The sequence below is a fragment of the Methanobacteriaceae archaeon genome (assembly GCA_013403005.1).
Lineage (GTDB): Archaea > Methanobacteriota > Methanobacteria > Methanobacteriales > Methanobacteriaceae > Methanobacterium.
In genome coordinates this window covers 1-115,343 of sequence record JACBOA010000008.1, presented here as the reverse complement: position 1 = coordinate 115,343, position 115,343 = coordinate 1, and the positions used below count along the sequence as shown (strand labels likewise).

Annotated in this window: 89 protein-coding genes and 1 pseudogene (1 of these 90 running past the window's edge); 45 read left to right on the top strand and 45 right to left on the bottom strand. The window is 36.0% G+C overall.

Going from position 1 to position 115,343, the window contains the following annotated elements; all coding sequences use genetic code 11:
* The 8 genes from HVN35_07655 to HVN35_07620 form a co-directional block, all read right to left on the bottom strand.
* On the bottom strand, nt 1–291 hold the start of the coding sequence (locus tag HVN35_07655) for a hypothetical protein (protein NYB52414.1). It extends 3,282 nt beyond the left edge of the window; 291 of the gene's 3,573 nt are visible here — the first part of the coding sequence; it begins with the start codon at nt 289–291; the stop codon falls past the left edge of the window.
* Nucleotides 291–965 (bottom strand): hypothetical protein, encoded by a 675-nt coding sequence (locus HVN35_07650; GenBank protein ID NYB52413.1) that lies wholly within the window; start codon nt 963–965, stop codon nt 291–293. The genes HVN35_07655 and HVN35_07650 overlap by 1 nt, the downstream gene beginning before the upstream one ends.
* A 28-nt stretch (nt 966–993) precedes the next feature.
* Complete coding sequence (locus HVN35_07645) at nt 994–2,196, bottom strand: tRNA-guanine transglycosylase (GenBank protein NYB52412.1); 1,203 nt, start codon at nt 2,194–2,196, stop codon at nt 994–996.
* Nucleotides 2,177–4,276 (bottom strand): HEAT repeat domain-containing protein, encoded by a 2,100-nt coding sequence (locus HVN35_07640; protein NYB52411.1) that lies wholly within the window; start codon nt 4,274–4,276, stop codon nt 2,177–2,179. The genes HVN35_07645 and HVN35_07640 overlap by 20 nt, the downstream gene beginning before the upstream one ends.
* A gap of 135 nt (nt 4,277–4,411) precedes the next feature.
* Nucleotides 4,412–7,060 carry a hypothetical protein gene (locus HVN35_07635; protein ID NYB52410.1) on the bottom strand — a complete coding sequence of 883 codons (2,649 nt, stop codon included), beginning with the start codon at nt 7,058–7,060 and terminating at the stop codon, nt 4,412–4,414.
* A 17-nt stretch (nt 7,061–7,077) separates the two neighbouring features.
* A complete protein-coding gene (locus HVN35_07630; GenBank protein ID NYB52409.1) occupies nt 7,078–10,341 on the bottom strand; it encodes a DEAD/DEAH box helicase family protein in 3,264 nt (1,087 codons plus the stop codon).
* A 693-nt stretch (nt 10,342–11,034) separates the two neighbouring features.
* The gene (locus HVN35_07625) at nt 11,035–14,382 is read right to left on the bottom strand and encodes a DUF3883 domain-containing protein (GenBank protein NYB52408.1); all 3,348 of its coding nucleotides are present in this window, start codon (nt 14,380–14,382) and stop codon (nt 11,035–11,037) included.
* Nucleotides 14,383–14,692: 310 nt separating this feature from the next.
* On the bottom strand, nt 14,693–15,115 hold the full coding sequence (locus HVN35_07620; GenBank protein ID NYB52407.1) for a DUF1232 domain-containing protein: 423 nt from the start codon (nt 15,113–15,115) through the stop codon (nt 14,693–14,695).
* A 260-nt stretch (nt 15,116–15,375) separates the two neighbouring features.
* On the opposite strand from HVN35_07620, the gene HVN35_07615 reads away from it, so the two are divergent.
* The 4 genes from HVN35_07615 to HVN35_07600 all read left to right on the top strand — a co-directional run bounded on the left by HVN35_07615 (nt 15,376) and on the right by HVN35_07600 (nt 19,253).
* Entirely contained in the window at nt 15,376–16,587 is a 1,212-nt protein-coding gene (locus HVN35_07615) for a putative DNA binding domain-containing protein (protein NYB52406.1), read from the top strand.
* A 568-nt stretch (nt 16,588–17,155) separates the two neighbouring features.
* Nucleotides 17,156–18,109, top strand: a complete 954-nt coding sequence (locus HVN35_07610; GenBank protein ID NYB52405.1) for an NERD domain-containing protein — start codon at nt 17,156–17,158, stop codon at nt 18,107–18,109.
* A 436-nt stretch (nt 18,110–18,545) separates the two neighbouring features.
* Nucleotides 18,546–18,881, top strand: coding sequence for a nucleotidyltransferase domain-containing protein (locus HVN35_07605; protein ID NYB52404.1), 336 nt, complete (start codon nt 18,546–18,548; stop codon nt 18,879–18,881).
* Nucleotides 18,882–18,986: 105 nt separating this feature from the next.
* Nucleotides 18,987–19,253 carry a HEPN domain-containing protein gene (locus tag HVN35_07600; protein NYB52403.1) on the top strand — a complete coding sequence of 89 codons (267 nt, stop codon included), beginning with the start codon at nt 18,987–18,989 and terminating at the stop codon, nt 19,251–19,253.
* 154 nt (nt 19,254–19,407) lie between these two features.
* On the opposite strand, the gene HVN35_07595 is transcribed toward HVN35_07600, so the two are convergent.
* Together HVN35_07595 and HVN35_07590 are read right to left on the bottom strand one after the other, a co-directional pair.
* Nucleotides 19,408–19,731, bottom strand: coding sequence for a HEPN domain-containing protein (locus tag HVN35_07595; GenBank protein NYB52402.1), 324 nt, complete (start codon nt 19,729–19,731; stop codon nt 19,408–19,410).
* Between the two features lie 229 nt (nt 19,732–19,960).
* Nucleotides 19,961–20,035 carry a nucleotidyltransferase domain-containing protein gene (locus tag HVN35_07590; GenBank protein ID NYB52401.1) on the bottom strand — a complete coding sequence of 25 codons (75 nt, stop codon included), beginning with the start codon at nt 20,033–20,035 and terminating at the stop codon, nt 19,961–19,963.
* A gap of 576 nt (nt 20,036–20,611) precedes the next feature.
* Here HVN35_07590 and HVN35_07585 point away from each other — a divergent pair.
* Nucleotides 20,612–21,046, top strand: coding sequence for a hypothetical protein (locus HVN35_07585; GenBank protein ID NYB52400.1), 435 nt, complete (start codon nt 20,612–20,614; stop codon nt 21,044–21,046).
* A gap of 125 nt (nt 21,047–21,171) precedes the next feature.
* On the opposite strand, the gene HVN35_07580 is transcribed toward HVN35_07585, so the two are convergent.
* From HVN35_07580 to HVN35_07565, 4 genes are all read right to left on the bottom strand, one after another.
* Complete coding sequence (locus tag HVN35_07580; protein ID NYB52399.1) at nt 21,172–22,698, bottom strand: MFS transporter; 1,527 nt, start codon at nt 22,696–22,698, stop codon at nt 21,172–21,174.
* A 453-nt stretch (nt 22,699–23,151) separates the two neighbouring features.
* Entirely contained in the window at nt 23,152–23,679 is a 528-nt protein-coding gene (locus HVN35_07575) for an Hsp20/alpha crystallin family protein (protein ID NYB52398.1), read from the bottom strand.
* Between the two features lie 365 nt (nt 23,680–24,044).
* Nucleotides 24,045–24,830: a peptidoglycan-binding protein gene (locus HVN35_07570; protein ID NYB52397.1), complete on the bottom strand. Its 786-nt coding sequence runs from the start codon at nt 24,828–24,830 to the stop codon at nt 24,045–24,047.
* A gap of 656 nt (nt 24,831–25,486) precedes the next feature.
* Complete coding sequence (locus HVN35_07565) at nt 25,487–27,184, bottom strand: UvrD-helicase domain-containing protein (GenBank protein NYB52396.1); 1,698 nt, start codon at nt 27,182–27,184, stop codon at nt 25,487–25,489.
* A gap of 308 nt (nt 27,185–27,492) precedes the next feature.
* Between HVN35_07565 and HVN35_07560 the strand changes: the two genes are divergently transcribed.
* From HVN35_07560 to HVN35_07545, 4 genes are all read left to right on the top strand, one after another.
* Nucleotides 27,493–27,936, top strand: a complete 444-nt coding sequence (locus HVN35_07560; GenBank protein NYB52395.1) for an Hsp20/alpha crystallin family protein — start codon at nt 27,493–27,495, stop codon at nt 27,934–27,936.
* A gap of 344 nt (nt 27,937–28,280) precedes the next feature.
* Nucleotides 28,281–28,823, top strand: a complete 543-nt coding sequence (locus HVN35_07555) for a hypothetical protein (protein ID NYB52394.1) — start codon at nt 28,281–28,283, stop codon at nt 28,821–28,823.
* 179 nt (nt 28,824–29,002) lie between these two features.
* The gene (locus tag HVN35_07550; protein NYB52393.1) at nt 29,003–29,317 is read left to right on the top strand and encodes a hypothetical protein; all 315 of its coding nucleotides are present in this window, start codon (nt 29,003–29,005) and stop codon (nt 29,315–29,317) included.
* Nucleotides 29,318–29,639: 322 nt separating this feature from the next.
* On the top strand, nt 29,640–30,122 hold the full coding sequence (locus HVN35_07545; protein NYB52392.1) for a DUF488 domain-containing protein: 483 nt from the start codon (nt 29,640–29,642) through the stop codon (nt 30,120–30,122).
* 48 nt (nt 30,123–30,170) lie between these two features.
* On the opposite strand, the gene HVN35_07540 is transcribed toward HVN35_07545, so the two are convergent.
* Both HVN35_07540 and HVN35_07535 read right to left on the bottom strand, forming a co-directional pair.
* Nucleotides 30,171–30,584, bottom strand: coding sequence for a DUF86 domain-containing protein (locus HVN35_07540; protein NYB52391.1), 414 nt, complete (start codon nt 30,582–30,584; stop codon nt 30,171–30,173).
* Entirely contained in the window at nt 30,574–30,966 is a 393-nt protein-coding gene (locus HVN35_07535) for a nucleotidyltransferase domain-containing protein (protein NYB52390.1), read from the bottom strand. Before HVN35_07535 ends, HVN35_07540 begins: the two co-directional genes overlap by 11 nt.
* Before the next feature lie 316 nt (nt 30,967–31,282).
* Between HVN35_07535 and HVN35_07530 the strand changes: the two genes are divergently transcribed.
* On the top strand, nt 31,283–34,099 hold the full coding sequence (locus HVN35_07530) for a DEAD/DEAH box helicase (protein ID NYB52389.1): 2,817 nt from the start codon (nt 31,283–31,285) through the stop codon (nt 34,097–34,099).
* A gap of 383 nt (nt 34,100–34,482) precedes the next feature.
* Here HVN35_07530 and HVN35_07525 read toward each other — a convergent pair whose 3' ends face one another.
* The gene (locus HVN35_07525; protein ID NYB52388.1) at nt 34,483–36,861 is read right to left on the bottom strand and encodes a hypothetical protein; all 2,379 of its coding nucleotides are present in this window, start codon (nt 36,859–36,861) and stop codon (nt 34,483–34,485) included.
* A 419-nt stretch (nt 36,862–37,280) separates the two neighbouring features.
* Here HVN35_07525 and HVN35_07520 point away from each other — a divergent pair, with 419 nt between their 5' ends.
* From HVN35_07520 to HVN35_07500, 5 genes are all read left to right on the top strand, one after another.
* Complete coding sequence (locus HVN35_07520; GenBank protein ID NYB52387.1) at nt 37,281–38,039, top strand: alpha/beta fold hydrolase; 759 nt, start codon at nt 37,281–37,283, stop codon at nt 38,037–38,039.
* Nucleotides 38,040–38,227: 188 nt separating this feature from the next.
* Nucleotides 38,228–39,595 (top strand): MFS transporter, encoded by a 1,368-nt coding sequence (locus HVN35_07515; GenBank protein ID NYB52386.1) that lies wholly within the window; start codon nt 38,228–38,230, stop codon nt 39,593–39,595.
* Nucleotides 39,596–39,885: 290 nt separating this feature from the next.
* Nucleotides 39,886–41,283, top strand: a complete 1,398-nt coding sequence (locus HVN35_07510; GenBank protein NYB52385.1) for a right-handed parallel beta-helix repeat-containing protein — start codon at nt 39,886–39,888, stop codon at nt 41,281–41,283.
* A 203-nt stretch (nt 41,284–41,486) separates the two neighbouring features.
* On the top strand, nt 41,487–42,482 hold the full coding sequence (locus tag HVN35_07505) for a magnesium transporter (GenBank protein ID NYB52384.1): 996 nt from the start codon (nt 41,487–41,489) through the stop codon (nt 42,480–42,482).
* A 643-nt stretch (nt 42,483–43,125) separates the two neighbouring features.
* Nucleotides 43,126–45,870, top strand: coding sequence for an HAD-IC family P-type ATPase (locus HVN35_07500; protein NYB52383.1), 2,745 nt, complete (start codon nt 43,126–43,128; stop codon nt 45,868–45,870).
* 167 nt (nt 45,871–46,037) lie between these two features.
* Here HVN35_07500 and HVN35_07495 read toward each other — a convergent pair whose 3' ends face one another.
* Nucleotides 46,038–47,621: a hypothetical protein gene (locus HVN35_07495; protein ID NYB52382.1), complete on the bottom strand. Its 1,584-nt coding sequence runs from the start codon at nt 47,619–47,621 to the stop codon at nt 46,038–46,040.
* 1,633 nt (nt 47,622–49,254) lie between these two features.
* On the opposite strand from HVN35_07495, the gene HVN35_07490 reads away from it, so the two are divergent.
* Nucleotides 49,255–49,929 (top strand): MFS transporter, encoded by a 675-nt coding sequence (locus HVN35_07490; GenBank protein ID NYB52381.1) that lies wholly within the window; start codon nt 49,255–49,257, stop codon nt 49,927–49,929.
* 487 nt (nt 49,930–50,416) lie between these two features.
* Here the strand turns inward: HVN35_07490 and HVN35_07485 are convergent, their stop codons facing one another.
* From HVN35_07485 to HVN35_07465, 5 genes are all read right to left on the bottom strand, one after another.
* Nucleotides 50,417–50,644: a PRC-barrel domain-containing protein gene (locus HVN35_07485; protein NYB52380.1), complete on the bottom strand. Its 228-nt coding sequence runs from the start codon at nt 50,642–50,644 to the stop codon at nt 50,417–50,419.
* A gap of 218 nt (nt 50,645–50,862) precedes the next feature.
* Nucleotides 50,863–52,101, bottom strand: coding sequence for a PQQ-binding-like beta-propeller repeat protein (locus HVN35_07480; GenBank protein ID NYB52379.1), 1,239 nt, complete (start codon nt 52,099–52,101; stop codon nt 50,863–50,865).
* Nucleotides 52,102–52,127: 26 nt separating this feature from the next.
* Nucleotides 52,128–53,333 carry an ABC transporter permease gene (locus tag HVN35_07475; GenBank protein ID NYB52378.1) on the bottom strand — a complete coding sequence of 402 codons (1,206 nt, stop codon included), beginning with the start codon at nt 53,331–53,333 and terminating at the stop codon, nt 52,128–52,130.
* Nucleotides 53,320–54,417, bottom strand: a complete 1,098-nt coding sequence (locus HVN35_07470) for an ATP-binding cassette domain-containing protein (GenBank protein ID NYB52377.1) — start codon at nt 54,415–54,417, stop codon at nt 53,320–53,322. The genes HVN35_07475 and HVN35_07470 overlap by 14 nt, the downstream gene beginning before the upstream one ends.
* Entirely contained in the window at nt 54,414–54,923 is a 510-nt protein-coding gene (locus HVN35_07465; protein ID NYB52376.1) for a PadR family transcriptional regulator, read from the bottom strand. Before HVN35_07465 ends, HVN35_07470 begins: the two co-directional genes overlap by 4 nt.
* Nucleotides 54,924–55,195: 272 nt before the next feature.
* Between HVN35_07465 and HVN35_07460 the strand changes: the two genes are divergently transcribed.
* From HVN35_07460 to HVN35_07435, 6 genes are all read left to right on the top strand, one after another.
* The gene (locus tag HVN35_07460) at nt 55,196–56,806 is read left to right on the top strand and encodes a bifunctional aspartate transaminase/aspartate 4-decarboxylase (protein NYB52375.1); all 1,611 of its coding nucleotides are present in this window, start codon (nt 55,196–55,198) and stop codon (nt 56,804–56,806) included.
* Between the two features lie 194 nt (nt 56,807–57,000).
* Nucleotides 57,001–58,047 (top strand): 5-amino-6-(D-ribitylamino)uracil--L-tyrosine 4-hydroxyphenyl transferase CofH, encoded by a 1,047-nt coding sequence (cofH, locus tag HVN35_07455; GenBank protein ID NYB52374.1) that lies wholly within the window; start codon nt 57,001–57,003, stop codon nt 58,045–58,047.
* Nucleotides 58,048–58,207: 160 nt separating this feature from the next.
* Nucleotides 58,208–59,038, top strand: coding sequence for an NAD(+) diphosphatase (gene nudC, locus HVN35_07450; protein ID NYB52373.1), 831 nt, complete (start codon nt 58,208–58,210; stop codon nt 59,036–59,038).
* A gap of 420 nt (nt 59,039–59,458) precedes the next feature.
* On the top strand, nt 59,459–60,337 hold the full coding sequence (locus HVN35_07445; GenBank protein NYB52372.1) for a methanogen output domain 1-containing protein: 879 nt from the start codon (nt 59,459–59,461) through the stop codon (nt 60,335–60,337).
* Between the two features lie 515 nt (nt 60,338–60,852).
* Nucleotides 60,853–63,237 carry a PAS domain S-box protein gene (locus HVN35_07440; protein NYB52371.1) on the top strand — a complete coding sequence of 795 codons (2,385 nt, stop codon included), beginning with the start codon at nt 60,853–60,855 and terminating at the stop codon, nt 63,235–63,237.
* Between the two features lie 227 nt (nt 63,238–63,464).
* On the top strand, nt 63,465–64,028 hold the full coding sequence (locus tag HVN35_07435) for a HEAT repeat domain-containing protein (protein ID NYB52370.1): 564 nt from the start codon (nt 63,465–63,467) through the stop codon (nt 64,026–64,028).
* 128 nt (nt 64,029–64,156) lie between these two features.
* Here HVN35_07435 and HVN35_07430 read toward each other — a convergent pair whose 3' ends face one another.
* The 4 genes from HVN35_07430 to HVN35_07415 all read right to left on the bottom strand — a co-directional run bounded on the left by HVN35_07430 (nt 64,157) and on the right by HVN35_07415 (nt 70,887).
* Nucleotides 64,157–64,993 carry a carbon-nitrogen hydrolase family protein gene (locus HVN35_07430; protein NYB52369.1) on the bottom strand — a complete coding sequence of 279 codons (837 nt, stop codon included), beginning with the start codon at nt 64,991–64,993 and terminating at the stop codon, nt 64,157–64,159.
* A 70-nt stretch (nt 64,994–65,063) separates the two neighbouring features.
* Complete coding sequence (locus HVN35_07425) at nt 65,064–66,233, bottom strand: hypothetical protein (GenBank protein NYB52368.1); 1,170 nt, start codon at nt 66,231–66,233, stop codon at nt 65,064–65,066.
* A 59-nt stretch (nt 66,234–66,292) separates the two neighbouring features.
* Entirely contained in the window at nt 66,293–69,433 is a 3,141-nt protein-coding gene (locus HVN35_07420) for a hypothetical protein (protein ID NYB52367.1), read from the bottom strand.
* A gap of 425 nt (nt 69,434–69,858) precedes the next feature.
* Nucleotides 69,859–70,887, bottom strand: a complete 1,029-nt coding sequence (locus tag HVN35_07415) for an alpha/beta hydrolase fold domain-containing protein (protein NYB52366.1) — start codon at nt 70,885–70,887, stop codon at nt 69,859–69,861.
* A 142-nt stretch (nt 70,888–71,029) separates the two neighbouring features.
* Between HVN35_07415 and HVN35_07410 the strand changes: the two genes are divergently transcribed.
* Nucleotides 71,030–71,242, top strand: coding sequence for a hypothetical protein (locus HVN35_07410; GenBank protein NYB52365.1), 213 nt, complete (start codon nt 71,030–71,032; stop codon nt 71,240–71,242).
* Nucleotides 71,243–71,261: 19 nt separating this feature from the next.
* Here the strand turns inward: HVN35_07410 and HVN35_07405 are convergent, their stop codons facing one another.
* Nucleotides 71,262–72,215 carry a succinylglutamate desuccinylase/aspartoacylase family protein gene (locus HVN35_07405; protein ID NYB52364.1) on the bottom strand — a complete coding sequence of 318 codons (954 nt, stop codon included), beginning with the start codon at nt 72,213–72,215 and terminating at the stop codon, nt 71,262–71,264.
* Between the two features lie 488 nt (nt 72,216–72,703).
* Between HVN35_07405 and HVN35_07400 the strand changes: the two genes are divergently transcribed.
* Entirely contained in the window at nt 72,704–73,111 is a 408-nt protein-coding gene (locus HVN35_07400) for a hypothetical protein (protein ID NYB52363.1), read from the top strand.
* Between the two features lie 260 nt (nt 73,112–73,371).
* Here the strand turns inward: HVN35_07400 and HVN35_07395 are convergent, their stop codons facing one another.
* Nucleotides 73,372–74,235 carry a hypothetical protein gene (locus HVN35_07395; protein NYB52362.1) on the bottom strand — a complete coding sequence of 288 codons (864 nt, stop codon included), beginning with the start codon at nt 74,233–74,235 and terminating at the stop codon, nt 73,372–73,374.
* 309 nt (nt 74,236–74,544) lie between these two features.
* Between HVN35_07395 and HVN35_07390 the strand changes: the two genes are divergently transcribed.
* Nucleotides 74,545–75,390, top strand: coding sequence for a MoxR family ATPase (locus HVN35_07390; GenBank protein ID NYB52361.1), 846 nt, complete (start codon nt 74,545–74,547; stop codon nt 75,388–75,390).
* A gap of 56 nt (nt 75,391–75,446) precedes the next feature.
* The gene (locus tag HVN35_07385; GenBank protein NYB52360.1) at nt 75,447–76,598 is read left to right on the top strand and encodes a VWA domain-containing protein; all 1,152 of its coding nucleotides are present in this window, start codon (nt 75,447–75,449) and stop codon (nt 76,596–76,598) included.
* A 133-nt stretch (nt 76,599–76,731) separates the two neighbouring features.
* Here HVN35_07385 and HVN35_07380 read toward each other — a convergent pair whose 3' ends face one another.
* Nucleotides 76,732–77,496, bottom strand: coding sequence for a serine/threonine protein phosphatase (locus HVN35_07380; GenBank protein ID NYB52359.1), 765 nt, complete (start codon nt 77,494–77,496; stop codon nt 76,732–76,734).
* A 136-nt stretch (nt 77,497–77,632) separates the two neighbouring features.
* Nucleotides 77,633–78,400: an endonuclease NucS gene (nucS, locus tag HVN35_07375; GenBank protein ID NYB52358.1), complete on the bottom strand. Its 768-nt coding sequence runs from the start codon at nt 78,398–78,400 to the stop codon at nt 77,633–77,635.
* A gap of 302 nt (nt 78,401–78,702) precedes the next feature.
* On the opposite strand from nucS, the gene HVN35_07370 reads away from it, so the two are divergent.
* The 3 genes from HVN35_07370 (at nt 78,703) to HVN35_07360 (ending at nt 80,653) form a co-directional block, all read left to right on the top strand.
* A complete protein-coding gene (locus HVN35_07370; protein NYB52357.1) occupies nt 78,703–80,136 on the top strand; it encodes a M48 family metalloprotease in 1,434 nt (477 codons plus the stop codon).
* Nucleotides 80,137–80,224: 88 nt separating this feature from the next.
* Nucleotides 80,225–80,491 carry a hypothetical protein gene (locus HVN35_07365; protein NYB52356.1) on the top strand — a complete coding sequence of 89 codons (267 nt, stop codon included), beginning with the start codon at nt 80,225–80,227 and terminating at the stop codon, nt 80,489–80,491.
* A 6-nt stretch (nt 80,492–80,497) separates the two neighbouring features.
* Nucleotides 80,498–80,653 carry a hypothetical protein gene (locus HVN35_07360; protein NYB52355.1) on the top strand — a complete coding sequence of 52 codons (156 nt, stop codon included), beginning with the start codon at nt 80,498–80,500 and terminating at the stop codon, nt 80,651–80,653.
* Between the two features lie 281 nt (nt 80,654–80,934).
* On the opposite strand, the gene HVN35_07355 is transcribed toward HVN35_07360, so the two are convergent.
* Entirely contained in the window at nt 80,935–82,338 is a 1,404-nt protein-coding gene (locus HVN35_07355) for an MFS transporter (GenBank protein ID NYB52354.1), read from the bottom strand.
* 194 nt (nt 82,339–82,532) lie between these two features.
* Between HVN35_07355 and HVN35_07350 the strand changes: the two genes are divergently transcribed.
* Nucleotides 82,533–82,991: an HIT family protein gene (locus HVN35_07350; protein ID NYB52353.1), complete on the top strand. Its 459-nt coding sequence runs from the start codon at nt 82,533–82,535 to the stop codon at nt 82,989–82,991.
* A gap of 188 nt (nt 82,992–83,179) precedes the next feature.
* Here the strand turns inward: HVN35_07350 and HVN35_07345 are convergent, their stop codons facing one another.
* A complete protein-coding gene (locus tag HVN35_07345; protein NYB52352.1) occupies nt 83,180–83,908 on the bottom strand; it encodes a HEAT repeat domain-containing protein in 729 nt (242 codons plus the stop codon).
* Between the two features lie 181 nt (nt 83,909–84,089).
* Nucleotides 84,090–84,542 (bottom strand): metal-dependent transcriptional regulator, encoded by a 453-nt coding sequence (locus HVN35_07340; GenBank protein ID NYB52351.1) that lies wholly within the window; start codon nt 84,540–84,542, stop codon nt 84,090–84,092.
* 222 nt (nt 84,543–84,764) lie between these two features.
* Here HVN35_07340 and HVN35_07335 point away from each other — a divergent pair, with 222 nt between their 5' ends.
* The 5 genes and pseudogenes from HVN35_07335 (at nt 84,765) to HVN35_07315 (ending at nt 88,788) form a co-directional block, all read left to right on the top strand.
* Nucleotides 84,765–85,235 (top strand): hypothetical protein, encoded by a 471-nt coding sequence (locus tag HVN35_07335; protein ID NYB52350.1) that lies wholly within the window; start codon nt 84,765–84,767, stop codon nt 85,233–85,235.
* A 98-nt stretch (nt 85,236–85,333) separates the two neighbouring features.
* A complete protein-coding gene (locus HVN35_07330) occupies nt 85,334–86,533 on the top strand; it encodes a GMC family oxidoreductase (GenBank protein ID NYB52349.1) in 1,200 nt (399 codons plus the stop codon).
* Between the two features lie 290 nt (nt 86,534–86,823).
* Nucleotides 86,824–87,369: a YIP1 family protein gene (locus HVN35_07325; GenBank protein ID NYB52348.1), complete on the top strand. Its 546-nt coding sequence runs from the start codon at nt 86,824–86,826 to the stop codon at nt 87,367–87,369.
* A complete protein-coding gene (locus HVN35_07320; GenBank protein ID NYB52347.1) occupies nt 87,370–88,212 on the top strand; it encodes a hypothetical protein in 843 nt (280 codons plus the stop codon).
* A gap of 181 nt (nt 88,213–88,393) precedes the next feature.
* Nucleotides 88,394–88,788, top strand: a pseudogene (locus tag HVN35_07315) (tautomerase family protein).
* 166 nt (nt 88,789–88,954) lie between these two features.
* Here HVN35_07315 and HVN35_07310 read toward each other — a convergent pair.
* The 9 genes from HVN35_07310 to HVN35_07270 all read right to left on the bottom strand — a co-directional run bounded on the left by HVN35_07310 (nt 88,955) and on the right by HVN35_07270 (nt 99,979).
* Complete coding sequence (locus tag HVN35_07310) at nt 88,955–90,004, bottom strand: transposase (protein NYB52346.1); 1,050 nt, start codon at nt 90,002–90,004, stop codon at nt 88,955–88,957.
* A 319-nt stretch (nt 90,005–90,323) separates the two neighbouring features.
* On the bottom strand, nt 90,324–90,899 hold the full coding sequence (locus HVN35_07305; protein ID NYB52345.1) for an acetate uptake transporter: 576 nt from the start codon (nt 90,897–90,899) through the stop codon (nt 90,324–90,326).
* Nucleotides 90,900–90,976: 77 nt separating this feature from the next.
* A complete protein-coding gene (locus HVN35_07300) occupies nt 90,977–91,180 on the bottom strand; it encodes a hypothetical protein (protein ID NYB52344.1) in 204 nt (67 codons plus the stop codon).
* Nucleotides 91,181–91,375: 195 nt separating this feature from the next.
* Entirely contained in the window at nt 91,376–93,280 is a 1,905-nt protein-coding gene (gene acs / locus HVN35_07295; GenBank protein NYB52343.1) for an acetate--CoA ligase, read from the bottom strand.
* Between the two features lie 160 nt (nt 93,281–93,440).
* Nucleotides 93,441–95,456 carry a ferrous iron transport protein B gene (feoB, locus tag HVN35_07290; GenBank protein ID NYB52342.1) on the bottom strand — a complete coding sequence of 672 codons (2,016 nt, stop codon included), beginning with the start codon at nt 95,454–95,456 and terminating at the stop codon, nt 93,441–93,443.
* Nucleotides 95,449–96,216, bottom strand: coding sequence for a metal-dependent transcriptional regulator (locus HVN35_07285; protein NYB52341.1), 768 nt, complete (start codon nt 96,214–96,216; stop codon nt 95,449–95,451). The genes feoB and HVN35_07285 overlap by 8 nt, the downstream gene beginning before the upstream one ends.
* 180 nt (nt 96,217–96,396) lie before the next feature.
* Nucleotides 96,397–98,028: a TCP-1/cpn60 chaperonin family protein gene (locus HVN35_07280; GenBank protein NYB52340.1), complete on the bottom strand. Its 1,632-nt coding sequence runs from the start codon at nt 98,026–98,028 to the stop codon at nt 96,397–96,399.
* A gap of 277 nt (nt 98,029–98,305) precedes the next feature.
* Complete coding sequence (locus HVN35_07275; protein NYB52339.1) at nt 98,306–99,136, bottom strand: transposase; 831 nt, start codon at nt 99,134–99,136, stop codon at nt 98,306–98,308.
* A 387-nt stretch (nt 99,137–99,523) separates the two neighbouring features.
* A complete protein-coding gene (locus tag HVN35_07270) occupies nt 99,524–99,979 on the bottom strand; it encodes a hypothetical protein (GenBank protein ID NYB52338.1) in 456 nt (151 codons plus the stop codon).
* Between the two features lie 555 nt (nt 99,980–100,534).
* Between HVN35_07270 and HVN35_07265 the strand changes: the two genes are divergently transcribed.
* From HVN35_07265 to HVN35_07240, 6 genes are all read left to right on the top strand, one after another.
* Nucleotides 100,535–101,545: an N-acetyl-gamma-glutamyl-phosphate reductase gene (locus HVN35_07265; GenBank protein ID NYB52337.1), complete on the top strand. Its 1,011-nt coding sequence runs from the start codon at nt 100,535–100,537 to the stop codon at nt 101,543–101,545.
* A 280-nt stretch (nt 101,546–101,825) separates the two neighbouring features.
* Nucleotides 101,826–102,320, top strand: a complete 495-nt coding sequence (locus HVN35_07260; protein NYB52336.1) for an NAD(P)H-dependent oxidoreductase — start codon at nt 101,826–101,828, stop codon at nt 102,318–102,320.
* Between the two features lie 73 nt (nt 102,321–102,393).
* Complete coding sequence (locus tag HVN35_07255) at nt 102,394–103,233, top strand: protein translocase subunit SecF (GenBank protein ID NYB52335.1); 840 nt, start codon at nt 102,394–102,396, stop codon at nt 103,231–103,233.
* Nucleotides 103,230–104,441, top strand: a complete 1,212-nt coding sequence (locus tag HVN35_07250) for a preprotein translocase subunit SecD (protein NYB52334.1) — start codon at nt 103,230–103,232, stop codon at nt 104,439–104,441. Before HVN35_07255 ends, HVN35_07250 begins: the two co-directional genes overlap by 4 nt.
* A 265-nt stretch (nt 104,442–104,706) precedes the next feature.
* Complete coding sequence (locus HVN35_07245; protein NYB52333.1) at nt 104,707–105,180, top strand: aspartate carbamoyltransferase regulatory subunit; 474 nt, start codon at nt 104,707–104,709, stop codon at nt 105,178–105,180.
* A 277-nt stretch (nt 105,181–105,457) separates the two neighbouring features.
* Nucleotides 105,458–105,868: a YjbQ family protein gene (locus tag HVN35_07240; GenBank protein NYB52332.1), complete on the top strand. Its 411-nt coding sequence runs from the start codon at nt 105,458–105,460 to the stop codon at nt 105,866–105,868.
* A 179-nt stretch (nt 105,869–106,047) separates the two neighbouring features.
* Here the strand turns inward: HVN35_07240 and HVN35_07235 are convergent, their stop codons facing one another.
* Nucleotides 106,048–107,715, bottom strand: coding sequence for a phenylalanine--tRNA ligase subunit beta (locus HVN35_07235; GenBank protein NYB52331.1), 1,668 nt, complete (start codon nt 107,713–107,715; stop codon nt 106,048–106,050).
* A 150-nt stretch (nt 107,716–107,865) separates the two neighbouring features.
* Entirely contained in the window at nt 107,866–108,222 is a 357-nt protein-coding gene (locus HVN35_07230; GenBank protein NYB52330.1) for a hypothetical protein, read from the bottom strand.
* Between the two features lie 282 nt (nt 108,223–108,504).
* Between HVN35_07230 and HVN35_07225 the strand changes: the two genes are divergently transcribed.
* From HVN35_07225 to HVN35_07210, 4 genes are all read left to right on the top strand, one after another.
* On the top strand, nt 108,505–111,234 hold the full coding sequence (locus tag HVN35_07225; protein NYB52329.1) for a valine--tRNA ligase: 2,730 nt from the start codon (nt 108,505–108,507) through the stop codon (nt 111,232–111,234).
* 274 nt (nt 111,235–111,508) lie between these two features.
* Nucleotides 111,509–112,897 carry a 3-phosphoshikimate 1-carboxyvinyltransferase gene (gene aroA / locus HVN35_07220; GenBank protein NYB52328.1) on the top strand — a complete coding sequence of 463 codons (1,389 nt, stop codon included), beginning with the start codon at nt 111,509–111,511 and terminating at the stop codon, nt 112,895–112,897.
* A 758-nt stretch (nt 112,898–113,655) separates the two neighbouring features.
* The gene (locus HVN35_07215; GenBank protein ID NYB52327.1) at nt 113,656–114,123 is read left to right on the top strand and encodes a GTP-binding protein; all 468 of its coding nucleotides are present in this window, start codon (nt 113,656–113,658) and stop codon (nt 114,121–114,123) included.
* Nucleotides 114,120–114,821 (top strand): endonuclease III, encoded by a 702-nt coding sequence (locus HVN35_07210; protein NYB52326.1) that lies wholly within the window; start codon nt 114,120–114,122, stop codon nt 114,819–114,821. The genes HVN35_07215 and HVN35_07210 overlap by 4 nt, the downstream gene beginning before the upstream one ends.
* Nucleotides 114,822–115,343: the final 522 nt, after the last annotated feature.

The window sequence follows — 115,343 nt, the reverse complement described above, 5'->3', positions numbered from 1 at the left end:
TTGTTCTAACAAATTGGAATAGTTTAATATTTCAATTTGATCATTTACTACTAAGCTTTTAAAGATTTCAGTGAACAAGCTTGTTAAATTACCCATATTCCTCTGACTTACTCTTAATAAAGTATTAAAAACGGAAATGTTATTAATTGGTAATTTTTTGGGCAATAGGGGATCATCGTCATCTTTAGAGGTATATGAATATTTTATTAAATCCATTAAAAATTTAAGTCCCTCTTCTCGAGTGATCGGGGTAAGTCTAATTTTCCCGACTCTTCTGTCAAAACCAGGCATTATAAAATCATAATTAACTTGGATTTTATAGTAAGCATCGGGGGTGCATGATAAAAAAAGTGTAATCTATCTTTGTAATCACCTTCTCTGGCTAATGATTCAACTTCAAAATCGCCATTTATAGCTTCTTTAATACCAGAAACAACTTTTTTAAGAATTTTTGGAGTTAATAATAGTTCTTCGAATTCATCTATAAAGATAAATATTTTTTTATCATTATTTTCAAATAGTTGATCCAAAGTTCTACTGAGAAATGATTTAGGGTTTTCTTTAATTTCAGGTATTAATTTTTGATATTTGGCATCTGATTTAATAACATTAAATATATGTATTAATAATCGATCTGGGTTTGCGAGAATGAATTTGGCAAAATTCATAATTGTTTCGTTATCATAAGAGTTAGCTAAACGTGATGCAGATAAAAAGAATAAATAATCTCCAGAGTTTGTAATGACTGGTTCGATAATTCTTTCGTATGTGTCGGTTTTACCCTCACCCCAGTCACCTAAAATAAATCTTGCTGCTACTCCTTCAGTTTCTTTTTTACAATAATTGATTGAATCTTTAATCTCTTCTTCTATTGCAAGTCTACTATTAATTACGGTCTTTTCATTACCAGAAAAAGTAACACCACTAATTGGAGGAAATCTTTTAAATTTTGTAGTTGTTTCCATTTTTTTACGACTCCTAAATTTAATTAATTTATGAATTCTTTTTTTCAACAATATATTCAAATGCTTTTGGAAAAATTCCACTATTTAATCGTTTTCGAGTAAAATCCTTAGTTCTCCCGTTGTTGATTTGTTCTTGGAACATATTTTGTTCATTAATAAAAACATGGGCATTGTGAATAGCCCTTGCTATAAACTCATCATTTAATAATTTTAACCTTTTATCGATTGACAGTTTGTTACAAGATGGGCATTTACATTGTTTCAAAATTTTTTTTTCGGTCTCATTGAGAAATGAACGTCCATTGTTTCGTGTTATGGGGTGACGGTCAGCAACACCAGGTAATTGAATTATACCATAGGCTGCTTTAAGCCTCCAACCTGTGGAATCAAGAGAATCAACACCTAAAGAATACATTAGATGCATGGTTTTACTACTTCCAACACCAAAAGCATGTAAAAAAGAATTAGGGAATTCTTGTCGCACTATTCTAATAGCATCGATAACAAATTTAATAGGATCATTAAATCTTTTAGTGCCGTTAGTCCTGAATAATAAAGGAACTAAACTTCCCACTCCAATCATTGATGGTTCATCGATTATCTTTTTTACATCATTACAAGCTGATTTTAAATCTTTAAAAGTATAACCATGAATAACGGGCATTAAATCTACTTTTCCAATATTTTCAAACATTATTCTAGTATTTTCAAGTGTTTTAGACCATCTTTTTAGGTTAGTTTTATTAGTTTCTGATGGATTAAATGGATGGTCTAAAATTACTCCTAAATCAGGCTTTGATTTTTCATATAATTCTATAATTGATATTGGATCAATATCAATTTCATCCCTTTTTTGAAATAAAAAGCCTCCAGAATCCATTAAGATAGCTCCATCAAAATTAAGATGTTTGTGGATGCCTTTTTCACATGCTGAAGTTGTATTTGTTTTAGTTCTTAGAATATCGGCAGCATTCACAATAACAGTGTTAATGTTTAAAAAATTCCAAGGTTGCGGAGTGCCTCCCATTACATGCCCGAACCATAAGGCGGGAGTTTGTATTTTTTTGTCATTAATCAATGCTTTACCGCGCCTAGAGAATAGTTCTTCATCATAATCCAAAACATTGAATTTTAACTTTGAATCATATGGCTCTGAATAGTCTAAATCAAAATTATAGCTCAATAGATCACCATTTGGTTCGGCAAGCGATTTAATATTTGGTAATTTCATCGAGGATTGCAAATGGATCATCACCTAGATCCTCTTTGGATTCTTTATCAGGTATATCATCGGATGGGTTAGTTTTTGATGGTTCTTCAGATATATCTTCGTATGGGTTAATTTCTGATTTTTGGTCACTATCTTTAGTTAGGATTGTTCCAATTGGCAAATTTGACTCAGAATCATCTGATTTTTTAATTTCTTTTTCTTTTTGAATTTTTTTATTAATTTTCGTTATTATTGATTTTAAAGCTTTATTTTCACCCATATATTCACTTTTTAGAGTATTTTCAAGAGTATCTAAATCCTTTTCTTGACAAATTTTAATAAGGCAATAAGATAAATTTCGTTGAATCCTGGCATTATCATCATTTAATAATTTTAGCAGAGGGCCTATTGACTTATCAGTTCCTATTTTAGAAAGAGATTCTATAGATTTCAATTTGACATCAAAATCAGAATCGTTTAATGATTTAATTAAAAGGTTTTCTGAATTAGGATCTTCGATTTCACCCAAAATTGCAACCAAATAATATCTTAAATCTTCATCATTAGATTCCAAAGATTTAGCAATCTTCGGAATTGCATCACTACCAAAATTAGCTAACGCTTCTTCGGCAGCCCACCTCATAGAAGTTTCTTCATGCTTCAATGTTTTAATTAAGGAATCAATTGTTTCCAAATTTTTTAGCTTACCTAAATATTTAAGAACCTCTAATCTTATTTCATCATCATTATCATTAATTAATTTTACAAGATATTTTGCTGCTCGAGGATTGCCGCTTAACCCAAGACGTCTCACAGATTCCATTCGAATATCAGGGTCATCTTCTAATAGGTTATTAACTAATTCTAAGAATTCATCTTTACTTAATTCTTGTTGAATAATATCATCTTTTTTTTCTAACGTATTTAGATATTCTTCACCTTCATTTGAAATTATAAAATTAGTAGAGAAATTTGATATTAGTTTGTTGGGATTATCAACGTTTTTTAGTAAATAATCAAGACCTAAATCATAATCGATTTCAACTAAAGATTTTAAACATTGGATAGTTAAGTTAGGGTCTTCATCATCATCAATAGTATCAATAATTGGATTAATTGCATTTGAAGCTCCTAACTTACCTAAAGCAGAAACTGAAGCTTTTCTAACAAAAGTATTTATATCATTTTCTAATAACTCAATTAAAGGTTCTACAGCTCTTTTATCTCCAATTAACCCCAAAGATTTAGCAGAACTACTTCTTACATATGAATCGTAATCATCTAATAACTCAATTAAAGGTTCTACAGCTCTTTTATCTCCAATTAACCCCAATACTTTGATACAACCAGTTTTTATCAAATATTCTTCATGGTATTTTTCATCATTTAACGCTTTTATTAAAGGTTTTACAGCATCTTCACCTATCTGAAACAAAACTTCAACATATTGATCTCTTTTAAATTTTGATTTGTTGTTTAATGATTCTATAAGAATTTCAACTGAATCTTTTTGCATTTCAATTAAAGTTTTAGTTGCATATTCTTGAGTATTTGGATCATTCAAAGCTTTAATTAAAAGTTCAATTGTTTTTTTATTTTTATTATCAATATCAGCGACTTTTTTGGATATGTTGGATTTCTTGTTATGTTTTAGTTTTCGGTAGCATTTAGGACATATTTGATGATAACCTGATTTAGGTACAAAGTCTTGTTTACAAATTTGGCAAGTTCTAACGATATTACTGTAACATACAGGGCATAAAATTATTTTTCCATCGGGAACGAATTTTTTATGGCAATTAGTACATCTTCTCATCTTTTTTAAGCATTCAGAACAGTGATAGGGATCTTTAGATGATGTTGGCTCAAAATATTCATGACAAGTTGCGCAGCGTTTTAAAGCTAATTTATTGGCTAAACTGATAGTATCAAAACAATCTTTGCAAAATTTAGAATCTATCATTTCTGATTTAGCAATAAGTTTACCACATTCATGGCATTTAGAAAAACCCGAAGTAGAGCTAACTTTAGGATTAGATCTATGTCTTAATTTCCGAATATTTAGTCCCCACAACTTCTGTTTAAAAATTAATATTGTCAATTAATAAATATCATTTTCGATAAATTTTTAATCGTAACATTTATTAGTATTAATGAGTAATATTGCCAAATTGCAGCAATGTTTTAGGATTGAACAGAAATAAACATTTATTTTTTATTTTGATTTAACTGATAATTAATTTTGATAATAACAATCTTTTTCAAAAATTGAATAAAATTCATCTAATTCAAAAGTAGGACATAATATTTCTGGTCTTTCTTTATAGTGATATGATACAAATTGATTTTTGTCATTATCTTTAACCTTAGAGTTATAGAAGTAACATGCATTTTTGTAATATTTCAGTAACCTTAATAACTTGATTGGTTTTCGATTATTTTCCATCATCAAATAAATATCTTTAGAATCCATAGGAGTAATAGATTCTAATTCTATTGTTATAAAACGATTTCTTGAACCCATAAACTTTTTTGCATTGTAGGAATGTATACCATCACGAAAAGTGCTTTCTAGGGGTATTATTAACAAGTTATCTTTAAAAATATTTCCTATACAAGTATATAATTTAGAAATAGAATTTCTAAGAATTTTGTATCGTTTTTCATATTCTGCATAAGAAACTACAGGTCCATGTGCGTCCCAACTATTTCTGTACCTACTAACTTCACTTAAAATATCGTACAGATCATAAGAGCTTAGTTTTTCAAGAAATTGAGCATTATAAGTGCCAAAAATGTTCAATACTTGATTTCGTTTGTGTTTCTTTTTTAATATATACTGAAGATTTTTTGCAATACATCGACCAAGATAATTCCAATTACCGAAACTAGGGTTTTTAAACCAGTTTTGAAACTTTGGATTAAATTGAGTGCAGCGATTAAATTCACGATTAAAAAATCTTTCATCAGATATTAAACCACTTAACATAATAATTACATTAAATTCTGAGAAAGCCTCAAAAAAGTGAAGGAGATATTTAACTTTCAAATCAGCTTTTGAAGAGCTAAAACTTTCCCAAAGTATTGAAGATAAAGGGTATGGTAAAGATTCAACCCATTGTTCAAAACGGAATTCATATTTATTGTCTAGTGATTCAATTTCTTCTATGATTAGTTTGTATTCATCAGGAGTTTTCCATAACTGTTCTCTGTATGTATTAGCTCTTGCAGATATTTCATTGATTATAGAATCAACCCTTAATACCTCAACTTGTGCATCTAGGTTTGGTAAATAAATCTGAGTATTAGAAATAAGATCATCAAATACTGGGGCCGTATATTCGCCTAAGTTTATTGATTCTCTTATTTTATAGCCTAATAGAGTGTCATTTAAGTAGCGAGCTAAGTATTCTGCCATACAATAGTTAGGATTTAAAACCAGCTGAATATAATTGCTATTGTCAAATTTTACTTCATCGAATACAACTCTTAAGTTTTCATCTAAAGGTAAAAACAATGAGTTTGGTTCTTCTTTAATTTCAGAATCATCGGAATAAAAATTGAATGTTTCAATTATATCGGAAAACGGTTTAGTATTGAGTTTTAAATCTTTACTTATTTTTAAAGAATCAATATAAGCATAAAATGATTTAAAGGTGTAAAATTTATCTAATGTTGTTATAAATCCGTTTTGGGGAATTTTACCTGGTTTTCTTAAAATTAAATTTTCTTTAAGAATTTTGTTTGCATCTTTGTCATGACTTAAACTACCTATAAATAGATCTTCTTGGTGATTTTTAGACAATATAACTAATATTTTATCGTTTTCACCGGGAACAAGCGTATAAGGGATTTCTATTATTGATTTAATGTATAAACCAAAATTTTTCAAATTAGAAAAAGTTGACTTGGGATTTCTATCCAGTAAGAACTCAGGTTCTAAAAGAAATATCCCTTCTCCATCTTCTTTGAGTTTTGTAGCTATATCAATAAAATTTATGGAAACAAAATCCTCAGAAATTCTCTTTTTTGAGCCTTCAATGATAACTGTGCTTTGATTATTTGGAGGATATCCTACAATAAAATCATAATCTTTATTAATTTCTTCTGGAGCGATAGAATCTGCATTAATTAGATTCTTTAATATTTTAGAATTAATATTTACAGTCACCAAATTTTTATTTAGAATTCCTAAAAAACTTTTTGACATAAAACCATTTAAAGGCCAAGGATCAAGTATAGTTCCAGACTTTAAATCGTTCAAATAATCAGAAATAAAGTTAGGTATAATTTCGGGTAAAATTACCAATTTTTCTCCAAATACTTGATTGATCAGATCTAAGTAATTTAAAGAGATATTTACCCCTTCATTAGAAATTAATTCAATAAAATCGCCAATTTGTAATTTATAATGTGCCTCTAATACTGTTTTAAGAATTTCAGTGAGTATAATAAGCTCTTTTTTAGTGTAACCCTCTAACAAATTATTAGACCTTAAAATATCGAAAATTTGTTTTTTAATGTCATGTCTCAAATTTTTAATTTCATCCTCTAAAGAAGTTTCATTATTTATTTTCTCTTTCAAATTCTTAGAATTCTCTTCGATTTGGGATTTTTTCTTTTCAATTTGCAATTGGATATTTTTTATCTCATCTTCCCATAATTTAAGTTCTTGAGAATTTTGTCTATTTTTTTCTAATTTATCAATATCAGTTTGCCAAATGGATAGTTCTTCTTCTAATGTAGGTAACTCTTTGGCTAATATTTCTTTTTGTACATTTAAATCGATTATTTTATCTGAAATTCTAATTTTTTCAGTTTCTTTGATTTTAAGGGATTTCATTGAGCTTTGTATATTTCTAATGCTATTACTAAAGCTGGTCATTTATTGCCCTCAATGAATTATTTCATTATTTCTATAACTTTATTACATAATTTACACATTTCTGGCATTATATTTACAGTTAAATTTTCTTTTGAGATTGCTATTTTATTAACAGGATTTTGAATTAAGAATAGCTCATATGAATTGTTTTTTTCAGCTAAAATGTATAACCAGTAACTTTCCCCGAAACGTTTAGCTTTTAACCATTCATTTAGAGTTAATGTGATTTCACTTTCAGTATCATTCAAATATTTGAAGGAAATAAATCTGAATTTATCCTCTTCCTTTGATTTGATATTGAAGCCTAAGCTTGAAGGTGATAATTGGGGTTCTCTTCCTTCACTTATTTCATAGTCTAAAACTTTGTTAATTTTAGAATTGTTCAGCTTATTAATATCATTTGATTTAACTTTTATAGTGGCAATAAACTTAGGTAAAGATATACTAAGACTTCTTTCTTGGATTATCTCTTTATTCAACTTATTTAATGAAGATTCATATTCTTTTTTCTTTGTTTCTTTATTATATATGGCTAAATCAACATCTTCACCAACATCGGATCTCATGTAAAGTTCCGTTAAATCCTTGTCTATTTCAGTGATTAACTGTTCCAATGATTTAATCCCATACTTTTTTTTCACATTAGCTTGACGCTCCCTTTCGACTTTCAATTCTTTAAGATAATTCTTAACCAATTCAATGACATATATTTTTGTTTTTTCCATATCTAAGTGGACATTAGACGGTTTAGGATCATCGATCGGTTCTAAATTCCATAGTACTGAAGGATCAATTTTTTTAATTTCATATCCATTATCATAAACCGCAAATAATCTTTTACCCACAATTTTATCTTTACCATCTTTCACAGTACCTTCATAAAACCAGAAATATCCATCATACTCTCCTAAAGGATCTTCAAAAGTGCAACCTTTTCGCATCTTTTCATAAAAGGATTCTTCTACCCATTCAATAAGACCCTCTAACAGAGGATGTCCAAAGGTCACTAATTCGGTTCCATTGTTTGCATGGTCTCGATTAAAAGTTATACTAGTGTAAGTTTTTTTGATATTACCATAATTCTTTTTGAATGAATTTCGTCCATTTATTTTACGGATCTCACGTGGAACTGTTCGAATTTGGATTGTTCCATCTTTTCTGATGTTATATCTGCCATTAGCTTTTACAAATGCTTTTTTAAAGAATTCTTCTAAGTATTCCGGTACGAGACTTAATTCAGCATTTATCTCACTTAAATCAAAAATGGATTCATAATCAATGTTGTCTACTAAACCTTGATCTAATAATTCTTTTTTTAACCTTTCCCTGTATTCCCCATCAACTTCAAAATCTAATTCATCTTGAATGTCTACTACACTTCTTTCGCCGGAAACAGCCTCAGCAATTAAATTATAAAGGTCTTTTCCTTGGAAAATATCTCCAATGACATCAAATACTTTATCTGAGCCAATTGATTTTTTTATCTCATTTAATTTATCAAGAATAGTTGCTAATACGGCCCCTTCTCGGGTATTTTCAGCTACAAAATTAAATATATGAACATCTTTTTTTTGCTTATATCTGTGAATACGTCCCATTCGTTGTTCTAATCTGTTAGGATTCCATGGAATATCATAATTTATCATTAAATGACAGAATTGAAGATTTATACCTTCTCCAGCAGCTTCTGTGGCTACCATGACTTGTGTTTGTTCTTTAAAAACCCTTTCAGCTTGAACCCTCTCATCCATGCTCATACCACCGTGTATGGTATTCACTTCATAGCCCCAAGAACCTATTTTTTTAACTAAATAATTCAGAGTGTCTTTTGCTTCCGTAAAAATAAGTATCTTTTCATCACCCAACGAATTCATCACTTCTCTCAGTTTAGAAAGTTTAGTTTCATTTCGTTCCGCTAAAATGGAATTTGCTAATGTTATAAGATGGTCTAACGTTTCAATTTCAGCTTTTAAGGCCACAATAGTATCAACTGTAGTCTTTTTTTCCCATTCTGATTCCATTATCCAACGATCTTCTTCTGATTCATCTTCTAAATCCTTTTCATCAATGGTTTGATATTTTTTTAGTAAATCTGGGTTTTTAATGATCTCTTCGAAACTAGCTTTTTTCCTTTCCAAAGATTTCAATAGTGCATATATGCTTGATGCCATTCTTCTCTGAAGAATTAGAAGGGCAAATGAAAAACCTACCCTTTTATCTCTCATTATAGCTCGATTGAACTGCGTTTGAACATATCTTGATAAATCTTCGTATAATTGAATTTCTTGTTCATTTAAATCGAATTTAACTGTTGTTGTAGATCTTTTAGTGAAAATTGGTTTTAGATCAAAATCTCTTAAATCTTCTTTTATTCTCCTAATAAATAGAGGATTGTCCCCATTTCTCCTTGCTTCATTGATCATCGCTGGATCTGCAAAAAAACCAGGTATCAATAGATCTAGAAGTAGTAGGTAATTTTCTGGATCTCCCTGATGAGGAGTAGCTGTTAAAAACAACATGTGTTCTGTAGTTCTGGATAGAACTTCACCTAAACGATATCTTTGTCTTTTAGAAATTTTTTTACCATACATATATGCAGACATCTTATGGGCTTCATCAACTACTACTAAATCCCATTTTGTTCCACTTAACATTGCACGTATATCTTGTTGTTTTGCAAAATCAATGGAAGTAATATATTGATTTTCTACATCCCAAGCATTTTCTAAACTATAACTATTTATGTATGACCTATTAACAGTTCTAAAAGATTCATTAAACTTTTCTTTCATTTCTCTTTGCCATTGACTGGTTAAATGCCCTGGAGATACTATTAAAATTTTTTGGGCTAGGCCTCTAAGTTTCAACTCTTTGATTATTAACCCGGCCATTATGGTTTTACCTGCACCAGGGTCATCTGCTATCATAAAACGCATTTTAGGTTGTTTTAAAGCATGAAGATATACAGCATCTAATTGGAAAGGAAGAGGATCAATTTTAGAAGTATTCATGGCCAAAAAAGTGTCAAACATCGAAGTATATCTGTATCTTTGTGCTTCTAAAGATAAAAAGACTTCACTTGCGGGTGATGAAAAATCAATTACGAAATCATCAATAACTAATTTTTTTAGATCCTCATCGTCAAGCAAATTTTCAAAAAGCTGATTGGATTGGAATGTGGATCCTATAATAAGTGTATTATCCCCTAATTTTTCAATTTTTTTTATTTCTATTGGTTCTGGCCAAAATGGACCTGATACAGTCATTCCTTCTTTTAACATCTTCTTACTCCCCTATTTAGAAGATTATTTTGATAATTCCACCGAAGGTGAAATATCCAATTGTTCTAATGTTTCTTTGATTTTATTTTCATAATCAGAAGCTGAAATTTCCCCATATTTAACAATTATATTGAATTTAGCTTTGGTTTCAACATCATCAAAAGGACTTTATATTTAAGCGGTCATTTTCATTATAAATGCTACATTTTCCAAAGAAGCTTCTATTTCAAGTTCGATTTCTGAAATTATGTCTTTTTAAGATAATTATAGAATAAGTATATTTCATAGGGTTTATTCTATCCTTTTTCAAACATTTAGGACTTCAATTATCTTAAATTACCAAACAAACGGAGTTTTGGTGGTTATCTTTACATGAACCCGTTTTATAATAATTTCAGAAACTAAATCCATTAGACTTTCATTTTTGATTGAGATAGATGTTATTTCTTATTTTCGTTTATTCCTAAACCAAAATCACCTTTTTTTACTCCATAATAATTGCAGTTTGAACAATTTGACAAATTATCCTTTTATCATCAAAACATAATAAACTGGCGATTAATGTATCTTTTGTACTCAAATAGGCCTTTAGCCATCTTAAATGCATTTTTGATAGTTCCATGGCTAATACTTATTTCTTTTGCGGATTCTTCGCTAACTACTTTAACTTGAAAACTATTCTAAATAAACCTTCTATCCATTTTCCACTTTCTCGTAGACCTTTTCACCCTTTTTCCACTCATCAGGATACACGACCAAACTTACATCAAATTGATTTTCGGCTTTTAGATTAAAAACTGGGTCCTGAATTACATATAAAGTGGGTTTTGTATTAGCATTGGCTACAACGTATAACCAATAATTCTCTCGGAATCTTTTTGCTTTGAACCATTCATTGAGGGTTAACTTCACAATTCCTTCTTCACTACGAGCTTTGACTTCAATATACCTCAATTCATCTTCTTCTCCACGTGAACGAATATCAAAACCTAAATTCAACTTAGAAACATCTTCAGGAATTCTACCTTCCACTTTTTCAAATTCCATGGCAACGTTGATTCCAATCATTTCAATATTAAGTTCTGATTCAGTTTCTTTGGTACTAATCCCATCAAGATCTATCCAATCTTCGTCTTGTATGACTTTAATGGCTCCAATAAATTTAGGCATGGACATACTAACGCTTTCTTCTTTGATAATGTCATCCTTCAACTTATTTAGGGCAATTTCATAGTTCTTCTTCTTTTCTTCTTTGTTGTGGATAGCCAAATCAACATTTTCACCCATTTCTTGCCTAAAGTATAAAGAACTTAGATCGGCATCTAACTCGCTAATGAAGAATTCAAGTGATTTGATACCATATTTACGTTTTATTCCAGATTGTCTTTTTCTTTCTGCTTTCAGATTATTTGTATATTCTTCAATGATTTTTATGGCATGATTTTGTGCTTTAGTTTTGTCAAAATTATGTTTGAAAGGTTTTGAATCATCAATTGGTTCTAAGTCCCATATTATAGATGGGTTGATATCTTCGACTTTTTTTCCGCTTTCATATATGGCAAAAAGCTTCTTACCTACTGTTTGTCCTTTACCGTCATTCACTGTTCCTTCAAAGAACCAGAATAATCCTTCAAATTTATTATTAGGGTCACGAAATACACATCCCCTTTGTAAGGTGTTAGAATAGTTCAGTTCTACCCATTTCAATACTGCTTCAAGAAGTGGATGTCCAAATGATAAAAACTCGTAATCAGAATTTTCAGACGCAAAATTCTTATCAAATGTTAATTTGGGATATGATTTATTTAGCCGACCAAACGATTTCTTGAAATCCGTGTTATCTGCAACTCTTCTAATATCTGAAGGTATGGAATTTATATTTATTGTACCATTTTTTCGAGTGGTGAATTTTCCACCTACTTTTTTAAATGCTTTTTTGAAAAATTCTTCTAAATATTCAGGTACTAAACGGGATTCTTCAGTTAATTCTTCTAATTCTTTAATTGATTTATAATCAATTGAATCAACTAAACCTTCATCTACTAATTCCTTGATTAAGGTACTTTTGTAATTTTCATCTAATGGAATGTCAATGTCTTTTTCTATATCTTCAACACTTCTTTTGCCGGATACTGCATCACTTACCATTTGATATAGATCTTTACCTTGAAAAACATCCCCTATAACATCAAATACTTTGTCAGTACCTATGGAATTTCGAATTTCCTCTAATTTTTCAAGTATTCTTACTAATACTTTCCCTTCTCGAGTATTTTTTGCAACTAAGTTGAATATATTGACATCTTCTTTTTGTTTATATCTGTGAATACGACCCATTCTTTGTTCTAAACGGTTGGGATTCCATGGAATATCATAATTTATCATCAAATGACAGAATTGGAGGTTAATACCTTCACCCGCTGCTTCAGTGGCTACCATTACTTGAGTTTCTTCTTTGAAAACTTTTTCTGCTTCTATTCTTTGAGGCATATCCATTTCACCGTGTATGGTGTTTACTGAATACCCCCAAGAATTAATTTTATCAATTAAATAATCTACTGTGTCTTTAGATTCACTGAAAATGAGGATTTTTTCATCACCAAGGGATTCCATGATGAACTTTAGTTTTTTCAATTTGGTTTCATTACCTAATGCTAGAATGGTTTCAGACATTTCAATTAGTTCACGAAGTGTTTGAATTTCTTCAGCTAATTCTTCCAAATTTAAAGATAGCGTAGCAATTTCCCATTTTTGCTCCTCTTTCCAGCGAACATCCTCTGATTCATCTTCTCTATGGTTGATTCGGGCGGAGATTGCCTGATTGAGCATATCTGGATTATCTAAAATAAATTCGAATTTTTCTTTTTTCCTTTTTAGAGATTTTTGTAAAGCATATATACTAGATGCCATCCTACGCTGTAAGAGTAAAAGTGCAAATACGAAACTCCTCCTTTCTTGATCAATAGCTTTGTTAAACTGATACCTTACATACTCAGATAATTTTTCGTATAATTTCATTTCTTCTTCTGAAAGGTTAAATGCTACAGTTTGAGTAAATCTTTTCGTGAAAATCGGTTTACCTTCAAAATCCCTTAGATCTTCTTTAATTCTTCTTAAAAATAATGGATTTTCGCCTTTTTTTCGTGCCTCATTGAGCATGTTTTGATCGGCAAAAAAACCGGGGGCTAATAGATCGAGGAGCAAGCGGTAATTTTCTGGATCTCCTTTGTGTGGCGTGGCAGTAAGGAATAATAGATTTTCTGCAGTATTAGACAAAACTTCTCCTAATTTGTAGCCTTTTCTTTTAGCAATTTTTTTCCCGTATCGATAAGCTGCCATTTTATGGGCTTCATCTACTACAACTAAATCCCAGTGGACTGGAATTAAGGATTCAATAATATCATCTTGTTTTGCAAAATCAATGGAAGTAATTAGATGATTTTCTACTTCCCACGGATTTTCTGATTGGAATAAATTTATGAATGTTCGATCAACTAATGTAAAATTTTCCTGAAATTTATCCTTTAATTCTCTTTGCCATTGATATTTCAAATGACCTGGAGAAACTATTAATATACGTCTTGCTAATCCTCTTAGCTTTAGTTCCTTGATAATCAACCCTGCCATTATAGTTTTACCAGCACCAGGGTCATCAGCGATCATAAAACGAATCTTAGGATTTTTAAGTACATGTAAATAAACTGCATCAAGTTGAAATGGAAGAGGATCTATTTTCGAAGTATTCATAGCTAAAAAGGGGTCGAACATTGATGCAAATTTATACTTTTGTGCTTCAAGTGAAAGGAAGACTTCACTGGCTGGGGCTGAAAAATCTAATAGAATTTCTCTACCGGTTGCATTTTCACCATCATTATCATTAAGATCTTCAAATTCTGCTTTAGTTAAAAGATGATCTACAGTATCACTAGAGTTTATAGTAGTTCCAATAATGTGGATATAATCTCCCAAATCTTCTATTATTTTTACTTCAATCGGTTCTGGCCAGTAAGGTCCTTCAAGTATTGATCCTTCTTTAATCATTTTCAACTCCCAGTATGGTTTATGCCCAACAGATATTGATTATTATTGTAGATTAATTAATATTTTTATTACATATGTCCTAAGATGTCATAATATTTATTTAACATGTAAATAGAATTTAGTTCTTGATAATAATTAAAAGACCATTAGTTGAATATAAACTCACAAATTGTATTATAAAAATTGTTTTATGTTCAATTTAACTGAAGGAAAGATCTATATGTGATTCTATAGATAAGAAAAAGATATTTTTTTTAAAAAAGCTTAAATTCCTTTGATTAATGAAAAAGTACAAAAATTAGTGAGGATTTTAGACCAATCCAACATATCTTAGAATAGCATCGGTTTTATCTTCAAGAACTTCAATTGATCGGTTATAACATTCTTCAACAATGGATTCTAGTTTTCCTGAACCTATCCAGTATTTTTCCAGTAATTCATAGCTTAAATCCTTCGCAATTTTTTTAATTACATATGCACTTATGTAAATGTCATCAATGTATCCATAAGGACCGTATATCTGTTCAGGAATTACATCCATAGGTATTACATAATATGCAATAGCTGCGCTGATTTCTAACCTCATTTTATTAGTGATATTTTCATCATTCAAAACATCTGTGAGTAATTTGTAGAGAGTAGGACCATGATCTATAAATGATGCATAATCTCCATCATATGATGCTAAATTATCCGATAATACATCATAGAAATCCTTAAATTCATTTTCCATAGAAAACACCATTCTAAGCTTTAAGTTTATATTTATCAAACAATCATAAAAGTATTTCTAATTTCTAAAAGGATTATATGATTTTATATTTCTATTTTTTTATAGAACATTACAATAGTGTTAATTCTATTTAATCCTGGAAAAATAGTGTTAAAAAATCACATAAAACTTTAAATGCATGTGAGTTATAAAAAATTGTTTATATATAATAATATTGATTGTGGAAAATATACTAGGTTGCATATTCTGTTGGTGATAATGTGGTAGAAAACGTTATGCACTTAATGAAAACAGACCCTTATTTCCCTAATAAAGTTGAACTACTGAAAATCCTAAAAAATAAAGCGGCGAAAGGGGAAATAAAAAAGTTACCTGAAGATTTGGCCAGATATTTGGAAGATAACCCCAAACCATACAATCAGTCCAATGAAAATATAAACCCTATAAACTATGGATATAACCTCCTTTATTCACTCCAAATACCATCAAACCTGGACAAAATCGAATACAACGAGAATAAAGTAACACATTGTTATAAACATTTCAAGTTCTTCTCAGATAATATTAAAGAAAATCTATCCTTTTACCAAGGTGAATATGAAAGTTTTATTGATCACGGCCCGGATCTGTTGAAACTGTTAACTTCACTTCTCATTAACGATGATTTAACCGTTGATATGAAATTGAAACTTTCAACTGCTCTTGCTTATTTTGTGGCCCCCAACGATGTCATCCCCGAGGAAAAATACGGGCCTTATGGTTATATTGATGATATATTCCTCTGTACTTACATTCTAAAAGACATAACCCAAAAAGTTGGTTATGAAATATTAGAAGAACACTGGTGTGGGCATGATAAATTAGAAGATGTAATTAGAAAATGTTACGCAGAATCAATGTTCATTCTAGGTGAAAAAACCAACACAATTCTAGAATTTGTTTCTTTTGCTGAAAAATTTAATTATGGGGATCTAAGTTTGGATGATTGTCTCAAAAAAGGGGAAAATGAAGAAATCGAATTTAAATCAACCCTTCTCTGGGATGTTAAACAGAATAATATCAATAAAAATTTACAGAACGTGATCGTGAAAACTATTGCGGGTTTCCTTAACTTCAATGGAGGAATACTTCTCATCGGTGTCAGAGATGATGGAACGATTTTTGGCATAGAACAGGACATGAAATATGTAAAAAGAAATAATAAGGATGGATTCGAACAGAGATTAATACAAATTATTGAAAATAATCTGGGATTAGATGTAATGGAAAATATAACTATCACTTTCGAAGAAAAAGATGGTAAAAATGTATGTTTAGTCAAAATCAAACCGAGTCCAGAACCAATATTCGTAGATACTAATAAAGGATCATTTTTCTATGTTAGGACTGGTAATACCACCAGAGCACTGGACAGTAAACACCAATACAAATACATCAACCACCACTGGAATAGCTTACCATTTAATGAATGATTTCATGGATATTACCATGCGAAATTGTTAGCATGTTTTATAGTTCATTTTTTTATTATAATCTTCAGAATTCTAAATTATTCTACATAATAGTTAATCTATCGATTATAATATGCAACTTTTGTTCCGCACACACCACAGAAAGTTTCGTTACCCGTTAATTCATGGCCACATTTTATGCAATGCATTTTCAGATTTTCAATTTTATCTTTACCATGATATTCAAGTAATTTATTATATTCGCCAGAATCAACCCATTTTAATATTTCAGAAGCTCTCAAAAAAGTCCAAGGATGACTTTTTTCGAAGTTTAGAATTTTTCATCTGTTTATCATTATAATCTAATCATTAACTGGTGTGTGAATGTTGATAAAATTAAGATTGCTTTATTTTCGTTTTTTACCAAACAAAGGCATATTAAAGCAAAGATTGTTTGAAAATATCGCTCAAACCCCAATAACTTTACAGCCCATATTTATCTTAAATTTTATTTATAAGTTGTCCCCTAATAAAAATATTCATTTATGTAATGATTATTGTCCTTTATTTATAATAAAGATGTGGGAAAATGTCTTACTTAATTTGTTTTGAATGCAACCTGTACTATGAAGTAGAGAGCTTAGAGGATGCAGCAGATTTGGAATTAACCCACTGTGAATGTGGGAGGGAACTTGTCTACTTTGAGAATTTAGAGGATTCATACAGGCACACTGATATATCTGATGGACCGGTTACTGAAGTAGATTATGCATATGAAGAAGAAGCCCTTGAACCTGTCAGGGAGAGTATGGCCAATGATTCAACATACACTGAGAAAAAAGCTTCACAATATAAATCCAAACATGAAAAAGGCAATTTTTTTATTTATGCAGGAATTGCTATCTTTATCATAGGATTGGGCACGGGTCTATTTTTCAACTATTTATTATTCGCTTTGGTATTTATTGGAGGATCCCTGGCTATTTATGGAAATTCAATAATTGAAGAAAGTAGACAAAAGGGTTATAGCTGGGAGAAGGGACTTGAAGGTGAAAACTTGGTTTCTAATTATTTAAACACCCTTCCTAAGGATTTTTTTGTATTTAACGATGTGAACTTACCTGGAAAAGGAGGTAACATTGATCATATTGTAGTTGGACCAACTGGCATATATGTAATAGAAACCAAAAACTACAGTGGACGATATCGTATAAAAGGCAACCAATGGCTTTACTATAAACATGGCCAATACATAGAAATTAAAAACAATCCTGGCATTCAAGTCAGACGAAATACATTAAATCTTATTGATTTTTTAAATCAAAGAGGTATTTCCACCAAAAAGACATGGATAACATCTTTGGTAGCATTCAACTGCCCAGACTTTAGAGTCCTTCAGACACCTCAAACATATAAAGTTTTACTTCCTAAAACTGTCCCTGATTATATCTTAAATGGAAAAAAAGAACAGAATATCGATTTATTAAGAAAAGTCGCCCTGGAATTGGAACCTTTTTGTGTAGAGCTTACCTTTGCGCGTTAATCTAAGAATGTTAATTTTTAGAAATTTAATGACTCTTTTAAAACAGATTAAACCAGATTTGCTTCTATCACATTGGCAATGTGACCTAGAACTATATTCCTCGATTAAACTTACCAAATCCGACATAAAAGAATATCTAAATGATTTTTGTAATCCTCAATTGATGAATTTAATCACAGATTGTCAGATAGTTGTCGAATATAGTTAAATTACTGATTTATTTTAACATTGAGCTGTGATTTTTAAAAATCAGAGTGATTAGAGGAATTTTATATGAGGGTATGAACAATTGGATTTTATTTCAAAACTTAAACTAATCTTTTTTTAATTCGCTAGACTACTTAGTAAATTAAGAGTATAGAATAAAAATTATTCAAATAAATTAATTTATATTCAGCTACAAAAGGATTATATAAAGTTTGAAGTGTGATTATTTATGGTTAATAGTCGTTCGAAAAGCGAGATTAAACCACTGACTTCTGACCTTAAAAAGGTTTTAAAGGAACTTTATAGGGATAGGCTAGTTGAAATCATCCTTTATGGTTCATTTGCCCGGGATGACGCAAATGCTGACTCTGATATAGACATTGCCATAGTCCTCAAAGGCAGCGTAGATAAGTTTCAGGAATTGGACAGATTACATGAAGAAACCTATCACTTAGCACTAAAATATGGAGAGCTAATCTCTTTTTATCCAATATCTCAAGAGGATCTTAAAGATACAGAATGGCCCCTTCATTACCATATCCAAAAGGAGGGGGTCAAAGTTTGAAGGATAAAATCGAATTTTTATTTAAAAGAGCCGAAGATAATCTGGAATCTATCCAATTACTTATTGACAATGGTTATCATGACATTGCAATTAGTAGATCTTATTATGCTATGTTTTACGCCAGAAGCGGTTTTACTATCGAAAAATTTAAAATTTTCATCTCATAGTGGGGTTGTTTCCCAGTTTGGTATTCATTTTATTAAAACGGGAGTTTTCAAACCAGAATTAGGACGTGACTTCAATAGAGCATTCGACGACCGTTCATCTGCTGATTACGGATTCAGATCCGAAATAAATAAGGAAACTGCAGAAAAGGCTTTTTATCGTGCAGAAAACTTTGTTAAAGAGCTTAAAGAATACTTGAAGATATGAATTCTATCTACTGCAGAGATTAAAGGATAGATCTTTATAACGAAGAATGAATCGATCCAACTATTACCTCTTACAACGTAGTCAGTTTAGTTTCTTGATGTAGTTAAAAGGAATTCATGATTTTAAGTGGATTCACCACTCAGTTATGATAAGCTTATTCAGATTCCTCCAGAATGTTTGATACTTTTTCTAGAAATTCACGGGCATCTTCAAGTCCAGCCTGGCTTCTTCTGGTCGATATTTCACGGGATACAGAATAATCTGATTCTTCACGAAGCTCTTCGGCAATTCGAAGATTTCTGCCATATTTACGTTCAAGAGGGCCATTTTCGACAAGTTTCTGGCCGAATTCGGAAATAAGGCCTCTGTGAGTTTTAACTGTTATATTTTCCTTTAAAAGTAGAGTACGTGCCCCATAAAACATACTATAATAGGCCCTACTTATAGAATCTTCAAAAAAAACTTGATTAAATAATATTTCAGCAGCTTAAAGCCTTTTCCAAGCTCCTCATAAGCAGATCTATTTCTTCATCAGGATACTATAGGTACACCCTCACTGGATATTGTTTTGAAAAATGAGAAGTTTTTATGTGTCTGGAATTCGTCTTCTGAAACTACTTTGATGGATAGTTCCACACCAGTTTCCAGCTTGATGTTGAAACCTATTCCAATAAGGTTTCGCCTTAATTCAATACTTTCCTTATTTACTATGAAAATATATCCATATCGGAATCTTCCCTGGCCTCCCCTCTGGCCAACGAACCAAATAATATTATTTTTATGGGTTTTTATATCAAAAAACGAATTAATGCCTTTTGATATAATTTACATTATATAATCTGAATTTCATTACTAATTCAAATTAATGTGAAATGCAATATATGATGTTTATTACAATAGTTTATTATAAAATATTTATTTATTAATATCAAAATTTATGACTGTTTTGTGGACATTTCGTAGTATTAATTGATGATGACATCACTGAGTATTTATGTAAATATCACGTGCCTGTTATGGAAAAGTCGCTAAAATGTATAAAGTATGAGTAAAAAAAGTTCCAGGATATTCTGCTATAAAAGTATCAGTGCCGTTTAACACTGAATTTGCGCAATGCACCAGAGTGAAGTCACAGTATCTATAAAGAATAATGAACTTGTGCGTGTTGCAGTACTATTTCCTATCGGAAAAAAATTTCTTATTTTTTTGGTCTGCTGCTATTTTTTTATTATTGTTTTTTTTTTGGTTTTAGTGATGATTGTCACCATAATAGTAAAATAGACTTAACAATTTGTGATTTCAAAATAAATTTGAGCATTATTTATAAAACCTATCTGTTAAAGTAACCTGAGGTTATGATGAAGAGAAAAATTTCCATCATTCTTGCACTAAACTTTCTTTTAGTATTTTCATTTTTAGGTTCTGTGGCCGGGGTTGAAGATGAAGATTGGGAATCTGATAATTGGATTGAAGAACCCGAAAGCTTCGAGGAAGCCATGGAATATAACTTTGTGGACAATGCAGGAGTTGAGGATTTACCAGGAATATCAAGCAGTTTGCCTGTTATGGATACCAAAAATTCCTTTACTATTAATGAAGCCATAAGCCACAACTTGTTAAACCATTTTGGTATTAGTAACCCCCTTCTAATGGTAAGTTCAGATGCCGCTGCTCGTTTTGAAAGACAGAAAAAGAGTACATTGATAATATCATCCGATGAAATCATAGAATACCTTATTGAAGTTCCTGAAGTGATACGTCTTCCTATACCTAGAGAAATAAATAAAAGATAGTTAAATGAGTTGTGAGTTAGATTAATGTATATCTTTGCCGATTAAAGGTTAGGCCATGCAATGTAGGTTATGTGGTGTGTTGGGACGAAAATTTGCTTTTAAAACTCAATTTCTTATAAAATAATTTAACTCATTTCCTCCTCACGCACCATTAAGCTGGTGAATATTGAGATTAGGGTTAAAATAGCCATGGCATACATGGCAGTGTTCATTGATGAACTTATGGTAATATCAGTTGCTCTGGTTATTTTTTCTTGAATTTCTGGTGGAAAAGACAAGTTTTCAGTTTGCATCTTCTCCACGTACTGCACTGCATCATTCTCTGTAACTCCTAGCTGGGCTAACCCTGAATCTTCCAGTGCTGGTGGCAGGCTCATGAATACTCCAAATAGTAGGATAGTTCCTATAAGAGCAGTTCCCATGGATTGCCCCACCCTGCTACCGGTTTCCATAATGGAAGAGGCATCATTCTGCCTTTCCTTGGGAGCAGAACTCAGTATATTATTGGGTAATAGGGTGGTGGTGAACCCGTAGCCTGCACCTATTAAGAAAATGCCTGGTATGAGATCCCATATACTGGTTTTGAGGGAAAAGGTATTCAGGAGGACAAATATGCCCATTAACTGTATTGATAGTCCTATGGTCACCAGATGGCGGGGTTTAAGGTAATCTGCGAATTTACTCACCAGCAGGGCAAAGGTGAGGGTGCCTATGGTAGCTGGTAGGAGTGTGACTCCAGTCATAAATGCATTAAAACCCATAACTTGCTGCACAAAAATGGGGAAAATGAATACCATACCCCCGGTTACCACCACATTGGTCACCAGGCGTATCACATTATTCAGGGTGAAACTTCTGTTCTGGAAAAGTCTAACATCAACCAGTGGGTCTTTTGAAGAATTAATCCTTCTTTTCTGGATGTAATAGAAGATTAAAAGTAGAATTAATCCAAAAATCACCAGGATGATTCCCCAGCTTATATTCTGAGGGTCATCCAAGAACATGATCCCTATCAATAGCAGTAGTAATCCCAGGAAGGAAGTGCTTGCTCCGGATATATCCAATTCAGACCAGGTGGCTGTAGGTTTTGTTTCTTCCAGTTGGCGGGAGTAGATCCATAGTATAACTGCTACTATAACCATAACTGAGAATGCAACTCTCCAGGAGAAGTATGTGGTTAAAAATCCACCCACCAGGGGTCCGGATGCTGCTGCAATGGCTGTGGTAGCTCCGAAGATTCCCAGAGCCCAGATTCTCTCTTTCCCATGGTAGGTTTTACTGATATAGGCAATTATGGCTGGTAGCATCATTGCCGCCCCTATGCCCTCTAGAACTGACCATCCTAGAACCACCATAATCAGGTTGAAACTGATAACAGTTATCAAAGCCCCTATAGCGAAAAGTACAGTGCCTATCAGGAATGTTTTCTTTCGTCCCATGATGTCCTGGAGTTTACCACCCAGGAGTAGTAGGCTGCCCATAACCAGAGTGTATAGGGCAATGGCAAATTGCACACCACTAGCAGTGGTATCAAGATCCATTACCAGATTGGTGATGGAAACCGACATAATAGATGAGTCAATTACAAATACCACACCGGTTATGATTCCAATAATAAGCACAGTCCATTTACCAGAGTCACTTGCATCCAATATACTGCCTCCTAACCTAATAGAAATCTAGAGTGTTAATATTTTGAATATGTACTTTTACTAGAAATAGATTTTGAAAAATTTTCGAACTTAAATAACACGTTAAACTTATCATATAGCTACTTATATTGGAACCAAAATTGAAGCAAATAAATAAATTAAAATTAATATCTTTAGGAAATGAATACTAGTTTTTTAATCATTTTAAATTTATAATAGTCCCCCTAAACCCTGATAAACAAAGAAATTTCATAAACTGCACTTAAAGTAGGAAATCTTTCCAAATAAGTATTTATGCAATAAATTTGTTGTTAAACTATGCACAAGTATATATATCAAAAATAAATCAGCATTTTATTCTCATTATCTCTATTAATCCAATTTTAGAAATAATTACCTTATCACGTAGATATTAACTACAAGAAGGGGAAAAAATGAAAAAAAATAGGAAATTTATTTAATTTCTACCTTGGTCATTCTCTCTTCGGGTTTGGGCTCTCTCAGTGGTATCTTCAGTTCAAGTAACCCATTTTCCATTTTTCCTTCAACTTTGGATGGATCAACTTCTTTGGGGAAATTGATGGTTCTCTGGCAGGATGCATAGGCCCTTTCTCGGTGCAGATAGTTTTCAGACTTCTCTTCCTCTTCTGACTTCTTCTCAGCCTTGAGCACCAGAAGATCCTTATTCAGTTCAATGTTAACATCCTTTTTGTCAAATCCAGGTAACTCTGTTCTTATAATGTATTCATCGTCTTCTTCTATTAAATCAAGCAAAGGTGCTCGGATGGGATGACTGCTTAATGTCCTTGGAATATAAGTTCTCATTGGTAAGAATGGAGCCATTAAGTCATCAATTGACCTTCTAAAGTCCTCGAAAATAGAATCAAATCCACTTGCAAGTTCATGCTCTCGGGTTGGTTGTTTCACCAATGATCCCCCACTTGAAGGAGACTCAACAGTTTCTTTCTTTTCAGTTACCATTTTATCTACCTCCTAGTTTTTTGAGTGTGGCTATTGCAAGATTGGCATTTATTGGTATATTAGTAATTATATAAATACTTTACTATCCATTTTTAGTATTGAATAATATGGGAAATTTCACATAAATGGCCAAATAGAATCTCAATAAATAAAAATAATTAAAGAATCATAGTAATTCTCAAATAATATAGTCTAAATGCATGATAAACTGTGCACAAAATAAAAGTCAACCATTAAAAGCTTTAAACACAATAATTTGATTTGAAATTAAGAAAATAGTATTTTAAACTTGATTTAAAAAAATTAAAAAATTCCAACAGTTTTTAAGATACTGTTGGATAGGAGTTTTATTAGGTGATATAGGCTTAACTGCTGGCAATTACCTGTGCTGAGCCGTCGTGGCTGGTTGCATAGTATCTCTGAGCGTAACCATTACCTTTGTAGTCATAGTCCACCCAGCTACTACCATCCCATACCTCCACGGATCGGTGGTTGGAAACGTAGCTATTGGCGTATTGTACAATTCGTGCTTTACTACCAGATGAAGTTAACTGGCTGTATAGTGCTGCGCTGTTATCCCAGCAGTCACCAGTTCCTTTACCATTACTCCAACTGCTACTGTATGAATTACTGTAGCTTCGTACAGCTGAAGCATAAGCCTTTTTAGAAGAAGAACTTGTGCTGGTACTGGCAGTACTGGTATCTTCACCAGCTGCAGCCTGAACCTGAGCTAAATGTTTATCCCAGGTTTCCATAGCCTTTTTAGTATCATTACCAACGATTCCGTCAACAATTAATCCGGATTCTGTCTGGAAATCTCTAACAGCTTTATCAGTGCTGGCTCCGAATTCACCATCTATATTTCCTTTGTAGTATCCGTAATCAGTTAACCATTGCTGGATTTCTTTGACCTTTTCTCCTGAGGCACCAAGCTTTAGGATTTGGGATTGATTGTTAGTGTTATTTCCCAGGACTTTGCTGGTTTTTTCACCGAATGGTTTATTATTTTGAAGCACATTTTCAGCTTCCTTCACATCTTGGCTGGTTACTCCAATTTTCAAACCATCAGCGGAATATTTATCATTTAAATCAATTTTCTGGCCATCTGAAGCTCCCACAATAGGGATTGCAGCGATAACCAAGCTTAACATGCATATAATAGCATAGCTAGATAATCTATTAATTATATCTCCTCCGTGCCCGAAAAAATTAGAATTTATTTTTATGGGGCTTTGTTGAGTTACACTAGGTTGCAACATCATAACATATAAAGGTATGGAATTTTACTGAAAAAAAGGACAAGTAGAGAGGGATTTTTTAGATTTAAGACTCATTTCAGGCTTATTCTAAAAACAGATAGGGGATTAGCTGCACTGGTTACTATTTTTAGTAAACGAGCTCATATCAGAACCATTTTACCTTAAATAAGCCTTTTTATTTTGATTCTCTCAGCCCGATACTTGGCTATAATCCATGTGAAAATAGAATAATGGAGGTTTATAACTATAAAGATTTATAAATGAACCTTTCAGAACAAAATAACGTTTTATAATAGGTAATCTAATTTGATGGATTTTAAGGTCTTTTTCTAAAAAATAACATATATTGGATATTATCAGGTTGAAATAATTATTTTTATTATACAAAATGGTATTTATCATAAAAAAATGGTTTTTTAAAAAATCTCATTAAAAAATTAAACTGATAATAATGAAATTTATCAGGGTATTAGCTTGAATGTTTAAAAAAATATTTTTCCTTGTTTTTAATCAAATGTGAATAAGATTCTCTTATTGCCTTGTAATAATTAATTATTTCCATGTTTTTCCCCAAAATCTCTGTATCGTTCATTACAGTTTAAAACTATCAAATTCTTTAGAGTTCGGGTTATTGCAGTGTAAACCACGGCATCAAGATTTTTATTACCACCACTCCAGTGTTCAGGTATTAAAAGAATAACATTGGGTGATTCCCAACCTTTAAACTGGTGAATGGTGCTTAATTTGAGGCGTTCATCATTAACACTCGATATTTTTTTACTACGATACTGGGAGTTCTTCTGGGTGATGAATACATGGTCACATGGGATGTCTTTTTGGTGAAAGAATTCCACCAAGTCTTTCCCCAGTTTATTTTTGGGAAGCAGTATCACTATATCTGATGGTTTAAATTCCTTTGAAAGATTATTATTCTGATAAAAACTCTTGTAAGCTTCATAAACTTTGCTGAGGGAATTTTTGGTCTTAATGTTTTCCCATCTGAAAAAAGAACTATTATCATTTAAAAGTAGGGTCTGTGCATAGTCAAATTCCACTGAAGATGATAAATCGAACTTTTCACTGAATTTTTTTGCCAGTTCTGCTATTTCGCGTGGTAATCTGTGTATAGTGTTAAGTTCTGCCCACCGGCCACGGAACTGGACATTTTCCATCTTTCCATCTATCCAGGATAACTCTCTACCATATATATTCTGTTTCTCATCACAAACCAGGAAAAGTTCGTTACGTTCTTTTAAGAACGGGCATAAGAAGTTATACCATTGCCAGCTGTAATCCTGTCCTTCATCAATTAATATGGCATCATATTTGAATTTATCCAGGTTTTCATTGGCTAGAGCTTTTGTTAGCACCGGTACCATATCATGGATATTGGTGGGTGCAGCGAGATGAAATTCATTTAAGAGGTCTTTGCAGAACCCATGAAAATGTCTGAAGGTTATATTGGACCATTCAAAATTATAGGGAGTTTTTTCTATCATTTTCTTGATAAAATGCCATAAATTCCGGTTGTAGGTTATTACCAATACTTTTTGATTCTGCATAGCCAGCCGCGCTGCTCGGTAGGCTAATACAAGTGTTTTTCCACTTCCTGCAGCTCCTCGTAGTCTGCGGTGCCCTGGTTGAGGTATAGAGAGATGTTTCTGTTGTCTGGTCAGCTGGATGCCAGTTCTTTTACCAGGGTGATATGGGGGTTTGAGCCATTTTTCAAGTTTCAATCCCCACTCAGGATTCATGTAGATGTCCTTTTTAAAATCATATCCTGGAACAACCAGATATAAACTTTCCTCATCTAGATCATCATATCCCACCACCGTTAGGTAAGGGTATTGTTCGTATTCTATCTGAGCCTGGTAACTGTCCATGTGGTGCAGGTAAATCCCTGTTTTGAAGAGTGCAAATCTTTTTGTATCTTCATCTATTTTTTCACTGATTTCAGGCACTAGCTCCTGGATCAATTTATTCCGGTAGTAGTCAAGCTGTTTTTTATTAGCTTCAGGTGTGCAACCCTGATAAGTCTTATCCATTATCTGGTAGATCATTACACCACCCTCTGGGTTTAAAAGAAGTAAGTCCGGATGGGATCCGTTAAAAAAGGGTCGGTGAAATATTTTCCAGTAATCAGGCAAATATTTGTCTAAATAAGATATGAATATTTGTTCTGCTTCCCTTAAAGGCCCATTTGATCCATCCAGTTTTTCCCATGATGGAGACAACCTTCCTTCCAATTAAAATCCTCCAGTTTTTTACTTGATCTCATGAAAAATGTTGATTTAATACAATATATACATAACTTTAATATAAAAATTATTACTATTAGGTATAAAAATGGGGGTATGGAAAAATGTTAGAGAATAATCAAAAAAAGAAAAAAATTAGATGAAAAAAATAAGTACACTAATTAACATAACACAATAGCGATGTTAAGCTATATGCATGCAAAGTGTACATCGCTATACATTGTTTATATTAAGTTTTTAGGTGCGATGTATCCTGTATGATACAAATAGGATAAATATATTGGGGGAATAAAAAAATGGAAGAGAAGAAAAAAGGTGTAGATGCAATGTTTAATGATATGATTCAGACCATTAAGGAAAAACAACTGGATCTGGACAATGCCATAGCCGAGTATACTGGTGGACCAGTTAAACCAGCCATGGATGTCATGGAAACTGAGGATGATATTACTGTCAAAACCGATCTACCTGGTTTTAAACGTGAAGACATAAAAATCGATCTTACAGAAGACACACTGGAAATTAAAGCAGAATTTTCTGAAGAAAAAGAGGAAGAAGGTGAAGAAGAGGGAGTAACCTTCCACAGGAAAGAACGAAGATTCGGAAAAGCAGCTAGAACTTACATACTCCCAGCCAAGGTGAAAATCGATGAAGTAACTGCTAAATTTAAAGACGGGGTACTCACAGTGAACATGCCAAAACTAGAGAAAAAGGAAACATTTGAAGTTAAAATCGATTAAAAAAAAAAAAACCTGATATTACTTAAAGAATATTTACAGGGAGAAAATCCCCTCTTTTTTTATTTTTATTCAAGTTTATATGGGTTTATTTTAAATATTTACATACTACTTCACTAATATTGTTTCAATTCGATTAGTCTTTAATGGTGTTTTGGGTAGTTAAAATTACATTATCATTTTTATAGATTCTTGATTAAATGATTTAATCAATAGGTGTTACGATAGAATTAAACCATTCTCTCTGATAGTTGAGTTAATTATTGTTTATACATTCAAAGGAGTACTAAAAGCAATGCCAGCACATCTAATGATTATAATACCTTTATGTTAACATATAATATTTCATGAAATCCGTATCAACTAATTCCTTAGAACTCCTGAAAAAAGGAGAGCTACTACCTCACCTTCAGCAGAGTATCTGTCAAGCAGCTAAGAGCATTTTTATAGTTGGACCTTGGATTGATGCATATTTTGTAGGTAAAATCATTGATTCAATAGAAGATGAGAATATTAACCTGTCTTTTATGGTCCGTATGGAGGAAGATAATAGTATTGATTCCAGAACACTATCTGCACTGAACTTGGCTCGTAAAAATTCTGTAAATTTCCAGGCTAAAACACTCCAAAACTTGCATTTTAAGATCATACTCATAGATAATGATATTTTTTATATGGGCAGCACTAACTGGTACTACTACAGCCTCCACAAGTCATTGGAATTGACCTTAACTGGTAAAACATCCATTATACCTAAAATAAATTCAGAAATGGAATATTACTGGGAAAATGGCACCTTATTAACTGATGATGATCTAAAAGGCCACAACGATACAGAACCAATCCAAAAAGACATTTGGACTGTAAAGAAGAAACCGTTCAAATGTTAGAAACATTTTTAAAACCAATAATCAAACATTAATTGGAAAAATTTCATTTTTAACCTGTAAAAAAGAGTATATAAATGATAAAAAGTATTATAAACTGATAAATGCATACAAAATTTAATAGTATTAATTTATTTGAAATAGTAATAAAAATATTCTAATGATTTTAAGAGGGATTAGTGATGAGTGATTGGATTGAAGTAAAAAGGGATGAGGGAGAGATGGAAAAACCTGCCTTCTGGGAACCTGAAGCAGTTGGGGAAACCTTGCAAGGAACGTACATTGACTTTGAAGAAAATGTGGGTCAGTTTAAAAGCAATCTTTACACCATCAAAGCGGAAGATGGAGAAATGAAGATCTGGGGTTCCAAGGTCCTGGATGATTTAATGAAAAAGGTGGAGCTGGGCTGGGAGGTAAGAATAACCTACAATGGTAAACAGCCCTCTAAGAGTGGTAAAAAATTCTGGAAAGATTTTAAGGTAGAATACCGGGAATGAAATTAAATTTTGCCATTACTTTCACCAGCATACAAGTTTTAATTTTTTTTTGCTAGTGTTTATAAACGCCACTGCAGGTTTATTACAAATTTATATTCTGCATCAGTGGCTTTTTGTTTAATTAGCATGGACATCATATTTTTTTAACCAGTAGTATAGTCTGGATTTCGCTATTGAGCACCATTTAAACCAGTGAAACAGTCCATATATATGTATTGGGTATCATGAATCCGTCAATTTCTCTTAAAGCATGTCTAAGGATTTTTTTGGAGTTTTCATCTACCTGTAACTATAATTAACTGGAAGCTTCCAATAGGAGATTATGAATAATCAAGTGTTTACCATAGGCCACAGTAACCATAAGTTCTCCGTATTCTCGGAATTAATCCAAAAACAAGAGGTAAATATGGTTGTGGATGTTCGCACCAGTCCCTACAGTAAATATTCACCCCACTTTAACAGAAAGCCTTTAGAAAAAGCATTGAAGCAGTTTAATATTAAATACCTTTATCTGGGCAATAAGATTGGTGGAAAACCCAGGGATAAGAAATTTTATCATGATGATAAATTAATCTACCACCGTTTGGAAGCAGATAACAACTATCAAGAAGGTTTAAAAGAACTTTTAAATTCTGCCAAAAATTACAGGGTGGTTTTAATGTGCAGTGAAGAGGATCCTTACCATTGTCATCGCCACCACCTTATAGCCCAGTCACTCAAAAAACATGGTTTTCAGATAACTCATATAAGGGGAAATGGAGAATTAGAAAAGGTTGAAAATGATTATCAAACCCATCTGATATAAATGGGCATATATGAACCTGATTGAACAAGTAAATCAGTTAACTTGAATTTAATTTATATAACCTAATATCTGCACAATAAAATCATTGAAATCATTAGTTTCAATTTTCATTATCTTAAAAAGTTTTATTTTATCCATATCTGCATAACGGAAAACTAAAAGATTCCTGAAACTGGCCATAGCTTGCAGTTTCGCTGATAGTTCTTTGTTCAGAATATCATTTTCCTCTAAAACAATGAAAACATCCCTATAATCATTTGGACGCCTAAAACCCATGGTAGCGATGATATGGTTTGCAATATCAATACAACTTTCAATAGATTCCTGTAAGGCATGTTTAGATGCAAGTTGATTTCTGTAATCGAACTGCTCATAACCTTCGGATACTATTTTTGCAATCTCCGCCAAGTTCCTTTCAATTATGTCTATTCTAAGTTGGATTGATTCATTGTCAAATTCCATATCTTTCCAACCTTTTTTTATCATATTTTTCCATAACTGGCTTGAAATCTAAATATTCGTCCATTTTTCTCGTTTCAAAATTAATCCTGCATTTATCATCATTGGAGAAAAGGAGTTGACCATTATTCAACACCTGGTGAATAAAAACTAAGGATGCTGAGTTGATAACACGTATATCAACATTTTTTCCTAATTTTTTTTGCAATTCAAGCCCTATTTTACTTTCTAAAAGTGGATCATTAGTATGTTTAGACAGGTATACTGCTATATCAATGTCACTATCTTCCCTTTGCTCTCCTCGAGCCACCGACCCGTAAAGATAGGCAAATAAGATCATTGGATTTTTTTCCAGTTCCAGAGTAACTTGTTTGAGGATGTCCATAAGATCATTCCTTATTATATTTTATTTCTTTGCATATTTTAAATTATATCTGTATATTCTATTAGAATGCCGTGGGTAAATTTAAATTAAGGAATTTTTTAAAATATAAGACTGAAAATGCAATATCTGAAAAAATCATTGCTTTATTGAATATTAATAGAATAATAGGATTAATTATTTTGTAATAATAGCCTGAAGATAAAATGATTAAACTTTGAAGGAGAATTAGATAAATTTTTATAAAAAACCATAAGTATAGATTATTAGAATCAGAAAGGATGGAGGATTAATAAGAAAAAGCATGATTAAGAATCAGATGTTGGAAAAAGTTCTAAAAAACCTGGAAGGTAACCGTGCTTTCAGCCGTAAAGTGGAACATATTGAAACCCTCAATAAGAGAAAAGCAGAGTACGGTGAAGTGAAGGACCTACCTTCATCCATCCAGAAATATCTGGATGACAGCCGTATTAGACTCTACCAGCACCAGGTGGAGGCCACCCGGCTCATCCGTAAGGGCGAAAATGTTTTAATCACCACTCCCACTGCATCTGGAAAAACACTTGCTTTTAACCTTCCCATATTGGAAACCCTTTACCATGATGAGGAAGCCACTGCCCTTTACATTTACCCGGCCAAGGCACTGGCCAATGACCAGCTGAACGTGTTAAAACATCTGGAATCATCTTGTAATCTTGATTTAAAGCCTAATATCTATGACGGGGACACACCAAAAAATATTCGTCCCTGGATTAAAGAAAATTCCCGTATAATTCTCACTAACCCTTACATGTTACACCTGATCCTGGGATGGCATCAGCAGTGGAACCGCTTCTACAAAAATCTGAAGTACGTGGTGATTGACGAAGCACACCACTACAGGGGTGTATTCGGCTCCAATGTAGCCTACTTAATTAGAAGATTGAGGCGTATCTGTAACCATTATGGCAGTTATCCTCAGTTCATTCTCTCATCAGCCACCCTGGCCAATCCAGATGAATTCAGCCGTAAACTGGTGGGTATGGAGTTTTCTCAGGTTAATAAAGACACTTCACCCAGTGGGAAGAAGCATTTCGTTTTTTACAATCCCTTTGCCAAGTGGGGTGATCTGTCCACCCACCAGGAAACCAGCCAACTATTTCAGTTAATGGTCTTAAATGGATTGCAAACATTGTGTTTCACTGTCAGCCGTAAGATGGCTGAACTTGTAGCCATGTGGGCTAAACGCGAGTTGAATGAAACCAAACCTGAACTGGTGAACCGTATAACAGCCTACCGGTCGGGTTACCTGGCCCAGGAGCGGAGAAACATCGAAAAGGGTCTTAAAAATGGAGATCTGGTGGGTGTGACCTGCACCAATGCCCTGGAGTTAGGGGTGGATATTGGTAGCCTGGATTGTGTGATTATCAGTGGCTATCCTGGAACCATGATCAGCACCTGGCAGCAGGCAGGACGTGCAGGACGGGCTGAGAACGAGTCCCTGGTAATTATGGTGGCCTTTGAAAATGCCCTGGACCAGTACCTTATGAAACATCCCGAATTCCTTTTCCATAAATCACATGAGAATGCAGTTATTGACCTGGAAAACAAGAAAATAGCCATGGGACATCTTTTATGTTCCATGAAGGAACTTCCCTTAACTGTTGATGACTTTGAGAAAAACTTCCCGGCAGATTATGATATGTGGGATGTTTTAAGGAAAAACATGATGGTAAAAGAAGGTTTACTGGGACTGACCTATGTGGGGCGTAAAGATCCGGCATTAAGTATCAGCCTGGACCAGATCACCAGTGACCACTTTAAAGTATTCCATAAAAAAAAGTTAATGGAAACCATGGACCGGCAGCATGCCTACAGTGAAGCCCATGAAGGAGCCGTGCTCATCAACCAGGGTGAAACCTATATTGTGGATGAGTTTAACCTCAAAAAAAGGATAATTAAGGTTAAAAAGATGGATGTGGATTACCATACTCAGGCCCTGAGAAATGTGGATGTTTCCATTGAGAAGGAGATGGAAACCCGGGATATTGGTAATTTCAGGGTTTCTTTTGGTGAGGTGAAGGTTACCCAAGACTTCTATAAATACAAGGTGATGATTTATGGTAAAACCTTATCTACTCATGAACTGGATTTACCACCTTTGAAATATCATACCAGGGGTTTATGGTTCACCTTGCCGGGTGTGGTGGCGGATATGCTGGAAAACATCTACCCCCAGAAAGATTCCTATGCTGGGAGTCTGCACGGTGCAGAGCATGCTCTTATAAGCATGTTCCCCTTACTGGTACTATGCGACCGTTTTGATATAGGAGGACTGTCCACCAATTACCATCCAGAAACAGGTAAAGCTACCATATTTATCTACGATGCCTATGAAGGAGGAATAGGTTTAGCAGAGAAGGCAGTTGAAGTCATGGAGAAACTGGTGGAGGTTACCAGGGACATGGTTAAAGAATGCCAGTGCATTAAGGGCTGCCCTACCTGTATTTACTCACCTAAATGTGGAAATGATAACAAGCCACTCCATAAAAAAGGGACTATCTTCATTTTAGAGGCTGTAATGAAGATGATGAAGGGTGAAAGTGTAGATTTGCCAGGTGATGTAAATCTTAATCATCTTAAAAGCACATCCGTCCCTTTAAAAAGAGGCAGTGTAGGTGCTGAAGGTTACTGTGAATTTGAAAACCCGGAGAATCTCACCCGGAAGGGTGAAGCATTCTACTTTAATGGCAACTTAAAACAAGCTTTAGATTGTTTCCAGAAAGCTTTGAACATGGATGAAAATAACCTCTCTGCCATAAAGTATCAGGGGATAATTTTGAAAAAACTGGGAAAACACAAAGAGGCCATCCGTAACTTTAAGAAAGTCCTTCAAAAAAGAGAAGATGATGCTGAAGCCCTTTATTATCTGGCTGTTTCATTATACCAAACCGGTGACTATGAGAGGAGTAAAGAAATTTCTGAAAAACTCATCAAGATAAGGTCAGACTGGGATGACGCCTGGCAGATCCTGGGCCTGACATACCATAAACTGGGTGATAAAGAAAAATCTATTGAAGCCTATGGAAAGGCTCTGAACATCAATCCACTTAATCAAGATGCTGCAGATAATATGAAAAAGCTTTTAGAAGATTAAATGGACACTTTAATCGTACATTTCTAATTTTCAATGATTAAGATAGTTCTATTTAAATTTTCCCTGTACTTCCAAACCCATTAGCTTAGCTGGGGTATTCCATTTTATACGGAATCAGGAGCATATTTTCATTGTTTCCCAAAGGATACTAAACCAAGTGAAACCTTCAATTTGAAGAGGGAACCCATATTCAAGCTTTAAGGATACTTCTAAATGGGATATGATATATTTTAAAGCATACAATTTCCATAAAGAACATTAAACTAGAATAAAATTTTAATTTGAATAAATAAAAAACTTGGAAGGATAGAAAGCCTCTTAGAAAATGGTTACTCCAAATCATATAAAAAAAATTGGGGAAAGGAGGAGTTTCAACCTCCCTTTTATTTTTTCCCATGCACAGCCATCCCACTTAAAACCATGAAGATAGCAAGGATTAACCCGGCGATAGGTGTGCCGGTGCTTTGCATTCCAATGGTCCGGGTGGTGCTGGCTGCACTAGCAGCACTGGCTGTGGATTGAATAACAACTGCAGAATACAATACTTGGAAGTCCAGGGTTGCTGAGGTTAATGCTTCTCCTGCTGCTTCATCACCACGGAGTATGGCAGTTGCTATGCCGTTAAGGGTGTTGACTGTGATGGATTTACTGCCCACATTACCCAGATTGGTGGTGAAGGTTACCGGTGTTCCGTCTGGCAGGTGACCTAGTGATGGGTCGTGAAATACTCCCCATGAATCGTATCTGAAGTCAGCTGTCAGGGTGGAAGTGGCACCCTGCAGGATGGTAGTTGGATTAGCACCGTAGTTCATTACCAGCCAGGGGTTTGAGTTCTTCTCTGGTACATTAACGAGGCTAGATGGGTCTGGACCGGCATTGGAACCCCACCAGTTGTACAGGGCATTGGTTGTAGCTTGTTCTGGCCTGTTGTAAATGTTGGAAGCAGTTGGTGCGGTGTTAGCTATTATGCGGTTGAAATTTAGAACCAGCGGTCCGTTCCAGTTATAAGCTGCACCTCCACTGTCAGTTGCTTTGTTTCCTGAAATCAGGCTGTTTATAACAGTTAAGGTTGGATTAATACTGTATTTGTCGACAATATCAGAAAAAATTGCCCCTCCATAACATGCAGTGTTTCCTGTGAACTGGCAGTCTGTAAATAACACGTTGCGGTAGTTTTCGTTGTAAATAGCTCCACCAACATTACCAGCGAAGTTATTCTCAAACACCGTGTTTTTAACTGTTAAAACACCGTCGTTGTAGTTTACTATGGCCCCACCAACGGATAATTTAGCCTGATTCCCACTGATGATGCAGTTTTCAATGGTCAGATCACAGTAGTTCTGTATGGCACCGTCATTTCCAATGTTATTTTCAATCCGACTGTTTTTTATGTTAATGATGCTGGTTTGATCATCACGGAAGTCCATAGCAGAAGCGTAAAAAGCTGTGTTACTGTTTATTTGGGAGTTGAGTATGTTCATTGTTCCATGATCACTGTATATTGCTCCAGCACTTAACAGTGCACGGTTAGAGTTCAGTAGGCAGTTATCAATTGAAACACTACCATAATAGTTATAGATTCCTCCACCATTAGCCGCTGTGTTACTGGTAACCTCACAGTTTACCATGTTCAGGGTTCCAGTGTTGTAGATACCGCCACCCAGATAATTACCAGTGGCTGTGTTTCCTGTGATTAAACAGTTGATGAGCTGTGTTGGTTGTGCTGCGGTTCCACCCTGGTTGTAGATCCCTGCACCGTTAGCATTAGCTGTTCCCCCAGTTATGGTCAAATATTGAAGTTTTACATTGTTAGCCCCCATTAGTACTTCCACAAGTCTATCCGTCGCCGGTACATCAATAGTCACGTCATCAATGTGACAGTCACTTCCATAATCACTGACACCTAGAAATCCAATCCTCACATTATTCATCCCGAAGCCAGTGTAACTGGATAGGTCTACATTATGTTTCTTCCAGCCTGTTGATCCATCAAATCTGGGGAAGGCGTTTCCTACATTAGTCCAAGTGTTTCCCCCATCTGGGGAAACCTGCACCTGAATTAGATCATTTGATGTAGAATAAAAAGTATCATGGTACATCCAGAATGATAGTTCTGCACTGCTTTTTCCACTTAAGTCCAGTCCAATGGTACGATATAACCGTGCAGAGGAGTGTTCATCTGCATTCCATGAGTTAAAGTATGCCAGTTTATCTCCACTGTGAGCAGGTTTACCACTGGGATAGTGTGTTCCTACGTTGGTTTGCCATTCTGGGACATTTCCACTAGTATAATAAACAGGTATGGTAGCCCATCCGAACGGTAACTTGGGTGTAGTGACGCTGTCAAAGTTTTCACTGAAGATAGTGGTGCTGGTTGTTGTACCGTTGGTTATGGTGAATCCCTGTACTGTGGAACCACTGCCCTGTGCAGTTATAGTTAATGTGCCATTGATTATGGTATTTGGACCCGTGGCAATGAGGTTGAGCATTTTGTTTAAAATGACATGTTCAGTGTAGATTCCAGGTTCCACTTGGATGGTGTCACCGTTTTGAGTGTCAGCATCGTCAATGGCTGCCTGAATGGTGGTGAAACTTTCACCAGTCCTGGTGTTGTAAGGGTCAGGCAGTGCAATTTTCTCAACAGGATCTGTTAAGTTGGTTTCATTTATTGCCGCGTTATCTGAATCCTCAGCAGAAACAGTGCCTAAGGCTGCCATGGTACAAAGCAGGGTTAAGAAAGCCAGTGTAATAATTTTTCTCACTCTCTTTTCACCTCCTTTATGCCGAATAACTAAAGATGATCATTAATAATTGTTCTTGATAAGCAATAAATCTTTCTAACCACATTACGTAATAAAAAAGATACAATTATAATTATGGCATATAAAACTGAATAAAAAAATATTTTCCTTAAAATTCTTTTTATGGAAAAATTACCCTTCTATTAAACCTATTACGTTGTAAAAAATATCTCCATGATAATAGGGAAATTAGAGAAAAATTTCCTGATTACTAGATGTTAATTTTATCTAAAAAATTTTGAATTCATTCTAAAATCATTCGAAAAAAATATCCAAAAAAATGGTTTAATATAATGTACCACCCCATAAGGGGTGCAATTTATAATTTTTAACTACCCTAATGTAATATCATGAATCGAATAAATTTAGAAGATTTAACTATGTACTACCAGGACCTGGGTGAGGGCTACCCGTTGATCCTGGTCCATGGCCTGGCCAGTGATCATACCGTGTGGGAAGGATTAACTCCATTACTTAGCAGAGATTACCATGTTTTTGCTGTAAATCTGCGGGGTCATGGCCAGTCCAGTAATACTCCAGGACCATACAGTATTGAATTATTCTCAGAGGATATCTACCGATTTTTAACATCCCTGGGCATTGAACAGGCACACTTCATGGGTCATTCCATGGGTGGTGCTGTATTGCAAGAACTCTCACTTCACTTTCCAGAGAAATTCCGTTCTTTAACTCTCATCTCCAGTTTTGCCCACGTAGATCCCCCAGTTCAGAAGGTATTTCTGAATCTTCAAAAAATACTCACTGAAGAAGGGTTTGAAGCTTTTTTTGATAGCTCTCTACAACTGGCTAACTCTCCCCAATTTCTAGATAGAAACCAGGAATTATTTTTAAAAATTAGAGATGAAATGGCTGAAACTATCTCCATTGATTCATTAAAAAATACTATTAAAGCCTGTTGCCAGGTTAATCTCATTGATTCGTTGAAAAATGTGGAAATCCCCACTCTGGTCATTGCTGGTGCAAAAGATCAGTTCATACCACCCAATCACAGTATCAGAATTAGTGAGAGGATTCCCCATTCAGAAATTAGAATAATACCTGATGCCAGTCATAACCTGCTGGTGGAATCGCCTATGGAAACCTATTCAATATTAAAGAACTTTTTAGACAGTTTATAAACAGCATATAAATTTATATTCAGTAATATAATAATCTAGCTAATTTGCAGTACTATAATTTTTAAATTTGACATTTTTATTTTTTAATCATTTAAGATTAATTCTTCCTAATTTTTCCAGATTTTAGCTTATTAGACAGTCTCTTTTTTTAGAAAATATCTTTAAACAGTAAATTCTAATTTGAGTTTATGGCTAGCAAGGTTGAAAACCGCATACTGCTACTGCTTTTGGTGGGTGTTTTCATGGGCTCCCTGGATATAGGGATTGTGGGCCCGGCACTACCTGCCATTGGAGTTGATTTTACAGTTTCTGATAGGTTTTTAAGCTGGGTTTTCACTATTTACATCCTGTTTTTCATGATCGGAACTCCTTTAATGGCCAAACTCTCAGATATATACGGCAGGAAAACCGTCTACCTGGTTAACATCTTACTCTTCTTGATTGGTTCTGTAATTACCATCAGCTCTTTATCATTTGAAATGGTTTTAATGGGAAGATCTATTCAGGGCGTGGGTGCTGGAGGCATATTTCCAGTGGCCAATGCTTTCATTGGAGACGCTTTTCCCCCAGAAAAAAGGGGCGGTGCCCTGGGCATATTAAGCTCAGTATGGGGTTTAACAGGTGTTTTAGGACCAATTTTAGGAGCTTTGCTCCTGGATTTCGGTTGGCAGTGGCTTTTTATCATTAATATACCTGTTTCCTTACTGGTTATTCTGGGTAGTCTCTATGTACTTCCAAGGGGTGAAAAAAATCCCAATATACAGTTTGATTGGAAGGGATTGATTATATTAGGGTTTATGGTTACTTTCCTAGCCTATGCCATTAACCAGATAGATACCAATAACTTTATGACCAGTTTTTTATCAATTTCAGTCTTACCTTTCCTCATTTTGAGCATTATTTTAATCCCCCTCCTCCTGAAGATGGAACTGAAAGCACAGGACCCTCTGATCCAAATTAATTTATTTCAAAGCAGGGAGGTTAAACTGCTTAGCTGTATAATGGTTGGAACTGGACTGGTGCAGGCTGCCACAGTCTTCGTGCCTGCATTTGTAATTGTGAGTTTTTCATTTAATGCTTCAGATGCCAGCTTAATGTTAATACCAGTGGTGCTTACCATGGCAGTGGGAGCACCCTTAATTGGCAGACTTTTAGATAAGTTTGGTTCTCGTATTATAATATTAATAGGTAGTTCAATCATGGCCTCTGGCCTCATATTCCTCAGCATCTTTTCCACTTCATTTGATGTATTTCTTTTTTCCAGTGTACTGGTGGGAGTGGGTATGAGCACTACCATAGGTTCTCCTCCCCGTTACATTATGCTGGTGGAAACCCCTCCTGAGGATAGGGCATCTGGTCAGGCACTTATTAACCTGATAACCAGTTTAGGACAGTTGATTGGAGGGGCTCTTATAGGGGCGGTTATAGGTTCTTATGCTGGTAGATTAATTGGATATGAATACACTTTTCTCATCATGGGGTTGGTGGCCTTTCTCATGACTTTATTATCTGTGGGGCTTAAAAGTAAACAAAAACAGTTGCAAAACAGTTATTAATCAACAATATTAATATAGAATGATATTTTCTTTTGGATTTGATGGTATCGGGAAATATTGGTGTCATCAGTAAACTATATTAAAAAAAACTGCATAATACTCTTATAGCAATAAATGTCAAATGGTTAAGGCAGTGGCAAAAAAATGTATGGAAATGAATCTCTGGGGAGGGGCTTACAACAGACTTTTATTTTTAAAAAATCACTTAAAACCTCTTTCATTGACAAATCGTTGATTTCATTAGTTTTGACATTTTTGCAGTTTACTAACTGTAAAAGGAGGTGAGAACTATGCAGAAACAGATGATACTGATCCTAACCACATTCCTGTTTGCAGTGATTATTGCTGGAACAACCTACGCCAATGGTTTAACAGATGTATATGTATCACCAGAAGGTGATGACGATACCGGTACAGGGCAAGCTTCTGATCCATTTCGAACTGTAGGAAAAGGTATTGACTCGATTAGTTCCGGTGGGACTGTTAACCTGGCACCTGGAACCTACGACCGCGGCGGTGGCGGTGTGACCAAGGATTATGGCATTGAAATCACCAAAGACGTTACCATACAGGGAGCAGGCAAAGACCTGACCTTCATTGATGCTAGAGGCTTAGACGGGATCTTCACCATTGCTAGTGGATGCAGTGTCATTCTTAAGGATTTAACCCTGATGAATGGTCAACCTCGTGGTAATGGTGGTGCGGTGAATGTGGCGAGTGGTTCAACACTAAATGCCATTAACTGTAAGTTCATTAAAAACAAAGCTACAAGTGGAGGAGCAATTTATAACCTTGGATCAACCACTGCAACCAACTGTTTATTCGAAAATAATGAGGCTGGATTTACTCAATCCGGAGGAGCAATCTACACAACTTGCGGTAGTGTTTTAACTGTCACTGGCAGCACTTTCACTGGAAACAAGGACAATGCCCAACATGGTGGTGCAATATTCGCTTCAGGATCTGTAACTTTAAAGATCATCGGTAATAACTTCATCAACAACATGGGAAATGCGATCTACATTATCTACTTAGAATATGCGCATTACAATATCAATGTCAACCGTATCGTGGCTAACACTCCCTACGGATTATACATTAGCAGAGAAAACCCCAATCAGGTTTTAGGACCTGCTGGAGGTGAAATTAAAATTGATGCCTCTAACAACTGGTGGGGTTCCAACAATGACCCTCGCACTGTAGATGGAACCATTTACGATCCTCAGAAATTCGCTGACACCACGAAATGGTTGGTTCTTGGAATTTCCGCATATCCCAACAGCGTACCTTTTGGTGGTACGTCCACAGTCACGGCTAATGTTATCTACAACAACCTGGGACAGGACACATCCAGCATCGGACACATACCAGACGGAACACCCATAACCATAACTACAGACATTGGTAATGTGGGTAGTAAATCTGTGGTTCGCTACACAGTAAACGGAATAGTAAGTACTATCTTCAGAGCCAATGATGGCTTGGGAATTGCAAATCTTAATGCCATACTGGATAACTTCATGACACCCCTACCTGCATTGGTGGAAGTTGCTGCTGGTTCAGTAGGTACAAAAGCTTCAGTTAGTGCAAAAACTATTGGTATGCAGGAAACTGGTACTGCTTTAATACCACTCTTACTGGGTTTACTGTTTGTAAGTATGGGAGCTTTCACTTCAAAGCAAAGATAAATCCCTTTTTTATTTTTTTTCTTTTAAAGTAATTTTTGTTGTATTAATACAACAATACTAGTTTTTTTAAAAAAAATGATTAGTAATTAACAATTCTTTTTGAAGTCTTTCCATAATGATTTAAATAGATAAATAATTATATTATGATAAACATTGAATGATCAGAGAGTGATAATATGGAATCACAGTCATCAAATATAGATATGGAATCTTATTCAGCTTACCCTCAGAAAACTGCTGGATCTAATATGGTAAGTAATATTCCAGTCTTCAATAGCCATGAAACCTTAGAATATATTGAGAATAGTGTGATAAGTGACTCATCTGGATATGCCAGTTTGGATTACATCTACCTTACTGATGAAAACCATATCCTGTTGGGTGTTTTATCCATTAAGAATCTACTAAAAATCAGGGACAAAAAAATCAAAGCTGAAGAATTAATGGATAAAGATATGATAACTGTTGATGTCAACACCTCTCAGGAAAAACTGGTTTATATGGCACTTTCTCATGGTTTGAAATCATTACCAGTAGTCAATGATAAAGGGGTGCTTTTAGGTGTGGTAGATTTTGATGCTATTCTTCGCATCTTTAACCATGAAGTGCAGAGTGATGTTTTTAATTTTGGAGGTATTTTTCACCGAGTAGGAGACGAATATACTTCCATTCATTCCTCTGCATTTCACATGATTAAATCCCGCCTTCCATGGTTAATTATAGGAGTTATTGGTGGAATATTAGCTGCATCCCTTATAGCTCAATTTGAGGAACTACTGGCCAGTTTCATTGCCCTGGCCAGTTTCATACCTGTGATGGTTTACATGAGTGATGCTGCAGGCACTCAGTCCGAAGCCCTTATCATTAGAAGCTTGGCCCTGGACACCAATTTAAGTTTTAAAAGCTATCTTTGGAGGGAAGTTCAAGTTTCACTGGTAATAGGATTGATTTCAGGAGCTTTTGCAGGATTACTGGCTCTTATAACACGGCAAAATATTATACTGGGTTTGATAATATTTCTGGCCATGTTTTTAAGTATTATAAGCTCTGTAGTGATAGCCACCTTATCTCCACAAATATTCCGTAAACTGAACTTTGATCCAGCTGTAGCCACAGGTCCATTGGCAACTATATTCAGTGATATAACCACTTTAGCCATTTACCTTGCTGTGGCCATGACTTTACTCCAAAGTACTTGATTAACCTATACATACAATTATTTTATTGTTGTATTAATATAACAAATTATAATTTAAACAATTAATCGATCCAAAAAAAATTTATGTACTTTATTTACATTCTAAAAACCCTCTGTACCTCCAACCCCTAATTATTTTAATATATCGTCATTTTTTGATCTATTCATTATCATTAATTCACTGATTCATCACCAATAAAATTCTAAATTATTATACATTTGAATTTATCATATGGTCTTAAATCACATGTCGGTAATTGATAATCCAGTTGATTATGAGTATCTACTGATGAATTACTCTGTTATATGCCATGCTTGTTTTGGTAAGGGTTCATTAGTATTAATGGAGTCTATTTCTTAACTTATAATCCTCATTCTAAAAAAAAGTGAACTCAATATTCATATAACACCCAAATCCAATAATTGACCTATTGAATTCCACAAAAGTAGGACAATTCCCCTTGAAAATACTTAATACCGGTATGTTTATTGATTATAACTTTGATATTTATAAGTGGAGCATCTATGTTATCCAGCATGAAAATAAGTTATGTGTAAATTAGTTTAAGAAATGTTCTCATTAAAATCAGGGTTATAATCTGATTTAAAATATAATTACCCGCTTGTATCTAAGAGGGGGAAAAATGTCTGATTCAAACAATGGAAATACTCATATTGGGGTAAAAGAAGAGGCATGGTATGCGTTAACTACTGAAGAAGTTGCTCAAAGGCTGAAGGTGGTTGTTGGAGAGGGACTCAGCTCTACTGAAGCAGCTCAACGTTTGAAAATTTATGGTGTTAACGTTCTGGAAGAGGAGAAAGAAAAACCAGCATGGAGAAAATGGTTGGAACAGTACAAGGCCTACATGCAGATCGTTCTGGTGATAGCTGCTATTGTGAGTCTTTTCATCGCCGAGTACCGGACCTTTTTACTCCTTCTAGTTTTAACCATCTTCATTGCTAACCTGGGATATCGGCAGGAAGCAAAGGCCTCTCAAAGTGTGGCAGCTCTTAACAAGATGATGAAAGTGGTTGCCAAGGTAAGGAGGGATAATCTGGTTACCCAGGTTGAGGCTGAGGAGATCGTTCCTGGTGATATAGTGATCCTGGATGCTGGAGACAGGGTTCCGGCTGATGGTCGGGTAATAAGTGCTGCTAACCTCCAGGTGGAAGAATCCGCCCTCACTGGAGAAAGCATGGCAGTAGAAAAAAACAGTGCTGTGATTAAACAAAAAAGTCCACCCCTGGGTGATCAGGTGAACATGGCCTTTATGAACACCAACGTGACCCGGGGCCATGGGGAGATCCTGGTAACAGAGACTGGTATGAATACTCAGGTGGGCAATATCGCCACCATGCTAAAGGAGCATAAGGAGGAAAAAACTCCACTAACCCAGCAAATAGACCGGGTTACCCTGTTCATCATAGGAATGGCAGTGCTCGCCTTTCTAACTATTGTCATAATTGGGCTTTCCCAGGGAGGATCTTTCAAAAATCTGTTTAACATCGGCATATCCCTGGCCATAGGCTCTATCCCCGATGCCCTGCCTGCAGTTGTAACCAGTATTCTGGCCATGGGCATGATGGCCATGGCCAAGAAAAACGCTATTATCAAGAATATGCCCGCAGTGGAAACCCTGGGATCCACCTCAGCAATCAACTCAGATAAGACCGGAACTCTCACCATGAACCAGATGACAGTAAAGGTCATTTCAACAGTAAAACACCGTTATACAGTTTCAGGAGAAGGTTACAGTTTCCAGGGAAAGATACAGAGAATTGAAGGTGATGAAAAAGAAAACCTGGATAAGGTTCTCTTTCCATGTGCTCTGTGTATTGACACTGATATCCAAGATGGAAAGGTGGTGGGTGATCCCACTGAGGCAGCTCTCTATGTACTGGCTGAAAAGGGTGGTTTGAATGTTCAGGAATTCCGTAAGAATAATCCACGCATAGCCAGCATTCCCTTTGATTCCGATTATAAATTCATGGCCACCTTTCATTCTATGAAAAATTCCACTGGAGAGCCAGTGGTAAGGGCATACATTAAGGGTGCTCCAGATGTAATTCTTGAAAGGTCTGCATACGGGCTGATGCCTGATGGAACAGCTAAAAAGTTAAGTGCTGATGATAAAGGGAAGGTTTTAGATGAGAATGAACGTATAGCAAGAGAGGGGCTGCGTGTTCTTGCATTAGCAGAGAAAGATTTTGATGCAGAGTCATTTGACCCTGATTCTGACCTGATGACTTTAATGGAAAACCTGATAATCACTGCACTTATAGGCGAAGTTGACCCACCCCGTCCGGAAGCAAAAGAGGCAATTAGAAAGGCCAAAGAAGCTGGAGTTCGGGTGAGGATGATCACTGGTGATCATGCAGTCACAGCTCAGGCTATTGGTCGTGAGCTTGGTATTGAAGGAAAAGCAGTTACTGGTAGTGAATTTGCATCAATGAGTGATGAGGAAGCTGAAAAAGAGATTGATGACATTGGAGTTCTGGCACGGGTGGCACCTGAACATAAGGTTCGTCTGGTAAAGGTGCTTAAGAAGAAGGGTAATATTGTGGCTATGACTGGTGATGGGGTGAACGATGCTCCCTCGATAAAGGCAGCTGATATCGGTATTGCCATGGGCATTACCGGTACTGATGTGGCCAAGGGAGCTGCCAAGATGATCCTGGTGGATGATAACTTCGCAACCATTGTCACTGCCATTGAAGAAGGTCGAAAGATTTATGATAACCTGCAGAAATTCCTCAGGATCCAGATTGCCAACATGTTCATGTTCATCATAGCCTTCCTGGGTGCATCCATATTCTCAGTGGTGGGCACTGCCCTTTACACCCCAGGACAGGTATTATGGATTCACATGCTGGTGGTTGCACCCATTGGGATAATGTTTGGAATGGACATGGCCTCACCAGGGATTATGACCCGCAAACCTCGAAAACATGACGAGGGTATCATCTCCAAAGGCATGTATATTAGGCTGTTTATGGCTGGTGTTTACATGGCTCTCACCTCATTAATGGTTTATCACATAGGACGAGTGTCTTACGGCTCTGTGGAGGCAGGTCAGAGCATGGGCCTGGTATGCCTATCTCTCATGAACATCTTCCTGGCCCTGAACCTACGCTTCCCCTGGGACACCGCATTTCAGAGTGCCACTTTTTCCAATATCCGGCTACTTTACGCCTATCTCTGGATTATATTCGGTGCCATACTCATTACAGAAACCAGACTTTTCAATGAGCTTTTCGGCACGGTCCCCCTTGATGCCTACCAGTGGGGATTATGCCTAATTCCTGGAATATTACTGCTAATAATAGGAGAAATCTACAAGGGAATACTCAGATACAGGAGGAGTCCTTCATCTTTTACTCCAGAATAAGCAAATAATCTTTTATCTGATTGGAGTGAATTAAAGAATTTAGCCTTGTTAGCGAGTTCATTTCCACCTAAAAAAATTTATACAATTATAGAATAATCCCATGAAATTAAAAAAAAATATTGTAGAAATAAATACCCTAAAAAAAAGTAGGGGGATGGAATTTAAGGCTATATTTTCCCTTTCCTGGAGCTGAATAAACCAGCTAAAGTCATTAAAATGGCTAGAATTCCTGCTCCAAGTGGCAGGCCGGTTTTTTGCAAGGGCACGGTCCTGATTGTCGCTTTTGTGGTGGTTGCTGCTTTTGCGTATTGTTGGCTGCTGGTGTCTGAGGATGTAGCTGGCGTATTGACGACTGCACTGGCGATCATAGTGGCAGTGTTCAATCCCAGTGTACTGGTGGAGCTGAAACCGTAATTTATAATGAATTCACCAGCGCTTAGTGGCCTTTGGGTTACATAGAGGTAAGGGTCTCCCACCAACACATCTCCCATATTCCAAGTCAGGATCCTCGTAATTGAATCGTAACTCAAGGTTCCCTGATCAGCAGGATCAGTTCTGGCCATGAGAAATTCCATATTAGCTGGTATTGAGTAGGCGAATAGGATGTCTGTGCCTTTGCCTGGTCCATTGTTCCCTATTTTAAAGGTCACTACTACGTTTTGACCCACTATCAGGCTGACCGTGTTAAAAGATGGGTTTGCATAAAGATCTGCCTCTAACTGGACATTTATCTGGTGAGTTCCAATTTTTCCAAGGTTATCGTAGGCAGTTGCAGTGATGGTGTAGTCACCAGTTGGTAAATCCGTCGGATTCCAGTTGTAACTCCATCCATCAGCACCATTAGTATCTGAGTCAGTAGCTACAACATTATCAGCACTGTTTTTAACTTCAAAATCAACCCTAACCACCCCTACATCAGGATTGGTATTTGCAGTTATCTGAGGAATACTTTTTATCTTAGAACGGTCCGCTGGACTGGTTATGGTTACTGTTTGAACAGGCTCTGTTTGAGGAAAATAATCGAAGATTTCTGTTCCTCCAGCAAATATAACTTTGACGTGTTCTATGTTGTTTATGGTGATTACTGTAGCTGGGTTTCCGGTGGTGTAGATCAGGTTGTCTCCATTAAATAATGTGAATTCATTAAAGCCTTGGTTGATGGTTAATATGTCATAGCCTGGGCCGCCGTTGATGTTCGCTACATCGTTACCTTCAATAATAGAATAGGTGATCTCGTCATTTCCTGGTCCTGCTTCGACAGTTGTCTGGTCATCACCTAAACCGGGATCTACTTTTATTTGGTCGTTGCCATCGCCACCTAATACTGAAATAACATCATTTCCATCGTCACCAACTGTTACCAGTACGTCGTCACCAGGTCCTCCGTTTTGTTTGATCTGGTCGTAGCCATCGCCACCCTGAAGATTTATTACATCGTTTCCATTTCCACCGTCTTGTGTGATCTGATCATCACCAAAGCCTCCCTTTATGCTTATTTGGTCGTTGCCGTCACCACCGTTCTGGTTGATCTGGTCGTTTCCATCACCTCCGGCTATAAATAATGTGTCATCACCACCAAGCCCATCCTGGCTTATAGTATCATCGTTGGGTGTGCCAAGTTCGATATCTGTGTCATCGCCTGGTGTCCCAACCCAGTTTATGTTATCAGCACTAACCGGACCCAGGCCCAGGATTATAACTGTTGATAGGAGTAATAATCCGAATATGAAAGTTTTTATTTGGGGTTTCATTTTTCTCACCTCCTTTTATAGTTGATAGTTGTCAAAAAGAAGCGTAACAAGGTTTCCTATGAGCCTATTAAATTAAGGAATCAATAAAGACTTGGAATTCCAATATTTAGGGGATGTAAATCTATTGGGGATTGAATAAAATTTGCAAACAATCTCTGCCATAATTTCTCATTTTTTTGGTGAAAAAACCATAACTAACGAATTTCAAATTTTGATAAACACTCAACACCCATTAAATTTACAGTCCAATTATTTGTATAAACATTTTATTTTGATTTTCAGAAATAAAAATATTGTTATTACAGGTGTTGAAAATATTAAGTTTACTATTAATAGTAGTCTTTTGAACAAAAAAAAATCCCAAAAAGACAATTGATATATGACAACCATAAAGATCAAAAAAAAGCTAGGATAAAATTATAGGGTAAAGGGTGCTGGTTAATCCATGTTAATGAAGGTTAGGGTGAAAAGACTAAGAAAGCAAGTTAAATAAGTCGGCAATTACCAATAAGAGGTTTTTTATTCTTATTCTTTTTTATTCACATTCATATCGCCAACGGCAAAATAAAAAGTATAGATAAGGATTATCCTGCCAAATGAAAACAAGAAATTTAGAATTCATTTAGGTAGTTATCAATGAGGATTTATAATATTTACAATATTCACAGTTAACATTTGCCCGGCAATGACAGTTATATAAGTGAAATTATGGTTGGTTGCATGTTTAACAATTTATAGTATCTGTCTAAAACTCTCCCCAATCAATTTTGAGCCTGTAATCATTGATTATTTCCTAAAGTTAATGATTTTTAAGTTCCACGATAAGGTTTAATCTACAAACCCTCTATTTATAATTTTAATGATTTTAAAGACGATTTCAACACCTCAACCTTTATTAGACTTAGGATTATGACGATGAACCTGTTTAAAATGTATGATAACTGTTAGTAATGCAGAGAAGCCTATGATGGCTCCTATGATGTCTAATATCAAACCATGGTTAAATAATTTTTAGCAAAACATTTTTGATCACTATTAGTGTTTTATGTTACACTTGAAGTGTATGTCTAATTGGTATATAAAGTGCATCTAATCTATAGTTCCAAATCATTTATATCCTATTTAAGACGGTTTCACTCCAGTATGGTTTATTATTAGTTTTGAAGATTAGTTTATCGTTAATAGTATCGTATCTGGAAGATATTGTATAGAAATCTGGAAGAAAATGTACACCATTAAAAAGTAGCCAGAAGTTGGGGATAGGAACTCTAAAATAAACACCTGGATTGTTCCAAGCCCACCTACCAGCAAAGTGGAAGAGAGGGGGTTCAATGGTAAAATCCAAAGGTGGAACCCTAAATAGGCTCAGTCTTTCAAAGTGAAACTCACTGCCCATCTAATTTTAAAAAAAAACAAATGGAAATGTTTTTTTATCCGATCGTTAAATTTCATTGCAAAGGGAAGAATAAAGATAAGAGAGTTTTCATGAATTAATCTAAGGTTACAAGTTGGGGTACTCGAAAGAAAATCATAAAAATGTTCACCATAAAATAAATGATAATTAAAAGACCATCTTAGGGAAAAAATAATTAAAGTCATACGTTGCGTGATCTGCGATTGAGAGGATGATTATATGGGTTATTTGATCTGCGGTAAATGCAAGAGCTACTATAAACTTAAATCAGATGAATCTCCCGAAGATTTTGTTTTTGACTGTGAATGCGGTGGTAAATTAAGATACGTTGAAAATTTGGATATTATTGATCCAAACTGGAAACAAGTAGATATACAGAAAAAGCCTCCCATAATGGAGATTCTAAGGGAAAAAATCAAATCGATATTCACTCTACCTCATTTGAATATGAAAAAGCGGTGGGCGGATTTTTGGAATAAACTGCGTTACCGGTTATACCGATCTCATGATTGGCATCAAAATCAGGGCCCGTATTATGATATGGGTATGAACCCCCTGTATTCTCTTAAAAATGAGTTAAACCTGAGGAATATTCAATGGCCATTAGTTATACCCGCAGTAATAGCAATAACCCTAATATTAACATTCACTCCTGGTATAATGACATTATTGACATTTATATTGTTACTAGCTGTTGGATACTTTTTTAATAACCAGATTATAGGGGTTAAAAATGCTATAATTACTGGAGCTATTTCATTCTTCTTAGGAAGTCTTTTTACCGGATCATACCTTTTAATAATTCCTTTTACTCTATTGGGTGGTATTAATGGGGCTGTTTGTGGATGGATAGGAGGATACTTAAGAAAAATAAGATATCAAAGAGGTATTTAGATTTTGAACTTAGGAAAGTTAGTTTTTATTCATCGAATAAGATAGTTTTATTGAAGTTTTTTACAAAAATTCATCAGTTCGTTATATCAGGGTTTAGCGAAGTAAATTTATTAATGTTTCCTAAGATTTTTAATAATTGGAATTTAAGATACCACTGCAGGAAAAAAATAATAGAAATTATCATATCTGGATCAATTGGGGTATATGTAATAATCTATTTACAGTATTTTCGAATATTTTCATTTTTGATTCATGGCAATTTTTACAGATCTTATTTGCCAAAAAATTTGGGTGAACCCATACACAGAAATATCTATTTAACAAGACCTTTTCCAACCATGAAAAAGTTAAATCTATCATGAACTAAATAAACCATATTTAAAAAATTGTATTATAAATTTAAATAAAAAATAAAGGGAGTTATAAGAATATTTAAAGGAACTGTTAAAGGAAATTTAAAAAGATTTATTAAAAAAAGAAATAATTTCTATTTTTCACTTTTAACCAGTATTTTATCCCCTACTGCTATAACCATGGTGAGGGGAATAATAAGATCATTTGAACCTCCCAGTCCTTCGAAAAGTCCACCTTTCCCTACTATAAATGCTTCCACTTTTTCAGTTTCGAAGTTAACTTCCACATCTTTCACTTTCCCAATCAAAATTGCATGATTGTCAACAACTTCTTTACCAATAATTTTATCTTTTATCCTCATTGTATCCCCATTATTAATATTGTACCCACAAGGATATTAAATTTATTTTTATGAAAAAATGGATTCAACCAGTATAAAAAAAATTAGCCCCTAAAAAAATTGAAAATAAGGTCTATTTGATAGGATATTGATATGGATATGAGATGAGAATAGAAACGGATTCTCAATAATAATTCTTTAAAAAATAATAAAATTAAGTGGAATTTAATTCCACTTTTTCATTCTTCTTTGTTCTTCCTGCGGCCCCTGAAAACTCTAATTGCTATTAATATAACAATTATTCCACCAATAATTCCTGCTATATAGTACACGTATTCTGAGGTGGGTCCTGTTTTCTTGACATTGTTAAGGGCGTAAATGTAGCCATCACTACTACCCACTACAATCTCATCACCATAAACAGCAGCAGAGGTTAATGGTGAATTAAAGAGATAGTATCCTGGGGAGTAACTCCATTCTTCTTTACCACTGTATTTGTTTAAGATGTGAATAGTTCCACTGCTTGAAGGAACCACCAGGTAGTCTCCCATGAGTGAGGGTGTTGCTTCCACATTTCCCACATTTTCTGACCATTTGTGTTTACCATCTCTCATATCCAGGCAGGTAATGTTGCCGTTACTGGCACCGATAAACAAGCTGTTGTCATTGGCATCCAGGACAGGGGATGATCTAACGGGATCTTTGAAGTTATAGGACCATTTAACAGAACCATCACTTGTATTCAAAGCATAAAACATTCCATTATCTGTACCCACATACAGCACATTGTCCCGAACAGCTGGTGAGGATCTAACTGCGTTTCCAGTGTCAAATTCCCATAACTTTGCTCCGTCGGTGTTCAAGGCATATATTTTACCATCATCAGATCCAAAGAAAACCTTTCCATCGTATACTGCTGGTGATGATTTAATAGCATTTCCAGTGGTAAATTCCCACTTGAATGTTCCGTCATTAGCATTTAAGGCATATAAACGGTTGTCATTAGCACCGAAGTATATTACTCCATCTTCTATTGCTGGTGATGATTCTATGCTGTTTCCAGTTTTATATTTCCATACAAAATTTCCATTTTTCTTGTTTAATGCATAGAAATAATTATCCATTGATCCGAAATATACATTATCTCCACTGGCTACCGGGGAGGATAAAATACTTCCCCCAGTATTATAAGTCCATACCCGGGTGCCATCATCCAGGTTTAAAGCATACATTGTTCCATTGACTGAACCAAAGTAGATGGTTTTGTCCGAGATAACAATGGATGATTTTATAGCACTGTTAGCTTTAAAAAGCCAGGTTACTGGGGTGAAATCTGATGCTTCGTCTACATAGCCTGTGTGGTCAAGATTGGAGCTGAACATGTTCCAGTCCTGAGCTGAAACTGGTGCTATGGAAATTGAAGTTGAGATTAAACCCATTATCATTAATCCCATCAGTATTCTTTTACTATTTTTCATTTTATCACCTTTTAATGAAATTACCTCTAAATATCTCTGTTGAATCTGGTTACTCCCAGGGCAAAGAATAGTCCTGTGAAACCTAAAAGTACCAGAATATCAACCCATATATCTCCAATTCCTACTCCTTTTAACATTACAGCCCGCAGTGCATCGTTTACATAGGTTAAGGGGAAGATATATGCCAGTTTTTGGAATATCCAGGGCATGGTTTCAATGGGGTAAAAAACTCCAGAAACGAACATCATGGGCATGGTTATGGGCATTACCATTTGCATGTAATCTTCCTGGGTTGAAACTCTGGCAGATATCATGATTCCAAACCCTACAAAACACAGTGCTCCCAGGGCCAGAACCAGAATAGTGAGCAGCATACTTCCATTGATTACAATTCCAAAGAGAATTATAGCTGCGGCAATGAGGATCAATGCCCTTACAATTTCCACTGACAGTTTGGAGATAATTTTACCCCCTACTACAGTTGCCACACTGGTAGGTGTCATGAATAACCTTGCCAGTTCTCCTCTTTCCCTTTCACCAGCCAGGGCCTCTCCCATGCCAAACATACATCCAAATAGCACGGTCATACCTATGATTGCTGGGACCAGGAAGTCTATGTATTTAATATCTCCATACATCTTGTTTATCTGGAAATTGATGGAATTCATTATGTTCTGGTAGTTGATCTTTTGCTGTTGTGCTGGAACATTATTCTGCTGGACTTGTATCGTAGATGTGGAAGCTGATTGAGCGGGTGTTAAATTCATGGCCTGTAGCTTACCTACAGCCAGTTGATCATTTATCTGACTGAATAAGCCCTGTGTTGCTGGAACGAGGGCACTGGTAGCCATCTGATCCGATGAATCTATATCAATAACTACACTTTTGGGTTTGGTATCATTTAAGTCATCGTAATTGGAGGGTAAGATTATAGCCGCCTTAACATCTCCATTTTGAACCATCTGCTTGGCTTTATCCGAGTCTGTAGTTATCTCTTTAATGTCATACAAACTCATTCCCTTCATTGCATTAAGGGTTAGATCAGTAACCTGGCCATGGCTTTGCTCCACCACCACCACAGGGATATTCTCCAGTGTTCCTCCCATACCATAACCAAAAAGGGTTATCATAATTATGGGGAACAATAATATTGAAATTAGACGTGGCTTATGCCTCCATAAGACTAACAAGTCTTTTTTAAGCATCCACATGATTTTTTTAGTTTCCACCATTATCTGCACCTTCTTGTTTCTTTTTTGAGGTCACTCTCATGAATACATCTTCTAAGGAAGGGTCTTTGGTAGCTATAGAGGTTATATTTCCTCCGTGTTCTATTATATCTGCTATGACCTTGGTTACTGCTTCATCTTCATCATCTATCTCCATAGTTATTCTTCCAGATACATGTTGGGTGACACTGTGCACCATGGGCAAATTATTTAGATGTTGGAGGAGTTTTGCATCCATATTGTTTATTATGAGACTTAATTCTTTAAATGTGAGGTGTTCTTCTCCCATACTATCCTGTATGAATTCAATTGCCTTTTTATCTTCAGGATTGGTTTCTTCCAGGATTTTCTCCAGTGCTTCCGATACATTGGAAGTTACTGGTCCTTTTTCCTCTTTGATTTCATGAATCATGGTGTCTTTCAGTCCCTGCGGTGTGTCAAATGCAGCCAGTTTCCCATGATTGATAATTCCCACATCATCACAGAGTAATTCCACTTCGTACATGTCATGGGAACACAGTATTATGGTGTGACCGTTGGAGTTTAGTTCTTCTACCAAATCCCACAGAACTCTCTTGGTTGTTGGATCTAAACCAATGGTTGGTTCATCTAGGAATAATATATCTGGCTGATGAATCAAACTTGCAACCACAGAAGCTTTCTGTTTCATACCCCCTGAAAGCTGTTTAACGAGCTTATCCTGAGCATATTTGATATCCACCATTTCCATTAGTTCATCGGCTCGGGATTCTTTGAGGTCTTTGTCAATTCCGTAGTAATCTGCACAGAGATATACATTTTCTTTGACTGTAAGGTCTCCGTAAAGACTAACCAGCTGGGGTACCATACCTATTTTTTGTCTTACTTGATTAGGATTTTTTAATATGTCCAATCCGGCCACATTGGCTGTTCCAGATGTTGGGAAGATTAGACAGGTGAGCATCTTAATGGTTGTGGTCTTTCCAGCTCCATTTGGTCCTAAAAATCCGAATATTGTTTTATTTCTAATTTTCATGATGAGATCATCAACAGCTACGAAATCACCATACTGCTTAGTGAGATTGAAGGTTTCTATAGCGTATTTCATAAATTTAACTCCTTTTCATCTTCATCGTCCATTAACATGTCCTTTATGAAGGTTAACCAAATGCTGGATTTGTTTTTATTGGCAAATCTGGCAATTTCTCGAAAGGTTGAAAGGGTATGCTTACCTTCCTCGGTAATTTCATAGTATTTTATTTTTCTCTTACCCTGATGTCCCCAAGTTCCCTTAATCAAGCCATTTTTCTCCAGATCGTGCAGAACAGGATAAATTTTACTGGCACTGGGCATTTTTTCGTTAAGTGGGGACGAATCATGAATTTTGGTCATTATTTCATATCCATGTAACTTTTGTTTACTTATAAGCCAGAGGATCATGGTGTTACCAAAGCCTCTCATTAATCCTTTCATAAGCTTTTTTTCGTATTTAGACATCTTTTTAATAGTTTTGTTGCGCTCTTTAATCAGTTTCTGCATTTCTTCTAGTTTTTCTTCATTGTATTCATCAGCATCATCTGATTCTTCTGTTAAGGGCGCACTTTCCCCAAGCATTTATTAACCTCCTATTTTTCTGATATATCAAAAATTGACATAATACAATATGATATATCTATTTTATATATAAAGGTTTGTGTAAATAAAAATGAAATTGGAATAAATTAGTATCAATTTAAGGTAAATCCTGATATACATTCAGTTTACGCCTAAAGAACCATTAGGGAATATATAGAAGAATGAAAAGACCCTTATCTAAATTTAAGCAAATGAATAATTATAACCAACAGTGATATAACCAACATTAAAAAAATCTCTGGAGTATGACCATGGATTATAATAAATTACAGGAATACATCCAATTAAGTCCCTTTGAAATACAATTTGAGCTAAGTAGATTAGCCGGCAACTTTAAGGATCGACAACTCTTAAATGCTGGTCGTGGCAATCCTAACTGGATTGCAACCACCCCCAGGGACGCCTTTTTCACTCTAGGACATTTTGCCATTGAAGAGTCAAAACGCACCTTCATTTATCCCCACGGAGGTTTGCACCCTGAAATTAAAGGAATATACGGAAGATTTCAACAATACCTAAAGAATAATCAGGATGCTCCCGGTATAAAATTTCTGGATGATTCTATTAAATATGGGATAGAAAAATTGAACTTTAACCCCGATGAATGGTTATATGAGCTGGTTACCGGGGCAATAGGTGATTTTTACCCTGAACCTGACAGAATGCGACCATATGCCGAAAAAGTTATCCATTCCTTTTTACTGAAATTCTTATGCAATAATCAGGAAAAACTGGGAAGATATGATTTGTTCGCCACAGAAGGAGGTACCGGTGCCATAAAATATATTTTTGATTCTCTTTTTGAAAATAACCTCCTCCATAAGGGAGATAAAATAGCCATTGGATCCCCTATTTTCACCCCTTATCTAGAGATCCCCCGTTTGAGTAATTATGATTTGATTGAAGTTGAAATAAAAGCATTTGAAGAGGACGATTGGCAATATTCAGATTCAGAATTAGAAAAACTAAAGGATCCATCCATTAAAGCGTTTTTTGTAGTGAACCCTGGAAACCCACAATCCAAGGCTATAAAACAGGAAACACTGGAGAAAATAGCGGATATTGTGACCAAACATAACCCGAATTTGATAATTATCAGTGATGATGTCTATGCCACTTTTGTGGATAATTTCCGCTCTTTAATGGCAGAAATACCAAAAAACACCATATGCGTATACTCTTTTTCCAAGCACTTGGGTTGCACTGGTTGGAGATTGGGTGTAATAGCCCTGCATGAAGATAACATGATAGACCAGATGATAGCCAAACAGAATTTAGTAGAAAAAAATACTTCCAATGAGAGATATGGATGTGTTTGTCTGGAACCAGAGAAAATGAAATTTATTGATCGAATGGTGGCAGACAGTCGTTCAGTTGCCTTGAAACACACTGCAGGTCTATCGCTACCACAACAAACCCAGATGACCCTCTTTGCATTGTTTTTCTTACTTGAAGATAACACTTTATACTTAAAAGGCACTGAAAAAACACTCAATAATAGAATTCATCAGCTTTATAAATCCTTAGGAATACCTTGTGATATTGATACAACAGGAACTAATTATTATGCGATTATTGACATTTTAGACATTGCAAGTGAAAGATACAGCGCCTCATTTGCACGCTGGATGGAGGAAACCTACAATCCCCTATCATTTGTGTTTGCCCTGGCAGATCTGGAATCCATTGTTTTACTTCCAGGAGCTGGATTTGACATGCCTCCCTGGTCCATTAGAATATCCATAGCCAATTTAAGGGCTAAAGAATATAAAATAATTGGTATGAAAATGTCGAAACTTCTGGAAACCATACACCAGCATTATTTGGAAATAGTTGGAAATGAATTGAAAAATAAAGCATAATTTGAGAAATAAAATGTATAAAAATCTATTATGAGAAGAATATGAGGAATTGAAATAAATAGAAAGACAAATCTAAGAGTCAAATTATCTGTAAAATTATCTGTAAATATTTCATACAGTATGACTTAAAACACAGATTATAAACTGTCTCACCATTTCTATGAATAAAAACTAAGAAGCTTGAGGTAAAAGAGATGATGGAAGATATTTACGATAAATCACTTGCCGGAGATATAACCAGAGAAGATGCACTACAACTGGTTAACATTAATCATTTCCATTTATTTGATGTAGCAGATAAGTTAAGGCAGGAAATTGTAGGGGATAACGTCACCTTTGTGGTCAACCGCAACACATTCATCACGGACCACTGTATGATTGGATGTTCATTCTGCTCCTTCCGAGATCACATAGGCTATGAGATGAGCACTGAGGAGATACTGCAAAACATTGGTGAGGCAGTTGATATGGGAGCCACTGAAATATGCCTTTTTGGTGGTGTGATGCCCTACATGGATGTCGAATTCTACTCAGATCTTTTCAGCACCATAAAAGAACATTACACCATTGATCTCCACAGTTTATCACCTGTTGAAGTTTACCATGCAGCTCAAGCTTCTAACACATCCATTGAAGAAGCATTAACTTCCTTTAAAGAAGCAGGATTGAATACTCTGACTGGTGCTTCCGCTGAAATCCTAGTTGACGCTGTAAGAGCCCAAATATGCCCAAATAAAGTTTCCACAAAGGATTGGGTGGATATAATCAAAACAGCCCATAACTTGGGAATACCCTCCACATCCACTATTATGTATGGAAGTGTGGAAACCTGGGAAGACCGCATAGAACACCTTTTTATAATCAGGGACATTCAACGAGAAACTGGAGGGTTCACTGAACTGGTTCCCATGACATTTCTGGGAGAAAACAACCTCACCGGAGAGATATCTTCTGGTGCCAGTGGTATTGATGACCTGAAATTACATGCCATAGCACGCATAATACTTGGTAGAGACTTGCCTAATATTCAGGCTTCATGGGTTAAGTTAGGCACACGTATGGCTCAGCTAGCACTTAGTTGTGGAGCCAACGACCTGGGAGGTACCATGATGGAAGATAAAATTTCCATAGCAGCAGGTTCCCAGAGTGAATTTTTAACCAGGGAAGACATGCAAAAAACCATCAAAGCGATTGGACGCATCCCAGTGGAGCGTAACACCCTATATGAACCTTTAAATTAGGGTATATTTTTTTAAAAACTGTTAAAAAACTTTAGATGATAAAAAAATGTAATGAACAAATTTATTTATTTATTTATTTATTTAATCATCTATAACATTCAGAACCAAAAAAATAGCCAAATAAAAAAAAAAACTACTATCAAGCTATGCAGGTAAAAATATGCCTCGCGAAAGTATTTACCAACGATATAAACCATCACACAGTCCTGAAAAAAGTGATGAAAACCTTGCATACTGGTTCTTATTTAAGGAAAGTCAGATGCTGGTGGAAGTTAAGGACAATGACATCCAGATTCCATTAGCCAGTAAAACAGAAGAATTTAAAATTCATCCCATAAGAACTCAGTGCATAGGTACATTTAATGGTCACACCTGCTACTGTGGAGAGGTGGACTGTGATGAAGCTCCTGAAGGGATGCTTTTTAGAGATTTACGTTCAGTTTATGAAAACTTTGAAGAAGACATTTATCTGGTAGCAAGTAGAGCCTTTCAAATTGTTCAATGGGATTCTAACCATCAGTTTTGTGGTAAATGTGGCACACCCACCAAAACTGCTCCCGATGAGCTAGCCAAAATATGCCCGGAATGTGGATATACCAGTTACACACGAATTTCCCCAGCAGTGATCACTGCCATAGTAAAGGATGGTAAACTCCTCATGGCCAAGCACAAAGGCAGATCAGGAAACATGTATGGTCTCATCGCAGGTTTTGTAGAAGCTGGTGAAACTTTAGAAGAAGCAGTTCAAAGAGAAACCCTGGAAGAAGTGGGTTTAAAGTTGAAAAATATCAAATATTTCGCTAGCCAGTCCTGGCCATTTCCCCATTCCCTGATGATGGGCTTTACAGCTGAATATGTTGGTGGAGAGATAAAAGTAGATGGTAAAGAAATAACTGATGCTGAATGGTTTTCTCCTGAAGAACTTCCACGAATACCATCTAAAATGAGCATAGCACGAGATCTCATAGACTGGTATATTGAAAATTATTAAATAATCTAAAAACCAACTTTGTTGAGTTAATTGACGAGTCCAGGGCATAAATGGCCATGACCCATACCAAAACAGCAAATACACATAGAAATACGATCTTTTCCCAGCTTTATCACCTACCTTTCTTGGATAAACAAAGATGAACTCTAACTTTAAAATAATTTTTCCTAATTTAAACCTACTATCTCATAATTTATACCCAATTTTCATCATTTTTCTTAAACTGAGTCTACTGAACTTGAATTCATTATAAATAATCATTTTAATAAACATGTAGTTTAAAATAACTTTAATTAATATGAAAAATTAAATCTATACTCCTTAGGGAAGGGTCTTGCATAATAAATTTATATGTGAATTGTACAATTAACCTATACAGATTTTTTAAATGAATTATAATTCATGGTTTTTGGTGATGAAGTGGCTGGGGAGAAAATTTTAGTAGTTGAAGATGAAGGAATCAGTGCAATTGAGATTCAAGAATGTTTGGAATCTCTGGGTTACCGTGTGCCCTCCATTGCAAAAACTGGGAATGAAGCAATTCAAGAGGCTTTTTCCATAAAACCAGATTTAATTCTAATGGACATCACTTTACAAGGTGAAATGGATGGCATTGATGCTGCTACCATAATTAAGAGTTTTATGGATGTGCCGCTAATTTATTTAACTGCACTGGATGATAAAGAAACTTTCAAAAGGATGATAGACACTAAAGCCACAGCATACCTTATTAAACCTATAGAAGAAGCTGAGTTACGTAATAATATAGAATTAGCCCTTAAAAATTATGAATTAAGAAAAAAAGAGATAGAAGAAGAAAAAAGGGCTGGACTTAAGGATGTTCAGATCTTTATGCGTAGTGTTCTTCCAGAGTTGGTGGCCAATATGCCCATCTCCGAAAGAAGTGTTTTTTTATCTCGATTCATGCGACTTTTTGAACAGAATATGAAACCGCTTTTTCACAATTATGCCCAGGAACACAGTGAAGAGCCCTATGAAAATTTGGATGAGGAAGTTAAGTTGAAGATCTATCTTTCCTGGGTTGCACAGTTATATGAAAATTTAGGTTTCAAAGTCCAAACACGTGCCCGGGCAGATAGGGGTGCTATGACTGTTAAAAAATGTGCATGGTCTCCAAGCCGACCCAAAGATGTCTTCCTCTGTTTGATCTGTCAGAGTATAATGCAGTTAACTTATTCCTGGGCTAATTTACCTGGAAGTGTAAAAGAAGAACCCACCACTGGAATTCTTCAATCAGTTTGTAAATTTGATTATGATATGTCCTATGATGCCTTATAACACAATCAACTGGCATTCTATGAACGTCATTTATACCGTAGAATTTAACTGTACGTCTAATTGATTGGTAACCCAAATCATTCCCCAATCATTTATTCACATCTGGGATCATCACAGATATATTCAACGATTATACTTCTATAAATGCCTTTTATACTTGGGGATTGTGAGGATAGCTTTATTTTTTCGTCCTAATCATGATTACTTAGTTCGATAATATTAATATGCTTATTTAGGAATAATATTCATTAATTCTTTCATTTTACCCTAATTACCGATTTTCACCAAAATCAACACTGAGTGTGAAAAACATCACATAATCCTCAGCTTATTTATATGGTTTTGTGAAATGTTACACAAAACTGTATTAAAAATCTAAAAGGTTTTAAGACGAATAGTTCATATCGGTTTGAAACCGGGCTATGAAATTAATTGAATTAATTTGAAAATATAAAATGGCCTATAGGCAGCGGAATGATATTATATGGCCTATTAAACCTTTCTGGGGATAGTTAATGGCTGGAGAGAATAGGGGTTACATGGAAGATGTTAAAAAAATTGAAATGTTGAAAAATGAGATTTCACTGTTGAAAAAGCAAATCCACCTTCAAAAGGAGATTCTAAATCAATCACCCCATTATCATTTATTGGTAAGATCTGACGGTGAAATACTGCAAGTCAGTGATTCAGTAAATAAACTTCTAGATAAATCCAAAAATGACATAATCCATCAAAATCTTTCTAATATCAATTTAATACCTTCAGATGAATATGGTAAATATTTAGCTGCATTCCAAGCACTATCAAGCGGAGAGAAAAATAGATCTTTTGACACATTTTTCAATTCTAGGAATGATTCCATCCCGGTAAGTGTTCATGTTTCCAGGGTTAAATCCAACCACTTAAAATATAAATCAGATGATAAAGGTGTTTTCTCTATTTATGCCTATGCCAGTAACTCCGTCCATCTAAAAGAAACTAAAGAAACAATCCAAGAATCTGAAAACTATTATCAGGCTATTTTTGAATATAATGGAACTGCTACAGTTGTTGTTGAAGAGGATAATACTATATCCCTGGCCAACTCCCAAACCGAGCATGTTTTTGGATTCAAACCTCAGGAGATAATGGGTAGGAAGAAGTGGACCGACTTTGTGCTGCCAGAATATCAACCTCAAATGATGGAGTTTAAAAAACTACGAAATTCCAATTCCACTTCTCTTCCCAATCAATATGAATTTCAGATTTTTGATAGAAATGGGAATAAAAAAGATATTTTTGCCAATATTTGTCTCATTCCTGGGACAAAAAAGACCTTGGCTTCTATAATAGACGTGACAGAACAAAAAAAGGCCCTGGCAATAATCAGGGAAAAAGAAAACAAGTATAGGAAGCTTGCTGAGGCTGTGGAGGACTTTGTTTTTATAATTAATCGTGAAGATAAGCTGGAATATATTAATAACTATGCTGCTCGGAAATGGAAACTTAATCCTGATTATGTGCAGGGAAAACTCCGATGTGAGATATTTCCTTCGGAAAATAGCGACTTACAGAGCAAATATCTGCAAAGGGTATTTGAAATCGGGAACACTGTGCGAGGCGAGAATCTGGTGACCATGACTACAGATTCCATGTGGTTGGATACTCTTCTCATACCTCTTAAAAACAAAGATGGAAATGTTGAAAAGGTTCTGGTTGTGGCCCGTGATATAACTGAAAGGAAAGAATATGAACTACTTTTAAGCAGGCAAAATGAAATCCATAAATCCATGGGAACTATCTTAACTGAATCCATAAGATCAAAAAATGAAGAAGAATTATTGAAAACATGTCTTAGTGTCTGTGAGGATATCACCCAAAGTGATTTTGGTTTTATATGCGAGATGAACGCCCTAGATGAGATTAATACCCTGGTTCTTACTGAATCATTACAGAAAAAATATTCCATCAAAGATTTTGATTTATATCCTATGATTGAAATCTTCAAAGTCAAAAAGATATGGAATCATCTGAAAACAATGAAAAGTCCTATGATGTATAATAATTTATCAAAGCTTGATTTCAAGCTTCCTGAAAAGTTCAGTGAAAATAATCAATTCCTTAAAAAACTTCTTTTAGCTCCCCTCCTGAAGAATGATGAATTCGTGGGAATGGTTGTTCTAGGTAATAAGAAATCTGACTATGATTTTTCAGATATTAAAGCACTCCAAAGCATTACTACCACCATTGTCGAAGCTCTTTTAAGAAAAAGGGCTGAAGACAACTTAAAAAAAGCTTTAGAGGATAAGGAAATGCTGGTAAAGGAAATTCACCACCGCACCAAAAATAACCTGATGATTATGGCCAGTTTACTGAATCTCACCTCTGCAGATATTGAAGATGAAAAGGCCAGGGAAATATTCCAGCAGATTCAAAGCAGGGCCAAGTCCATGGCACTGATACATGAGAAACTGTATCGTTCTGATAATTTTAAAGAGATTAATTTTGGAGATTATATTCGCTACCTGGCCCGTGATCTTTTCAATTCCTTTTTAGGCTATCCTGACCGTGTCCAACTGGTAATGGAACTGGAAGATTTGAATCTGGATATTAACACTGCCATACCATTGGGCCTCATATTGAACGAACTTTTAACCAACTCCATGAAATATGCATTCCCCTCAGGAGAATACGGAACTATAACCATTAAATTTTTCAAAGAACATAAAAACTATGTGATGAAAGTGAATGATGATGGTATTGGACTGCCTACAGATCTGGATATACAAAAAACTGATACTCTAGGCCTGCAGCTGGTTAAAAATCTCATAGGGCAGATCGAAGGTGAAATAATGGTTGAAACCGGAGAAGGAACTAATATAACCATTAAATTCCCTGAAGATAATAATTATTTATCCTAATTTTAACATTTCATGTAAATTTTTAATCAGTTTATAATCAAAAACCGTTTTTTAACAATATTAATTGTAATATTTTAAAAACGAAACACTTAAAAAAAAACTAAAATTTATTAAATCCATTAAATAAAGACTAGATAGAAAATACATAACTTAATCAACTAAATTGAATTATAATAAAAAAAATAAAGACAAAAGACAATCTTTGAGAATTTCCACGAGGGATAAATTTGTCGAGTAAAGATTTAAAAGTATTATTAGAAGATTTAGAAAATGATGATCACCTAATAAGGGAAAAAGCAGCTGAATCCTTGGCTGAATGTGGTGATGCTGCAGTGGAACCACTTTTAAAGGCCCTGAATGATGATAATCCTAAGGTGAGATTTGCCTCTGCTAAATCTCTGGGGAAAATTGGAGATGCTGCCATAGAGCCACTGGTACAGATTCTGAAAAATGAAGAGGGAAATATTCGCAGATATGCTACACTCGCCCTTAAAGACATTAAAAGTGATGAAGTTGTGGATCTGTTAGTGGAGGCCCTGAATGATAAGGATTGGAGTGTGAGGAAATTTGCATCCAAAGCTCTGGGAGAAATAGGTGATAATGCTGCAGTGGAACCTCTTATTGAAACTTTAACTGATGAAGATTGGGGTGTAAGGGTGGCTGCAGTTAAAGCATTGGGTGATATTGGTGATGAGCGTGGGATTGACCCCATTAAGAAAGCCCGTCGTGCCGCCACTGGAGATAAAGAATTTAAAAAAGCATGCAATAAGGCACTTAAAAAGATTCAGTGAAATACTGAATCTCTTTATTATATCTCTTTATTCTATACCCTTTTTAATTTCACTTTTTAATTTTATGCTATTCACTAAAACCGTTCATAGATGATTTGCTCAGCTGATTTAATAGCAATTAGCCGTATTTATAAATCCAGTTTTTTTAGATTGTATATATCTCTACGGCGATTTTTAAGCAGGGGTAATTCATTACGAATTTCCTGAATCCTTTCTGAATCGATAGTAGCATATATTATCTCCTCACCAGTGCCTGCTTCCCCAATAACGGTTCCCCATGGATCAACTACCATGGAATGCCCGTATGCAACATAAGAAGCATTTGGATCTCTTGCAGGCGAAGTTGCTGCCATATAAACCTGATTATCAACTGCTCGAACCTGGATAAGTGGTTTCCAATGAGCAGGGCCTGTGGTGAGGTTGAAAGCTCCAGGCACAACTATTAAATCAGCCCCTTCCAAGGTCATTAGTCTCAGTAATTCAGGGAAGCGCATATCATAACAGATACAAATCCCTATTTTACCTAGACCTGTTTCAACAACTGTTATTCTATCTCCTGCTTTAAGGGTTAATGATTCTTTAAAGGTGATCTTGCCAGGCATATCAATGTCAAAAAGATGAACTTTTCGATGCACCCCTATAACCTTCCCCCGGGGGTTGAAAAAGAAGCTGGAATTATATATATTATTGTTATCATCTTTTTCGGGTATGGAACCTGCTACAATGTACACTTTCTCCTTCTTTGCTGCTTTTGAAATTGCATCGAGAGTGGGGCTGTAATTTCTTCTTTCAGCATATTCTGGAAACAGGCTGTTTTCATAGGGACAGTTCCACATTTCAGGTAATATAATCATATCTGAGTTAAGGGCAGCTTCAGAAATCATTCCCAGTGCATGAGCAATATTTGCAGTTTTTTCTTGTACTACTTTCATCTGCAATAGAGCAATCGTAAAATTGTTTTTCATAAAAAGCATTCACCCGATATCTTGTCTATTGAGAATAAGTTCATATTATCATATTAAAAAATATTTTTCTTTATAATCGCGCAATTGCATATTCCGGGGCTTTCATCTGACTATCCATGAAATTCTTAACATTCTGAGCAATGGAAATATATTCAACTTTATACATATCCCTATTCTTCAATTGATCCCTTGGTTGTGAGGGGTAACCGTAACTTTGGTAGTTTAGCAAGGTAGTTACATCATTTTTGTTTATTTGAATTACACTGGTGGTTAATAATTGCAAGAAAGTAGGCATGCTCATCATAATGCCATTAACCGTTGCAGAAGAAGGTAATTCGCGATAGGTATCTATGTAAGTTTTTACTTGCACAGCAGCATTTACTACCTGTCCAACACTTACCATCCATGGGTTTATGGAAACGTTGTTTGGAAGTTCCCTTGAAGTGCTATAGGTATTTAGAATTTGACTAAAGGTGTAGATCATGTTCTGATAGCCAAAATATAAGCCTAAACTGGTATCATATGCATATTCCGGTGCTTTACCATTATCTTCCATAAATTTGTTAACATTCTGAGCAATAAAAATGTATTCAGTTTTTAGCATGTCACCTTTGATCATAGAATCCCTGGGTGAGAATGGAACACCATAATTCAATGGATTAATAAGAGTATTCAGATCTTTGTTTTTAATTTGAATCACACTAGTGGTTAATAGTTTTAGGAATGTTGGCATACTAACAACAAATCCATTAATGGTAATAGATGATGGCAGCTGATGATTGGTGTCAATATACGTTTTGACTTGTACAGCTGCTTCTACTACTTGGCTCACTGTTACCATCCATGGACCGACTGCTACATTCGAGGGTAATGATCCTGTAGAATTATATGCATCTAGGATTTTACTGTAAGTGTATATCATGTTTTGATAACTGAAGTAAAGTCCGATACTGGTACTATATGCATATTCCGGTGCTTTGAGTTGGCTATCCATGAAATTTTTAACATTCTGCGCTATACTAATATACTCATTTTTAGGGATATTACCTGTGTTCATAGTGTCACGAGGCAATGGAGCATTACCATAGCTTTTTGAGTTTATAGGTGTTATCAGATCATTTTTGTTGATTTGCAAAACCGTGGTGGTTAATAATTCTAAAAATGTAGGCATGATAATGTTATGACCATAAATATTTACAATTGTAGGTAGTTGTTTGTTGTTTTCAATGTAATTTTTCACTTCTTTTGCTGCATTAACAATCTGAAGAGGAGTGAAAGTTGCAGCATAAGGGTCAGTAATTATATTCCATGCCTTAATTTGTACACTCGTAGGTAAAGATCCTGTGGAATTATAAGCATCCAATACTTACTAAAAGTATAAATCATATTCTCATAACCAAAATACAAACCCAGACTGGTACTATAAGCATATTCCGGAGCCTTACCCTGAACATCCATAAAATTCTTCACATTACGAGCAATACCCAAATACTCACTTTTAAGCATGTTTCCTGTATTCATGGAGTCACGAGGATACGGTGCGGTGGAAAAACTAACTGAATCAACACCTGAAATAAAATCGTTGTTATTAATTTGCAGGACAACAGTGGTTAGATATTCTAAAAAGTCAGCCATAAACACAGTTTTACCTTTTATATTTACATTAGCTGGTAGTTGGTGGTTGTTTTCTATGTAATATTTAACTTCTGTTGCTGCATTCACTATTTCTAAGGAGGTGAAAGTTCCAATACTAGGGTTGCTTATTATCTTCCAAGCTGTTAATGAAACTGTGTTTAAGGTTTTAGTTGTATTATAAGCATCCAATACTTTACTAAAAGTATAAATCATATTCTCATAACCAAAATACAAACCCAGACTGGTACTATAAGCATATTCCGGAGCCTTACCCTGAACATCCATAAAATTCTTCACATTACGAGCAATACCCAAATACTCCGACTTAGGCAAATTACCAGCAGACATAGAATCACGAGGAACCGGAGCAGGGCCATAGGTTTTAGAGTTAATAGGTGTTACTAAATCTGTTTTGTTAAGTTGCAAAACAGCAGTGGTCAACAACTCCAAAAAGGTGGGCATAATAATATTATGACCATTAATAGTCACATGCAAAGGCAACTGAAAATTAACATCCACATAATTCTTAACAACAACAGCAGCACTCACAATCTCCAAAAGAGAAAAAGTAGCAATATTAGAATCACTAAGCACTCTCCAAGGCTTAACAGACACACTCCCCGGTAAAAAACCACTACAATTATAAGCATCCAACACTTTACTAAAAGTATAAATCATATTCTCATAACCAAAATACAAACCCAGACTGGTACTATAAGCATATTCCGGAGCCTTACCCTGAACATCCATAAAATTCTTCACATTCAAAGCAATACCCAAATACTCCGACTTAGGCAAATTACCAGCAGACATAGAATCACGAGGAACCGGAGCATAACCATAAATAATTGAATCAATTTCTGAAACCAAGTCGTTACTGTTGATTTGTAAAACACAGCCCGTTAAAAGTCCTAAAAATGTGGGCATAGTAATGCTTTGACCACTGATATTCACCATAGAAGGAAGCTGGAAGTTAGATTCTACGAAATTTTTAACCTCTGTAGCAGCATTTACTATTTGCAAAGGTCTGAGTCTTGCGATGTTAGGATCAATAAGCGTACTCCATGATTTAATCTGCACAATTGCTGGTAGATAACCGTCTGTTTTATAGGTATCCAGAATTTTACTGTAAGTATAAATCATGTTCTGGTAACCGAAATACAAACCCAGACTGGTACTATAAGCATATTCCGGAGCCTTACCCTGAACATCCATAAAATTCTTCACATTACGAGCAATACTTATGTACTCGTTTTTAGGCATGTTTCCCAAGTGTACAGAGTCTCTTGGATTGGGTGCTGTGCCAAAGGTCATGTAATCAACTGTGGTTTGACCACTGTTAAGTTGTATTAATGAATTAATTAAAAGTCCTAAAAAAGAAGACATATCAATATCCCTACTAACTGTATTGCCCATAATATCCATTCCATCATTTACAGTAACTACTAGGGGTAGTTGATAATTGGTTTCAATGTATTCTTTGGTCCAGGTAGCCGCATTAAGAACATTATTAACGCTGAAAGTGGCAGCATTGGGATCACAAAGAAACCTCCACGAACTAACTTTGATACTGCTTGGCAATGTACCTGTAGAGTTATAAATAGCCATGATTTTAGAATATGTGTAAATCATATTTTGATAACCAAAATATAGCCCAAGACTGGTGTTGTAAGCAAATTCAGGAGCTTTAAGTTGATTGTTCATGAAATTCTTAACATTCTGAGCTATAGCTATATATTCACTTCGTTGCATTTCACCATTAGTCATCTGTTCCCTTGGTTGGGAAGGGTTTCCAAAATTCTGAGGGTTCATTAAAGTATTAAAGTCTGAGATATTGATTTGTAAAACACTAGCAGTCAAAAGGCTTAAAAATGTTGGCAGAGTCACAACTATTCCATTTACCGTTGCAACGGAGGGTAATTGATGATTAGTATCAATATAATTTTTAACATGAACTGCAGCATCAGCAACATGCTTCACATTAACCATCCATGGACCCACAACCACACTACCCGGCAAGGATCCAGTGTTTTTATAGGCGTTTAAGATCTTACTATAAGTGTATATCATGTTTTGGTAGCCAAATGTTGTAGTTGGAATAGGGATCTTAAGAACAGATTGCCCTATTAACATATAACCAGTTGCCGCAGGTAAATATGAACCGTGTATAACATGACCTCCAATAACTATTTTATCCGAACTGATGGTTCGTGAGGCATAAATGTTAACATATGTAAGGTAATTGTAAATATCAGAGTCTCTTATGACTTGATAAGTTATGATATTTCTATGGTTAACACCCCATGGGTTAGTCATTGCCCGATATATTGCATATTCTACTGGATCGGCCGTGGAGGCAAACCCACTACGGAAATATCCAGGACCATTGGGAACCTCAATGTATTGACCATCACTCATGGTGAAAAGATCCATCCTGCTCCCACTATTAACAATTACATAGCCCACTTGATTATTTGGAGCTTTAATAAGAAAATGACCCATGCCCATGGAACTAACAAGACCATAAGCCATGTTTAAAGTATCCCATGTAATTCTACCCCCATCCCAAGTAGCTCCAGCCAGTGCTTCCAGCTGATTAACAACGCTGGTAATATCCGGACCTCCCATTGAAGCAATCCAACCATCACTAGCAACAATTGTATGGAAAAAATAGCCATTGGTAGTTTTATATTCCTTTACAATCTCTTTACCATACCAGTATGAATCTTCAAAATAAAGATCAGCTGCATAAGAGGAATCTCTTCTATAAGAAAAAACATCATATCCATCACGAACATGTAACAAAACAGAACAACACCCACTAAGATCATCTAACAATTCAAATGATGTATTTGAATCTTTGTTAGATTGAAAGGAACTATTAATAATGTAAGAGTATTCTTGATCGATATTTGTAGAATCAATCGAATTAAATTCATTATTAGAATTAGACTCAATCACATAGTCAGTTTCTATATGAGTGGTGTTTTCTGCTGCGTAAACACCACCCGTGAATAATAATACAAAAAATAAGGAAATAACCAATATTCCCATTTTAAGGAAACTTTTTGTATCTAAATACATTTAGTTTCTCCTCACCAGAATAAACATTTTATTATACATTCTTGACAAAAGCTTTTTTATTTATTATTTAACTTCACATATTAAAAATGTTTTATAGTTTCTTTGAACTAGATTGTTAAATAAATATAATTTGTTGTTAAAATGCTTCAAGGAGTATCTGTAACCTTAATTTCTTTAACTGGCGTCCCATCACTCCAGATTCCCATAAATCTTTGCTGAGTTGTGTTTCCCAGGGCATATTCTCTATTTTTTCCATAAAAGCCTGCTTCATAGAGTCCGTCAAATAATTTCCAGGTTCCATAATAATCTCGGGAGTCAACCCAGAAGCTTATATTAATTTGGGTATTATTTCCTTCCAATCTTATCTTGGGAGCCAGTGGAGCGAAATGGTCAGCCCAAAGGGGTGGTTGTCCGTGTGTATCAGTTGATAATAATAGGAAATCCTTATTTTCCAATGGTATCTGTGTTGTTTCACGGATTATTTTCCGGGCATCTTCATCACCTACCCAGTCATCATTCTCCCCAGCCAGGGATAAAAGTAGGGTGTTGGGATGGATTTTAGTAAGGTTTTCAAGCACCGGCCCCACAGTGTCGTTGGATGAACGTGACTTACCCGGCTCAACTGCAAAAACTACTTTAGGTAAGGGTATGCCCTCAGAAATTGCAAGTGAGGCCATGTTTACACTTATCAAACCTCCAACAGAATGTCCTACAATGGCAAAATTTTCCTGCTGTGCTTTTACATGGCCATCTTTTTCAAGCTCAATTAAAGCTTCTTTAACAGCCCTTATACTATTGGGAGTGAAATTATCCGAGGGAGTGGAGAAATCAACCTGATAACGGGGATAAATAACAATGTTTCCCTTCCGGACCAGGTGATCTATCCAGGCCCGGTAGAATGTGGGGGTGGTTGCTCCCCAGCCATGCAAGAAAACAATCACTGGTGCAGATTTTGGATGAGGATTATCTGGTTCAAAAATCCAGTACTGGTTCTGGCCTTCACCATAAACAGATTCTTTAACTGAAGAATGAATATAATCCGAACCTCCAGGACCTGAGGATGGTTGTAAAGGTGCGGTTGGTTTATAATCAAATTGAGCTTTAAGTGAGATGACCGTGAATAAGATGAGTAAAACAATGATGCAGCTAGTTCCATAAATTACAACCTTTCTCATATATGGTTAGTTTATGTATTTGATATTTAAAAAAATTATAAGTTGATATTTTAAGAAATAATAAATAAAATCATCCCATACTAATGTTATTGAAATTAATTTTTTAGTTTGTTAAATTGAGTATTTAGAGGAGATGAGTTGTATGAGCTGTTACCTTAGATACATGAAAGATGTGTTAGATACTGCAGGGCTGCATCCGGAAGGCCGTGAGGAACGGAAAAAGGTGGATTTAGCCATTAGGAAGGTGGTGGGAATGAATTCATCAGATAAATGTAATATTGTGTGGAAAGAAGTTAAATTATGGCTGCAGGATGAGAATAAAAAACAACAATTAACAACAGCTTTAAAAGTATAATATAAATTCTTCACGTCTATTATGGTTTTATAGTCTCATTCGGTTTAATGTTATATTTTATAGTCGGATCAACGTAAACCCCGGCATATTCTAAAAATGCCATCATATAAGCATAGGAAAGTTCAACACTACCTGGTTCTACTTTACTGTGGGGTGAGAGGACTTCACAGACAACGGAAGTAATTCCTTTACGGTTACTAACTGTGGAAAGCACACCGGAATAATTTCCAACCTTCACCAGGGGAGATTTAGTCTTATTACTGATGAAACGTGCTAACTTTAGACTCTGTAGATTTTCAGAGTCATAAATTATACAATTTTTACCCGGAACATCGTTTGGTTGGGCAGAATGGAAATCAACTAACATGGTAACCTGATTATTGATGGATGTGTTGCTGATAATGTCTAAGGGAGTTCCAGAAATATGGGCAACTCTATCTGGATCTGTTCCATTATCCAGTCTTTGAAGTGTAGCTGTCTGATGGGGTATGGCAAAGGGAACAATGTACAAAGTTCCATTAATTTTCTCGTCTTTTAAATTGTTTATGAGCCGAGTAACAGCTATTTGAGGTGGTAATTCGGCACCATGTACTCCGGCAACAATCATTATTCTAGGTTCACTTCCATTGCCCAGGGTAATCATGGGAGTACCGTTATTGGCAGCATGGATAATTTCATTGATAACATCGGTTTTATTAATATTCTCCATTAAAACCGTGTTATTGGTTATATCTCCCCCAGTGGAATTGTCAATGACAGATATTTGATAACTGGTAGATGCCTGCACACCAGTATCATCAGTAGGACTTTCTATATTCGGTTGTGAGCCATCTGAATTGGTAATGATGATGTATCCACAAACTGAAACGAAAATTAGGCATCCAAAGATGATTAAATACTTATTAAGACTTAAAAATTTTGGATATTCCCTTTTAGATTTTTTCTTAGGATTTAATGACGGCCGTTTTTTCAAAAAAAGCCTCCAATACCCTTTGGAATATATCACTACTATTATTATATTTAAAAAGGGTGATTTATAAGATTGTCGCCTTAAATCCAATTTTTACAGTTATAACTAAACTATTGAAAATAATTGGTTATCTAGAAAAGTAAATAAATGGGTGTTAAACTTTAATTAAAATTTCAAATTTCTTTTTTAACATTTTTCACAAACAAAGAAATATAAGGTGAAAATTTTTTTGCAAATATCGCCCTAACCATCCCATAACTTTAGAGCCCCTATAAATTGTCACAGTATTAGTCAATACATGCATTGTCTGGAATATGCCACCAAATCCATTTAAAAAAAAAAAGTGACTTAAAAGTCCCCTAGATATTTAAAAAAAAAAACGTTGCAAACTCATGATTAATAAAAAAGTTGAATTAAGCTTAAAATATATAATTGTAAAGGATGTGGATTTTAACAATGAATGTATATTAAAAGCTTTTTGAGGCGATTTGATGTTTGATGAAGATTTAATAGATGATATAAGAGAATATCAGTTATTTATCAGTCATGATGGTGAAGGAGACGAAGAATATCTGACCTTTATCCAGAGGCTCATAGAAGCTCGTGATTTTGAATGGAATGACCATGGAATTCCAGGACAAAATACCCAAGAACAACTGCAAAGTCAAATTGAGCCGGTTGAAATTGTGATTATACTAACGGGATTATACACCAAACACCCGGACCTAATAAAAAGCCAAATCGAAATAGCTCAAGATTTTAATAAACCCATAGTCTTAATACGTCCCTACGGATTAGAGGAAGTTCCTCCTGAGTTGGAAGAAATTGCTGAAGGTGTGGTGGGGTGGAATAGGGTGTGTATTGTAGAACGTATTCAGGAGTCTATAATTCGTGAATAAAAGCTTTATATCATTTTATCATAAAATGACCAATTTTCTTTATTTAAAAAGATTAAGTACAAATTAATAAAATAAAAAAAATTATTTTTACCATAATTGGAATCAAAAAAAATAATAAAAATTAAGGTTGTTTTAAAAAAGGATTTTGGCTTGAAAATTAAATTTGAACTACTTTACTTGGGATATAATATTCATAGGGTAAATATATTTTTTTACACAAATAAAACCAATAGATGCTAAAAAATCTATAGGATTAATTTTTAAGCTGTAATTCCCTGGAAACAGGTTTTAACTAGCTTTTTTGTTTCTTGATAAGCCTGATTATAACTAGCCCATTCTGGCATTTCATATACTACTGTGCGAATGCCTAGATTGGCCAATGGATAGGATACTGTAAAGGTGGAACTTCCATGCTCGGCACCGGGGGTTGCCCGGTAATAAGTAAATTCTGGTAAATTGTTATCCACTAATTCACCTATAGCAACAGATGGTGAGTCCATTTTAGGGGTGGCAATGTAATATCCCTTACCATAACCTGGTCCATGATCATGGCAGATAATTACCAGATCAATATTTGATTTCTTAATATCCGGAATAATATACTGTGAAACAAGACCTTCCCCATTGGAACGTCCAGTAACATAATTATCAGGATTACTGGTTACAGTTACATTATAATGAACAATTTCTTCATTGGCAGACAGTTCATAATTATTTATTACATCATTAACTGTTCTTATGGAGAGTTTTTCACGGGGATGCATACCAGTTATTATAGCAATGGTTTTTTTACCTGAGGAACCAGCAGAGGAAGTTCCATTTCCTGGATTTAGAACTTCTTTAGTTATTATTCCCCTACTATCACTGGCCAGTACATTAGGGCTGGAAGCAGGACTGACCCCTAAATCAGGCATGAAAAATGCAAAATAGGATACACCCAGTATGGTTAAGATTATTATGGCTGATAAAATTCCGTAAAACTTTATACGGCTTCCTCGAGGTTTATCCAGAGTTTCAGAATAGAAAAGTTGCCCACCGCATCGACAACTTTCAAAATCCTCTGGGGATTCATCATCCTGTAGCTCATAATAGCCACCGCATCTATTACAGATCAAATAACCCATATCAATCTATACACTATTTAGATAAAGATTCATTTAAGCTTTTTCCTTAAACCGGGTAATATCCACTACATTATAATATAATCCTATTAATTTATGCATAATAAGTATAAAACGTTCGATTAATAAAATAATATTCTATTAATAAAGATAACTAGACCCACAAATATTATCTTTAATTACTCTCAATAATATACATGGTTTATTATTTTTACAACCATTTACCAATATAATCAAATAGGATTTTGAATAATTATTGGGAGGGTTCTTCCTATCAACTCAAATAACTCAACCAGAAAAAGACACTTTGATGTGGAATATCTTAAAGACTCTTTAATCAATTCTAATTATGTTCCAGATGATAATATAATTACCACCCTGTTTCTTGCCCTTGAACTGGGTAAACCAATCCTGGTGGAAGGACCACCTGGGACTGGTAAAACTGAACTTGCTAAGGCTGTAGCCAGAGCTTTAAATAGGGATTTTTTCAGAGTACAGTGTTATGAGGGGATCACCTTTGAACAGATGGTTGGTGAGTGGAATTATCAGAAACAACTTCTGCATCTTGAAATTTCTCGTTTAAAAGAATCCATACCGAAAACCGTGGAAAAAGATGTTTTCGATGAGGAATTTTTCATAAAAAGACCTTTACTCCAGGCTTTCATAAATAGTTCTCCTTCAGTAATGCTTATTGATGAACTGGATAAGGCCGATGAAGAGGTGGAAAGTTTCCTACTACAGGCTTTGGGAGAAAAAGAAATAACAGTAAACGATCTGGGAACTTACAACCTTAAAAATGACTTATTAGTTGTTTTAACCTCTAATTCACAGAGAATGCTTCTGGACGAGACCCGGGATCGTTGTCTTTTCCTATACATCGATTATCCCACACCGGAAAGGGAAATTGAAATTGTAAAATCCCTGGTGCCTGAAGCTCCTCACTTACTGGTGGAAAAGGTAGTAGATATCATTCAGAAGATCAGGCATATTGATCTGGTGAAAAAACCATCTATTAGGGCTACTGTGGACTGGGTACGGACACTGATGACCATGGGAGGCACAGAAATTAACGAAGAATCACTAGGTAAAACAGTTAATGTTGTATTAAAAACAGAGGAAGATCGTAAAAGGGTTGCATCTGAAATATTCAAATCATAAATGGGAATATTCAAATCAAATAGGGATTATGAACCTGAATAAAAACATGAGGACTTATGGATAAAATAGTTAATTTTTCAAATTTATTAAGGCAAAATGGTATCCCGGTTAGTATCAGAAGCACACACACCGGAAAACAAGTCATAAATTTAATTAGTGAAGATGATACTCTGTTTAAGGCAGCTCTCTCATCAGTTTACATAAAAGAAGAAAAACACCGGAGCACCTTTAACCGACTTTTTGATGAGTTTTTCCAAGGAAAAAAAGAAGATTCTGTGGAAGAAAAAAAAGACGAAAAAACTTCCAAAAATCTAAATAAAAAACTATGCTCCGCGAAAAAGAATAAAAAATGGAACATCACTTATCAGGAAGAGGATACTGGTACTAAAGCCAGTGAACTCAGTTCTGTTGAGGTTAACTACCATCCACCCCTTAATGATTATGAAGACACATGTGATGAGACTGATCTTCTCTTTAGGGATATAAACACCCTGAATTCTTTTGAACCGGAACTTTTCCTGTTGTGTCAGATGATGGGTCGGAAGATTGCCATGGTTCGCAGCAGACGACAAAGACAGGCTAAAATCATGCGTCCTGATGTTAGGCGAACCATTCGAAAGAATCTGCAGTATGGAGGAGTGTTAATTGATCTCCTCAAAAGCAAGCCCCGTGTTAAGAAGAACCATCATTTCTTCTTAAATGATGTAAGTGGTTCCTGTGACTGGATAAGTAACTGGTTTTTCTGTCTGGTTTACGCAGCCCAGAATTCCTTCAGAAGAGTTAGAGTCTTTGATTTTGACAATAAATCTGTGGAAACCTCATCAGCCATGGATGAACCAAATATGATGGATGCTTTTATAAAAGTACGTGACATACGGCAGAAGAATCTGATGATCCATGGAACCAGTGATATGTACCAGGCCTTTGCTTCTTTCCTGGATAAAGTTCATCTAAACCGCAGGTCCACATTGATAATCCTCACTGATTGTCGTGACTGGGCAGGACCTAAAAATGAGGGAAAACCGCAGAGCGCAGATTTAGTAGAGAAAATGACCCGAAAATGTCGTAAGGTTATGGTTTTCAATCCGGAAGATAAGAAAAAATGGGATGTAGTGGATAGCTGTGTTTCCCATTATCAGGATGCTGGGGCAGAGATTCATGAAGTTCGAAACCTGGATCAGCTGGCGCATCTGGTAAGAGATATATAACCACCTATTCCTCATTAACCAAAGATCCAATACTATTGCATTGAATCATCCTCTAAAAATCTGATTTTCAAATAAAATGATTCCTCATCTTATTATATTTATTCTAATAATAGTCATATCCTTCAATTATTTTTCAATTTAAATATCTAACCATTTTCATAACATCACTGGTTCTGGATATTTCTTTTTCTAAATCCAACAAAACATAAGCCTTTTTCCCTAAACTGAAACTGGAAGAGATTATTATTTGTTTTCCGTATTTCAAAACCCCATCTACTGGTGTGTGTCCCACAATCATGACTTTACACCCTATTGCATGAAGAAAATTTTCCACATCTTTTTGGGTGTAATCACCGTACCGATTCCAGAGAATTTCGTATAACGGCTGATTAGGCAGGTAACCTTTTCTGGTAATCTTTTCTATTTCCTCCAGACTTTCAATATGTTTAGGAGGTCCAGCATGACTAATAAATACACCATTACTGGTTTTAATAGAAATTGGGAATTTTTTGAATAATTCTATGTATTGGGTTAACTTTTCCTCCCATTCTTCCCTGAATTTCTTCTTGATTAGATTCTCAAAACTGTTTATCTGGTTTTTACCAGCCTTATAAACAGGAACCTGGACAATGTTAGCCCATTCATGATTACCCAAAAGTGGGTGAAAGTTCTGGTTGTTTTTCATTTCATCCATAACTGATTCAAGGATTTCAATGGATCCATCATCTTCTTTATCCATGGCATTGATTAAATCTCCTGTGAAAATCAGATGCTGCTTTTTACTTGAAGTTTTCTTCCATAAATCTATGATTTTTAAATAATCTGTTAAATTTCCATGAAGATCGCTTGCAATTAATGCCCGACCCTTTGATGGTAATTCAATCAGATCCTTTCTCATAAAACATCCCGTTACAACAATCAATACATCTTAAGCATATATTTTGTCGTAAATGGTTATAATATTCTGATAACTCAAAGTAAAAAAATGAAAAATGAGAGGTTGGGAAATAATAATCTTTATAATTATATCTGTACTAAGAACGGCTCTCACTGAGGAATTTTTCCAGAGTAACCACCTTATCAGTACCCAGTTCCCTTGGAGGTTCAAGGGCCTTAAATTCCATGTCCTGTTCTTGGAGGAGTTGTAGAGCATCATCTGTAACTGAAGGTGCGACCAGAACACCCCTTACTTTTTCTTTATGGTCACTGAAACAATCCACGTACCTTCTCAACTGTTTAACTGCATTAACACCTGCCTTTCTACTTTTAAGTTCCAATATCATCAAATTTCCATCCTGATCCTTACCTAGTATGTCAATGAATCCGCTTGGTGTGTGGTACTCTCGGGAGGTGGGTCTGAAACCTTTTTCAATGACATCAGGGTCTTTAAAAATAAGGTCCCCCATATGTGCTTCGTAACCTGCCAGTTCAAGACTCTTTGAATCCTCTCCTATGAAATATGATGCCAGGTGAGTGTTTAATATTTCCACTTCCAGTGTTTCATGAGGACTTCTCCTTACACCCTTTATTTTCACCATTCCTTGATGTAGGCTGACTGAGACCTTGGTTTTAGGTGGTTGCCAGTTTACAGGCTCCAGATTACGGTCCTGGTGTATGATAAATGATCCATCGGATTTGATGAGTATGATCCTATCCCCTAATTCCAGACGACTAATGGCTCTCCCATCATAATAAACTCGGCAAGATGCCATAATAGTAATAAACGCCTTTTTAGATAATCCTTCACTAATAATCTCTAATACCCGTTCCACATCAGGGTTATTTTCAACAACCAGTTTCATAATATGAATTTCAGGCTTTTAATAAAAATATTTCACTGTTATCATAAATTTAAAGTATTAATTAATAATAATAGTGTGAATTTCCCATCAAATCATAGAACCGATTAAAAAGGGTAAAAGGTAGAAATCAAAATTAAATCTAATAGTTTTTCCCCCATTTTAGGGCATTATAAAGAAAATAGGATTAGAAAACTAATTTATTTCGAGATCTGCATTTAAAATAATAACCATGAATTTATTTAATTTAAGAGTTAAATTATAATCAAAAAGAATATTCCATTTAATCATTAGGAGACTAATAATTGGAAAAAAATTTCACCATAGACACTGAACTTTCATCAGGGCATCTGGAGGAAGCTTTGGATTTTATACGAGAATATTATCTTTTAACTCAACCTGATTATTTCAAGAACGTTTTAAAAACTGTAGAAAATGGTTCTACATATTTAAGCTTTACTGCAATCCATCCAAAGGAAGACTGGGGAGTGAGTGTAAAGATAGAGGCAGCTAACCCCTTCAAAGTAAAGATGGATCCAGTAAGTGTTCCAGCAGATATTGATATTTCCCAAAAAATGGATTCACTTGAAGAGGAAATTTTAATTGCAGTTCAGGTGTATGAGGATAACATTCGCCAGGCCACCCTTTACTTTGCCTGGGTTGAAGGGGACGAAATCATCCCTGAAGACCCTCCCAGCAGCCGCAAAAAGGCATCCTTCCGTATGTTTGGAAGTAATATGATTTTGGTATATGTCCTTTTTTTTGCAGTGAACATAATTTTATTTATATCATTAGGTGTTTTAATGGCAATTGTTGCTATTTTAGCCCTGCAACTGGTTATCGTACTATTTTCTGATCGTATATTGCTCCGTAGCAGTGACTGGAGGATCACTGCCGAGAATCCCAGGGTGCACATTCTGGAATACCAATTACCACTGGATGATTATTTGAAATTCCGGGAAAAATTCGGTAAGGATATGATTATTAAAATGAAAAATGAAATCTACCAGAAAAGTCTCGCCATGGGCCTAGAACCAACCTGTGAGTTAGGAGAAGAGGTATTCAATGAATATGGATTTAAATGTAACGCTGATCTGAAGGTTTCCAAGGTGGTTGATGTTTACCGTCTCGTTGAAGATGCAGCGGGAAAGTTCGGAATAAACACTCCCAGTGTAGCATTAAGTAACACCATGATCCCTAATGCTGCTGCCACTGGCCCCAGTCCCAACCGGAGTTTGGTGCTTATAACCACCGGACTTTTGGTACAATTAGAAGAAAACGAAATACTTTCAGTAATTGGCCATGAAATGGGTCATCTGATGGGTAGAGATCCAATCATACTTTTCAGTATTATCTCATTGGAATTCATCCTGCGTTTCAGCCTGCTATTCCCCCTGGTTGCCGTTTCTCCCCTACTTTATCTTATCGTGGCACTGGGACTTATCTTTTTCATAGCCAAATTCTTTGAAACAAGGGCAGATCTCTTATCTGCAATGAAAATTGGCCAACCACATGTTCTGGCAGAGGCACTGCGTAAAATAGGTTACCAGCGCCTCCACGCTGAAAGAATATCACCCACCAGACTTCCCAGCTGGTTGAACTTTGACCCCCATCCCCCCATATATTTCCGCATAGATCGTCTGGAAAATATGAAAACACCGGTAAAGGTTAAAGACCCTCTTCTAACCTCTGCTAAAGATGTTATTAATGGTTTTAAAAGATCCCTTAAAATTAAATAACAATTCTCCCCCCAATAGAACAATTAATCCATGGAAAAAGCATCATGCAAAAATCAAATAGCATATCAAACTTTTAGGAGAAAAACTCATGCATGTAAATGTTGAATGGGTAGATAAAACCTTAAACGGGTGGAATGCTCGTATTAACGTAACTTTATCGGTTGATGAGATTTCAAGATTAGATAAGGATTCTATTTGTAATATTGAAGATTATAGTATAGATATTGAAGGTTCCAGCTTAAAATTTGATTGTTTTTTGAATAATGATGAACCCTGGGAGGATGAACACCTAGAAGAACTATTGAAAGCTCTTAAATTAGAAGTAGAATATCATGTTCATGGTCTCTTAAAATAAGCATCAATGAAGTTCATTATCTCCTTAATTCATTATGTCGATGATGCTTCCAAACCAAGCAGGATGATTTGCCAGAAAGATGGTATTGGCAATGATTGTGGCTGCGATGGAAATGTTGAATATCCAGAGAACATCCTGAAAGATGGGTGCTATATAACCTAAATTCCATGAAAGCACGTTGTTTACAATCTATAAAAAAATAATATTTACTATCACAGCCCCGTAAATTCAGAAGTTTTAGATTCTTTTTCTTGAGCCGAACTTCCCAAAAAGAGTATGCATCTATCTCTTATAAGCCTATCTAATAGATAACCAATCTAATAGATACTCAACTGTTATTATTCTTGTATATTTCTTAATTTTATCTTAAATAATATTTTGTCTGGCTTTTTTTAATAATGATAGATTTCTTTTCTGGATTTATTATCCAATAGATATTAGATTTATTGATTTTTCTCTTTGACTCTTAAAGTGAAATATGCTGCTAATAAACTAAAAATAGCGAATATTATGAAAGAGATATGCATTCCATCCATAAATAAAGGATATTTTTCAGCTGTTAATTGTGCATTTCCCATATAAATAGTAAGAATAAATAAAAGAACCCCTAAACTCACTGTCTGACCAACATATACCATTGTAGAAAGTGCAGCAGACCCAACAGCATAAAAAGTACTGGTTAATGATTTAAGAAAATTACGATTAGTGGGAGTAGAGAAAAATCCCATTCCCACCCCGATTATTAATAATCCCCCTAAAACCAGGGTTAAGGAAGATCTTTCACCTACAATGGCAAGTATTAAAAGTCCAATGGTGCATAATATGGTTCCAGTTATGTTCAGGAAACTTTTATCGCTCTTATCAGCCATACGACCTACTAATGGTGATAAAAAAGCCACCGCCATTGGCTGAACAGCCAGAATTAGTGCAGAAATAAATGGATCCAAACCCCTAAGATCCTGCAAGTATAAGCTAAGAAGAGTCCAAATTCCTGATGTAGCAACAGTAATCATTAAAAGAGCTAATCCTGAGAATTTAGTGGTTTGGTTTTTAAAGACGGTAACTGGCAAAACTGGATTTTTAGATTTTCTTTCCATGTGCAAAAATATAATTAAACCCATTAAACCTACCATTAGTAAAATTTTGCCTGAAAAATCTTGAAATGTTGAAACCCCATAAATAAAAGTGGATAGGGAAACTATGTAAATGATGGAACCTTTTTTATCGAATCTCTTACCAGAGCTACTTTTCCATTCACCTTCAAAGCCTGCAAGGATTAGGATTAATGCAAACAAACCCAGGGGGATGTTGGCAAAAAATATACTTCTCCATCCTAACCACTGGGCCAGGAAACCTCCCAGCAAGGGTCCCATAAAAAGACCCACATAAACCGAAGTGAGATAGATACCTAAAATTTCACCCCTCCGTTTATGGGGGAAAATAGATATCAGGAGAGCCACTCCAGTGGCGAAGATCATGGCACATCCTACTCCCTGCAGAAAACTGAATAAAACCAGAATCGTCCCTGAATTTGAGAAACCAGCCAAAAAAGAAGCTAATATATAAACTATTAATCCCCAGGTGAAAACTTTCTTACGACCATGTATGTCTGCTAACCTACCGAAGGTCAATACCAATGCAGCATTAGCCAGAACAAATGCCATTGGAATCCACCCTAAAATAAGAATATCAACTGATAGATCATTTTGGATTAGTGGGAGGGCTATGTTAACTGATGATCCCATAAAAGGTATTAAAAAGGAGCTAATTACAACCGAAGTCAAACATACTATTTGAGTTGATTTACTGGTAAGCACTGTACTTGATGAACCCCTTTCAGTAGCCATGCACTTTATCCCCCCTCAAGTGAGGTGAACTCTATTTTTTTACCTCTCTGTTTCAGAGTTATATCAATGAGTTATATCAATAGTTACAATCTTATAGAACATAGTGTTTATTTAGTAACTAATCCCAGAAATGTTGATGTAATGACGGGAGTAAGTATTTTTAATTATTTTAAATCTTAGGGAGATTTATGCAAATGAGTATTGAATGTCCTTACTGCGAGAAATTGGTTGAATATAACTTTGGAGATCCACTGCTGCAGACTGATCACTGGATTGTGTTTTTAGCCCCTAATCAAAGCAATCTGGCAACCTGTGTAGTGGCACTTAAAAGGAACCACAAGACTTTGTCCGGCCTTAAAACAGATGAATGGCAGGATTTCATCAAACTCCTGGAGAGAATGGAATCATCAGTGAAAAATGCATTTGATGCTACTCTTTTTAACTGGGGCTGTTTAATGAACACTTTTTATCTGGAAGACACTTTAGAGCCTCATTTACACTGGCATTTTATACCACGTTACAACCACCCGGTAGAATTTGCAGGACACATCTTTGAGGATCCGCATTTTGGTTACATGCGCCCTAGACCACCTAAAAAAATATCAAAAGATGTTAGGGAAGAAATAGCCAATGAGATAAGAAAATTTTTATAATATTAAAGATTTTAACCTAATTAGAAAAACTTACCCCCCCCTTCCCAATTTGCAATCATATATGCAAATGGATAAAATCATGATTAAAATAATTGAAAGCTTAATCTGTTAACAAAATAAATCTAGATGTAAAATTAGATGAAAAATAAGATGAAAGAGAATATTTATAAGATTTTAATTATAAGATTTTAATTCTCTTTTTCTTGATTTTCCTTCAGGCGATTATTAAGCTCCTGTATGGCTTCTTCTACTTGTAAGCGAACATACCACTTCTCATCATCCATAGCATCCAGCAAAGGTTTAATAGCCCTTTCATCACCTATTTTACCTAATGCACCGGCAGCATGACGGCGAACACTGACATCTTTATCTTTTAATGCTTCTATAAGAACTGGTACTGCTTTTTTATCACCTATCATGCCCAAAGCTTCTTCTGCAGCACTGCGAAAGCTGAAATCATCATCTTTAAGAGAATCTATTAAATGGTCCACTGCGCGGGGATCACCCAGGCGACCCAGTGCAATTGCCACGCTGTTCCTGATTTTCTCATCTTTCAAGGATTCTAAAAGAGGCAGTAGCGCTCTTTTATCCCCAATTTCACCCAAGGCTTCAGCAGCATGTTGGCGCACATACCATTTTTCATCGCGAAGGATTTTCAGTAGAAAAGGGGTTGCATCAGCAGCACCGATTTTACCGAGGGATCTTGCAGCATTCCATCGCACATCACCATCATCATAAGCCAAAGCATCAATAAGGGCTTCTACCACCTTTTCATCTTTAAACCGGGACATTGCCCTGGCAGCCAAGGCGCGGTTTTTATTATCTCCTTTTTTTAAGGTTTTAATCAGGCCCTTAACATCTCCTTCAATTTCCATTTTTTCCACATCTGGATTGTAAGTTCCATCAAAAATCCCCATACTTTTCACCCTTAATTTTCATTTTCCACCATAGAAAGCTTCTAAAAATATTATCTTCTAATTTTATCTCCTGAATTTAAATTTCTATTTTTAATAGCATCTAAATGCTTAATACCCTCTAATCTCTTTGATTGTTTTAAAGATTTCAAATATAGATAAAGTTTTTTTCTTAGATAAGTTATTATTTCGTATTATTTTCTTCACTGGCATATGCTTGGAATTCTTCCATGAAATCACTGGCATTGGGATGAATTTGAACAAATTCTATAAACTTTCTTAATTTATACATGGTGGACACATCCATTACATGTTCCATGGAACAGGCATCTTTCTCAGCAACACTATCCTTTACTCCCAAGAGGGTTAGAAAATCTTTAATTAATTGATGTCTACAATTTACAACTTCTGCAATCCTGATTCCCTCATCCTTCAACTTAATAGTACCATAACGTTCATATGAAACAAGATCCATATTGGAAAGTTTTTTAACTGCTTCTACTACACTTGGAGGCTTGACTCCCAGTGTTTGTGCTACGTCTTTCACCCGAATGGTTCCTTGGCCTTTTTCCAATGAGTACATAGCTTCTAAATAATCCTCCACACTACGGGTGATTTTTTTTGAATTAACTCTCATCATATATTTTTTCTGTTTTTTGATTCTATTAACTTTATCTTTCCACAAGAATTATCATAAAATTAATAAATAATTTTATAAAATACATATATTTTTAAGTTTAGCATTTATTCGAACACAGTGTATGGAAAATCCTTATTAAGTCAAATATAAATAGATGAAATTGGTTTAATAGGAATAGAAGATATAATAAAGTAATATTACAAAAGAGGAATGTTTCCAATGCCTAACTTTAACCTGGAACTTGCCATTTTAACCAGTATTATACTGGGCTTCATTCTGGCTTTTTTGAATATCGGAGGAATTTTTTCACTGGCCATCGTTGGTTTTGTGGCGGTTTATCTAACCAATGACGAGGAAGCAAGCTATAAAGTAGGTTCAATGGCAGCAGGAGCTCTTTGTTTAATTTATTTCTTTATATGTTTGTTCACACCACCTGACCTACCCTATCAACTACCTAATCCAGTTGTTATTGGTATAAGTTATGGTATTGAAGGTTTATTCACTCTAATATTAGGTTTAATAGTAGGATTGTGTATTTATGGTTTTATGGGTGCCATTGGAGGATACTTTGCAGATAAAATATTCAAACCACAGGACAGACCAAAACGTCCCGTGACCGTTAAAAGCCCTAGGAAAATCCTAAAAAGTAAATCAAAACCTAAAAGAAGAACTCTTAACAGAAAGCTGTAGTTTTTAGGTATAATTTTTTTAATCAAAATTTTTTAACAGTTATTAATTTGATTGCAGACATCTAACATTTAAAACCCTGAAAAGATGTAGTGGCTAATATGAGAAACATAATAATTGTAGGTTCAGGGGCGGGCGGAGCGACCATTGCCAGGGAACTGACTATTAGCGGGTTTAAAGTGACTATTCTGGAGAAAGGAAGATCTGTTTCCCCTGATAAATCCTATGAATGTTATGATAATCTTGATGTGGGTGTTGAACTTCTGAAAACCACCTGTCTGGGTGGAACCACCCTGGTCACAGCAGGAAACGCTGTTCGTACCTGCCAGGAGGATTTTAAAAAAATAGGAATCAACCTTGATAAAGAATTCCAAGAAGTGGAAAGTGAACTACATGTAGGAACACTTCCCCCATCACACTTTGGTGAGGGTACCTTGAAAATAATGGAAGCCTCTGCTTCTATGGGACTAAGCATGGAGAAAATGCCTAAATTTATCAACCCCCTGGAATGTATTCCCTGTGGTAAATGCTCAATGGGTTGCCCACGGAATGCTAAATGGACTTCACTTAACTATCTCGATGAAGCACTAGAATTTGGTGCCCGAATAATTCATAATTCACCCGTTAATGAGCTTATCATTAATAATAACCAAGTTACGGGTGTTAGATGTCACAAACAGGAATACAACGCAGATCTGGTAATTTTGTGTGCTGGAGCTATTGAAACCCCTCGATTGCTTAGTTCTGCAGGTTTAGAGGCTGGAAGGCATCTTTTTGTGGATACATTTGTAACTGTGGGAGGAGTGCTCAGAGGCATAGATTTTTACAAAGAAGTTTCCATGAATGCATTGTATAAAGGAGATGGATTCATACTTGCACCACATTATTCAGGTTTACTTACATCCAGGTTCGAAAAACACGGCTTCAAAGAGAAGGATGTGCTGGGAATGATGGTGAAGATTAAAGATGAAAGGGATGGTTATGTTGAAAAATACCGTGTAGTGAAAAATAACACATCCCATGATATAGGTCTTATTGCTAGAGGTTCAGCCCTTGCTGGTTCTATCCTTACAAGAGCTGGAGTTGATCCAGCCACCCTTGTTTCAACCCCAGCCAGAGGAGCACATCCCGGGGGAACCGCAGCAATGGGTGAAGTAGTAGATAAAAATCTGGAAACAGAAATAGAAGGCCTTTATGTATGCGATGCCAGTGTTCTTCCCAGAGCACCGGGTGCACCACCAGTTTTAACTATTCTAGCACTGGCTAAACGACTTGCAAACCATATTAAGACCATAGGTTAGATACTATTTTTAAGTTATCCCATAACCAAATAGGTACATAATTAAATTAATATTAATCTATCTCGGGTTTAGATTCCTTAACATCCTCTTTAATGATTTTTTAGAGAAATTAATTATTAAGAATATCTTAAAAGCTTTTTTTTGCTTTATTGATTTAACACAACCTATGTAATATAAGGATTTAGAGAACTTCAATCACCCGAGAAAATTATATCCAGGATTAGTATCAATAAATTATAGAAAAATAAATTATAGAGACATATATTTAGTGGTTATTAATGGTGATTTCATTGAAAGAAAATATCCTGAGAATTTTTGAGGGGATGGCAGAAGTTCTTGTGGTGCCAGAGAAATTCTTCCAGAAAACCCTGGAAGATAAAAAACCGATGAATGGTCTTTATTTTTTGATTTTCTTTGCAGCGTTACTGGGTTTCATGGCCGGAGGACTTTCAAGCAACTTTTTAGTGGCAATTATTTTCGCAGTGTTACTTATTGTACTGGCTGTGATAAAAACACTAATATGGGCAATTATAAGTTACTTAGTTGCTATTTTTATTTTTAAGGGTGAAGGTGACTTTAAAAATACCTTTGGACTTTTTGGTTTTATTTCTGTTTCCTATTTACTGGGGATTTTTGGACTGGCAACTTTGATGCTGACAGGTTCAGTGTTCTCATCGTTTTTATTAGGTTTATTAATGATTATCTGGATGGTAGTCATTGCTGCAGTAGCTGTAGATGCTGAACACAAAATAGGGATAGGCAAATCATTCCTATCAGTCATGGGAATTCCTGCCCTGATTATTATTGTGATAAGTCTTATACTGGGGGTTTTATAGATGAAGACTATAAGAATTCTGGGAATTGTCATTATTTTGGTGCTGATATTTTCCCTGCTTGCCGCTGCAAATCACATGATAGCCGGACCTCAAGGGAAGGAGAAAACAATTAGCAATAACTACACGCTTAATGACGCTCAGATAGCTGGAATTAACCGGGTTAACATTAATTTCCAGGGTAATACATCAGGAATTGGTGTTAAATTCCAGAATAAATCAGAAAACCTTTATGATATATCTATTGAACGAGAGGAAAACTCCAGAGAACCCAGTGTAACTTATACACGCAACGGAGATGTATTGGATGTAAACCTTCTACTGGACAGTGGATCTGCCAGTATAGCTCTTGGTAACAGGTGCACCTACAACACCAACTTACAGACCAAAGTAGGTGGTTTTGGTTTATACTTGGATAATAACGGAAAATTAGATAATGTTAACACTTCCATCAAATATGTTGGTGGAGGAACTGTGGTTCTGGGAAATTCAACCTTTAATCGAATGGATTTGAGTGTTAATTTGGGGGGCTTTGCGGTTCAGGTCCTTCCTGAAAAGTTCTCATCTACTGGAACCATTCATACCAATATTCAGATTGGAGGAGTGAATCTGCAGATTCAGCCAGCTTCCAATCTTGGATATCAGGTTAAAGGAACCGTGGATCTGGGAGGGCTGATATTCGAACCCAACAACTTCAATGTACTGGTTAATAACACCACCAATACTGTAATTGAAAGTAAAGACTATTCTAAAAAGTCCTCTAAACTGCAGATTGAAAGTACGGTGGGTCTTGGGGGAGTAAACATTAACATGTTTTACATGCCCCTGGAAATGTTCCCACAATAAAAGCGTATCTGGGGAATGAGTACATTTTTTTCCTTTTTTATTTTTTTCTTTTTTCATTCTATTTTTTTATCTTGGGTTGTTCTGGCAGAAAAAATAGTATAAAGGCATGTAATCTATTTAAAAAGGGATGGATAATTTATATCCCTCTTAAATTTATGAATAAACACTTCAGGTTAATAAAATGTGTTCACTGGTAAAAATTGAGATTCGAAAAGGTAAAAATAAAATTATATAAAAAAGCCATATTAGACGGAGTTCACAAAGCCTTGGTAGAGTCATTTAAAATACCTGACTGACCGTTTTCAGCGGGTTTATGAACCGGATGAGGAATACTTTGAATGTTCACCAGAACGTAGTTCTGATGTTACTCTCATTCAGATAACTGCATTTCCTGATCGTTCATTTATAGCTAAAAAATTATTATATGAAAATATCGTCAAAAATTTAGGTGAAAATCCTGGTATTGATGGCCATGATATTTTTATCCTGCTTTTAGAACCTCCCATGGAAAATTGGAGTATTCGTGAAGGCCAGCCTGCAAGTGAAGTTGATTTTGGGTTTAAAATCGATGTTTGATAAATTAATCCTATTTATTATTTAAAAATTTCTTGAATTTTCTTTGAAACTTTCTATAATTAGTATTGTTATATTAGTACAACAAATAAAATTAATAATTATATATCACCTAATTGGAGGTCTATCTAATATTATATGAATATATGAATTATAGGGTGTTAGATTTTTACATTTCAGCGAGCCGTTGTAGTTGCTTGTTATCTGGTTTTAGTTTGGATACTATTAAGGCTGCTAAAAGTACACTTAAATATGTCGTTTTTGCTACTGATTTGTATGTATAAGATGGTACTTGTTCATAACCGACTCCATTCTTGAAGAATTTGATAAAAGCTTCAATTTTGCTTCGTATGGACTTTAAATAGTCCCATTTGTCGTATAATTTACTTAATTTAGTCACTAGACGTCTGTATAATGTTTTTAATGGAGTTTCCACACAGCATAACTCTAATGGGTAGTTAAATTGGCTGAAAACTCTGTCTTTTCGTGTATTTTTCTTTGGTCGGATTAAAGGAACGATTTTATAGTCCATTAATCCAGACCCATAGTTTTTGAAGCTGAAATAGCCTTTATCAGCTAGCACTAAGTCTCCTTTTTTTAGTATTCTTCTTCTTTTCAGGTCTTCTAGGATTTCTAGATAAATTTGGCTGTCGTGAACTGCACCGGGGTGGAATAGCATGGCTAATGGTTGGCAAGTGTCGTAATCCATGGCTATTGTTAATTTTCCTCCAATAAATTTCTTTTTGGAGCTAGAAAAGCCAAATTCATAGCCATTTTCTTCTAAAGTTCGATCATCATAATACCTTTTTTCAAGATTTATTCTAAAACGGATATCCGTTGAATCAATGATTATCTTCCTATTTCCCCTCACATCCTTTTTAAATTCTTTATTTAAACGTTTCAAAACAAATTCAAGTACTTGGCAGTCGTCAAAGCGTGAGAAAACCTCTGAAAGTTCTAAATAATCTAAAGTCGATTTGAACCTGAATGCTTTTCTCAACTCTTCACTGTTATTTAACTCATCTACAACATATTTAATATCAATTCCATAAAACATGGCAATTAATCTAATTTTTATGGCACTTAACACCTTATTAACTGGTTTCATACCATTTCGACTTAATTCCTGCCGAGTTTCTCTAGAGTCGATATCTATAAATATTACGTCCAACAAGTTACATTTAGGGTTTTTTATATCGTGAACTAATGGCATTTTCATTTTATTCACCAAAAGTACTATGTAAAAGCCATTATTTAAGTTTTTCGATATAAAAACCTTTAAAATTAATATAAAAAGATTTGGAAATGTACTTTTATAAACCAACTATAATACACGCAAATTTAAGCAAAAAAATCAGTTAAAAATGCCTAGATTATCACATTAAATCTAACACCCTATATGAATTAAATTAAAATATTAGATTTATGCAAAAAATTTGAAAATAAGAAAAATAGACTTCCTCCAGGTGACCAGAGGAAGTTTTATTATTTAAATAGCGCTTTCGGAGGCGGGAAGCTATTTAAATAAATCTGATTTGTTAGGTGGGTAACATATCCCGGCCATAGGTTTCGTTTAAAACTTGTGCCAGACCCACGTAAACTGCTGCAAATCCTGTGAATATTCCTTCATAACCGGCGATTAAGGTTATGGTGGCGTTACCAGTTACATCACCTAATGCCAGTAGGAAGAAGAGGATTGCCAGTGCTCCGAAGATAACCTGTAGTCCTCGACTAAGTTTCAAAGTTCCAAAGAACATCACTAGGGTAAATAATCCCCACATAAAAAGATATGCTGCAAGTGATAGTTTATCCGGAGCTGCTGCCAGATTCAGTTTAGGAAGTACCAGTAATAGGACGAAACTCCACCAGAATAGACCATAGGACCCGAAAGCCACTGTTCCAAATGTGTTTCCTTTCTTGTACTCCATGGCACATGCCATAATCTGGGCGATTCCCCCATAGGCTATTCCCATTGCCAGAATCATACTGTTAATGGGAAAAAGTCCAGCATTATGCAAATTCAATAACACCGTGGTCAAACCGAAACCCAGCAATCCTAAAGGAGCTGGGTTTGCAGTTAGATCTTTTATTGCAATGGTTTTTTCGGTTTCCATTGTAAAATCCCCCTACTTGTTCCTTTATATTCTGTACCTCTCTATTTTTTTGAAGATTTTCACATATTCTCATGGGATTATTTAGACATTTGCCAGGACATTCTATTCCTGCGTATGCTGTAAACCTCGCGCTGGTACATTTTCTCCATCATATTAAATGAGAGTTCATTTAATATCTCTTCTTTCTCTTGCATGCAGTATCCACTATAACTTGGCGCATTACAATTAGCATTGGAATTATAAGGTTCTTTATAACCTCTGTATCTAGTTATTCGGGGCATGAAACCACCATTTTTTTCATCATATATTCATAAATCTCTTTTTAATCTCGATTTTCTCTATTTTCTCCTATTATTATTTAATAATAGATTAAATCACATTTGACTATGAATCAAATTTTCACTTTTTAAATGTTCACTTTAGACTAATCATAAATTATTCCTCCATTGAGGTATTTCTCAATATTATTGGAGGTTTTACTCCTCCAATGTTGAGGTGTCTCCCAGGTCTTCTCCTTCTTCCTGGGCGCGTAAAATCCTACGCATGATTTTACCACTTCGGGTTTTGGGAAGTTTATCCACTTGTACAATCTCTCCCAGTACTGCTACAGGTCCCAGTTCATATCTGACGTGTTTTTTTAGGTCTTCAATGAGTTGTGTTTTAAGTTCATAACCTTCCCGGAGGATAATGAATGCTTTAATAACTTCTCCCTTAATGGGATCTGATTTTCCTATAACTGCTGCTTCAGCCACTGCAGGGTGGGCCACAAAGGCTGATTCTACTTCTGCTGATCCTATGCGGTGACCTGCTATTTTCAATACATCATCGCTTCTTCCCTGGATCCAGAAGTACCCGTCTTCATCTTTGCGGGCCATGTCACCTGCCCGGTATATGCATCCTGGATATTCTTTCCAGTAAACATCAAGGAATCTTTCTTCATCCTTATAGAGTGTTCGGAACATGGCAGGCCATGGTTTTTTAATGACCAGGTATCCTCCTTTTCCCATGGGAACCGGGTTGCCTTCGGCATCTACCACATCAGCATCAATTCCGGGTAGTGGCCGGGTGGCTGAGCCTGGTTTAAGTGGTGAAACTGGCAGTGGTGATATAAGGTGCATGCCTGTTTCGGTTTGCCACCAGGTATCCATGATGGGACATTTTTCTTTACCCACATTTTTGTAATACCACATCCAAGCTTCGGGATTTATTGGTTCTCCCACTGTTCCCAGAATACGAAGGGAGTCCAAGTTGTACAAGTTGGTGTATCTGGTTCCGAATCGCATTAAGTGTCGGATGGCAGTAGGTGCAGTGTAGAATTTGGTTACACCATATTTTTCCACAATCTTCCACCACACCCCTGGGTCTGGGTAGTCTGGTGCTCCTTCATATACCACAGTGGTGGTTCCCAGGAGTAGTGGTCCGTAGATCACATAGCTGTGTCCGGTGATCCAGCCAATATCCCCTGTACACCACCAGAGATCATCATCATGGATGTCAAACACTTGGCGAAGTGTGGTGGCTGTTCCCACCATATAACCAGCAACTGTGTGCAGAACTCCTTTGGGCTTACCTGTGCTTCCAGATGTGTAAAGGATAAAGAGTGGATCCTCAGCATCCATGGGTTCCGGCTTGCAATGGGAGGGTTCACCTTCCACCAGCCGATCAAAGAAGATTTCTCTTCCAGATAGTTCTGATATTTCTATGGGTGTGCCGGTGTGGTTTACCACCACAATAGTTTCCACTGTGGGGCACTGCAGTATGGCTTCATCAGCAATGGACTTTAGGTTAATAATTTTCCCTCTTCTGTAGGTCCCATCAGCTGTGAAGAGTACTTTGGCTTTAGCATCGTTTATACGATCCACAAAGGCTCCAACACTTAGTCCTGAATAAACCACACTGTGTATGGCTCCGATTTTGGTACAGGCCAGTAATGCAATCAACAGCTCAGGACACATGGGCATGTAGGTGGAAACTGTGTCCCCTTTTTTAACTCCCAGGTTTTTAAGGGCGTTTGCCAGTTTATTTACCTGCACGTATAATTCATAGAAAGTTATCTTTTCTTCTTCACCGCGCTCATTTATGTAGAGAATCGCTACCTGGTTTCTTTTCTCGGTTTTAATCCACCGGTCCACAGCATTGTAAGCTAAATTGATCTTTCCGTTTACAAACCATTTGAAAAAGGGTTTATTGGAATCATCCAGAACTTTATCCCATTTCTGGAACCATTCGAACTGTTCAGCTTTCTCTGACCAGTATTTTTCAATATCTTTACCTTTCTCGATTTCCTCTTCCCAATCTTTTACATGGGCCATTTGTTTGATTTCTTCGCTTGGTTTGAAAACTCTTCTCTCATCCAAGAGGACTGTGGTATCACGTACCATTCTTCTCCCGCCATTATCTGCTTTTAAATCAGTTTTTTAATTCTGATGGTTAGTAAGTTGTTCTTACTATATATATTTTACTATTATTAATCATGATAAATTATGATTAATCATTATAAATTAGATGGATTATGATTACATAATGCTTGGATTATAAAATCTATAAGAAAAGAGATAAGAGGTGTGCTACAATACCTCCCACCAAAAAAGCAGTGATTAAATTAGCTGCGGATATAATGCTTGCTGACTTGATTCCAAATTCCCTGATTAATATGCTTATAGTAGATAGGCATGGCAAGTAGAGCATCCCTACCAAAGCCAGAACAATGAATTGCTGGGAACTAAGAGCAAGGGATAGATCAGTCCCCACAAACGATACCAAAGTTAGTAATACAAATTCTTTACGTACAACACCCACAATTAGGAGTATTCCTGCAAATGCAGGGAGCATTAACCACCCAACTGTCAGAGGAGTCATGAAATCACTTATAGGTCCAAGAACTCCCAGCACATAGAATAACTGGATTAATGCACTTCCTGCTATGAAAATGGGGAATACCAGATAAGTAAGGGATTTTGTACGGTTCCAGGTCTGTTTTAAAATGACATTTGATGAAGGAATTCTCAAAGAGTGCATTTCCATGATAAGACTGGTGGACTCTCCAGGCATGGCCTTAAGGGCAATTTTACCCATGATAAATATTATCATTAAATCCAAAATGTAAAGTGCCAGGGCCCACCATATGCTTACAAAAATGGCCACTAAACTGAGTATGATTATGGTCCGTGCGGCGCAGGGAGCAAAAGTAATTGCAAATGCTGCTAAAAGTCTTTCTCGCCGCGTTTCCAATATTCTTGTGCTGTCAATGGCTGGGACACTACACCCGTATCCCAAGATAAGTGGTATGAGAGCTTTACCATGCAAACCTATTTTTTGCATAAAACTATCCATCATAAATGCCACTCTGGTTAAAAGTCCTGAGTTCTCAATATAAGCCAGTAGAATATAAAATGGGATCACAAAGGGAACAATAAGTGTTAAACCTGCCACAAAACCTCCAAATGCACCATTCCATAACACTGCAATTGCAGGACCTGATAAGGCTGGATCAACGGGTTGGAAGAAATTCAGAGCATCAGTAATAAGTCCTGATATAAAATTACCCACCAGAAAAGTCCAGACTAACAATGCAATTATTACCAGAGCTGATGTGAAATAACCGTACACTGGGTGAATTAATACTTTATCCAGTTTCTCAGATAAGGTCATTTTGAATTTAGTCTGTTTCTGAGCCCCAGCAGCGAACTTATTTGCCAGAACGTATCGTTCCGAGGCAATGATGGCAAAAGAGGGCTCATCATGAATCTTTTCCAGTTCGAGTGCCAGGTGATTGGAGTACTGTATTGCCCGAACAGATTCCGCAAGCACCATTTTATTAATTTCCGGATCATTTTCTAGGAGTTTGATGGCAACCCACCGGGCAGGATAGCCAATGTCTATATTTTCAGATAACAGAAAGGTAGAAAGCTCTTTAATGGCTTTTTCAACTTCACCACCATATTCTAAAACCTTATCTGGTTTTTTATAATTTTTAGCTACCTTAACTGCTTCATCCACCAGTTTAGATAAACCTTCACCAGTGACTGCCACCGTGGCTACTACAGGAACTCCCAGAGCTTTTTCTAATTTTTTAATGTCAATTTCATATCCTTTTTGTCGGGCAATGTCCATCTGATTGACACAAATTACCATGGGCACTTCCATTTCCATCAATTGCAGAGTGAAAAATAAATTTCGCTCCAAGACTGAGGCATCTAAAACATTGATTACAACATGAGGGTTATCAAAAGCTATGTATTCTCTGGATACGATTTCCTCCATGGAGAAGGTTGAAAAGGAGTATATTCCAGGAAGGTCGATTATATGGATTTTCTGACCATGATGCAGGAGATTTCCTTGGGCAAGTTTCACTGTTTTACCGGGCCAGTTTCCAACCACCTGGTCAGAACCAGTTAAATAATTAAAAATAACACTTTTACCCACGTTGGCATTTCCTGCCAGAGCTATGTTTAAATCATAGGGAGAAGAATCCTTTGAAGGGGTTTTTTCAGAACCTATTTTTGAAAGTTTCTTCTCATATTCTTCTTTTTCTATACAACTGGGCAGCCTAACCATATGATAGTGCTCCTTGGGTGTGAGGCGTGTGATCCTTGATGACTTCTACAAATACGTTACGGGCAATAGATCTCCCCAATGCAAGTCTGGATCCCCTAACCAGAACTTCCACTGGTCCTTTGAATGGTGCCACTTCCAGAATACATATTTCAACACCTATGGTGATACCCATATCCATTAATCTACGGATAACCTTATAATCCCCCCTGATAAAAGAAACTTTGCCTATTTCCGATTTTTTCATGCTGGTAAGAGCAACTAAATTTTTATCCCGTTTTCCAACTTCATTTACTTCTTCTAACCTGCGTTTTCGGCATTCCTCACAGGTTTCAAATTTAAAGTCACAGACTGGTATCAATTCCCCATCATCAGGACATTCATCAGGCTGATCTAATAGCTGGCATATCGCCCGTTCAGCATCATCTGAAAGCGAGTGTTCCATTTCACAAGCCTGTTCATGTATCTTATCCATTTTTATGTGAAGTATATCGTGCAGGAATCGTTCCAGAAGACGGTGCTTTCGGGTTACCTTTGAGGCAATGGTGTATCCTTCCTCAGTGAGTGTAACTCCCTTGTAAGGAGAATGATGAACATAACCAGCCTTTTCTAGTTTTTTTAACATCTGTGTAACGCTTGCCGGGGCTATGTTTAGTTTTTTAGAAATTTTAGTAGTCTTCACCGGTCTTTCTTCCAGTGAAAGTTTATAGAGAACCTCCAGATATTCCTCTGCATTTGCACTCACGGTTTTCTCAGATGTCATTTAAGCTCACCTAAAAATAGTGGGTTGAATTAGTATATAAAAATTAGGTTTACCTAATATAATTTTGATATAGTTTCTATAATTTAATCGAGACTAAAACAATGCATTAATAAAAAAATCTAAAAAAATGAGTAAATATTATTAAAAAGAATAAAAATAGGGATGTTAGTCCAATGGGACTTACATTGGTGGCATTCCACCGGGCATTCCGCCCATGCCTTCCATTCCACCCATGTCAGGTTCGCTTGGGCCTGAGGAAGCTATCATATCATCGATACGGAGGATCATCTCTGCTGCTTCAGCTGCAGATTGAATGGCCTGTTTTTTTACTCGATGAGGTTCAATGACCTTTGCTTCCTTCATATCAGTTACATCACCCTTAAAGACATCTAATCCCATGTATGGATTATTTTCATGGGCTGCTCTTAGATCCACCAGTGCATCGATCTGGTCCAGTCCTGCGTTTTCTGCTAGGGTTTTGGGTACAACTTCCAGGGCTTCGGCAAATGCTGCTACTGCCAGCTGTTCTCTGCCACTTATGGTGTCCGCGTATTCTTTTAATCCTTTGGCTATGGCTATTTCTGGTGCTCCGCCTCCAGCTACCACTTTTCCATCTTCCAATGTGGCTGAAACCACTCCAATAGCATCTTCCACTGCCCTTTCTATTTCTTCAGCTACGTGTCTGGTACTTCCCCGGAGTATGAGGGATACTGCCTTTGGTTCAACACATTCTTCCACGAAGATTAGTACTTCATCGAAGATCTTCTTCTCATAGACTTTACCAGCCTTTCCCAGGTCTTCTGATGTCAAATCTTCAATGTTGGTTACCAGCTGACCGCCAGTTGCTTTACCTAAGCGTTCCATGTCAGATTTTCTCACCCTTTTAACAGCCAAGATTCCTTCCCTGGCCAGCAGGTGCTGTGCCAGATCATCAATTCCTTTCTGACAGAATAACACGTTGGCTCCAGTGTCCACGATTTTATCAACCATGTCCTTGATCATCTGTTCTTCCTGTTCTATGAAAGCCTGCATCTGGGCCGGGTCAGTGAGTTTGATTTTAGCATCAGTTTCCAAGTCTTTGACTTCTATAGGATATTTGAGTAGAGCTATTCTAGCATCTTCTATTGTTTTCGGCATTGAATTGTCTGCTCTACTTTTGTCAATTACCACCCCATTAACAATTGTTGAGTCGTTAATGGTAGCACCTTGTATCCTGTGGATGTTTATATGATCCTGGTCTACTTTTCCATCCTCTTCCACTTGCATAACTGCACTTACTACCAGATCTGCCAGTGGTTCACGTGCTTTTTCAGTTCCTTTACCAGTCATGGCAGTCATAGCCACCATTTTGAGAGTTTCGCTGTCATTAGCATCAATGGCAATTTCGTTTAAGATTTCCTGTGCTTTGGCTGCGGCTCGGCGGTATCCCATTACCAAGGTGGTGGGGTGTATTTCCTGGTCCAGGAGGTCTTCGGCTTTTTTGAGGAGTTCTCCAGCTATGATAACTGCAGTGGTGGTTCCATCTCCCACTTCATCTTCCTGGGTTTTAGCAACTTCCACCAGCATTTTAGCTGCAGGGTGTTCGATGTCCATTTCCCTGAGGATGGTTACACCATCGTTAGTAACTACGATATCTCCCATACTGTCTACCAGCATCTTGTCCATTCCCTTGGGTCCAAGAGTGGTTCTGATTGTTTCTGCGAGAACTTTTCCAGCCATAATGTTCACTCTCTGAGCGTCTCTTCCTAAAACTCGAGAAGAACCTTCAGGCATTATAATAATAGGTTGTCCTTGTCCACCTAATTGTGCCACAATATCATCTCCATATTTTTTTCTCAATTGGTAATTTATCACTGGGTTAGAGGTTATATAAATATGTTGCGCATTGGCAGACATGTTCAAGTTGAAATTAGTTTTAGTATAAAAGACATTAATTCCGTAATATGGAGTAAATTCTCATTTATCATATCTCAAAGACATAACCTGCTAGGATAGGAAATGATCTGTGTAATATTTCTATAATTGTCGGCATGCTTAGGATTTAAACAAAAATTTATAAAAACATTATAATACATAGGGTGTTAGATTTTTACATTTCAGCGAGCCGTTGTAGTTGCTTGTTATCTGGTTTTAGTTTGGATACTATTAAGGCTGCTAAAAGTACACTTAAATATGTCGTTTTTGCTACTGATTTGTATGTATAAGATGGTACTTGTTCATAACCGACTCCATTCTTGAAGAATTTGATAAAAGCTTCAATTTTGCTTCGTATGGACTTTAAATAGTCCCATTTGTCGTATAATTTACTTAATTTAGTCACTAGACGTCTGTATAATGTTTTTAATGGAGTTTCCACACAGCATAACTCTAATGGGTAGTTAAATTGGCTGAAAACTCTGTCTTTTCGTGTATTTTTCTTTGGTCGGATTAAAGGAACGATTTTATAGTCCATTAATCCAGACCCATAGTTTTTGAAGCTGAAATAGCCTTTATCAGCTAGCACTAAGTCTCCTTTTTTTAGTATTCTTCTTCTTTTCAGGTCTTCTAGGATTTCTAGATAAATTTGGCTGTCGTGAACTGCACCGGGGTGGAATAGCATGGCTAATGGTTGGCAAGTGTCGTAATCCATGGCTATTGTTAATTTTCCTCCAATAAATTTCTTTTTGGAGCTAGAAAAGCCAAATTCATAGCCATTTTCTTCTAAAGTTCGATCATCATAATACCTTTTTTCAAGATTTATTCTAAAACGGATATCCGTTGAATCAATGATTATCTTCCTATTTCCCCTCACATCCTTTTTAAATTCTTTATTTAAACGTTTCAAAACAAATTCAAGTACTTGGCAGTCGTCAAAGCGTGAGAAAACCTCTGAAAGTTCTAAATAATCTAAAGTCGATTTGAACCTGAATGCTTTTCTCAAATCTTCACTGTTATTTAACTCATTAACAACATATTTAATATAATTCCATAAAACATGGCGATTAATCTAATTTTTATAGCATCTAACGTTTTATTAACTGGTTTCATTCCATTTCGACTTAATTCCTGCCGAGTTTCTCTAGAGTCGATATCTATAAATATTACGTCTAACAAGTTACATTTAGGGTTTTTTATATCGTGAACTAATGGCATTTTCATTTTAATCACTAAAAATACTATGTAAAAGCCATTATTTAAGTTTTTCGATATAAAAACCCTTTAAAATTAATATAACAAGATTTTGAAATGTACTTTTATAAACCAACTATAATACACACAAATTTAAGCAAAACAATCAGTTAAAATTGCCCAGATTTTCACATTAAATCTAACACCCTATAAGATTAATTTTAGTGGCAGGATCCTTTATGATCCGATCCACCTGGGTTACCACTTTCGCTCCCTGAGGAACCTTTATATAGTTGGCCCCCATTACCACTTGAGATGCACTCTGGGGTGGGACCTGAACATCAGCAAAATAACTATCATTTTCAGTGCTATTGTTTCCCATAGGATTGCTGCTACCATGATCAAGGAAAGCCAAAGCTAATCCAACCACAATAAACAATAACACCAGAGAAACCCCAGCAAAGAGCATTTTATTCCTACTGAGCTTATATCCAAAGGCTCTGAAATTTAAGCCAGATGATGATGGTTTTGATGAATTTAAATCCTTTACATACTGCAGTTTACCACCACATGAACAAACTGAAAAATCAGAAGGCAACTCACCTGGTTTCAATCTGTATTTTGAATGACACTTTTCACAAACTAGATATCCCATGCCCCTCACCCGTAAAAAAAATGCTCTATTCATCATAAAACTTTTTTTATCATATAAAAAATGAACCTATTTTCAAACAGTGGGGTGTATCAAAGCTCGGTGTAAAAATAGATGAATTGGTGATTTCATTGACGATTTCAATGGTATTTTATAATCACTTTTAAACATTTTATGCTAAATTCAATTAGTTTGGCGCTTTTTATTGCATTTTTAAAAGTTTTGATCTGACATTAGTCTTAAACTTACAATATCCTAAGTCATTTAAATAACTTCCTATAGTTTTAAAGAATTACCGAAATTTAAAACTAGTAGTGATCTAATTAGTCAAACGTTAAATAGTGCTATTACATAAGTATTGCATAAGTATTACATTTTTATCAGAAGTAAATAGAAGTTTAAAGGCCAATATCAACTGTTTTAAATAACTTAAAATTTTAAAAGGTTACATACAAGTGTCTTGAATTCTTCCTAAATGTTTTTATTTACTTCCCAAAACTAAGTTTTACTATAAAATATTATAATAGTCATCCCAACAAAGGAATGTATGTGAGACTTATGTTAGAAGTAGCGATTATTGGAGCCAGTGGTTATACAGGAGGAGAACTACTAAGGTTCCTCGAGACACATGAAGAAGTTGAAGTAGTAGCAGCCACTTCCCGGCAGTACGCTGACACACCCGTGCAAAGGGTCCACCCCCATCTACAGGATGTTGATTTGAATTTCGAAAACAGAACACCCGGTGATTTGGATGTTGATCTGGTGTTCACTGCCACCCCTCACGGAGCTTCCATGAAAATTGTCCCTGAATTGGTTGAAAGAGGAGTTAAAGTGGTTGATTTAAGCGGTGACTACCGTTTCGATGATATTGAAGTATACGAAAAGTGGTATGGTCTTAAACATACAGGACCATTGGATGCAGTCTATGGTATGCCTGAAATGTATCGAAATGAGATAAAAAAAGCTAATCTGGTTGCTAACCCTGGATGCTATCCCACCGGAGCCATCCTTGCCAGTATCCCCCTGGTGAAAGAAAAACTGGTAGAAACTATAGTTGCTGACTCTAAAAGCGGGGTTAGTGGTGCTGGAATAAACCCCACCCCTGCAACCCATTATCCCAACATAAGTGACAATATAGTACCCTACGCTGTCACCAACCACCGTCACATGCCCGAAATTCAGGAAAAACTGGGAAAGTATGCTGATGTTCGGGTTTCCTTCACCCCACATCTGGTACCGGTTATCAGAGGGATTTTAACCACCATTCATTGCTTCCCCAAGAAAGAAATTAGTTCCGAAGATGTGCTACATAGTTATCAGGACCACTACCGTGATGAACCATTTGTCCGGGTTCTGGATGCGGGGGAAATGCCACGTTTAAGTGCTGTGCGAGGATCCAACTTCTGCCATATTGGTTGCTTTGAAATCGATGAAAATGGACGGTTAGTTGTTGTTTCTGCAATTGATAACCTGGTTAAAGGTGCTTCAGGTGCAGCAGTGGCCAATATGAACATCATGTGTGGTTTCCCAGAAACAATGTCCCTGGAAGCTTGTGGATTGCACCCCTAAATAAGCCTAACCTAAAGGGGACAATTCACATTCCTTTCAATTATTTTTTTAGAAAAATCTTAAACATTTAAACATAACCTTAACCATTTTCACATATAATTTATCACATAATTAATAATAATTTCAATAAAAAATTTCCAATAAAAAACTGAATACCATCCATCTCACTTAATAAGGGATGAATGAAAATGGCATTAATTATTTAACCAAGTTCATTAAAACCATTACAAATAATAAAATATAACAGTTAAAAATTAACCTGATTATTTTGAGGTAAATAATGAAAACAATGATTCTGTTTTACTCAAGAACCAGGAAAACCGCCCTGGTAGCCAGGACATTAGCCCAGGAAGTCAATGCAGATTATATTGAAATCACAGATCTCAATGCAAGAGATGGTGCATTGAATTATCTTAAAGCTTCAGTGGATGCCTTTCGTGAAAATAAAACTTTGATAAAACCTGAAACTGTTGACCTCACAGATTACGATTTGGTATATGTGGGTAGCCCCACCTGGGCCAGTAAACCAGCACCAGCAATCATAACCCTCATTGACCAGTGCAACTTCCAAGGTAAAGATGTTATCCTGTTTGCCACTATGGGGAGTTCCGGTGGTCAGAAGGTAATTGAGAGGATGAGAGAGAAAATAGAACCCCGTGGTGGGCGTATGATTAAATCCTTCCTGGTTAAAACTGGTAATAAAAAAACAGATCAATTAATTGAAGAGGTTAAAAGAATTGTAACAGAAGAAGACCTCCCTTTATACGGGATTTGAAATTTAAATTCCATATTATAATCATAATCCAATTTTTAATAATAGGAAATAACAGGAAACTCTGGTGATTAGATTGTTAAAGTTAGAACAGTTTCTGGAATCATACAAACCACTCATCGCCATTCCAGTGGTGATCACCATTATCGCCCTCTTAATAACCGCCACCATAGGCCTTGAACAGGGTATTGAGCTTAAAGGTGGTACCGTGGCTGTGGTGGATCTGCAAAAACCCATTAGTCAAAGTGATTTGCAATCATTGATTAGTAAGGGGCTTAACAAATCTCAGGTTGATGTTACAATTAGTAACAATCAGGCCACTGTGGAGATAGTTGGAGATACAGACGTGGTAAAACTAGCATCAGTACTGAAGGGAACCGGGAATATAACCAGTTACCGCTCTGTGGGTCCGGTTCTGGGTAAAGAATCAATGACCCAGGTTTACTATGCACTGGCATTTGCTTTCATCTTTATGAGCATTACTGTGTTTATTATATTCCGTAATTTTGTGCCCAGCATGGCAGTTATTCTTGCAGCCCTTTCTGATATCATCATTGCCATTGGAGGAATGAGCCTCTTTGGCATACCCCTTTCCGTTGCCTCGGTGGGTGCTTTACTCATGCTTATTGGTTACAGTGTAGACACGGATATACTGCTTACCACCCGGGTTCTGAAAAGAACCGAAGGTAGCGTGACTGAAAGAGCTATTGATGCCATGAAAACAGGTCTGACCATGGCTGCAGCAGCTATTGGTTCTATGGCTGCCTTATATGTGGTTACAATTTTCTTAATACCTGCTGCCTCAACCCTGGCTAACATTGCTGCGGTGCTGATAATAGGACTTGTAGCAGATGTTCTGGCCACCTGGCTCATGAACCTTGGAATCCTTAGATGGTACATGGAGGCAAGAAAATGAGATACGAAGAACTTCTCAAAGATAAACGAGTTTTACTACTTATCTTGCTGGTAATTGGAAGTATAGCAGCAATATCTGCCTTCGGAATACAAGAAGGTTTAGATCTAAAGGGTGGTTCCGTGATTCAGATACAGCTGGAACAACCAGTGGACTCAGCCACCATGAGCACGGTTACCGCAGTTCTGGATAAAAGGTTGAACATTTTCGGTGTGAAAGATGTTAAAGTCTATCCCAGTGGAAATCAGAATGTGATTGTGGAAATTGCTGGAGTTCAACCCGATGATGTGGCCAAAATCGTGGGAACCAATGGTAAATTCGAAGCCAAAATTAACAACAAGACCGCTCTGGTGGGTTCTGATATCACCAATGTACAACCATATCAGGTTATGGGAACCCAATGGCAAGTTCCGTTTAAGGTTTCACTGGAGGGTGCTAACCGTTTTGCCCAAGTAGCTAAGGGACAGGCAGGGGTGCCTGTGGAGATGTACCTTGATGATGAGTTAATCACTTCTCCAGAGCTTTCTGCTGAACTGGCTAATGGACAGCCATCCACTGAGGTAATGATCAGTGGTGGGGAAGCTACTAAGGAAGAGGCACAGAAAGAGGCAAAAAGTATTCAAACATTACTCCAGTCTGGTGCTCTCCCAGTTAAGGTTAAAATAGTGGGTGTGAGCAGTGTTTCTGCAGAACTAGGAGATCAGTTTAAAAATGGAGCGCTAATAGCAGGAGTTCTTGCCTTGCTGGTAATCTCGGCCATCATAATGATCAGATATCGTCGGCCTATACTGGTTATTCCCATTATGTTAACCACCATAGCTGAACTTATTCTGATTCTAGGTGCTGCAGCTGTAATCCACTGGAACATTGACCTGGCAGCCATTGCAGGTATACTGGCAGCTATTGGTACTGGAGTTGATGATCAGATCATAATCACTGATGAAGTGCTTAAAGGATTCCGTGAGAAGAAAAGAATCTCTGGAGTCCGCACACAGATAAAAAAGGCGTTTTTCATCATATTCGCAGCTGCCGGAACCCTTATAGCTGCCATGCTACCACTGGCCTACATAGGTTTCAGTCGTGGTGCTACTGGAATAGGTGTTCTCTCTGGTTTCGCATTCACCACTGTTCTGGGAGTTCTAATTGGAATATTTTTAACCAGACCAGTGTATGCAAAGTTCATAGAACTAACTCTGGACCCTAAAAAATAAATTAATAAATTTTTTTCTTCTTTACTAATTTTTTTTATTAGAAAAGTATTAATTAATTCAAAAAATCTATTTTAAATTATTTAAGATGCTTTTAAATGTTAGAAACTGTTTGCATGTAAGAATTCAATATAAAATCAATTTTATGGTGTTTAAAATTTTCATAAATCCACTTTCACATGCCTGGGGATAATCTTATAAAATATTATTTGAATAGTAATCATTAGAATATTTGAATATAATCATTAGAATTAGCAAAGGGTGTATCATGAAAACTCCTCGAGAATTGAAGGTAAAACCCATTAAAAATGGTACAGTGATCGACCACATAAGTGCTAATAACGCCCTTAAGGTCCTTAAAATTCTGGGCCTTCCCAGTTCGAAAACTTCGGTTACCCTGGCTATGAATGTGCAATCAAGTCAGATGGGAAGTAAGGACATTGTTAAAATTGAAGGAAGGGAACTTGCATCGCGTGAAGTGGATGAAATTGCACTTATAGCACCCCACGCCACCATTAATATTATCAGAGATTATGAAATTGTTGCCAAAGGTAAAGTCAATCTTTTAGATGAAATTAAGAATATTCTAACTTGCTCCAATCCCAACTGTATCACTAACACTGAGGAGCCGGTTAACACCCGTTTCACCGTACTTGATAACGACCCCTTAATACTTCGTTGCCACTACTGTGAAAGGATTATGGATCAAAGCGAAGTTGAAACACAATTCCTGGTCTTTTAGAAAAAATTATTATATTATTACTTATCAGTACCTCTATAGTACCTTCATAATATTAGAAACATTATTAGAATATTCGATCAAATTATCAGATTCAATTATTTAACATCAATTATTTAACAATTAATTAAAAAAAATCGATTAAAACAATTATATGGTAATGATAAGATGTCTAAATTGTAACCATGGCAATTATGGAATTTTTATGGAATTCAAGCGTTTATGGGATTAATTGCTCAAATCCAAAATCACTAATCTTTAATAAGGGGGTGAATGTTTATTGAAAACTATCCGCGAAATAATTGAAATTAGAACTTCAGAAAGGGTGGAAATACAGGATATAACCCGTGAAGTGGAGGGCGTTTTAACACGTAGTGGTATTAAAGAGGGACTGTTAAATGTATACAGTCGTCACTCAACATCTGGAGTGGCTATAAACGAGAATGAATCTGGTTTAATCTCTGATTTTAAATTAGCATTACAGAAACTTGTTCCCCAGAATGCAGGCTACCAGCATGACCGTATTGATAACAATGCAGATAGTCATATCCGTGGATTCTTAATTGGAGGTAGCGAAACAATACCTATTGAGAATGGTAGGTTGATGCTGGGCACCTGGCAGAGCATATTCTTTGTTGAACTGGACGGACCAAGGCATCGGAAGTTAACAGTAACCATAATGGGAGAATAAACATAAAATAATTAATTTATTCCTTTTTAATTTATTCCTTTTAAAATTTTTTAATTATTGTTAAATGCTCTTTAAATATTTTTAAACCTTTTTTAATTCATTTTGAGTGCTTTCAAATCATTATAACCCTCAGATCATATAGTTATTAAAGCCCTCTTAAATAGTTTTTGAAATTTTTTTTAAAAATGTTTAAACTCAACTTCTAGAGCTATAACTGGGTATTCAAGCTGGAAATTAGTTATTACTTCGGGATTCATCTCTCCAAAGTATCCTTCTACCATTACTCTAGATGTTCCTTTTTTTAAACCTTTCAACTGGGCACATCTTCCTTTGATGAAACTAGGATGATCCAAATCTTCTAGTTGCATTTCCAGGCCAAGATTTCTTATAAATGAGTCACTGATGGATTTTATCTCGGTGAAGTTTGCTTGGGAGTGGGTGACCATGGCTGCCATCTTTTTAACCCCCACTGTCATGGTTTCTTTCTCACTATCCAGAAAGACTGTCTCTCCAACTTCAAAAATCTTCTGAGGGAGTTCTTCGTGTTTGTTATCTTCTAAAAATTCTAGTAAGCCATTAAGAAGACTCTGCCTTATCATGGTTCGGTCCTGGCTGATGGGCTGGGCCACTTCTACCCTTTCTGTTTCTCTGAGTTTCATTTTATGGTAATGACTCTCTTCATTGGTGAGCATTAAACTCATGACCTCAGAAAATGATAAACCATTCATGATCTCCCGCACGTTCTGATCGAAATCCTGATAAGGGTCTTCCCGGCCCACAGTAGCCACACGTGGGAGTTCTGGTTCTATTTTCCTGAAGCAATAACCAATAGCCACATTTTCGATGAGGTCAACCTCATGGAGTATGTCCACCCGGTAAGGTGGAATTTTAACCTTAATCCTATCCTCATCAATGATCTCAGCACTGAGACGCACCTTTTCCAGGGCTTCAACCACATTTTGAGGAGTTAAAGAGAGTCCTGTGATTTTTTCTGTATTTTTAACCCTAAGAACTTTTTCTTTTGGTGTTAGGTCTGGTCTGGTGAATGTTTCATCTGGGTAGATGTTTTCCATGGTCTGGATTTGGGCTCCTGCTTCTGCGAAGCTAGTGGCTATAATGTTTAATGTGCGCTCCACAGCCTGTTTTTCTGTTCCAGTAACGTCGATAAATAGATTTTTAGTGTCTGCAGTGAGTTTTGTGAGTTCTCCATTGATTATTGGTGGCATTGAAAGAATTTGATCCTCTGAATCCATGATCAAAGGATATTTGTTATATTGGTCTAACAAATGTGCGTATGCTTTTCCTTTCTTGTGTTCTGTGAGTATCTCTCTGAGGGTCATCTCTTCATCCATTTCCAGGGGTTTGAAGGATGTTTCATCTGGATCGGCAGCCAGATAACGGAAAGGTCCTTTCAATACATCCAGGTTATGGATACCTATGGCTACTTTTTTCCTGTCCCTGCCCATAACCCAGTGTAAGTCTTCCTGGAAGTCCATGACCTGTACTAATTTATCTTCAGTAAGTTGAACATCTAAAACCAGACAACAGGCAGTGTAAGGCCGGATATCTTTTAGTTCAGGGTCAATAGTGATGCTAGTGTGGGATGGTTCCAGATGATATTGTGGGATACCTACTTCTATTCCCAGAAAACCTTTGATGGTTCGAGCCACTCCCTCCACACTGAGGAAATCTGGACGGTTAGGGAAGAATTCTACCTTCACTTGTTCATCATCATAATCCTCAATATCACTACTGATCATAGGAAGTAGGTCTATGAGTTCATCCTTGTCAATTGGTTGTTTTAATAAATCTTCCAAGTCTTTATAGGTGAATTTTATTACAGGCATAAACTTTCCTCATTTAATTGTCTTTTAGAAGGATTATATTAACTTTTATAACTCAAGTTGTAAGAACCTAAATGGAACTTAACTTAAAACCCCTATCTAAGGATCATCACCATTACTGTTTTTAATAACACAAAATTGAATGTTATTGATTCAAACACCCAGTATCATAATGAAAAACAGTGATTCAACTGTGAAGTGTAGTGCACGGTGCTGTAACCAGTTCATCTCCAGCCCAACCGCTTCATGGTACAGATCGATTACTAAATGGATTGCAGCAGCTAGGATTCCAATTTCCAGAGAGAGGAATAGAATTGAAAGTAATATGAAGTGGAATATGGCTTCCAAGAGTTCATGAACTATCCACATGGTAATAGTGGATCCTACAATCTTTTTGATTAATCCAGCCAGTAGTACGTAGAAGTCGAAAAACAGCTTCCAGAATATTTGACCATGTACTTCATCACTTATGGCCAAGATTACAGCAATGTAAAACCACAGCATTTCCATTTGTTATCACCGTTGCCTAACATAATAATGGTGGCTATAACTTGTTTGGGACAAAGTTATTTTTCCTAGTTTTTTTAACGTAACTTTATACCATAATTTGACTATACCTTAAACTATTTCTCAGTTTAAAATATAATACATTGCCTAATAAACTTACAAAATACTTAACTTGAAAGCATATATATTTTAATTTGTATCAATCTAGTTTAATTAATACTAATTTAGCTATCAATGGCTGATTTTAGATTTTATAAAGATTTCCATTTTAGAGGAGTACTAGATATGAAAGAAATTGAGGTTCCCAAGGATTACCATCACCAAAAAGAGACTGAATGGCTGGAAACCTGGCAAAAGAACGACCTTTACCGGTTTAACAAAGATGATAAACGACCCCGTTACATTATAGACACACCACCACCATACCCTACCGGTTCAATTCACATAGGCCACGTACTAAACTGGTTATACATGGATCTATTAGCCAGATGGAAACGTATGCAGGGATATTCAGTTCTTTTCCCCCAGGGATGGGATTGTCATGGCCTACCCACCGAGGTCAAGGTGGAAGAAATCCATGGTATTAAAAAAAATGATGTTCCCAGGGAAGAATTCCGGCAGATGTGCATTGAATTAACTGGTGAGAATATTAAAGGTATGAAGACTCAGATGCAACGCATGGGTTATTCCCAGGACTGGACACAGGAATATGTGACCATGACCCCTGAGTACAAGGAGAAAACCCAGAAGAGTTTCCTGAAGATGTACCATGAGGGCCTTATCTACCGGGCAGTGCACCCGGTGAACTGGTGTCCCCGCTGTGAAACTGCCATCGCTTTTGCAGAAGTTGAGTACCAGGAAAATGAAACATACCTGAACTACCTCCTATTTCCTGATGCTTCCGGTGAATCTGGTGTACGTATTGCCACCACCCGGCCAGAATTACTTGCAGCATGTGTAGCAGTAGTGGTCCACCCTGAAGATGAACGCTACCAGCACCTTACTGGGAAAAAAGTTCAGCTTCCATTGTTCAACCGGGAAGTGGAAATCATCACTGATGAAGAAGTTGATCCAGAGTTTGGTACCGGTGCAGTTATGATCTGTACCTTCGGGGATAAGACTGATGTAACTTGGGTTAACCGTTACGACCTGGAGATTATTGAAGCCATTAATGAACAGGGAATAATGCAGGATGTCTGCGGAAAGTACAGTGGACTCACTCTCAAGGAATGTAAAGAAGCCATTGTGAAGGACCTTGAAACGGAAGGATTCCTCATCAAAAAAGAAAAAGTGGATCAGAATGTGGGGCAGTGCTGGAGGTGCAAAACACCCATCGAGATTCTGGTTAAAAAACAGTGGTTCGTGGCAGTTAAAGAACTGAACAGTCAGATAGTTGAAGCAGCTCAAAGCATGGAATGGATGCCTGAACACATGAAAACACGTCTTTTAAACTGGACAGGCAGCATGGACTGGGACTGGTGCATTAGCAGACAGCGAATTTTTGCCACCCCCATACCAGTATGGTACTGTAACGAGTGCGGAGAGGTAATTTTACCTTCCGAGGATGAACTTCCCATTGATCCCACCCAAAGTAAACCCAATAAACCCTGCAGTTGCGGATGTGAAGATTTTACGGCTGAAGAAGATGTTTTAGACACTTGGATGGACAGTTCCATCACCCCACTGGTTATAGCTGGCTGGCCATCCCCCCAATACAAGGAACTATTCCCTTCAAGCATCCGACAGCAGGGACACGATATAATACGTACCTGGGCCTTTTACACCATACTCCGAAGTCTGGCCATTACTGGAGAAGCACCATTTGACAGTGTGGTGGTAAATGGTATGGTATTCGGGGAAGATGGTCATAAGATGAGTAAATCCCGGGGAAATGTTATCAAACCAGAAGAGGTGGTGGAAAAATACGGTGCTGATGCCCTACGTTTATGGGCATCCAACAGTGTGCCTGGATCTGATGTACCCTTTGCCTGGAAGGATGTGCAGCACGGATACAAATTCCTCAGGAAATTCTGGAATGCATTCCGCTTCGTTAACTTGCACCTTAAAAACTATGATAAAAACATAGATGAAGCTAAATTAATACCCGCCTTAAAGCCACTGGACAAATGGATATTATCGGGATTGAACCAGTTGGTAGGACAGGTTACCCAGTCCATGGAGGAATATAACTTTGCAAAGGCCCGTAACAGCATCCAAGCTTATATATGGCATGATTTCTGTGATGATTACATTGAAGCAGTCAAATACAGACTTTACACCGATGATGAAGGAGAATCAAAACAGGCCGCACTTTACACCTTAAACACGGTTATCTCCACATGCTTAAGGCTCATGGCACCATTCACTCCCTACTTTACTGAGGAAATTCATTACTACCTGGAAGGATCAGAAAGTGCTGAAAGTGGAACTGGAAATGAAACTGGAATTGATCCCAGGGATGGGGAAGGAACATTCAATAGTATTCACACCCAAAGCTGGCCTGAAGTTAACCCCAGCCTGGTGGATGAATCTGCTGATGATGCTGGTAGAGTGGGAGTAGAAGTAATCAGCCAACTCAGACGCTTCAAAGCCAGTAGTAAAATGCCATTAAACACTCCACTAAAATCAGCCACCATATATGCTGGTTCTAAAGATACGTACGAACAGCTAGAAATCCTCAAGGAAGATGTTAAAGGCACCATGCGTATACAAGACCTTAGTATTCAGGAAGGGAAACCCCATGTTCGTGAAAAAGTGGTGGAAATCACTCCCAGGATGGATAAAATCGGACCAGAGTTCAAGGGTCAAGCACCAGTAATTGTAAAGTATCTGCAGTCAAATGATCCTCAAATGATAGCAGAAACACTTGAAAAAAATGGTTTCATTGACATAGAAGGATCAAAGGTTACCCTAGACCATGTTTCCTACAGTAAAGAGTTAGTGGGAAAAATGGGAGAAAAAGTTGAATTAATCCTCATGGAGGAACTGGATCTGGTGGTGGAAGTTGTTATTTAACTTTCATTTTAAAATAGAGCTCTAATTGGCATTTTCTAAAAACTAGTGAGCTAAATTGTAAGTTGAATATATCATCCATTTGCTAGATGAAAAATTTGAAACTTTAATAAAAGGACTTTAATAAAAAATCTAATTGCGTTCTGTGGAAGTGTAATTTAGGAAAAAAACTTCAAATACTGGGAATTAAAATTTATGAATACCACTATTAATAGTTCAGAATATAGTTCAGTTATATTAATGCTAAGGGATTAATGCTAAGGAAATGGTGATTTTGGTGGAGCTTAAAGTTGAACAGGCAGGAAAGATCAAAGGAGTGGTTAAGGCACCACCTTCTAAAAGTTACACCCACAGGGCGCTTTTACTAGCGTGCCTGGCTGAGGGAAAATCTGAACTCTACGATCCTCTCTACTCTGCCGACACCATAGCCACACTTGAAGCCTGTCAGTCTCTGGGAGCAGAAATAGAGATTTTTGACGAGGTTTGCATAGTAAAAGGTACTGCAGGGAATCTGAAAACACCAGATGATGTTCTGGATCTTAAAAACAGTGGAACCACACTGCGCTTCTTGACTACCATGGCCAGTCTGACACCTGGTTACACAGTATTAACTGGTGATGGTTCTCTGCGAAGCCGGCCCATGCAGGATTTGCTGGATGCCCTTAGAAAATTAAGAGTTAATGCTCATTCTACCAGGAACAATGGTTTACCACCTATCATCATTGAAAGTGGGTTTCCTGGTGGAGAAAGCCAGATTAAAGGTGATGTTAGTTCTCAGTACATTTCATCCATTTTACTCTCTGCTCCCTATGCCCAGAGTCCAGTGGATTTAGAGGTGGTGGGTGAATTTAAAAGCCAGCCCTATGTGAAGATGACACTGGATATAATGGAAAAGTTCGGGGTTCAAGTACAGCAAACACAAATGAATCATTTCCACGTGGAAAGGCAAATTTATCATGCCCAGAACTACACCGTCGAAGGAGATTATTCCTCTGCATCCTACCTTATCGGAGCAGCCGCTATCCTCGACGGAGAAGTTACGGTGAAGAACTTATTTTCTGATTCGAAACAGGGAGATAAGGTAATACTGGACATTGTAGAAAAAATGGGTGCTAAAATTAAGGTTATGAAGGACCAAGTTGTAGTTCATGGTCCTGGGAATGATTTTAAATCAGGGAACAACTCGAAAATTGCTGATTATCCAGGAATTGAAGATAAGGGTGGGAGTGAAGATCATGGGGGGAGAAAATCTCAGGATGGTGAACTATACACTGGATCTCTTAAGGCCATTGACGTGAACTTGGAAAACACACCCGATCTTCTGCCCACAGTTGCATCCCTGGCTGCTGTGGCTCAAGGAACCTCTCACATAACCGGAGTGGAACATGCGCGTTTCAAGGAAACTGACCGAGTGCACACCATGGCACTGGAACTAGCCAAACTTGGAGTTAAACTCATAGAAGAAAAAGATGGCCTCACTATCCAGGGAGGTGCCAGGGGAGGTGTGGTAGATAGCCATGGCGACCACCGCCTAGTAATGGCCCTTAGCCTGGTGGGGCTGGTTACTGGAGGAGTGCGCATAAGAAACTCTGAAGTCCATCAAGTCTCCTTCCCTAACTTTCCTCAGATTATGAAAAGTCTGGGATGCCCTATTGAGATTTTATAGGATTTAAGGCTTTAATATTGTTCATATTTTTCTCAGATTCCATTAAATTTTAACCCCTATTCTTTTCCCATACACTTTCTTATTTTAAAAAAATCGAATTCATTTATTTTGTTTTGATTTTGTTTTTGGTCTTTATTGAATAAATATAAGGGTTTTTAGAATAATTATAAAGTTTTTGGTCTTTTTAAAAGTCTTTCTAAATCGAAATTTCATTTTTTCGATTCATATGTAATCATTAGTCCTATTTTTAATTTTCTGGTGTTTTGAGTCCATTATATTGATTAGGATTTGGCGCAGCCCCTGAAATTAAGAAGTTCACGAAAAAATTTAGTTTTTTACATGAAGGGAAAGTCTAAATGATTAGGAAAATCTTACTGATTAGGAAAAATATCATTCGAACCGTTTATAGAACTTCAATTAGTATCTTGGGTTGAATATGAAGTGATGAATTAATAGAGAATTTAACAGATAAGTGTAGGCATAATTAGATGATGAAAAATACCCTAATAAAGAAATAGTTATATATAAGCCATGATTAATAGCATAAATAGTTATGAGTTAATCTGATAGGTTTGAGCTATGCATATACTTGAATATTTTTCTGGTGGGTTTGGACAGGCCACTGGTTTGGAGAGACATCTAATTAATCATAAGTGGAACAATAGAAGAAGGGTTAAAAAATACCTAAGAGGAACTACGAGGAGAATGCAGGGATAATTGATAGGGGATAATTTAAAGTTACATGTGCAGGTGGCTATATGAAAAATAACAAGGAAACAAAAATCGTGGTAATGGGCGCTCATAACTCAGGGAAGACCACCACTCTGGAGCAGATATGTCATAACCGGGCTAAAGTAGAATATAACGGCACCACAACTGCCCTGGATTATGGGAGCACCATGATCGGAGGGGAAAAGGTCCATTTCTTTGGCACCCCTGGTCAGGAACGCTTCAAGTTCATGCGCAGGATTCTGTCTGAAGGTTTGGATGGTGCCATACTGGTGGTTGATAACAGTAACGGAATCACACCCACTGATCAAGAAATTTTAGAACGCCTGGAACAATATAAGATCCCTTATGTGGTTTTTGCCAATAAACAGGATTTGAACTCCGGTAGATTAGAAATAAATTCTGATGCACCTATAATTCCCACCATAGCCCATGAAGGGGAAGGAATACACCATGGTCTGGAATTACTAATGGAAATGGTCAAGCTGGGGCGATGATTATCAAAAAACCTGAAAAAGCAGCCCAAAGAAAAACTTTTAAGGATCATTATAAGAGAAAATCACTAGTCAAAGTGGAAGAACGTATCGACCTGATTATAGACCACTTGCAACAGTTATATGACTTGAGAGTCTTTGAAGATGGTGATCCCTACCGAGTGCTTATTAGAACCATTCTCTCCCAGCGAACTCGGGATGATAACACGGACCGTGCAACCAGTCAGCTTTTTTCCAAATATCATACCCTAGAAGACATCGCCAATGCGGATCCTCTCCTATTAGAACCTTTAATTCGTCCTGCTGGTTTTTATCATGTTAAAGCCAAACGCATTGTAGATGTATCACGTAAAATCCGGGATGAATTCAAAGGAAAAGTCCCAGATAATATGAAAGAACTGCTTGAACTTCCAGGTGTGGGACGCAAGACAGCTAACTGTGTTCTGGTTTATGGATTTCAAATACCAGCCATTCCCGTGGATGTTCATGTGCACCGTATCAGTAATCGACTGGGCCTGGTTGATACTAAAACTCCTGAAGAAACCGAGAAAGAACTCACAAAACTTATTCCAAAGGATTACTGGATTGAACTGAATGATTTAATGGTGCAGTTTGGACAGACAATCTGCCGACCTCAATCCCCTCGTCATGAAGAATGTCCACTTAAGCAACTGTGCGATTTCTACTTAAACTTGGAATAATTACTCTGAAATAGGATTTTTAACTCGTGGTAGATTAACTCATGATAGAGCTAATCAAGAAAAGAATAAACAGTTTTAATTTAACCAAAAAGAATTAATTAATTTTTTAATGTTTTAGAATAATCTGATTTTTAGATTAATCTGATAAAACGTTTTTTAAGCTTTTTGATAGAATACTTCCTTTGATATAGCCTTTTCATATAAGATATAGTTGCAGCTTTTTTACTTACTACCATTTATTCTGAATTTATAGCTCTAAATATCATTAGCTTAAATCAATTAATATCTTATGCAATTAATATCTTTATATAATCTATTTACAGTAATCTAGGGACATAATTAACTATTTTGAGGAGGATAAATGAATTTATAGAAGATTATAATCTATAATGGTTATTGCTTGAATATAACACTATTAACCAGATCCCATAAACTACTGGCCCCATTGAACACAAATTATTTACATAGTGAAGTAATACAATGTTATAATAAATTCTGTAAAGTAGGAGATATGTAATGTAA

Excerpts from the sequence above, each read along its gene's own strand:
- HVN35_07650 (NYB52413.1), bottom strand. The coding sequence starts at position 965 with ATGGAAACAACTACAAAATTTAAAAGATTTCCTCCAATTAGTGGTGTT.
- HVN35_07645 (NYB52412.1), bottom strand. The coding sequence starts at position 2,196 with ATGAAATTACCAAATATTAAATCGCTTGCCGAACCAAATGGTGATCTA.
- HVN35_07635 (NYB52410.1), bottom strand. The coding sequence starts at position 7,060 with ATGACCAGCTTTAGTAATAGCATTAGAAATATACAAAGCTCAATGAAA.
- HVN35_07630 (NYB52409.1), bottom strand. The coding sequence starts at position 10,341 with ATGTTAAAAGAAGGAATGACTGTATCAGGTCCATTTTGGCCAGAACCA.
- HVN35_07625 (NYB52408.1), bottom strand. The coding sequence starts at position 14,382 with ATGATTAAAGAAGGATCAATACTTGAAGGACCTTACTGGCCAGAACCG.
- HVN35_07620 (NYB52407.1), bottom strand. The coding sequence starts at position 15,115 with ATGGAAAATGAATTTAAGGATTTCTATGATGTATTATCGGATAATTTA.
- HVN35_07610 (NYB52405.1), top strand. The coding sequence starts at position 17,156 with ATGTCTTACTTAATTTGTTTTGAATGCAACCTGTACTATGAAGTAGAG.
- HVN35_07605 (NYB52404.1), top strand. The coding sequence starts at position 18,546 with ATGGTTAATAGTCGTTCGAAAAGCGAGATTAAACCACTGACTTCTGAC.
- HVN35_07600 (NYB52403.1), top strand. The coding sequence starts at position 18,987 with ATGCTATGTTTTACGCCAGAAGCGGTTTTACTATCGAAAAATTTAAAA.
- HVN35_07585 (NYB52400.1), top strand. The coding sequence starts at position 20,612 with ATGAAGAGAAAAATTTCCATCATTCTTGCACTAAACTTTCTTTTAGTA.
- HVN35_07575 (NYB52398.1), bottom strand. The coding sequence starts at position 23,679 with ATGGTAACTGAAAAGAAAGAAACTGTTGAGTCTCCTTCAAGTGGGGGA.
- HVN35_07570 (NYB52397.1), bottom strand. The coding sequence starts at position 24,830 with ATGTTAAGCTTGGTTATCGCTGCAATCCCTATTGTGGGAGCTTCAGAT.
- HVN35_07560 (NYB52395.1), top strand. The coding sequence starts at position 27,493 with ATGGAAGAGAAGAAAAAAGGTGTAGATGCAATGTTTAATGATATGATT.
- HVN35_07555 (NYB52394.1), top strand. The coding sequence starts at position 28,281 with ATGAAATCCGTATCAACTAATTCCTTAGAACTCCTGAAAAAAGGAGAG.
- HVN35_07550 (NYB52393.1), top strand. The coding sequence starts at position 29,003 with ATGAGTGATTGGATTGAAGTAAAAAGGGATGAGGGAGAGATGGAAAAA.
- HVN35_07545 (NYB52392.1), top strand. The coding sequence starts at position 29,640 with ATGAATAATCAAGTGTTTACCATAGGCCACAGTAACCATAAGTTCTCC.
- HVN35_07540 (NYB52391.1), bottom strand. The coding sequence starts at position 30,584 with ATGGAATTTGACAATGAATCAATCCAACTTAGAATAGACATAATTGAA.
- HVN35_07535 (NYB52390.1), bottom strand. The coding sequence starts at position 30,966 with ATGGACATCCTCAAACAAGTTACTCTGGAACTGGAAAAAAATCCAATG.
- HVN35_07530 (NYB52389.1), top strand. The coding sequence starts at position 31,283 with ATGTTGGAAAAAGTTCTAAAAAACCTGGAAGGTAACCGTGCTTTCAGC.
- HVN35_07520 (NYB52387.1), top strand. The coding sequence starts at position 37,281 with ATGTACTACCAGGACCTGGGTGAGGGCTACCCGTTGATCCTGGTCCAT.
- HVN35_07515 (NYB52386.1), top strand. The coding sequence starts at position 38,228 with ATGGCTAGCAAGGTTGAAAACCGCATACTGCTACTGCTTTTGGTGGGT.
- HVN35_07510 (NYB52385.1), top strand. The coding sequence starts at position 39,886 with ATGCAGAAACAGATGATACTGATCCTAACCACATTCCTGTTTGCAGTG.
- HVN35_07505 (NYB52384.1), top strand. The coding sequence starts at position 41,487 with ATGGAATCTTATTCAGCTTACCCTCAGAAAACTGCTGGATCTAATATG.
- HVN35_07500 (NYB52383.1), top strand. The coding sequence starts at position 43,126 with ATGTCTGATTCAAACAATGGAAATACTCATATTGGGGTAAAAGAAGAG.
- HVN35_07495 (NYB52382.1), bottom strand. The coding sequence starts at position 47,621 with ATGAAACCCCAAATAAAAACTTTCATATTCGGATTATTACTCCTATCA.
- HVN35_07490 (NYB52381.1), top strand. The coding sequence starts at position 49,255 with ATGGGTTATTTGATCTGCGGTAAATGCAAGAGCTACTATAAACTTAAA.
- HVN35_07485 (NYB52380.1), bottom strand. The coding sequence starts at position 50,644 with ATGAGGATAAAAGATAAAATTATTGGTAAAGAAGTTGTTGACAATCAT.
- HVN35_07480 (NYB52379.1), bottom strand. The coding sequence starts at position 52,101 with ATGAAAAATAGTAAAAGAATACTGATGGGATTAATGATAATGGGTTTA.
- HVN35_07475 (NYB52378.1), bottom strand. The coding sequence starts at position 53,333 with ATGGTGGAAACTAAAAAAATCATGTGGATGCTTAAAAAAGACTTGTTA.
- HVN35_07470 (NYB52377.1), bottom strand. The coding sequence starts at position 54,417 with ATGAAATACGCTATAGAAACCTTCAATCTCACTAAGCAGTATGGTGAT.
- HVN35_07465 (NYB52376.1), bottom strand. The coding sequence starts at position 54,923 with ATGCTTGGGGAAAGTGCGCCCTTAACAGAAGAATCAGATGATGCTGAT.
- HVN35_07460 (NYB52375.1), top strand. The coding sequence starts at position 55,196 with ATGGATTATAATAAATTACAGGAATACATCCAATTAAGTCCCTTTGAA.
- cofH (NYB52374.1), top strand. The coding sequence starts at position 57,001 with ATGATGGAAGATATTTACGATAAATCACTTGCCGGAGATATAACCAGA.
- nudC (NYB52373.1), top strand. The coding sequence starts at position 58,208 with ATGCCTCGCGAAAGTATTTACCAACGATATAAACCATCACACAGTCCT.
- HVN35_07440 (NYB52371.1), top strand. The coding sequence starts at position 60,853 with ATGGCTGGAGAGAATAGGGGTTACATGGAAGATGTTAAAAAAATTGAA.
- HVN35_07430 (NYB52369.1), bottom strand. The coding sequence starts at position 64,993 with ATGAAAAACAATTTTACGATTGCTCTATTGCAGATGAAAGTAGTACAA.
- HVN35_07415 (NYB52366.1), bottom strand. The coding sequence starts at position 70,887 with ATGAGAAAGGTTGTAATTTATGGAACTAGCTGCATCATTGTTTTACTC.
- HVN35_07410 (NYB52365.1), top strand. The coding sequence starts at position 71,030 with ATGAGCTGTTACCTTAGATACATGAAAGATGTGTTAGATACTGCAGGG.
- HVN35_07400 (NYB52363.1), top strand. The coding sequence starts at position 72,704 with ATGTTTGATGAAGATTTAATAGATGATATAAGAGAATATCAGTTATTT.
- HVN35_07395 (NYB52362.1), bottom strand. The coding sequence starts at position 74,235 with ATGGGTTATTTGATCTGTAATAGATGCGGTGGCTATTATGAGCTACAG.
- HVN35_07385 (NYB52360.1), top strand. The coding sequence starts at position 75,447 with ATGGATAAAATAGTTAATTTTTCAAATTTATTAAGGCAAAATGGTATC.
- HVN35_07380 (NYB52359.1), bottom strand. The coding sequence starts at position 77,496 with ATGAGAAAGGATCTGATTGAATTACCATCAAAGGGTCGGGCATTAATT.
- nucS (NYB52358.1), bottom strand. The coding sequence starts at position 78,400 with ATGAAACTGGTTGTTGAAAATAACCCTGATGTGGAACGGGTATTAGAG.
- HVN35_07365 (NYB52356.1), top strand. The coding sequence starts at position 80,225 with ATGCATGTAAATGTTGAATGGGTAGATAAAACCTTAAACGGGTGGAAT.
- HVN35_07360 (NYB52355.1), top strand. The coding sequence starts at position 80,498 with ATGAAGTTCATTATCTCCTTAATTCATTATGTCGATGATGCTTCCAAA.
- HVN35_07355 (NYB52354.1), bottom strand. The coding sequence starts at position 82,338 with ATGGCTACTGAAAGGGGTTCATCAAGTACAGTGCTTACCAGTAAATCA.
- HVN35_07350 (NYB52353.1), top strand. The coding sequence starts at position 82,533 with ATGAGTATTGAATGTCCTTACTGCGAGAAATTGGTTGAATATAACTTT.
- HVN35_07345 (NYB52352.1), bottom strand. The coding sequence starts at position 83,908 with ATGGGGATTTTTGATGGAACTTACAATCCAGATGTGGAAAAAATGGAA.
- HVN35_07340 (NYB52351.1), bottom strand. The coding sequence starts at position 84,542 with ATGAGAGTTAATTCAAAAAAAATCACCCGTAGTGTGGAGGATTATTTA.
- HVN35_07335 (NYB52350.1), top strand. The coding sequence starts at position 84,765 with ATGCCTAACTTTAACCTGGAACTTGCCATTTTAACCAGTATTATACTG.
- HVN35_07330 (NYB52349.1), top strand. The coding sequence starts at position 85,334 with ATGAGAAACATAATAATTGTAGGTTCAGGGGCGGGCGGAGCGACCATT.
- HVN35_07320 (NYB52347.1), top strand. The coding sequence starts at position 87,370 with ATGAAGACTATAAGAATTCTGGGAATTGTCATTATTTTGGTGCTGATA.
- HVN35_07310 (NYB52346.1), bottom strand. The coding sequence starts at position 90,004 with ATGAAAATGCCATTAGTTCACGATATAAAAAACCCTAAATGTAACTTG.
- HVN35_07305 (NYB52345.1), bottom strand. The coding sequence starts at position 90,899 with ATGGAAACCGAAAAAACCATTGCAATAAAAGATCTAACTGCAAACCCA.
- HVN35_07300 (NYB52344.1), bottom strand. The coding sequence starts at position 91,180 with ATGCCCCGAATAACTAGATACAGAGGTTATAAAGAACCTTATAATTCC.
- acs (NYB52343.1), bottom strand. The coding sequence starts at position 93,280 with ATGGTACGTGATACCACAGTCCTCTTGGATGAGAGAAGAGTTTTCAAA.
- feoB (NYB52342.1), bottom strand. The coding sequence starts at position 95,456 with ATGGTTAGGCTGCCCAGTTGTATAGAAAAAGAAGAATATGAGAAGAAA.
- HVN35_07285 (NYB52341.1), bottom strand. The coding sequence starts at position 96,216 with ATGACATCTGAGAAAACCGTGAGTGCAAATGCAGAGGAATATCTGGAG.
- HVN35_07270 (NYB52338.1), bottom strand. The coding sequence starts at position 99,979 with ATGGGATATCTAGTTTGTGAAAAGTGTCATTCAAAATACAGATTGAAA.
- HVN35_07265 (NYB52337.1), top strand. The coding sequence starts at position 100,535 with ATGTTAGAAGTAGCGATTATTGGAGCCAGTGGTTATACAGGAGGAGAA.
- HVN35_07260 (NYB52336.1), top strand. The coding sequence starts at position 101,826 with ATGAAAACAATGATTCTGTTTTACTCAAGAACCAGGAAAACCGCCCTG.
- HVN35_07250 (NYB52334.1), top strand. The coding sequence starts at position 103,230 with ATGAGATACGAAGAACTTCTCAAAGATAAACGAGTTTTACTACTTATC.
- HVN35_07245 (NYB52333.1), top strand. The coding sequence starts at position 104,707 with ATGAAAACTCCTCGAGAATTGAAGGTAAAACCCATTAAAAATGGTACA.
- HVN35_07235 (NYB52331.1), bottom strand. The coding sequence starts at position 107,715 with ATGCCTGTAATAAAATTCACCTATAAAGACTTGGAAGATTTATTAAAA.
- HVN35_07230 (NYB52330.1), bottom strand. The coding sequence starts at position 108,222 with ATGGAAATGCTGTGGTTTTACATTGCTGTAATCTTGGCCATAAGTGAT.
- HVN35_07225 (NYB52329.1), top strand. The coding sequence starts at position 108,505 with ATGAAAGAAATTGAGGTTCCCAAGGATTACCATCACCAAAAAGAGACT.
- HVN35_07215 (NYB52327.1), top strand. The coding sequence starts at position 113,656 with ATGAAAAATAACAAGGAAACAAAAATCGTGGTAATGGGCGCTCATAAC.
- HVN35_07210 (NYB52326.1), top strand. The coding sequence starts at position 114,120 with ATGATTATCAAAAAACCTGAAAAAGCAGCCCAAAGAAAAACTTTTAAG.